Genomic DNA, 109,346 nt, shown 5'->3' with positions numbered 1-109,346 from the left:
TCCGGCCGCAATATCGCGACTACCGCTATACAGTCTCGGAGCGGGAAATCGTCATCGTCGATCCGCGCAGCCGGCGCATTGTAGAGGTGATCGATCGTGGCGGCGGTGGAGGTGGCAGCGTCGACATCTACGCGGCCTTCGAGCATCGGCGCGATGTCCGGCGCTGGCACCGGCCGGACACGGTGGTTTTTCGAGAAGGCGTCGTCCTGCCTGTTGGCGTGCCCTATTACGACCTCCCCGACGAGGTGATCGAGCGTCATCCGGACTGGCGCGGCTATCAGTACGTCATGACGGAGAGCGAGGAGGTCGCGATCGTCGAGCCGCGCACGCGCCGCATCATCGAGGTCGTCGACAAGAACGCGCCGCGCTCGGCGGCCGCAGTACCTGCCAACACGAGGGCGACAGCCAGTCCAGCTCCGTCGAACGGGACAACCGACCGGCACGAACTTGCGCGCATGATCCTGGCCGACGCCCGTCCGGGCGAAATCCAGGGTGTCGACGGCTTGAAGGGTGCAGTCCTGCCAGCGCAGGTTGCCTTGCGACCGCTTCCTGCCGAGGTCGAGCAGCAGGACCAGCAGCTGCGCGGCTTTCACTACGCGCTGATCGGCGACGACGTGCTGATCGTCGATCCGAAAAGTCGTGAGATTGTTGACGTGATCGAGTGACTTGAACGTGGCCCCGTGTTCCGGCGCGGGGCCACTTGATTTTCAGACAGTTCAAGTTTCGCGCGCATATGGGCTGAGGTGTTCATGGAGCAACACAAGTTCAGCCCGCCCGTCCGCATCGGACCGACAAGAGATGGGCGATTGCATGCGGTGAAATCGGTACAGAAGGCCGCTCAGCTACTATTCGCTTGGCCACCGCATGGGCCAGAGTGGCGAGTGGCGCTCAAAGCCTGCGCTGAGGCGATAGATGGGCAGAAGCCACCCAGTGAGGCGCGAGACGCATTCCTCGCCGCCGCGAAGGCGGCCAATAAGCGAGTCGAGACCTGAAGTTTGACTCTCCCCGCCAGTGGAGCAGTTGCCGACACACCGCTTGAGCGGAAGAGATACACGCATTGCCTCGCGGCCGAGGCTGGGGGATACCTTGCCGTCACTGGGCGCCATAAGCTCGACATTCCGTCACTCAACAAGATTTTGGCCAGTCGAGGCGAGCATGGCGTCGTTCAACCGCACGCATCAAAAGCTTGCGCTTGCTTTCGTAATGGAAAGGGCGACGAGGCTTTGCAAGAAGTCGAGCGATGCGAGCATTACGACCACTGACCTGTCTGATCTCCTCAGCCTCGCCCTGGCAGCAAGGTCGTCAACACCGAGCGCGCCGTCTTTGCCAGCACGCTGCCCGCGGCAGGGTCGCCGGCAGCAAGTGCACCCGCAAAGCCACGCGCTTGCTCGAACGTGATATGGGGCGGCAACGGCGGAATGTCGGGGTCGGTCACCATATCCAGGACGAAGGGGCGTTCGGCAGCGAGCGCCCGATCCCAAGCCGGGCCGACTTCGCTCGGCTCGGTAACGCGCTCGCCATCGAGGCCCATTAGTCGGGCGATGTCGGCATAGGGCAGGTCCGGCAGATGCTGGCTGCTAGGCCATTTCGGGTCCCCGGCCTGTATGCGCTCCTCCCAGGTCACATAGGCCAGTTCGCGATTATTGAGCACCATGACGATAAGGCGCGGGTCGCTCCAATCGCGCCAGTACTTGGCGATCGTGACGAGTTCGCCGAGACCATTCATCTGCATGGCCCCGTCGCCGACAAGCGCGACGACCGGGCGCTCCGGGTACGCGAACTTCGCAGCGATCGCGTACGGTACAGCGCATCCCATGGTTGCGAGCGTGCCCGAAACGGAGCCCATCATTCCGGCGCGAAAGCGCAGATTGCGCGCGTACCAGACCGTGGTCGTGCCGCTGTCGGCTGTGACGATGCTCGCTTCAGGCAGCCGCGCGGAGAGCTCGTGCGCAACTTGCTGCGGGTTGATCGGGTCGGCCTCGACTGCCGCCAGGTCGACAAGCTCGGCCCAGGATTTGCGGGTATTCTCCTCGATCTCGGCACGCCAGTCCGGCGCCGATTTCTGTTCGAGCAGCGGAAGCAGGGCTGTGAGCGTTGCGGTAGCATCCCCGATCAGATTGATGTCCATCGGGTAGCGCAGGCCGAGCATGCCCGCGTCGACGTCAATCTGAACGCCTCTCGCCTGACCGGGCTTGGGCAGGAACTCGGCATAGGGGAAGCCGGAGCCGACCATGAGGAACGTGTCGCAGCCCTGCATCAACTCCCAACTGGCCTTCGTGCCGAGCAGCCCAATCGAGCCCGTGCAGAAGGCGACGTCATCCGGCACGGCGGCCTTGCCGAGCAAGGCCTTCGCGATGCCCGCCTGCAGCGTCTCGGCGACAGCCAATACTTGGTCGGTAGCGCCTATCGCACCAGCACCGACCAGCATCGCAACCTTCTCGCCGGAATTGAGGATGTCGGCTGCACGCTGCAGTGCAGACCGGCCGGGCACGGGCGCCGACATCTCGACGCCAACGCCGGAAAAGGTCATGCCGTGCTCGCGAGCCGGTTGCCGCATCTCCTGCAATTGCAGATCGTTCGGCAGGATCACGCAGGTGACGCGTCGCTCGGCCTTGGCGATGCGATAGGCGCGATCGATCAGATGTGGAACTTGTTCCGGAACGCTCGCCGTTTCGACGTAGGCGCCAGCGACATCCTTGAAGAGGCTCTGCAGGTCGAGGTCCTGCTGATAGTGCGCTCCCATCGCACTGCGAGCCTGCTGCCCGACCAAGGCCAGCACAGGACGATGATCGAGGCGGGCATCGTAAAGCCCGTTCAAGATATGCACGGCTCCGGGGCCAGACGTCGCGATGCAGACTCCGACCTCGCCGGTGAAGCGGCTCTCGCCCGAGGCCATCAGCGCCGCCGTCTCTTCATGACGCGCCTGCACAAAGGCGATCCGCCCGTCCTGTCGCTGGAGCGCCGCGATAAGGCCGCCGATCCCGTCGCCCGGATAGCCGTAGACGCGGCGCACGCCCCAATCATGCAGGCGGTTCCAGATGAAGTCGGCGACGTTTTCTGCCATCGTGGCCTCCGCGGAAGAGCTGAAACTGTGGAACGAGAGAAGGCCTAGTCGCTCTCGTCCGACCAGCGCTGCCTGGCGTCATCCGCCGTGACGAGCAACTTGATCGTGTCACCTTCGATGTCGGCGATCAGGCCGATATCGAGGTAGTGGTGGGTTCCGCCCGAGGCCGGATCGTTCTTCTTGAGCTTCAGCAACTGCCCCGTGAGAGCATCGACCGTGCCGACATGGCACTGGTCGGAACCGACCACCTGCAGGCCTTCGCGAATCTGGTCCACATGCATCATTGGGCGTCCTCCATTTCGGCGCGTGCCGCGCGGACTGTTGGAACGGGGAACGGGTGGCATGGCGGGATGTTCCGGTACGCGATCGTCGGTCCGAGCGGTCTTGATTCCTTCCGAGGGCTACGACCGCGCGCGCGACATCCAAGCCCGCTGATGTGATCGCAAGCGTGATCCTTTCGTCCGAAGGCAATCGTGTCTTTTGCCGTAGACGTCGGCTTTGTCAGAGCGCTCGATGGTGGAACTGGGGGGCTAAATTGACTCAGTAGCGAGGAATAGTTGCAATGGCGGGAGTCCCAGAGCGCGTCGAAATCATAGCACGTGCCATGTGCCGGGCCGCAGGGCTTGATCCCGACGATCGTGTAGCGATCGACGCCCCTCACAAGCAGTGGAGTACCATGCAGCCTGCAAAGGAGCCGATCGAAGCCTGGCGGCGCCACCAAGCGGCGGCCGAAAACTTCTGCGCCGTGAGCCGAGACCTGCGCGAGATCGACCGCCGTCCCTCGGAAGGGCGATATTGATCATCAAAGGAGGCTTCATGCCGCCTCGGGGTTACGTGCCGTGCGGAGCAATTAGCCTCAATAGAACTCATCCAACAGGCGATAAAATGCGACGCGGTCCGGATCGAGATGCGCAACTCCGTACCGTTCAAGAAACGGCTTGACAAAGTCGTCGCCTAATTCCTCGGCGATGTCGCGCGTGGTCAAAGCCAGATCTTGATATCGGTCAGCCACACCCAGTCGGCCACAATCGATGAAGCCCGAGAATTTGCCCCCATCGACCATGATGTTTGGTAGGCAAGCGTCACCATGTGTCACTACCAAATCTTCGTGCGTGGGCTGGCGGGCTTTCAACCGAGCGAACAGGTCAATTGGAAGGAGACCTTGGTGTTCTTCATCGAGATCGTCTTCATCCACTAGCCCCGCTAACATACGCGCCTGAGCCCGTTGGATGCGATGTTCAGCTCTATGATCAAAGGGGCAAGAGGCCGTGTCGAGGCGATGCAGGAGTCGGAGCGCGTCTGCGATGACCTCCATCTTCTTTAGGGGCTCTAAGCTGGCCGAAAGCAGGTCTAAGCCAGGAACCGCGCTCAGCAAAAGCCAGTGCCGCCCGGCTTCCGACGCTTCATCAATGACTTGTGCGCCTGGGATGCCTGCGCTGGCTAGCCAGCGCAAGCGGTTTCCCTCGTCGGGAACTTCACTCATCGGAGAAGCCGGCTCGGTCTTGACGAACAGCGGCGGCTTGCCATTTCCAACCAGCCGAAAAACACCCGCGTCTGAGCAGCCAAGTGTTTGCTGCACCCAGCTGTATTCGGCTATCCGTCCTTTCCATGCCTCAGGAGCTTGCGAAATGAGCGCCTCGGCACCGGCGTGGAATTTGTTTGGACCGTCCTGATTGCTCAAAATCCCGCTTTGCTCCAACCACGTCAGTAATGTCAGCGGGCCGGTTTATAGGCGAGATTTTCGCCCGTCTAGACGTCGACAATGGAGGGCAATCGTCCCTACCGGACGGCGCGAACTGCCGAAGGGAGCAATCCTCAACTTACGAAAGTGGCCCGGATGATTGGCGTGGAAGCAACAAAACGCGAATTTGGGCCGCCGTTTCGAGGATTACTGGTGCAAAAATGAAAAAGGCTTATGTCGCTAAAATTGAGATTGAATCATTCCTCAACCGAATGTTCTCCGAGGTCGGTAATATTGTTCAACTCAAAGAGGGTGAGGAGTCGCGCGCGTTCGCGTTCAAGGCTCGTGATGGTGAGTACGTCCTGCGACTAAACGGTCATATCGAAGATTTCCGCAAAGACGCCTACGTCTATCAAAATTTTACCTCAGCCGAATTACCAGTTCCAAAAATCGTAAGTGTGGGCGCCTTCGATCAAGATCTAAGTTACTGCGTCTCTCGCCGAGCGCCTGGCATCACCCTGCAGGATTTGAACGAGGCGAGTCTGTCGGCTGTCTTGACTCCTGTTGCTGAAGTCCTATCCGCAATATCGTCAATTGAGCCCGAGCAGATTGGTTTCGGCCCCTTCGGATCCGACGGTGTTGGCCGATTTGCGAGCTGGCGCTCATTCGTGCTCGCAGTAGCCGATCCCATGCAATACGACTGGGCAGCGCTCGGCCTCGGAGAGAAGGCGAAGGTGGTGGCGCGCGCTTTAGAATTTCTCCTGAGCAGCGCCAGTCAGTATTCGGATGAGCACCGTTTGGTTCACGGCGACTTCGGCTCCAACAATGTGCTGTCCGAAGGCGGTCGGATCACTGGGGTTATAGATTGGAGCGAGGCGCTCATCGGCGACCCCCTATACGATCTTGCCAACATTTTCTTTTGGCGCCCGTGGCTCACCTGCATGGAGCACCAAGCGCGATATTTTGAACACCGCGATCCCGCTCTTGTTCGGGCGCAGCGGTTCCTAGGCTATCAGCTGCGCATCGGATTGGAGCAGCTCTATCAAAGCGCGCTGAATGGTGAGTGCGAGGATGCTGAATGGGCCCTTTTGAGGTGTGAGACAATTTCCGACCTCAGCACCTTTGGAGCGCGGGATATGTCCAGCTGAGCTAAGCGCCCTGCGCTTCGAAGAAGGCGTCGCCTCGGTGCAGCCGGAAGTCGCAGCCGAAATCGCTCCGTCGCGGCGGAACGGATGACGAGAAGCTGCGCCACGCTACTCATCGCTGAAGGGCGCATGCCCTACAGCGACCTGCTGCACGTCGGCAGCTCAGCAATTCTCGAAAGCTGATCAGAGTATCGGAAGCGCCAGCGCTGTCCCGATCGCTACGACCAGCGCAACCCTTAGCAACATCCCGCGCAAATTATTGGCGACCAACTTTTCCATAACGACCGCAACGTCCTCACCATGCACCGCCGGCGAGGGTAGCGGTTAAATTACGTTCCGTCATCCTTGGGGAGTAGCATGAACGAACAGATCCTCAGCTTTGAGCGCGACGGGACCGAAAGGTCTGCCTGCGGTTCCACACCGCGAAGCCTCATCAAAGGGAGTGCGACATGCCGAAGTATCGTGTCTCGACCGAAGACGGAGAGAAATTCGAGCCAAGCGACGGGGGCAGCGCGGTGCGCCCGACACCCCGCTAGAGCGGAAGAGATACATGTTGTATCTCGCGGCCGAGGCTGGCGGAGATCCTGACGTCACTGAGCGCCATAAGCTCGGCTTCCCATCGCTCAACTGAAGCTGTTCCCGCAGTTGGCGCGAGGCGCTGAGACCGGGCCAAATCCGGACTGGGCGGGTTATATCGGCTCCCCGGGGTGGAGAACGCCAAACTGAAGTCATGCCGGAAGCAGCCTGTCTCGATCGGGGTGTCGTCGGTGGAATACTGTCCGCTTGTGGTTCGCACGCAAATGACCGCTTTCCACCCGGTGCAGCTATTCGATAGGTCCGCTTGGAAGCATGTCGTTGCTCCTCCGGTCGCTACATATTGACGCTGTAATGCCTAAGTCGCAGTTCCGCGCTGTCGTCAGACACGGCCATGGAGATCCCCATGTTGAAATCAGTCGTAGCTGCGGTGGTGTTGGTTGCGTTCGCCTACGCGGCGAATGCGCAAGATGCCAGAGCAAAGCTGTCCCCCAGTCAGATCCGGGAGGAGCAGGTCTACACAGCAGGCGTCCAGACTGCGATTTGGGGCCGACCGTTCGTCGACCTGGTCCACACCCTCTATGCAGGCCTTGAGGTCAACGGGGTTGGCCTAAATTAGTACCGAAAATACGCGGATCTGAAGACGCCGCCGACAAGTTTCTCAACACGCCCAACAACGTCTCGATCGACGGCTACTCGGCGATGGACTTGAGTGCCGAGCCAATCGTCGTCAGCGTCCCGGCCCTCACCGAGAAGCGCTGGTTCATCGTCCAGATCGGCGACTACTATGACCAGGTCGTCTACAACATCGGCGGCAGCAAGGGGCCTGAGCCCGGTCTGTTCCTAGTCACGGGGCCCGACTACACCGGCCCCATCCCTGCCACGATGAAGCAGATCAAGGTTCGCACGACTATCGCCGTCGCCGGCAACGCATCTTCGTCAACGGCGAGGCCGACCTGCCCGCCGCCCGCGAGGTCCAAAAGGGCTTCCACCTGCTTCCGCTGTTGTGGTGGCAGCCATTCTGCAGCGGGCCGAAGCGATCAATAGTGCAGGTGGTTATCTATGCGGGCTGACACGAAGGGCCGAGGCCGGCGAATTCTCGCTCGGACCAATGCTGATGGCGCTGATCGGCAGCCGCAAACGCGAGAAGCAACGTGTCTAACCGCGGAGAGTTCGCAAACGGAACGTTTCATCGACGATGTGAATCAGTGGCGTCGGATCGATTCAACCTTTGCGTTGGACGGGGGCTTGGACCCGGCGCGAGATGTGCGCATGGACAGCGTCATCGAGACGACCTCGCCCCGCCTGCAGATGCTGGTGTTGGATCGCAGCGACCCGCAGCAGAACATGGCCCGTTTCTATGTGCTGGCTGTGGAACCAACGCTGTTTGGCGACGCGGCTCTGGTGCGCGAATGGGGACGGCGGGGCAGCCCTGGCCGGCGCCGTCTCGATCTCTACGGAGATCTTGAGGAAGCCGCTGAGGCGCTCGAGGATTGGCTACTCAGAAAGACGAAGCGTGGCTATCGGATCGTGCTGCAGGCGGGGAGGGGTTGGGAGGATCTTGATCGAACTCGACAGATCTAGGGTTACACGGCCGCAGACGCGGGAAATGCGATTTGCCGCAGCGGCAGCCGTGCTTCTTGATCGTGGTGATGAAGCAGCGATAGTAGCCTTCATGCCCCACCGCCTCCCACGCGTTGCCCGAAACGTGCTCTTGCACGGTCGCTATGCCCATGTGGGCGGTCGGAGCCTGAAACAGCGCGGTCAGAAGCTCAGCGAAATTGCCGCGGCTTATTCTCTAGGCGAGTTGCTGGAGGAGCCGGGTATTGGCCTGACCCGGGCGCGCGAGATCGAGGCTTGGCTGAACCTGCAGGGCCTGGGGCTACGCCCAGCGGTCCCAATTGCAATGACCGCATCCGCACCAGCGAACCTCGGTGGCTGAAGGGGCCTTCGTCTCACTCGGGATGCGCTCATTTCGATCATCAGAGCGGCTTGCGTGCTTCAGCAAAGCGATCTGGCGCCGATAATACGGTGATAGTCCGGCTGCGGATTGTAACGAGGCTGAGGATGCCATATATTGCGCACAGATAATATGGCAAATGATATGGCGGTGATGATGGCTCAAGCCGTGAAGGCTACCTCTCAGAGTGAGTCTTTGGTCCTGTCCTATATGGATCGGGCTGGCAGGATCGCGATCGGTCAGCTCGCGGACGGCTTTGGGATGTCCAAGTCCCAGCTCGCGGACACGGCTGGTCTTGCGCGCGAGACCCTCTACCGGGTCGAGCGCAGCAGTGCGCCAAAGGCCCAGGGGCGGCTTCGTGAAATGCTGGAGATCATCAGCCGCGTGACGGAATGGGCTGGTGGCCAGGAACAGGCCATGGCTTGGTATCGGGCCCAGCCATTGCCGGCATTCGGCGGGCGGACCGCCGAGGCCCTCGTCAAGGATGGCAAGGCTGCGGCCGTTCGGGACTATCTCGACCATATGGCTGTCGGCGGATTTGCGTGAGGTTCATCGGGACCTGCTATCGAGCGCATGATCCGCGGTGGGCCTTTAAGCCGACGTCCGGGGACGGCGCGGCGATCCGGGGCGCTCGCTTCAATCCAAAAGGGGTTCCTGCGCTCTATCTCGGCTTGAGCATCATGACGGCGATCAAGGAGGCCAATCAGGGCTTCGCGCATCGGATCGACCCATGCATCCTGTGCTCCTACGAGATCGACTGCGAGGATATAGCGGATCTGACGACCGAGCAGGGTCGGCGGGAGCACGCGGTTGATTTCGATGAAATGACCTGCGCCTGGGCTTCAGCCCTCGCCGAGGGTCGTCGGCCCCCGTCATGGTCGATCTATCGTCGATTGAGCTCGCAGGGCATCGCCGGTATCTGCGTACCCAGCTTTGCACCAGGAGCCGAAGCGGACGATCTCAATCTGGTGCTGTGGAAATCGGGACCGGAATTGCCGCACAAGGTAACCGTCATCGATCCAAGTGGTCGACTTCCGAAAGATCAGCTGTCCTTGGCACGCAGCCGGTTCACGCCATTAGTGACGGCGCGGGCCTCCGTCAGCACCGTTCGCCCTGCATCCGTTAGGCCGCAGACGGCAGGCTGTTTCGGTCCAAATCCGACCTGTATGGTATAAGTTCGTAAACCTTAGCCTTTCGAAATAATAACCGACCTGAAAAGCTCCAACTTTGCGGCCATCTCTTCTTTCGCAATGGGTTTTATGATCGCGCCCAGCGACAGATTGGCGTGTTTGGCGGCAATCTCGGTTTGGCCGGTGACGAATATTGACGGGATGCCCTTGTTCAACAGCCACTCTGCGGCCTCGGGCCTGTTGTGCCGTCGGCCAGATCGATGTCGATCAATGCGCCATCCATTGCGATCTTGCTGAACGAAGCTTTGAGTTCCGCAAAGCTGCTCAGCGAGCCCGCGAAGACGTGGCCGATGTCTTCGATCATGGCTTCGACATGAAAGACGATAAGGGGATTATCCTCCAGATAAAACAGCCGAAGAGGCGCCTTTACGCTCATAATCCCTCATGGTTTCTGTGCCAGACGCGACAGGGGCCCGCGCACTGCGAACCGAAAACCTTCGGGAGCGAACACGAACTCGGGTCGCTCTCCGAACGCGCTGGTCAACGCCGAGCGCATATAACGTGTTCCGTAGCCTACGCGTGACGGCTCGATGACGGGCGGCCCACCGCTTTCAATCCAGGAGATTGTCAGGAGTGGATCGGGACCAGCGGAGAGATCCCAGGTCAATGCAATCCGGCCGTCGGGGTTAGACAGAGCCCCGTATTTTATCGCGTTTGTGGCAAGCTCATGCAGACACAGAGCTAATGTTGTGCCCACTCCGCGCTCTACCAAAATGTCGGGGCCGCTTGTGTGAATGCTGGATGCTCCCTCGGCTCGATAAGGCGCAACCGTCGCGGCAATGATGTCCTTCAGTTGGGCTTCTTCTCCGCCGGCGTTGAAAACGACGGAGTGGACGTTCGACAGCGCCGACAGGCGGCCGGCAAAATCCTCCGCTAGGCCGTCAGCCGAACTCGCGCCACGCCGCGTCATCTGGAAAATCGAAATTACGCTGGCGAGAATGTTCTTCACGCGGTGATTGAGTTCGAGCCGAAGTTCCGTTTCCCGCTCGAGGTAGTCCCGAACCTCACGTTGCCGGAACCGGGTCAGAAGCGCGGACTGAATTCCACTGACCAGTTCAAGCGCAGCCACGGGGCGCTGGTAAAATGTCTGGCGCGATCGAAGCCAAGCGCTGGCGAGCGCTGATTGGATTCGGGATTGAGGCGCTGCACGGTCGAGCAGGACGACAATGGGAATTTCGGACCAGTTCGGCTGGTCCTGGAGGAATTGAGCAATGACTTGAATCGCGACCGGATTCAGGGCCTCGTGCGTGACGACGAGTACGCCGGGAAATTCCGCGAGGCGATCTGCCAGTTCTGTGGCGGTCACTGCCTGAGCACGGAGCCCATGCTCGAGCAGCAGCGTCTCCATATAGGAGGCGTCCCTGCGATAAGGCGCCAGGATAAGCACCCAGTCGAGCATTCCAATACTATTTGGCGCAACGAGGCTCACGTGTCGGGAAGGGGATTATAGGAAACGACTGAGATGCCGGCGCTAGCGATAACGAGTTCCCGTACATCGAGATCATGTGGGCCGTGCCGCTTTTTGACGACGGTAATGCTCCGCCTGAGCCGACCTTCATGCTCAATGATACGAAGCAGAAGCACAGTATCGCCGAGAAAGCTGACGTCGACGTCTATCCCGACATTTTGCCCCAGCAACCCGTGCTGTGCGACGATCAGCATCGTCAAAACATTCGCGCGGGCTAGATGTTTTAGAAGTGACTGGATATCTCGAACTGCCTTGTCGCGATGCGGCAACGAATTCAGGTAGCCGGTAAAGCTATCGATCACGACGACGCGCGTCTTGTTTTCCGCGACAACCCGCTGAACAATTTGACCGAACTCGCCCGGCGAAATCTCGTTCGGACTAAAATCGCAAATGACGAGTTGGCCATCCTTGTGAAACTGGCGCAGGTCCATGCCGAGACCTTCCGAACGCCGAAAGAAGGTTTCTAGACGCTCCTCAAACAAGAAGAGAGCAACGCTTTCGCCTCGCTGCAGGGCGGCCGTTGCGTAAAGCGATGACATCGTGGATTTGCCGGTGCCGGACTGACCGATGACGAGCGTGATCGTCCCTGATTCCTGCCCGCCGCCGAACATTTCATCGAGCGCCTCGACCCCCGATTTGATGAGCTGAGGCTTGACGATCTCGACCGCGGACCCCGGAACAATCCTCGGAAACACCACGACGCCCTCGCCCTCGCGAATGGCCATGTCATGGTAGCCGTCAGCGAAAGCCACGCCTCTCATTTTGCTGACTTCGATGCGCCGCCGCACGGCTCCGTACTCTTCGAGCGACTTGTCGAAACGGATTACGCCGTGCGCGATGCCCTCGATTTCCTCGCCGCTCCGCTCGCCGCCGTTAGTCTGGGTATCCAGCAGGAGGGCAACGATCCCCTTTTTGGCCAGAAACGCCTTGAAGCCGATGAGTTCACGCCGAAAACGGGGCGTGTCTCCAGTAATCAGCCGGATTTCGAGCAAAGAATCGTACACAAGCCGCTGGGGCTTATGCTCCTCGATTGCGCTCTCGATCGCCATGCGTGTTTCGTCCAGCCGAAGTTCTGCCGTCTGGAAAATGGTCTGGTCCGCAGCCCCGTTGACCGCTTCCGAAGCCGAGAGTTCCTCAACGCGAATGCCATCAAGCGTCCAGCCATGTGAAAGGGCGATTGATTGGAGTTCCGAGGCAGTCTGCGAAAGGCTGACATAAATGCAGCGTTCTCCGGCATCGACACCGGCACGCAGAAACTGCAGAGCCGCAGTTGTCTTGCCCGCTCCTGGAGCGCCCTGCATGATATAAAGATTAGAAGCGGGGAGACCGCCGCGAAGGATTTCGTCAAGACCGACAATACCGGAACTTACGACGAGCTGCTTTTTCCGTTTGGCCATGACTGCCTTTTCGCGTTTGCAGAGAGCCGACGCTGCGCGCTGCCGGATCAAGTAGTAACTCAAGGCAGATGCGCATTCCGCGATCGTGAGCAGCCTCACAGCATCAATGACGGATCTCGCCTATGTCTTTTGACACGATCCTGAGGAAGACGTCCATTTTTGCTCTTACAAGCGCAGAGGTCGTCCACGGCCCGCGTGATAGGCCCATCCCGGAAAGTCCGTCTTTGGCGGTCGTTCGCTATGATCGGCTGCGGAGGATCCGTTGCTTCGGTAGTGCGCCCATAGCCGACGTAGAACCGCTTCCCAATTCCGGACGTTTCCCACCCACTTAAAAATATTGAAGCGTTCGGCCAGAAGGGGAATCGAGAAACTGCCGCACCACTGAGAACCCAGTACTCCGGTGCGAGATATTGCATTTATTGTCGCAATTATGCATATTGAGGCATGGCTTCCTCCCTCGCTGCATCCACCCGCAATGTCCGCCTCTCAGGTGGCGACTACGTCGTCGCGGATCTTGAGAGCGCGTTCGGCGACGATTGGGCTAAGCTTCCTCACGTACTGCGCATCATTGCTGAAAACGTCATTCGCGCGCCCAAGACGCAGGACGAGCGCAGCCAGGCTCTTCGCGGTCTGCGCGACTGGCTTCCGCAGGGGACCTCCGAGGTAGAGATCGCCTTCCAGCCCGGTCGCGTGCTGATGCACGACACCACCTGCACGCCGGCGCTCGTCGACGTTGCAGCCATGCGCGACGCGATCGCTGCAGAGGGAGGCGACCCTGATCTCCTTAGTCCGGTCCTGCCAGTGGACGTGTCGGTTGATCACTCGCTCGGAGTCGACCTCTCGGCGTCGCCGGAGGCGATGCGGGTCAATATCGAGCGCGAATACAGGCGCAATGGCGAGCGCTACCGCTTCCTGAAATGGGCGACGCAGGCGCTGCTCGGTGTGCGGGTGCATCCGCCGGGCACCGGCATCATGCACACGATCAACCTGGAGCAGCTTGCGACCGTCGTAACGACGCGCATGGTCGACGGGCGGCTCTGGGCCATGCCCGACACCCTGATTGGAACCGACAGCCACACGCCGATGATCAACGGCATCGGCGTTTTGGGATGGGGCGTTGGAGGCCTCGAAGCCGAGAGCGTGATGTTCGGCGTGCCGGTGATGATGCGCATCCCGGATGTCATCGGCGTGCGCCTGACGAACCGGCTGCGCGAGGGCGTGAGCGCGACGGATCTCGCGCTGACGGTGACGCAGCGCCTGCGCGCCCGCAACGTGACCGGCGCCTTCGTCGAGTTCTTCGGCCCCGGCGTCTCCAGCCTCTCGGGGGGCGAGCGTGCCGTCGTCGCGAATATGACGCCGGAGTTCGGCGCTTCGACCGGCTATTTCCCGATCGATGAAGCAACGCTGCACTACCTGTCGCAGACCGGCCGATCGCCGGAGCAGATCGCGTTGGTCGAGGCCTACGCGAGGGAGCAGCAGCTCTGGTTCGACCCGGAGGCGCAGCCGTGCTACACCGACATCGTCGAGATTGATCTCGCCGCGGTCGCCATCAGCTTAGCCGGCCCGAGCCGGCCGCAGGACCTGCTCGCGCCCGAAGCGGTGGCACCTGCGCTGGCCGCGATGGCGCAACCGAAGTCGCCGCCCGCGTCGCTGCCGCGCTACCCCGTCGCCATCGCCGCGATCACGAGCTGCACCAATACATCCGACCCCCGGCTGGTCGTGGCCGCCGGTCTTGTGGCACGCAAGGCGCGCAGGATCGGGCTCAGGCCACCGGCCTGGGTCAAGACCTCCCTCGCGCCCGGCTCGCCGGCAGCCGAGCGCTATCTCAATCGCGCCGGACTGCTTGAGGATCTGGAAGCTCTCGGCTTCGGCATCGTCGGCTACGGCTGCACCACCTGCATCGGCAATTCCGGGCCGCTCTTGCCGATGATGGATGCCGCCATCCGCGCCGATCAGGTCCTGCCGGTCGCCGTCCTGTCCGGTAACCGTAACTTTCCCGGCCGCGTCCATGGCCAGGTCGAGGCCGGTTTTCTGGCGTCGCCCGCGCTTGTCGTCGCCTATGCACTGGCCGGCGACGCCGATCGCGACATTCTGACGGATCCGTTGGTCGCGACCGCTGCCAACGAACCCGTGCTGCTCGCCGATCTGTGGCCGACGGGAGCCGAGATCGACGCCGCGCTAGCGCTCGCCCTCGACCCGGCGGACTTCGGCCACGCCTTTGCCGAGGCGACCACCAGCCGCCACTGGGCAGACCTCGATGCGCCGTCGGTGCCACTCTTTCCATGGGACCCAGCCTCGACCGCGCTCCGGCCGCCGCCTTTCGCGCAAGCGAAACAGCCCCACAGGCTCGGCCGGTATCGGGCTCACCCGCTGCTGGTCCTCGGCGACGACATCACGACGGATCACATCTCGCCGGCCGGGCAGACCCCCGCTGGCAGCGAAGCAGGCCGGTGGCTGACCGAGCGCGGCGAGGACCCGAAGGACCTCAACGTCTACGCCTCACGCCGCGGCAACTGGGAGGTCATGCTGCGCGGTCTGTTCACCAACCGCACGGTGGTGAACGGGCTCGCATCGGGCTTGCCGCCGGGCTCGACGCTCCACGTGCCGACCGGAGAGATCCTCCCGCTCTGGCGCGCCGCGGAACGTTACCGCGCCGCGGGCGAGGCGATGGTAGTCGTCGCCGGGGAGCGCTACGGCACCGGCTCGTCGCGCGACTGGGCGGCCAAGGGCCTTGGGCTGCTCGGGGTCAAGGCCGTCCTCGCCAGCAGCTTCGAGCGCATCCACCGCTCCAACCTGATCGGCATGGGCATCCTGCCGCTTCAGCTTCCTCCCGGCACTGGCCCTGCCTCGCTGGGCCTTACTCCCGGCGACATGATCGAGATCGAGGCCTGGCCCGACGCGATCGCACCGCGCTGCGCGGTCGCTGCAAGCATCCATCGCGCCGGCGGTTCGGTCGAGACCTTGTCGCTGAACGCCGCCATCGAGACCGCGCTCGAATGCGAGACGCTGCGGGCCGGTGGCGTCATTTCTCTGATCCTCGGACGCCAGATCGCCGCGTCCGTTCCGCCTTTCACCGCAGCCGGTGAAACACGACCCGCAGCAGCGCGGGACGCCTGAACAGCGCAAGAAGCGCGAACACTGTCACCTGGGAGGATCATCATGACGACCCGCAGAGTTTTCCTGGCCGCCGGCATCGCGGCCCTGTCGCTGACATCGGGCTTCGCACTGGCCCAGTCGCCCATCCAGGAGCTGAAAATCATGGCTCCGGCTGGTCCTGGCGGCGGTTGGGACGGCGCGGCGCGCGCGATCCAGCAGGTCCTGACCGAGACCAAGGCTGTCCGCAGCGTCCAGGTCAATAACGTGACCGGCGCCGGTGGTACGATCGGGCTGGCGCAGTTCATCAATGGCGCCAAGGGCGATCCGAACCAACTCATGGTCAACGGCATCACCATGGTCGGCGCTATCCTGACCAACAAGTCGCCCGTCAGCCTCGACCAGGTGACGCCGCTGGCACGACTGACGGGCGATCCGCTGGTCATCGTTGTCCCGGAAAACTCACCGCACAAGACCGTCAAGGACTTCCTGGCGGCGATCAAGGCGGACGTCGCCCGCGTCACCTGGGCGGGCGGGTCGGCCGGCGGCGCGGACCATATTCTCGCGGCGCTGGCGACGAAGGCGGCGGGAGCCGATGCCGGCAAGGTCAACTACGTCGCCTTCTCCGGCGGCGGCGAAGCGCTGGCGGCCATGCTCGGCGGCCGTGTGACCGCCGGCGTCTCCGGCTATGGCGAGTTCGAGGGTCAGATCAAGGCCGGCAAGCTGCGCGCACTGGCGATCTCGTCCGGCAAGCGGCTCGAAGGCGTCGACGTGCCCACGCTCAAGGAGCTTGGCTATGACGTCGAGGTCGTAAACTGGCGCGCCGTGATGGCCGGACCCGGCATTTCGGCGGATCAGAAGGCGCAACTGACCAAGCTCTTCGATGGTCTGGTCGCCAGCGCCGAGTGGAAGGCCCTCCTCAAGGCGCGCGGCTGGGACGACTACTATCTCGCCGGCGAACCCTTCGTGAAATTCCTGAAGGAGGAACAGGTTAGGGTCGGTGACATCCTCAAGACCATCGGTCTGGTGAAATAGCCCGCTTGCTCCCTGGCCACGCCGTCCCTAGACCAACGATAGCGGCGGCGCGGGGGCATACAATGGCGGGCAGCGGAAGACGGGACCTGGCGACTCCGCTTGCCGCCCGGATTCTCGGCGAAATCCGGGATGGTGGCCTGCCGCCGGGCACCCATCTTCGCTCACAAGACATCGCGACGCGCCTCGGCGTGTCGCGTTTCCCGATTGGACAGGCTCTTCAGCTTCTCGCCGAAAAGGGGGTCCTCCGGCACGAGCGCAATCGGGGCTTCTTTGTCGGTCAGGATGCACCGCCCTCCAGCGAAACGCTCGGCCTTTCGAAGCCAGATGCCGTCACGCAGGCTTACTTCCGCATTGCCGATGACCATCTGCGAGGTCGGCTACCCGAACAGATCAGCGAGTCCGATCTCAGACTGGGCTATGGACTTACCCGTGCCGAGCTTGCCGCCGTGCTGAACCGTATCAGCCAGGAAGGATGGGCGGAGCGACGCGCGGGCTATGGCTGGACTTTCGCGCCGGTGTTGAACACGCCAGAAAGCCTGGAGCAGACCTACCGACTGCGCCTCGCTCTCGAACCTGCGGCACTGCTGGAGCCGGGATATCACCTCGCGCCGGAGGCCATCGCAGCATGCCGCGCCGCCGAGGAGCGCCTGCTCGCGGGCGCGATCGAGACAGACAGCGCTGATGCGCTCCACGAACGCGGCGTCCGCTTCCACGAGACCATCGTAGCGGGATCGGGCAATCCATTTTTCCTCGACACGATCCGGCGGATCAACCGCGTCCGGCGTCTGCTGTCCTATCGCTCCATGCTCGACCGCAAGCGCTACCGGCAGCAATGCGAAGACCATCTCGCCATTCTCGACTGCCTTGCCGCGGCGCGGCAGGCGGACGCGGCCGAGCGCTTGCGGGTGCATCTGTCCCACACCATCGAAAACCTCAGCGTTATCCGGCCCTTACTCAGCCCGTAAGGGACAACTGTTAATCGCTCGGTTAGACAATGCCGTTCCGGGAGCGCGGTGAGGGGGAGAACTTCTGTCCAAATGCAGCATGTGCCGACCAAGTATACTCAATTTCCTGAGAACCCTCATGCTGATGAACGCATTTTATGTTTCTGCCAGAGCGTTTCCGAGGTATCGAAATGCCGTCACAATTTCCTCGCCTGAAGGTGCCTGATTGGCATCCATAATCAACTGGGCGATCAAGCCCGTTGAAACCGCGAGCATCAAGGACCCGACAATTCTCTGGGTGTTGAGATCTGCCGCGCCGTTCGTGTAGTCGGCACCGATTTCCGTTCGGGCCTGCTGTTGGCCGGCGGCAATGATCGACCGGAGCTCCGGTACACGCGCCGCCACCGCAGCGTTTTCGAAGCCGGCAATGGCAGACAGGGAATCATGGCGGATGGCCTGTGATAAACCGTTCCAATACGCGGCGAAGCGCTCCGCGAAGGGCAGGGCCTTCGTGTCCTGAGCTGGGTCGAACTGCTCCCCAAACTCGCGGAGCATTTTGATGATTGCCTGAGTCATCAAGCCATCCTTCGAGCCGTAGTGATAGCCGATGGAAGCCAGGTTTGCGCTAGAAGCGGCAGCTATGTCGCGCGCAGTGGTATGGGCGAAACCCTTTTCGCGAATGCATTTCTGGGCGCCTTTCATCAGGTCGTCTTTTTGGCCCACGTCGCGTCCCCATGTGAAATCTCAGGCAATCTATACGTTTGTACGGAATATCTATACAAATGTACAGAACATACGTATGTTTTCCGCGACCGGAGCCTTGCCCATGAACCCTGTGCCTCTCTCGTCCTCCGCGCGTCATGCCGCCGCGTCGGGATCGCATATACTGGGAAAGGCACGCCCATGCTGAAGCATCTGGCCCCTGTCCTATGTCTATTCATAATCACGCCACTGATCGCCGAGTATCTCTTGGGAAACGTCCCTACGACGTGGATTGTCCTGCTTCCTGTTCTCTCGCTTTTGTACGGCTCCGGTGCGGTACTCATTCGGGAATTGGCGCGTAAAACCGGCCGAGGTTGGCCTACGATAGCGACCTTGGCGTTCGCCTATGCTGTTGTTGAGGAGGCCTTCGCGACGCAATCGTGGTTCAACCCGAATTTCGAGGGGCAACGGCTGTTAGACTACGGATATGTCGAGGCCCTTGGCACATCCCCATCGTGGATCGTTTTCGTGGTCATCCTCCATGTTGCATGGAGCATCTGCACGCCAATCGCTCTAACGGAGGTAATCTTCACCAAGACGCGATTGGAGCCTTGGCTCAGCGCTAAAGGCATTTGTGTTGTCGCTGGTCTATTTGCATCAAGCATTGCGATCCTGATGACGCATTTTATCATAAAAGATCAGTTCGTCGCTTCGCCGATGCAGTTTGCAGCTAGCGCCAGTGTGGCGGTCGCTTTGATAGTGGTGGCATTTGTCTTGTTTCCCCCTAAGCGAGAAAATTCTGACGCCAAGATATCGTCAGGAGGACTTGCCGACACACCGCCACCATGGAGTATGGGTGCTCTCGTCCTAGCCGTAGGCTCGGCGTTTTATATGATCCAGGAATTCGCCCCCAAAGCCGGCATCCCGGCTTGGATCACCGCCTGCCTCAGCCTGTCATTAGCGCTTGGCATGCTTTATTTCGTTACCTGGTCATCGCGTCGATCAGATTGGAGCGATCGGCATCGGTTTGCTTTGGCGAGCGGGGCGGTGCTTGTTTACTGTTGGTGGGGCTTCGTAATTGAAGTTGATTTGTACGGCACCAACGCTTTGCCAGGTCGGGTTCTTCTCGTTTGCGCTTCTTTCATGTTCCTGGTTCTCACCAGGCTTAGAATTAGAGCTCTCAATACGTAGGAGAAGCCGGTCCAACGTTAGTGGCGACAGTCTATGACGATAGAGCGTTAGACACCGCCGGTACGTTGTCGCCGCTGCAGAAAGTGAGTGACTCTGACTGACGTTGCCCCAGATTTTATCCAGCGCTGAGTTCGTTTCCGGCAATTTTGGAGCGCGTTCGGGCAGATGAAGCGACGGGCTCTGTGCTTGCGCACAGCGCCAGAGCCCGTCGTGGGGGAAGGTCGAGGTGAAGGCCGCGGGCGTCTGCCGACCGAGCAGGGCGTGAGGGCGGTCCATGGAGAGCTTCTTCTCCTCGCTGAAAACCGAGCGCATCAGGGACAAGCGCTACCGGACGCGTGACGCGGCCCGGGCTGATGTGTTCGACTACATCGAGCGCTTCTACAACACGATCCGCAGGCACTCGACCATCGGCTATCTCAGTCCGGTCGAGTTCGAAAAGAAGGTCGGATTAGCTTAACTCACCGTCCACAGAACCGGCAGCTGGCCAGAGTACGAGAGGGAGCATACGTTCTGAGCGGCTGCCGAGTAGGCGGCCTATGCCGAGCTAAACGCTACGCAGTTTCAGAGCGACGACGGCGGGTGGAGACGCGTCGAGCGCGAATGGTTCCTGAGCTTTGAGCGAGTATCCTGGCGCTCTGGCGGTGAAGAGCAGATTCCAGCTATGGGTCGAAACTACGCTCGGAACGACGACAAAAGAATGCTCGCGTAGCAGACCATCGCCGAAAGCTTGTTGACCGGCACTCGGAATTCCGGGTCGAAGCCAATTCGGATTTGGTATCTGATCAGGCGTAACGATATGGACCCCGGCGATATCTGATATGGTGGCCGCGGTCATGACATGTGGAACTGTGTCGAGGGCGCGAAAGCCCTTGTGAACGGCTACTTCGAGAATTGCCGTCGCAGGGTCGAACGCACAATAGAGCACCCTCACACCAGCGCTGTTCCAGCGCCCGCCGACTCGATAAGCTCCCTCTCCGCTATCCCACGTGGTTGCGTAGATGGCCTGGTCGAGGCGCCAAGCCACCAGCTCGGCGCCTCCAAGTACACTCGGCAATGGCGTCACGCATACACACCATAGTCGAGCCGGGTCAGGTGCTCCTCGACCAGCTCGACGCCGGCCGGCGTCGCCAGAAGGTCGATCGGGCGACGCTGGTCAAGGCCGATCGCCGGACGCTCTAGCCACTGCTCCGCTTCCGCCTGAGACCCGAACACATCCGTCGCCTTGGACAGAATTTCAGCAAACTTCCAAGCCCGTCCGCTCTGCTCTTGGCTCAGTGGTTTCGCCGGCGCATCCTTCCGTCGTTGGTAGGTTCGCAGACTCATGCCGAAAGCCTTCTCCAGCGAATCCGCCTTGCGAATGTAGGTGAGTTGCCCGACCAGATGATCCAATGCCGAAGGCGGTAAGCCTCGCAAAAGCATCTCATGCGCATCGAGGGAGCTGGTGACGCGCCACGCTAGCAGCCTAGCGCCGCCCAGGAGCTCCGTCACCCTATGTAGAGTTCCACCGGTTTCCGGTGGCATCTTTTCGGCCGCAACCGCCATGGCGCACTTCATCTAGTCAACTGTCGTGATTTTATATGACAGTTGACGCGCTGAGTTCAAGGATCCGCGTGAACCGCGATGTAACCGAGAACCTCGCGGTGGCTCGGATCGTTGTAGAGCCGGCTTCCATAAGCTCCCGCCCGCCGGCGACCAGCGTCAGTTGCATCTCTTCGCACTTGCACAGCGTGCCAAGCAGCGCGGCAGAGATGGTCAGGGTTGCTCGGCCGCGCTGCGGCGCGGGTACAAGCGGCCGTGTGGGCAGGGCGCGACGCTCCCACTGAAGGGCAGAGAACGGCCCTTTTCGGCTTTCAGCATTATCATTAGTGTTCGTTGTGCTTCCCGCTTTCGAGACCGATCGCCTAGCTCTCCGGCCCCGAACGATGGTCGATTTCGAAGCGTGTCTGGCGATGGATCGCGACCCACGGGTAGTCCAGTACATTCCTGGCCCGTGGGACGATACTGAGAAGCATGAAGCCTTCTTGAGAGAACGCATCCAAACCGATTTTGGCAAGGGGCTTGGCTACTGGTCAATTTTTAGCCGAGACACCGAAAGTCGTTTTTTAGGATGGGTACTCTTGATCCCATACGACGGCATCGGCCCGAAAGTGGAGATTGGCTGGCGTCTGAATAGATCAGCTTGGGGGCAGGGATATGGAACGGAGGCAGCACGGCCTTTTGTGTCCTACGCATTCGATCAAATCGGTCTTCCCGAGATAGTCGCCGACATCGATACTCGGAATGTCGCATCGCATCGTATTGCAGAGAAGATCGGGATGCAGCACGCGGGCGATATGATGTACGGCGCCATTCCAATGAAATCATATCGGCTCACGCGGAGGAACTATCGATCCTCTGCCCTGTAACGCCGCCAGCGACGGCCGCTTGCGACCCAACATCCCGGATTGTCTGGCTTGTTCGCTGCTCTAGCCCGCCCTGAAGTTGCTCTTACCCTGACCCTGCCGTCGAGGTGCTCGGCCGCTGCGTGACATGTTGAGCTCCTTCTGGCGCTCGGCAATGTAGGCCAGCGTCACACCTAACCGTTTGTTCTCGACGATCGTGGCCTGATCGACCTGCTGAACCTTGTCGAAAGTCCGATAGGGCAGGTCGAGGCCCTGGTGCCGGATCGCAAACCGACCATCCGGATAGTCGTAGATCGTGACACGCTGACGGGCGAGGGGGCGTGTCATCGGCGTTGGCTCGAGGATGAACAGCATCTTGTCGTATTGCAGTGTCAGGCTCTGCGAAACCGTCCGCTCCTCCTTCCAGGCGAAGGCCTCGTCAATATCGTCGTTATCAGCGACCGGGCGATGCAAATCCTTGTCGTTGAAGGGACCCTTGGCGAAGCGTCGGTTGAAGTCCTCCATGCAGCCCGGCAGGAAGGCGTTGCCAGCCTCGATTGAGGATATTCCTTCGAGCCGCAGTTCCTTCACCAGCCGGTCCTGCAGAGTGCCGTTGGCTCGCTCGACCCGGCCTTTGGCCTGCGGAACGTTCGCGCAGATGATGTCGATGTTGAGCTGATCCAGCGCCCGGCCGAGCTGGGTCATGCCGTTGCCGTTGCCGCCGGTGGCGCCGACATTGTTGACCCAAAACGTCGCGTGCTTGTCCGAGTAGAAGGCGACAGGCTTCCCATCGCTGCAGATAGCTGCGCGTCGCTGCAAAGTAGTCGAAGGTCGACTCCGCCGTGACGAACTGCAGGTGCATCAGGCGGCTGGTCGCATCATCGATGCAGACGAGCAGGGTGCATTGCGGGCCGCGGTCTTCGAACCACCAATGCTGCGAGCCATCGATCTGGACGAGCTCACCGACACAGTCGCGACGATGGCGCGGCTGGTGCACCGGCTTGAGCCGCTCCCGGCGATCGCGCCAGATCCCGTCGGCGATCATCCAGCGTCGTACGGTCTCGACGCCGAGCCTTAGCCCATGGCGCTCCGCACGCTTCTCGGCCGCCAGCGTCGGCCCAAAATCAAGGTAGTTGGCCCTGATCAACGCGATGGCCTGCGTCCGAACCAGGGAGGGGTAGTTGCTCGCCTTGCCTCGCTTCTTGGAGACCAGCGCCGCCGGGCCGCCATCGTGATAGGCCCGCGACAGCCGAAAGACCTGGCGTGAGCTCACGCCAAGGAGCTGTGCCGCTTCGCCAGTTAGAATCCGCTCCGCCAGCAGATCCTTCAGCACATGAACCCGGTCGATTTCCGTCCGGCTCATCGATAACACCGTCATCGCCCGCAACTCCCCAGCCGCAACGCCGAGAAAAAAATGACATGTCTAATGAGGAGGGGCGCGACCCTTCTAATGAGGTTCGACAGGTCCAATTCGCATAAGGTATCTTATGGAACTTATCGACAGGCGCGCAGACAGTGGGCTGCCGCAGGCCGATCTGTTCAGTTCCATTCGTCTTCATCGACCAAACCTCGATCAACACAAAGTTGGTCGGGCTGCGTAGCCGCAGCCCATGTGGAGAGAGGTTGCGCGAGTCCACTCCCTTCGGGCACTGGCGAGCCCAGAGCTTCATCGCGGGCCTGCGCTGTTACGGCCTGACCGCCCGATGGTCGTCGACAAGCGGTGGATCGGGTCGCATTCGATCTCTATGTCGAGACCCAGCTCGCCCCGACGCTAGCCGAGGGCGACATCGTCATGCGCTCCCGTCCAAGGTGAAGTTCGGCGGCGAGGATTTGGAACGCGCCTAGCAACTGCGGGGGCAGCGGCTACTGCGATCCGGTGCGCGCTAGATTGCTGCTTCGCCAAGCTGTGCCTTGCACGGTGCATTATTGGAAGTCAGGATCGCTGGTAACGGACTCGCCGCGGTGGGGGCGACATGGCAGCCTATTCCAGCGATCAGCAGAAATCGCCTGACGGCGTCCTGCACGAGTTCATTCTCAAACTCGTGGACGTCGCGAAGATCGACGAGGCTCGATCGATCCTCGCCAATCCTTCGGCCACGAAAGTGCATGTCCTCCCATCTCGAGCCAGACTCGATTTCCTCTTTTGAGCTGGCCGCAGAGGTGTGCGACGCCAATGTCACCTACGTCGAAAAGTATCTTGCCGACGTTGGGAGTGATTCTCTTCCGGGCAACGCCTGGTGCCCGTGGTCGTCACGGCTGAATGCAGAGCTGTCGGCTCGGATCGCTTCCGACACGGAAGCGCTTCAGCGTTAGGCGGGTTTTCCCGCTTCAATCGCAGCTGTTAGATCGTGCAGCGTGACCATCAGCATCATGGGCTCGCTAGGAGACGGGGCGAAGCCAAGCGCAAGGTAAAAGGCCTTCGCATCCTCGGATATCGCGTGCACGAGCATGCCCCGAATGCCGACGATCTCCGCTGCCTGCAGCAGCCTAAGACCGGCATCGCGCACGAGTGCGCGACCGATGCCTCGGCCCTGGAATGCCTGGTCGATGGCGAGGCGGCCGAGCACGGCAAATGGAATCGGATCAGGCATGTTGCGCTTGATGCGCCCAGGAGCATCTTTCTGTGCAACGGCGCCGGTAGCGAGCGCGTAGTAGCCGACGACGCGTTTGCCGTCGCACAACACGAAGGTGCGCGAAGCGCCGGTAGCCTGGTTGGAGCGCGCACGCTTCCGTAGCCAGTCATCGAGCTCGGCGATACCGGAGTCGAATTCGGTAAGATCGTGATCCACGGCCAGGGGGGCGGGTGCAAAAAGCGTCACGCGGCGTCCCACGGCGCCTTTGCGGTCATGGTGCGCTTCAGGCGCTCGTTCGGCTGTGCCGGCGCATCGAGTCGAGCTACGAACTCAGCGTATGCTTCCTGGCTTACCGGGAACACGACGCGATCCAGCAGCACGCGTTGCGCGCGCTGCTCCGACGCCTCGAGCATGAAGTCGGTGCGGTTCTGCTTCACCAGCTCTGCGGCTCGGTCAATGAGGCTGCGGATGCTAGGCTTGATGCGGATGTTCAGCGGTTCGCTACGCTCCGCATTGCTTGTGTGTGACGTGGCCATTGGGACACTCCTCTGCCTTTCAATATAGCGTAATGATGGGATCATTACAAGCGCCGTAATAACATGGTCGTTACGCTCCGGTTACCATTGCCCTCAATGCTGATGCCCTCGCCCGAGAATGTGCGCCAGGCCGGACGCAAGGACGGCATCGACCAACTGGCAGTCAGCATCCGTGCGCACGGGCTCAGGCAAGGGCTCAACGTCAAGTTCAATGCCGAAGGCCACTACAAAGTCGTCGCCGGCGAACGTAGGCGGCCGGCGCTCAAGCAACTCGCCAAAGTAAAGCACCTCCCGAAGGATTTTCGGTGCCGTGCCGGCTGCTGCAGAAAGGCGAGGACGCCACCGAAATCTGGCTGACGAAAACATCGTGCGCGCGGCGATACACTCCATCTCGCTGGAGAAAACCGGGTGCAGGCGCAAATCGTTGACTTTGTCTGTTGAGCAGAACCTCATCGCTCCCGCTGGACCTCAGTTCGATCCGACCGGTTTTGGCGCCTTGGGTCGGATCTGCCTTCCGGCGAACGTTTGCTATGTGGCGTTCGCTCTCGCAGTTCCGCGTGCTTGAATTCCCCGCCTCTCTCAAGCTGTTCCGCAATCCGCTCCTTCGCGTGAGCGACGACGGTACGCCGCAATTCCGGATCGCGAATGGCTTTGGTCAAAGCCCGCTCGATCGCCGCGAGCTGCGACCGTGCGGCTCTGACGACGTCATCGCCTGCGTTAGGCAGACGATCGCCCGACCGAAACATCTCGGCACGCCGCTGCCAGGCGATGCGTGAAGATTGATGTGAAGCTGCGGCTCTCAGCTGCACGACTTCGATCGTCGTGCCTGGCCTGTCTGCAGGCCGTTGCCCCGCAATATAGGCTCCCCGCGACGATGATCGATCTGAGCCAATCGGCCCCTGGAACGGCGCTGGATCGTTCTCGGTTTGGCGCCTTGTCTGGGTGCTGCGCTCAGGCGGAGGTACGGTGACGTCGATCGGTCTTTTGGTCGAAACGCCTGCCACGAATTTCGTCTCCGACGCTTCCGCTTCGGGCCGCCGGGATTGTGACGGCGCTCGCGTTGACCGGTCCTCTGCCTTTGTCCGAAAAGACAAGGCGGCCCGATCAACCGGGTCTGGCTCGTACCCACGCACGGACAAACCGCGCACCGAGGCTTCGAGCCAGGCGGTGCGCCGAAACTCTTCCGAACCGCGCAGCTCAAGCTCCCGCCAACTCCGGTGCTGAGCGATCGACACCATGTCTCGGATGACGCCGGCATCTTCGAGCCGCGTCGCCAAGCGCGCGACCGAGACCTTGAACGCAAGATACTCACCTTTGGGATCGGCATAGACCTTTGCTTCGTTTCCGGCGCCCGCTTCCGCGACATAGTATTTGCGTCGGAGGCGCTCTGGCATGGCTGTGTCGCCGTCGAGGTTCGCATTCGGCCCAAGATCAAACTCCGCTTGTTCGGCTTTGGCTCTTGGAGATGCGCCTGAGGAACGGTTGGCGGCCCGATCCTTTTCAGGGCCGTGCTCGATCGCGAACTCTGCCTCGATTTTGCGATCACCGTCCACGGTGCGCCTCCCTCACCAATCCAACGGTCTCCTTCGTCGGGATGATCGCTGCATCGATCACCCGCGAGCACCAGCCCTTGAGTTCGTCCTCGGACAGCCCCTCGAGAGCGACGGAAACGTCGCCGAAGTCAAAGGTCGCATCGTCGGGGATCAACGACGCATCGGCGATTTCCTCATCGGTCATGAGCCGGGTCCGGAACGTCGCCTGCAGTTCGGCGACGGCGGATTTGAGCTCGGTGATCTCGCTGGCCAGCAGCATGTTCGAGGGGCCGCGATTGGGGGCGATCACCGGTACCGGTCTCAAGCGCGCGGTAAAGGCTGCATCGTCGTAATAGATGATCTTGTCGCAGATCATCGGCGGCACGCTGGTCGCGAGGATGAAGGCTTTTGATGACGGGAGCAGCTTGAGCTCCTGCGGCAGCATCAGCGCGCGGCGCTGGTCTGAAACCGACTCGCTGCGCTTGCCAGACGACAGGCCCCAAGGCCGAGATCGGCTTTTGGATTTCACAGTGTCGTAGCCGATCCGTTCGGAGAGTTCGTTGGCAACGTCCTGCTCTTTCGGCGCGAACACGACCTCGATCGCATGATTGGTCATGATCGTCTTGGCGAGATCGGGGCCGTAGATCGCGCGCAGTTGGGCTGGACTCTGGATGATGGTGAGGAGACGAATGCCATAGCCGGCGACGAAGGCCACGGATTTGGCGAGCACGCCGACATGGCCGAGCGCCGGAAACTCGTCGAGCAACAGCATGACATGGCGGTTGAGTTTTGGGTTCTGCTCCGGCAACTCGCGACTGTTCAGATCGATGACCTGTTGGAAGAACAGGTTGAGCAGCGGGGCCATGCGGTCGAGATTGTCAGGCGTGACGCCGAGATAAATCGACATCGGCCGGGAGCGCAGGTCGCGCAGGTCGAAATCGTTCGCCGAGGTCGCCGCGTCGATGCGCGGATTGAGCCACAAGCCCAGCCGCGCGGTCGTCGTCTTGCGCACCGAGTTCATGGTGTTCTCGGAAGCGGACAGAAAGTCGTTCAAAGCTCCTACGCAGTGTGACGAGAGCGGCGCCGTGCTCCTGGCGCGCTCCTTCATCGCCGCGAGGAAGTGAGCCTTCAGATCGCTCGAGGCCGAGAGCTGCCGCAGGATCTCGCCAATGGTCAGCGGCAGACCGGGTGTCTCGGCGACATAGCCACCGATTGCCACGAATGCCGATCGAGCCGTCTCGAACCAGAAGGGGTCGGCGCGATTCTCGGCCGGGAACAGCATGACCGCGATGCGCTGGAGGTCGTCATAAAGATCGACAGGATCGCGGCGGACGTAAGCCAGCGGATTGTAGCGGGCCGTGCGGCCGTGCTCGTCCAGCGGATCGAACAAGAAAACCGCCTGCCCGCTCGCCTCACGAAAACCCGCGGTGCGGTCAAAGTTCTCCTTCTTGACGTCGAGGACGACGACGGAATCAGGCCAATTCAACAGGTTTGGAATGACGTAGCCAACGCCTTTGCCCGAACGCGTTGGCGCATAGACCATGACGTGCTCTGGACCGCCGAAGCAGAGGAACCGGCCGTCCTTTCGACCAAGCAGGATGCCTTGCTTCGCCCGCAGGCCCGCCTTTCGGATATCGCGCTCGGTGGCGAAGCGTGCCTCACCGTGCAGCGGGCGCGGCTTTGTCCGAAGGATCATGCCCATCAGCCCAAAGGCTGCGATCGTGCCCGCCAGCGTGCCAAACGTGATCCAGCGGTCGAGGCGTTCATCCGCGCCGTAGTGCGGCCAGGCCAGCGCGAGTTCGTTCCAGTGGAAACCGCCATCGTGGCTACGCAAGCCCAGCAGCAAGACGTTCGAGCCAACGAAAAGGAAGACGGCGATGGCGGCGAGCGCGAGAGCGATCCGGAGCGCCACCTTACGCGCGGGCGAGACGCTTTCGAACGGGGTCATAGTCGATCTCCGTGATGCGGAAGCGGCCGTGCTCGCGTTTCATCTGGATGACGATATCGACGGTCTGGCGCAGCAGGTTGCGAATGTCGTCGCGGTCAAGGTCCCTGCCCTCGGCGCTCTCTTTCACCAAGAGCGTCAACTGCTCGAAGGCGAGGCGCGCGGAATCGGCATGGACGGTGGTGATCGAGCCTGGATGACCGGAATTCACATTGCGCAGGTAGAAGAAGGCGGTGCCGTCGCGCAGCTCCTGCAGCAGGATGCGGTCGGGCCGCATGCGCAGGCAGGATTCCAGCAACTCGCGCGGGCCAACCTTGGCAAGGCCTTGCCCGTCCTTGGCGTAGAGCAGGCGCACATGATTTGGCTGCGGCAGGACGAGCTCGGCCGTGTCCTCGATGGTGACGAGGCGTTCGGTCGCCGGAATCTGGGCGATCAGACCTTTGGATAACGTGGTCTTGCCCGACCCGGTCGCACCCGAGATGATGATGTTCCGGCGGCTTCTGACGGCGAGCGCCAGAAACTCTCGCCACTCTCCGGCATCGCGCAAGCGGACCAGCTCCTGCTCATGCTCCGAGAGATCGTCGCTCGTGACGCGAATGCCCGAGAACAGGTCGCGCTCCTCGAAATCCTCCAGCGTCATCGTGACAGTCGAAGGTTTTCGGATGGTCAGGCTGACCGTTCCGGTCGGCACCGCAGGCGGGACTACGATCTGGCAGCGTTCCTCGCCCGGCAGCGTCGTCGAGACAATCGGATGATCGGGCCCGATATCTTGCCGGGTGTAGCCGGCAGCGGCGGTCGCCAAGTGCATAAGATGCGCGTGGCTGAGATCGGACAGCGCATGGCAGCGCCAGCCGCCCGGCCCTTCCGTGAAGACTTCGCCCGGCTGGTTGACGACGATCTCGGTCAAGTCAGGTTGCGCCAGGAACGGCGAGAGCGGCGTGAGATAGCGCTCGAGGACGACCCGGCTGGCGTGCCGTTCGACTGCCGACGGCGCGGCCATTACGGCTGGCGCGACTGCGATGATATCGTCGGCCTCGACTGGCACGGCCGCGAGGCAGGTCATGGCTTCGTGACCCGTGAGCCAGGAGCCAAACCTGCATCGATACCTTGCACAGTGCGATCGAGAATCCGCGACCGACTTTCGATGCGCTTGAGATCATAGACGTTGGAGAAATCGAGATCGCGGGCGACAAAGATGCTGACCCGTTCACCCTGTTTCTTGTTCAGCGTCGGCGGGATGTCGATCGAACGCTCGACGGCGATACCGGCAGCGGTGTTGGCCGCGCCGGACGTGTTGCGGATTTCGATCTCGGCGGCTTCGAGCTGCTGGCGACCGATCGCGGCGGCGTCGCTGACGATCGAGAGCAGCAGCGCCGCTCCGAACCTCTCCCAGAAATGCGTGTCGATCTCGCCGTCGAAGCCGGCGCGGCCGAGCGCGTCGGTTGCGGGCGAAGCCAGCGCGACGATGACGCCGGTTGGAGTTTTGGCGCGGGCCCAGAGCACGAACATGCGCCTGGAGCCCTTCCGGACCTGGCCGCGATATTCGCCGATGACCTGCGTCCCCTTCTCCATCAAGACGACGTGGCCGGAATCCGAGAGGACATCGCGCAAAACGACGCAGGAAACGAAACCCGGCACATCCGACGACATCGCCGTCTCAAGCACGCAGGGGATGGCGGTGCCCTGTGTCACCAGGAGATTGCGGTTGGGCAGGCGCGCGGCGCGCACCCCCTCGATGGTCGTGGCCTTGAGTTTTTCGCTCAGTTCGTTGCGCGGTTCGGCAGCCCCGGCGAGCAGGGGCGAGCCGGGCAAGGAAGCCCCCTGCCCTGCCCCGTCGCCTGACGATCCGCGACCCGGTCGATCGAAAGCGAGGACCGGCGCGCGCCTGGCGCTCTCCATCAGTTTGTCGGTTTGCGGCGGTGCTGCTGCGGGTGCGAGCTGAGGCGGCAGAACCGGCACCGCCGCCTGCTGGACGGGGACAGGCGCCGGTGGCTCTCGCGCGGGCTCGAAGGCCGTGGTCTGGCGAATGATCGGTTTAGTGCCGCCCTGCTCTGCAGGCTTTTCGGATTTCCAGGTGCTCCAGATCACCAGCACGGAGAAGGCGATCAGCGCGGCTGCGCCGATGCCGCGCTTGGCGAGCGCCCGCCCCTGCCCCTCGACCGGCCCGGAGACCGGCGTGATGCCGCGTTCGCCTTCGACACCAGATGACGTGTTCTGATCGGTCATGTCGTCCTCTTCAGCGGCGGCGCGCAGGCGCACCCTGCTTCTGGGTGCGCGCGATGCTGTGGCTCGTTGTGCCCGTGCCCGGGCTCACACCGACGGCGTCAAAGGCTTCGTTGAAGATGCACAGAACCTCCGTGCCGCGGCGCAGCCGGAACTCGCGCGCAGTCGCATGGACGACGACGACCTCGCCGCGAACATCCTTCGGCACGAGGCTTTCCTCGCCGTCCGACCCGACCATGTAGATCGCCGGCACCTCGCGGTTGCCCGCGAAGCGAAAGCTCGTGACCTTGCCGTCGTCGAAGACGCCGTCCGGCTCGAGGTCGGCCGGTCCTTGCGCCGAGAAGCGCCAGTTGCGGGCGCCATATTGCTGGTGCAAGTCAAAAGTCTGTTCGATGACCGCGCTTTCGCGCTGCTGGCCGCGCGCCTCGTTCTCCGCGCGGCGGCGATCAGCTTCGTCGCTCGGGTATGAGAATTTCACGACGAAATAGCTCTCCTTCAGCGAGGCTTCGGTGATCGAGAGCTCGAACTGGTAGGAGCGCTTGCGCCCATCGCGCCTTGTCGTCACGACCTGCAGATTGGTTGGCGGGTGTTTTTCGCGGGGTTTGACGAAAAGGATCGAGCCGGCCGGGGCGACCTCCCAGGCGATCGAGTCGCCGATCGCGACATGGGCGATCTCCTCATCCTCGGCAAAGATCACCTGGGTCGAAGCCCGGATCACGCCGTTGACCTTGACGACATTGGCCGGATCATAGGCGACGAAGCGCACGCGCTCGTCGCGCGCGCCGGCAGTCGGGAGTTGTAGCGCGACAGAAGGCAGGCCGAGGCCGAGCGCGAGCGCCATGAGGAGAATAGCGAGCATGGCACGGCTCACGGCGCGACCTCCGGATCGGCGCGGTATTCCGAGACAAGGAAGCCGAGCGGGTTGATCAGGCGATCGGTCGAGGAGACCGGCGCGTTGACATAGGCGAAGGTCAGCGTCGCGATCCAATGCGTGATGGTGGTCTCGTCGCCCTTGCGGCTCTGCTTCAAAAAGCGGACTGAGGCGAGATTGTCGGCAAGCAGCGATATCGCCTTGATTCGGACCTCGGCGACGCCGAACCGACCATGCAACACCTGCGGGCTTTCCGGGTTCGAGCCGCGATAGACGGCGGCGAAGCGCGCCTGTTCGGCTTGCGACGACAACAACGCTACCGTCTGGAAATTGCTCGCAGCCTCGGCCTGGCTATAGCCCTCGCGCGAGCGGACGTAGCGGCCGAGGAAATACTTGGTGACTGCCTCGTCATAGCTGCGCGGCGACGCGCCAAGCGCCGAGACCGTCTCGACGATGCCGGTCGCGTTGTCGACGCGGATGACGAAGGGCTCGACGGTCTTCAGGGGCGCAAGCGCCGCGACCGCGCCGACGGCGGCGGTCGCGAGCACGCAGGCTGCCGTCGCCACGAACCAGGCCAGCCGCTTTGATCGCTGCGCCGTCAGAAGCAGATCCTGTTCCCAACGCCGCGCATTGTCGAAATAGTCCTTCAGGTCGTCGGGCCTAACCATGGCGCGAGGCCTCCCTGCAGGGCAGGAACGATCGCGCGATGTCGAACGATGCCCCCTCGCCCCACACCTGCGCGACCTGGCTGCCAACCCCGAACGGCTCCGCTCGACCGAGCCGCTTGACCGGCGGCAGGTCCGGTGTGGGGATCGCGGCAGGCTTGGTCTCCCAATCCCAGAGCGAGCGGTTGAGAGGGCGTTTGGCGGAGCCGTCGCATGACGGCGCGCCCTTGTTCCAGCCTGCGCAGCCCGTCACCGCCATGGCCAGCACAATGCTAGTGATCACGCGACATCTCATTGAACGACCCCTTCTTCGCCACCTTGGGCGGATGCTGTTGTTCCTGGCGTGGGAGGTGAATTCAGACGCGTCTGATCTCGCCGCCCTGACGACGGGCGCGGATACGAGCGGCTGTTCGAGTGGCGGCGGCCTGGGCGCCGGCATAAGCGCCGACAGCGGCCGAGGCGGCGTTCGCGGTGATGGCGCTGGTAACAACCCTGGCCGCGAGCGAGGCGCCGCCTCCGGCCAGGCCGCCTGCGATGGCGGGGAGTTGCAGGGCAATGTACGCAGCGAGGCCAAGCACCGCGCTGATCGCGACAGCGCCGACCATCAGTCCGCCGCCCGTCGTCGTGCCCGCGCCGTACTTCTCGACGAAGCCCTGGACCGATGTAAGCATCAGCCCGACGAGCGCGACGACGAGAACATGCAGAATCAGAAAGTTTGCGACTTGCCGGGTCCAAGCTTCGGTGAATGGTCGCGTCGCATCGAATAATGCCAATGCGATGAAAATTGGCCCGAGCGCGATGACGACCGCCAAGCCGATTTTGGCGTAAAGCAGGATTGCGAACTGCAAGAAGCCGGAGACCGCCGTGAAAACTGCGAGGATCGCCGCAACAAGTGCGGGCGCTATCGTGGTCAGTCCGGCTTGTTCATAGATTTTCTGGGATACCTCGATCCCCTTTGTGAGCAGACGATCGAACGGCTGGCCGGAAGAAGTGTCGAGAGCGGTTCCGGCTAACGCGTTCCCGATCTCTTTCGGCAACGATGTGAAGAAGAGGTTGGTAACGTATTGCTGAAAGGAGCTCGCATTCGATGCAAGGAGCACGATGAGGACAAGCCTCATGGCTCGCCAGGCAAACTCCTGGATCGGTTCGGCGATTGCGCCGCGCATGACGGCGAACCCATAGAGCACCACATAGAGCAAAACAGCCACGCGCAGCGGGCCGTCGACAAAAGACGCGAGGTTTGAGACCGACGACGACACAAAGGTCGTAATCGGCTGTTCGAACTCCTTCAGGAAGTCGTCGAAGATCGTGATGGCCATGTCTGATCAAGGCTCCATGGAATTGAGCGCGCGCTCCGGCCAAGCACGAGCACTCGCTCATTCGCTTGGTCGGCGTTGACGCATGCGCTTTTGAGGCCGTGTTCGCCGGGGTTCGTCCGGCAGAGCTTCCAAGTGCTCTCAAGCGCCTCTGGGTTTTCAAGAAACCAGATGACCGTCGGTGCCGTAACGCGATTGACGAGACGCTCTGGACTGGTACGGGCGCCGTCCGATGTCTCGCCGGCTGCTCGCCACATCCTGCAAGAAGAAGTGCAGCGCCCAACGGAATCGACACTCTCTTCATTGCAAGGCGGCCTTCATCTCGTCGATGAACTGCCGCTCGCGCTCTTTCTGGCGTTGTCCATCCATGTCGCCGCGCGCCTGCTGGACCATGGCGAGGCCCTGCATGCGAAGAACCTCGTTCTGCAGCATGGCCTGCTCGGCCTGAATGCGGGCAGATAGGTCGAGCACGTCCTTGGCGTCCTTGGCCGTCGTGATCTTCTGGCGAAGCTCCTCCAGCCCGTCGATGCGTTTTGAAGCTGTGTCGTAGACGCTCTGGCCGATTGAATGCTTGGCGCCGGTCTGGCGCGCGATGCGATCGAGTTCGCTGCGATAGAATGAATTCGCGTCGCCGCCCTGGTAGGCGCGGTTCTGATCGAGATAGCGACCGACCTCGCCTGTGAGCGAACCGGTTCCGGTCCCGGAGACCAGCCTTTCAATCTCGCCGAACTCCTTCGGCAAGTATTTACGGAACTCCGAGCTGCTCAGGAGCGAGGCGATATCGTTGACGTCGGTCAGCTTGTTGAAGGACTCATAGAGCTGCTTGGCCTGGGTCAGCTGCGCCTGCATCGTCTTGATCTGCTGGGCCAGCTTGCCAATCTGCTCGACATGTTTTGCGATCGCGCCGGCGTCGAACACCGGGACCCCTTGCTGGGCGAAGCCGGCTGCGGGCCATCCGGCAAGGCCGGCAAGGATCATCGCATGGGCGAGTTTCATCAGGCTCTCCGTCGCTCGGCGTGGAAACGGGGAAGGAATGCTGCTGGGTCGTCACCGGTCTCCGCACGGATGCGGTCGAGCAGCTCGACAGTCTCTGTGCGACCCGACAGCACGGCGAGCGCATCATCCATGCCGCCGAGATCGAGCTCGGCGACGACGGACTGGCCGTTCTGCTTGATCAGGAAGCGCCTGCTCTCGGCCGACAGTTCCTCCTTGATCAGGCGGAACTCCGTCTCCGTCAGGTGGAAGCCATCGACATAGTCGGAGCGCGTGCCGCGCGGGTTCGGCATGAAGATTTGCGTCGGGCACTGCTCGACGATGGTGTGGGCGATCGGAGAGGCCAGCGCGTCGCGAGGCGACTGCGTCGCAAACACCATCACTCCGTTCTGCTTCCGGATCGTTTTGAGCTTGTCGTTAGCCAGCGCACGAAATGCGTCGTCGCCGAGCGCCTTCCAGAATTCGTCGATGTCGATGATGATTCGGCGGCCATCGATGAGCTGCTCGACGCGATGAAACAGCAGCATCATCAGCGGTGTGCGCACGACCGGGTGATCGAGCACATCGGTCATGTCGAAGCCAATGAAGTCCGCATTCAGCGTGATCGCGTCTTCGTCGGCATCGAGGACCCAGCCGAGCGGAGAGCCCTTGCACCAGCGCTCGAGCCTGGCGCCGATGCCCTCGCGATCTTGCTGCCCCAGGAAGGCGCGCAGCGCCGATAGCGACCGCTCCTGCCGAGGCAACGCCCGCATCGCCTCCAGGCCGGAATCGATCCGCTCCTCATCGACGACGGAAAGCGGCTTGCCCTCGACCGTGACGAGTTTTCGGGCGAGCTCGCCCAAAAAAGCGAGATTGGCTGGCGTCAGCTCGAGCGCCTTCAACGGCGCGCAGCCTGTGGAAACGCCATTCTTCAGCGTGAGATATGTTCCGCCCGAGGCGCGCACAAAAAGTTCGGCTCCACGATCCTTGTCGAACATCACGCGCTGGCAGCCGAACTTTTCCGCCTGAGCCAGCAGGAAGTTCTGCAGCACCGTCTTGCCGGAGCCCGATGGGCCGCAAATTAAGGTGTTACCGAGATCGCCGGTATGGAACGAAAAATGATAGGGCGAGCCCGACGCCGTCTTCAGCATGGCGACGGACGGCCCCCAGTGATTGCCATCGGGTTTGCCGGCCGGATGGCTGTGGAATGGCGACAGCGCCGCAAGATTGCGTGAGGTGATCGCGCCCGACCGCGCCCGGTGCTTGAACAGGCCCGGCATCTGCGCCCAGTAGGCCGCTTCCAACCCAAGATCCTCGCGCGCGACCACCGCCCCGGCTTCGGACAGGACGCGTCGCGCCTGCGCCATCGTTTCCATCAGCCCTTTTGGACTGTCGCCGCGCACCAGCAGCGAGAGGTGGTGGTCGCCCATGACGAAGCGGTTGGATTCGAGATCGTCTAGCGCGTCGTCGAGGTCGCCGATCTGGGACGCGGCGACGTCCCGCGTCGAGACGAGCTGGTTCTGCTTGCGAGTCAGCACGGTCTTGGCGTTGGCCTTCGACAGGAAGGCGAAGCTTTGAGACAGCACGAACGCGAACGGAGCCGAGAGCAGGCCATTCAGCATGCCGGGCTTGGTCGAGGCCGGGTATTCCTTCAGGCCGAACATGCCAGCATAAAGAGAGCCGCCTGCCGCCCGAACCTCGATTGCCTCGCGGCCAAAAATCACACGGTTGGTGTAGATCGCCGAGCCGATCCGGCCCGCCGGCAGCGCAGTCGGCAGTTCCTCGCTCGATGCCAGCAGGTGCAGCAACTGCATCGGCTCGGAGAACAAGAGGCTGTCGCGCTCGACGATGCCTACCTGCGTCGCGCCATAGCGGCCGAGCGCCGCGACGATGTCGCGCGCGGCATCGTTCAGCCGCTTGAGGGAAGCGGCATCGACCTCCCCTCCCCTGCGGCGCGCCTGGCCGAGACGGGAAACAAACCTTGCGGCGCCTTCCGTCCGATCGCGCCCGGGATGGCAGACGATCGTGAGGTAAAGCTCGTTGCGGAAAAGGTCGGCATTCCGGATGGCCCCGCGATAGCCATGGTTGAGATCGCGCGCGAAGACGGAAGAGAAAGAGCCCTCCGGATAGCCGTCATCGCGCCGCCGGATCAGATGCGTCCAGAGCGCCAGCCGGTCGTCGGCGAGATTGCGTAGCGTCAGGTTGAGCTTTGCATGGAGATCGTTGAGAGAGCCGGTATCGGCTGTCTCGAAGGCGATGCCGTCGAGCTGGATCGTGGTCATCAGCGCCCGCGTCGACAGGCTGATCACCGTGTCGGTCACGTGCCGGACGTAAGGAAGATGAACATCGGGCTCGATCTCGCGAGCCCTCAGGCGGGCGGCCTCAGCCATTTGCCACCTCATGGACCTTGAAGCGACGCAACAAGCGCAACGGCGTCGGCGACGAGCCGCCCCAGACCGCGCCGTTGCGCGCACGGCCGCGTGTTTCGAGCCAGGCGACTAACAGCCGAAACTGGTTCGGGTCGTGCCGGCAGATCGCGCGGCAGATCATATGGATCGGCAAGGCGATCAGCCCGTAGACGATCGAGCCCGCCATCAAAAACAGGATGCAGGACGCCATCACGTTGATGGCCATCGCCTCCATCGTCACGCCCGCGATCATCGCAGGCCTGGTGCAGGCGAGGAACAGCGTGTCTTCGGTCAGGCGCTCGGGCTCGATCGTCATCAGCCGAACTCAGGCGCCGCCGGTCAGGGTCGAGACGATTTCGGAGGCGCCGAAGACGATGGCGACGCCGAGCACGACATAGGCGGCCTTGCGAAGGTCGAGATAGCCGAACATCCAAGCGATGCCGACGATGATCACGGCGAGTGTCGCCAGCAGGCGCGCGACATTGCCGGTCAGCATCGTGACGATGTTTTGCAGCACGCCTTCGATGTTGGCGGTCTGAGCTAGCGCCGGTTCCACGACGAGGAGTGTGAGAACCGCAGCCATCGTTGCGGGCGCGGCGCAGGCGCGAAGCGGCATAGGCATGGAAGGTCTCCGGGCATGAGTGTTCGGTGCCGCGCGATGTCGGGCGGCCGTGGGATCGAAATCGGCGTGTTCAGCGGCTGTAGATCAGCAGGGACGCGCGGCGCCGCGTGCCATAGACGTTCCAGGACGGCGGGTCCTTGGCGGATGCGATGCCCTCCTGAGGAGGTTCCGGCTCGCTCGAACCTGTCTCGGTGCCCAGCTTGGCCGCCGCAGACGATGCGGGCTTTTCAGTCTGCGCGACCTTGAACGAAGCGATCGCCTGCTCAGCCGCCGGAGCCGCGCCGACGCCACGACCGACCATTTTCGCCTTGCGGTTCTCGAAGGCGCGCCCGACGGCGCCGATATGGGTGCAAGGGTCGAAGGCCGCGGCCATGGTGAGCCCGGCTTCCTTGAGATCCCGGCTATCGAGTTGGGCCAGACCAACGCGCACCGCCTGTCCCGCCACGACCGCTTCACTGGCGAGCGCGATCGCTTCTGGCTTGGACTCCGCCAGGATTCTGATCGGCCGCTTGCCGGCAATCGTGACGAGCAAAGGCTCGAACGCGCTCGCCTGCCTGAGGATCGCGGCGACGGGCCGTGCAAGCACGGGCGGTGTGCAGTGCTCGATCATCACGGTGATGTCGGTCGCCTCCATCAGAACCACACTCGTGTGCTGACGCCGTCCGGGCCAGTGACGTCGATGAAATTGGGTTGGGCGCGATGGCGGATCGCCTGCACATCATGCGGCTGGCAGGCCACGTCTGTGCTGTCGCACTCGCGAACCGGCTTCACCGAGACACATGCCGGCCGTACTGTGCCATCGCGCCCAAGCTCGCGCATCAGATAGCCGTCATGGCATGGCTCGTATGGATCGTAGCCCACCGGCGACGTGCTTGATCCCTCGCCTGAGCAAGTGGGAAAGGCCCCTCCCCGCTTAAGATGTGACCAGAGTTTTGTCACTGGCGGCACGCAGGCCGCGTACTGCGCTGGACCACCGGGATTGGCGAGACAGAGCAGAACGGTGCAGCCCCACTCGTCCGCGCGTGCGGCGCCGATCGAGAGGCCGGCGAGCCCGGCCGCAAACACTATGGTTTTGATCATCTGGTTGATCCGCGCCTATCACGCGGCCATTGGCAGCGGCACATCGATCGGAAGAACCGGCACGGCCAGGTCGCCGTTGCGGCGGATTGCTTCGAGGGCGCAATTCTCGACCGGCAGCAAGCCGGCGACCGCAACTGTTGATCCGATGCGGCGGGGCTTCCCCAGACGCTGCAAGCTCCATCCGGCGCGGCGCAGAATGCGCTCCATCCGCAGGTCAGTTACTGTCGCGATGGACGTCAATCCCCTCGCGTCGGCCCATTCGAGCATCGCGGCGAAGAGCATGAACGTCGCTCGCCGCAGGCCCCCCTTCGCTGTGGTGGTGAGTTCGGTATCGACACAGAAGCGCGAGCTTTCCGCGACGAGGTTGGAGCGAGGCGCAGCTGCGTCGTCCAGAAGCTCCGAGAACGTGTCGGCCAGCATGTTCGGGCCCGTGGTCGGCAACAGCCGGACGCATCCCAACACGCAACCACGATCGGCGACCACGAGATAGGTCGCATCTTGCGTGTCCAAATAATCGGTCTCGAGGTCGCCTGTGGCAGCAACCGACCAGTCAAGCCTGTCCTTGAAGACCTTTCGCCGCAAGCGGTGCATGCCTGTGAGCAGCGAGACGTTTGCGCAATGCCCGGCGCGCCTCAGTTCGACGATCTGCATGGTTGCCTCCGAATCGCGTTGATCTCCAGGCTAATCAACCAGAGGCGGCGACCGATCGGACCTGTCGGATGTGACAGGTGGGTTCCCTCTAAAGTTGTGGCCGTGTTCTCGCCGCATCTTTCAGGCAAAGCCGTTCGCATCAAACGCAAGAGGATCATCAGGCGCGCGAAACAAGGCGACCTCATTCAAGGAAGCCCGATGAAATCGGTGGAATTGGCTTATCAGGAGCTGGTCGACGGCCTGCATTCGTCGGCAGGAGAAGCGGAGTTCGAGCGCGTCGGCCGGCGAGTCGCGGAGAGAATGGGCTTCCGGTACTTCGCCTATCTCGGCCTCGGCGATCTCGATCCGGTTTTGATCTCGTCTTATCCCAAGCGATGGAGCGAGCATTATTTCGCCGAGGGCTATGAGGATGTCGATCCGGTGATCGCCTTTGCCCGAAGCGGCCGCTCGACCCTGCAATGGACCCGCGAAGCTGCACGTCGATTTCCGCTGCGCGCCCAAAAGCGGCTCTTCGACGACGCCGATGAATTCGGCATCCGCCATGGCGTTTCGGTTGCGATCACCGGCGGCTTCAATCGGTTCGCCGCCTTCACCTTCGCAGTCGACGAGGTCAGTTCAGCGCATGGAAGGATGGTCACGGAAGCGAACGACATCGTCCAACTGATCGGGCTGACATTCCACGCTCATGCAGATGCCAAATTGGTGCTGCGGTCTCCGCGCAATGAGGCTGTGCCGTTGACCCAGCGCGAGCGAGAATGTCTCACTTGGGCTGCTCGCGGCAAATCGATGGAGGCGACCGCGATGATCATTGGAGTCACACCACGGGCGGTGAAGTTCCACCTCGACAATGCGCGAGTAAGGCTCGGCGCCGAGACCCTGCCGCAGGCGGTGGCTATTGCGCTCCAAGGCGGGACGATAACGTGAAGCTCGATCGCCGCTACAACTGTGCGTTTCGATGGCTGTTGGCGATCTGAGTCGGAAATGTTTCCCTGAAAAGCTCACGATGTAAGGCGTTCAGCGTCATGGTTGCCGGCTTGATCAATGGCTTTCCACGACAGGCTATTGAGCACAAGGGCGGATCGGCATTCTCCGAGTATGCTGTTTTTGCAAAGGAACTCGAAATAGAGCTCGTGTTGGAGGTGCTACACAGGCTCGTGCATTAAGATTCCATTAACCTGATTTTTGTTGTGCGAGCGGGCGAATCGGACATACTGGCGACAAATCGGCGAAAGTTGCCGAATTGGCGCTATTTGGTCCCAGGCATCCGAAATATGAACGCCCTCGCTCCGTTCGAGTTTGACGATAAAATTCTCCAACAGGGCGCGGAGATCTCGCGCAAGCTTAATCAACTTCGCTTGGAGAAATTTCCGCCCAATGCCCAGAAGACGCTGAGGCGTTTCCCCATGGCGGAGGTAGCCCACTATCTGGGCGTCAGTCCCAACAATCTCAAGCGCCTTCATCTCGAAGGCAAAGGGCCGAAGCCTTCGACCGGCGCCGGCGGGCGCCGCTTCTATACCGCAGAGCAAATGCTCGAGCTGCGTCATTATCTCGATAAGAACGGTCGGTCAGAGGTCAAGAAATACGTCCCTCACCGCAAGCCGGGTGAGAAGCTGCAGGTCATCGCCGTCGTCAACTTCAAGGGAGGCTCGGGCAAGACCACGACGGCGGCACATCTGGCGCAGCACCTCGCATTGACTGGCCACAGGGTCCTCGCCGTCGATCTCGATCCGCAAGCTTCACTATCGGCGTTGTATGGATTTCAGCCGGAGCTCGACAAGAACCCCTCGCTTTATGACGCAATCCGTTACGATGAACAGCGCAAGTCCATTCGGGACGTTATCCTGCCGACGAACTTCCCATCACTGGACGTCATTCCTGCAAACCTTGAGCTTCAGGAATACGAATACGACACGCCTTTGGCGATGCAGAATTCGGCTGAGGGCAAGCGCTTCTTCACGCGTTTCGGTAACGCGCTGAAGGAGGTCGATTCCTCCTATGACGTCGTCGTCGTCGATTGCCCGCCCCAACTCGGCTACCTGACGCTAACGGCGCTGATCGCGGCGACATCGGTTCTCATCACAGTTCATCCGCAGATGCTGGATCTGATGTCCATGAGCCAGTTCCTGCTGATGCTCGGGAATATAGCCAAGACCATCAAGGACGCAGGAGCCGAAGTTCGCATGGACTGGCTGCGCTATCTCATCACCCGCTTCGAGCCGACGGACGTGCCGCAGGTCGAGATGCTTGGCCTCATGCAGAGCATGCTCGCAGCGGAAATGCTTAAGGCGCAGATGGTGAAGTCGACCGCGATTTCAGATGCCGGTTTGACTAAGCAGACGCTCTATGAGGTGGAGCGAGCGAACTTCACGCGCGAAACATATGATCGCGCGATCGAGTGCATGGATGCAGTCAATTTCGAAGTGCAAGGTCTCATCCATCAGGCATGGGGGCGGCTGTGATGTTGACCGCCGTAAAAACGGACAAAAACAACTTCTATTTCAAGGGCATGCGCCCCATGAGGAGGCCGCGGAGTGGCTCGTAAAAATCCCTTCGCAAACCTGATGACCGAGGATGCTCCTTCTGAGAAGCAGCCCGCGCTTGACTATGCAATCAAGGGTGCGTCGAAATCCTTCCTGAATTCGCTCAACGAGATCACTGCGCGCGCCGACAGGCTCATGGAAGGCGAGCCTATAGTCGAACTCGATCCCGATACCGTCGATCCCTCCTTCGTCAAGGATCGACTCGAAGAGAACGAGCAGGACTTCAATGAGATCCTGGAAGCGATCCGCGCGCGCGGGCAGGACAGCCCGATTCTCGTGCGCCCTCACCCGGTCTCGAGCCAGCGCTATATGGTGGTCTTCGGCCATCGCCGCCTGAAAGTCGCCAAGCTCCTCGGCCGCAAGGTCCGGGCCGTCATCAAGGAGATGAAGGACCAGGAACACGTGGTTGCCCAGGGCCAGGAGAATTCGGCCCGCGCGAATCTCTCCTTCATCGAAAAGGCGTTGTATGCGTCCAAACTGGCGAAGCTGCGTTATGACGATGACAACGCCATCGTCATGACCGCTCTTGCCCTGGACAGGTCGACCCTTTCGAAGATGCTCTCCGTCGCGAGCCTTCCCGAAAAGGTGCTGCGGGCAATCGGACCGGCGAAGGGTATCGGCCGCGATCGTTGGTATGATTTGAAGCTGCTGCTCGAACGCCCATCGCATTACGAGGCGGCAATCGCCGTGGTCGATGCCGAAGGCTTTGCAGAACTCCCCACAGAAGAGCGCTTCGCTGCTGTTGAACGCCGCCTCAAGGCAAAACAGAGCCGCAGCCGCAGCGAACCCGATAAGCAAAGGTGGACTCCAAGCGACGGTGCCGTCGCGGCGGAGATGCTGGCCGAGGGGCGAAAATTCACTTTGGCGATTAAGGCCAAGGGACCGGATGCCAAGGCGTTCGGCCAATATTTGTCCGATAATCTGGATCGTCTGTACGATGATTTCAGGCGTCGGGCGGGTGCAACCACAAACGGAGATTAGCCCGCAAAAGAAAAAGGCCCCCGAAACGATGTTCCGGAAGCCCTTCTCTGTGTCCTAAGCAAACGCAGAATCGCACTTCCACGAATCACCGTCAAGAGTCTCTTGCGAGATTCCGCGCCGTTTCGGCGAGCCGTTTTCCTTTGCCCTAAAAACGGCAGGGATCATGGACTCACGACTCTCGACGACGCCCTTCGGGCGGCGATCGCTGACGCTTGCGCATGTGGCAAGTCAGGCGAGCGCAAAGACACGGCCGCCGGAGAAAGCGGTTCACAAATGGAACATCTTCCGCGCGATCTGCACGGCCAAGAACGCGCTCGGCGTCCCAGAGCGCGCCCTGGCTGTCTTGGACGCGCTGTTGTCCTTTCACCCCGAAACCGTTCTGACCGGTGAAGGCCTCGTTGTTTTCCCATCGAACCAGCAGCTCTCCTTGCGGGCGCACGGGATGCCGATGGCAACGCTCCGGCGCCATCTGGCGGCCCTGGTCGATACCGGGCTGATCATCCGGCGCGATAGCCCCAACGGCAAGCGCTATGCCCGTAAGGGCAGGGCAGGCGAGATCGAGCTCGCTTTCGGCTTCGATCTCGCCCCTCTGGTCGTGCGGTCTGAGGAATTCGAAGCCCTGGCCGACGAGGTCGAGACCGAAGCCCGGGCGCTACGCCTGGTCCGGGAGCGGATCACGATCTGCCGGCGCGACATCGTCAAGATGATCGCGACGGGGCTCGAGGAGGGCGTCCCGACGCGGCACGGTGGCCAGGGCCCTGCCGAGTGGGCCGAGATTCACCAGCTCTATCGCGATATCATGGCGCGGATTCCGCGCAGCGCGACGCGTCTGACGCTGGAGCCGATTGCCGAGGAACTCTCGCTGCTGGCCGACGAAATCCTCAACCTACTGGAAAATCATATCAAAGTTCAAAATATGAGCGGCAATGAGTCTCATATTGAGCGTCACATACAGAATTCAAATCCAGACTCCCTTCCTGATCTTGAACCTAGCTTTCCAGAAAGCAGGGGGGGTGGTTTGGAGATCGTGCCGGAACCGAAGCGGATGCCGGAAGGGACGTTCCCGCTGGGGATGGTTTTGGACGCCTGCCCGGACCTGATCGACTATTCGAGGGGCGGGATTGCGAACTGGCGCGACTTTTTGGCGACGGTCGCTGTCGTCCGGCCGATGCTGGGGATCAGCCCGAGTGCCTGGGAAGACGCCATCGGCATAATGGACGAAGTTCAGGCCTCGATCGTAGTGGCGGCGATCCTGCAACGCGGCGAGGCGATCACCAGCGCCGGCGGCTATTTGCGCGAGTTGACGCGAAAGGCGCAAGCGGCCGAGTTTTCGCTTGGGCCGATGCTGATGGCGTTGATAGGCAGCCGGCGACGCGAAAAGAAGCGGGCCTGAGACTGCTGCCACGCGGCCACGCTCTCTTGGGATGCTTGGCCGCAGGTGATCGAGGCCTTGCGGGAGGCGTTAGGAGGGGCTGTGATGGAGGGCATGATAAAACTGTCGCGGGCAATCCTGACCGTACTGCTTTCGGAACGCCATGCGCCGCTCGGTGACGGTCGATGCGTGACAGGGCGGTCAATCTGGGGCGGATCGCGGTGGCCTATAGCCGCGTCGAGCTCGAGCAAGAAAAGGGCATCGGACCCGTGCGCGCGGTCGAGGGAGAGACTTGGCTGTCGGGGCAGGGGTTGTCGCTGCGGGTCGAAAGAGATTGTTCGTCTCCCGCAGTCGCTGTCAGCGCTGCAGGAAGCGGGGATAGCGTAGCGAGCTCGGATTCCCCATGAAAAGTGCTAGATTTTCCCCGGCGACGATGTACCTGCTGTTCGCGGCCGGTGGATCGAGCTGGAACGGCGCGGTGAATGCGCCGTGCGCACGGGAAGCGTGTCGCTGGTTCGATGGCGCGATCTGTCAAGCTGGACGCGTGGCGACCGGCAAGATCGCGATGGCGAGCGTAGGGAGGGTGGTGCGTGGCCACGCCGAGCGATCCGATGCGTCGTCGCACTTTTGACTGCCCGCGGTCGGATGAATGCTCCTGGCAACAGCAATCGCCCGAGGGCCTGTGTGCGCTGGTCGCACGCTGGCGCACGGGTTCGATCCGCGGCACTGCCGGTAGAGGTTAGTGTTGGTTCGACGACCGCTGATCCAGTCGCAGTCCGGCGCGACTCGACTTGATCGGCGATCCAATCCCGGTCGATGATGACGATGCCCAACATGCCGAGCTTGAACTAGACCTCCGACAAGAGCGCCAGCTCATCCTCCGAGAGGTCATCGGCGCCAGCGGCCGCCTCGGCGAGGCGATCGCCTGGCCGAGCTGTGCGTTGGGGCGCTGTCGCTCCTCGGCACGGCAGCGTCTCCGCGGATTGCCCGGAACATGCTGACGGCCCGAAAGGAGGCTCAGATCGCTAGCCTTGCGGCCTTGCCCAGCGCCTGGTCGGCGTCATTATAGTAGCGCGCGGCCTGCTGGACCGAGCGATGCTGGGATTGGCGCATGGCGGCGGGCAGGGTGACGCCGGTGCGCGCCGCTTCAGTGAGATAGCCAGAGCGCAGGCCATGCGCGGAAAACTCGATCGGCTCGAGCCCGGCCATGGCGCAGCGTCGCTTCAGGATCAGGTTGATCGCCTGCGGCGTCAGCGCGCGGTCGTCGATCGCCTCCCAGCGGTCGATCGCCCGGAACACGGCCCCCGTCTTGATGGCGGCGCGCTCGATCCATTCGCGCAGCGCCGCCACGGGCGGCCCGATCAGCAGAACCCGGGCATCATCGTCGGCCTGAGCGGTTTTGGTGCGGCCCAGCGCGATCGCCATGCAGGGCAGGCGCGGTGAGTTTGGGTCATCAGGATCGAGCGGGACATCGGCCTCAAGGGTGAGCTGCTCGAGGCGTAACCGCGCGACCTCGCTGCGCCGGCGCCCACCGGAGGCGAAGGCGACGAGCAGGATGGCAAGATCGCGCGTGTCGGCGAGGCGGTCGGTCTGACAGGTCGCGATCAGGCGGTCCAAAATGTCGCGCGTCACCGCGCGTTTGCTTTTGCGCCGGCGCGGTTTTGCGCTGGCCCTGACCGCAAGGCGCATGCTGGTGCGGATCGCCGGCGTGCCGAGCGGGCTTTCAAGTCCCTTCCAACGATGCAGGGTCGCCCAATGCGCCAGGCGGCGTTTGACCGTCGAGGGCGCGTGGGGGCCCTCGCTGCGCAAATGGTCGCCGGCGCGCAGGGCGGCGTCGACCTCGGCTGGCATGCCATGCGCGGGATCGCTTTCGCGTTGTGTCGGATCCCAGAGATGATGGGCGACGAATTTCAACACCAGCGCTTCGGGCGCCGGCCAGGGCAGGGCAGAGCCTGTCGAAGCGAATGACCAGGCTTCGAGATAGGCCAGATCCGAGGCCAGCGCGCGGAGCGAGTTCTCGCCCATGCCCTCCTTGGCCAGGTGCCGAAGCGTCGCGACATCATCATCGGTCAGAATGGTGGCCAGCTTGTCGCGACGCTCCAGCGGCAAAATGCCGGCGAGCGCGTCGAGCTGCAGGGCGCGCCGCGTTTCTGTCTCGGCCGAGAGCAGGGATGTCGAGGTCATGGGCGCTCTTGCTGCGGCTGACGCGGGCCGATTTCGTCGACCGGACGACCGACTGACGTCGCCGGCGGCGGTTTGGAGCGCCAGAATCGCCGATGTCCGGGCCTATGTCCATCACTATCGATAAGATGTAATTATCGATAGTGAGTGACAGGTACTGGTTGATGTCGATGTGAAACAAACAAATAGATATTTAGATTGGGTATGGTAGAATAATTGGGTGAATTCAATCCGCTACGATTTCCCTTATGCTGATCGCCAGGCGCTGGTTTCGGACTGCGCAGCAGCCTCTGAAGCCGCGTCAATCGCGCTCGTCCGCTTCGATGAGCGGCTCGCCCGCGCCGAGCCGGTCCTGGCCGAGGGCGTGCGCCAGCGCGGGCACGCCTTTGAGGCTCAGGCGCTGATCGGGCTCAGCGGCGGCCTGTGCCCGCTCGAAGACCTCGTCCTGCACGACGCCGGCATGGATGTGCGCAGCCCCACCCGCGAAATCGCCCGGGCCGCGACCATCCTGGACGAGCGCCGGCGCCTGGCCCGACGCGAGCCGGCGGAAGTCTTGGGCGCCAGTGCCCTTCGGCTGCGGCTTGGCATCGGTGCATCACCGGAAGAAGATAGGTCGGACAGGAGTGCGACGACGCCGGAAGCTACGAAAATGGTCGCAGCACCCTGGGTCCGGATCGACCGTGAAGACGACGAGGAAGGCCCCGTCGACCAGGATGAATTCGACCTAGGCGAGGAGGACGATTCTGCCGATCCGGCCTTCGCCGAGATCGATGCACTCTTGGTGCGCACGCGAAAAAAGCTCGATGCCTGGAACGATCTGTCCTCCGACGATGGCCGCAGAAACCTGACACTGCGCGATCCGGGCTATGACGCCGCCGGACGGTTCGCGCGCTGGCTCACCATCCTGGAGGAGGGGAGGGGGCTGCCGGCGGCGCTCGCCGCCGCACTCGCGCTCGATGCCTGGCTTTGGCTCGAGCCCTCCGAACGCGCCGGCGAGCTCGGCTTTGCGTTCGCCGCGACGATTTTGCGGCAGCGCGGGCTGGCGGCGGCGCATCTGCCGGCGCTCGGGCTGGGGTTGAGGCGGGGGAAATTCCGGTGGAGCCCGCATTTGGCGCGCAGCGTCCGGGTTGCGGGGCTGCTTGGCGCTTTTGGCGAGGCGGCGGCGTTCGGTCAGGCGGATTGCGACCGGCTTGCATTGGCTCGGGAGCTAATGCTGCGGAAGTGCGAGGGCCGGCGGGGGAATTCGAAATTGGCGGAGCTGGTCGAGCTGTTCGTGTCGTCGCCGCTGGTCACCGTGCAACTGGCATCAGTGCGGTTGAACGTCTCGCCGCAGGCGATCGACGCGATGATGAGGGAGCTCGGCGGCAGCCTGCCGCGCGAGCTCACCGGCCGGAAGCGCTACCGGGCCTGGGGGATTTTATAGGAGGGGCCTGTCAGCCCATTTGAGATCGGCGCTGTTTGGTTTTGGATCCGCGGAAAACCCGCCGCCAATATTGCCGGTTGACATCGAGTAGTTTTAAAACTACATCGACCCATGTTCGAACTTGAGCAGACCGAGACGTTTCGGAAATGGCGAACGCGCCTGAAGGATCAGCGGGCCCGAGCCTTGATTGCGTCGCGCTTGGATCGTCTTGCCTATGGACATGCTGGCGATGCTGAGCCGGTCGGAGAGGGGATCAGCGAGCTGCGGATCCACCACGGTCCCGGCTACCGGGTTTACTTCCAAAAACGCGGCACGACCGTGATTGTGCTGCTCTGCGGCGGCGACAAGAGCAGCCAGGCCAAAGATATCAGGATTGCCAAACGGCTGGCGAGAGAATGGGGTGAAACAGATGCCTGAAAAACTGACAACCTACGACCCGGCCGAGGATCTGACCTCTGACGAGGCTGTCGCGACCTTCATGGCTGAAGCCTTTCATACGGAAGACAGCGGCTATATCGCGCATGCGCTGGGCGTGGTCGCCCGGGCGAAGGGGATGGCGCAGATCGCCAATCAGACCGGTCTCTCGCGCGAGCAGCTCTACCGGTCGTTCAGCGCCAGCGGCAATCCAACTCTAAAGACGACGATCGCGGTGATGAAGGCCCTTGGCGTCGAGTTGACCGCGAAAGTTCACGCCTGATCCCATGAGCACTGGCCGATGCCTCGTGCCGAAGAATGCGTCGTTCAAGTCAGAATGAGGGAGGCGCACCAATGGCGACATCGTGGGCCGTGACTCTATCGAAGCTCTCCTTGGCAGAGCAGGCAGCAATAGCTGAACGCACCAGCGAATTGATTGCCGTGTATGTGCGGCTAAAAAAGCCGCGGGCGGCGCGTCGGTCGGAATGACTGGAGCTGACCCATTCCAGACGGTTGGAATGTCCGGTTCTGGGATAGCCGGTCCGCTGCCCTGGTGTCGCGTAACCCAAGTGGTATCAAGCTGAACGAGCTGCAGGTGATGACGCTCGTGGGTTACATGGATGCCCTGGGAACTGGGACTGGCAGATAGCTACAAGCAAATGCCGAACATCGCGTTCTGCCAAGTCCAGAGAGCTCGAACGACACCAGGCGGGCCGAGTACGAGTACATCGGCATCTACGACAGCAACGTCCGCGAGCTCGTCTCGGCGAGTTCCCAGCCTCACGACGTGGTCGAGAACCGCGTCGATCGAGCTGTCAGCATGGCTACGACGTTGATGCTCGCAATGACGCGGCGCGCGCTATTGACGAGAAAACGGAGTGCCGGAGCGGCCTTGAGGCTCGATGCGCCGATATTCGCTTGGCGATGCCCCGAAATCGAGGAACAGCGTCGGGGTGCAGTTGCTGGCGGCGGCGCCAGCCTATGCCCTCGTAGTGCTGCTGATCCTGCTGCCGGTGCGCTTCATCGGCAGCGACGGCCTGAGCGAGATCGCTGCCGGCCGCCTGATGATCGCGCTCTCGGCGCCGTTGCTCGTCCTGCCGCTCATGGCCGGGTTCGCCACCCTGCTCCTGATGCTCTGCGCCGTCACCGTCGTGACCGCGAACGTCGTCTTCGTCTTCCTGGGGCGTGGAGCGGAGGCATCGAGCGATCTGGCGGGTGAGGTGGAGAAGCCGCTGTGCCGTCGCAGGTCTGCGATTGCGACACCATTGCGTGGGACGGCGCGAGGCGTCTGTCCGCCAAAAAGGCATTTAGGCGAGGAGCAGACGAAGGCTGCGATCCTGGGAGCGGTATGCAGCTGAGCGAACTGCCCGATCGGGAGTTGCCGGTACATCCGGATAACGGAGATCGCGGCATGGGGAACCCCTTGCCCATTGGCTCGGAGGGACTACGCCGAAGCCTTTGCCTGTGGCGCTTTCGCCCTCACCGCTGGTTTGACCTTCTCTGATACAGCGGGCTTGGGGGCGGCCTTGCGCCCCAGGCCCATCGACTTGGCGAGCGCAGAGCGTGCTTCGGCATAGGCCGGAGCGACCATCGGATAGTCGACCGGCAGGCCCCATTTCCGGCGATATTCTTCAGGCGTCAGGCCGTAGGATGTGTTGAGGTGACGCTTCAGCGATTTGAAAGACTTGCCGTCTTCGAGGCAGATGATTGCTTCGGGCGTGACCGACTTGCGGATCGGGACGGCGGGAACCAGTGCCGCATTGGGAGCAGGTGCCGGCGCTGAGCCAAGCTTGGCAAGTGCTGAATACGTGCTGGCGATCAGGGCCACGAGATCCGATGGCTGAATATTGTTATTCGCGACATAGGCCGCAACGACCGAGGTCGTCAGTTCGAGAAGCTCGGCGTTGTTGTCGGACATTCGGCTCTCCAGGGCGAAGGAGTGAGGTCAGCGCTTGATAACCGGATTATCGACGATGAACAGGAAAGTCTATCCCACGAGGTAATGCGGTCGCTGAAGAGGTACAGTTTTCGGACGTAACTCCGGAACCCTACCTCTTATCGATCAGATTTTTGATCAACTCAGTGAGATCTTTGGCACCTTGAACTTGACAACTATCCTGGTGGCGACATCGAACACCGCTTCGGTGGAGGGATTGCGAGCCTGGCGTGCTTCGCGCTTTGCTGCCGAGAATTTGCCGACCCCGCCAAGTGCAAGGTGTTCGACCCTCGATCAAGGGCGAGACCGACCGCTTCGCCTATTGGTTCGTGTCGTCTTTGATAGGTTCCGATTCCGACTTCATATCGACCTCCCCAGTGGGTGCGAACAACCCCATTGAAGACATCGAGGACGCCCGAAGCGGAATCTGAACTTGGACTCCCTTGTTCCGATCAATCACTAGGAACGGGCGAAGAGAAGCAACGGCTCGATGTCGTGATTATCGGCCGCCCAGAGCGCCTCGACATAATGGACACGTGTCGCGCCTGCGTCGATCAGGCTTGAGCGCCCCCAGGAGAAGGCGGGTTGGCCGAGCTGGCGAGCAAGGAGGTCGCCGACGAGGCGAGAGAGCCGTCCGTTGCCATTCGGGAAAGGATGGATGGCGACGAGACGATGGCTGAACCGTACGGCGGTTTCATCGGGCGGAAAGGTCCCATGCTTGACCCAATACCGTGCATCGTCGACGAGCTGCCTGACATCCGTCGCAATGCGATAGGCGTCGACGCCGATGTTCCGCGCGGTCGTGCGATATTGCCCGGCCCAGCGCCAGACGTCGCCGAACATGCGTCTGTGCAATTCGCTCAGGAAGTCCTGATCGAGGACATCGCGCTTGCGCGACATCGCCCAGCGCAGCGCCTCGCCGATGTTGACCTGCTCGGCCTCGTTCAGCTCATGTCGCAAGGTGATGTATGCGGGGATGAGCTGCTCGCGTTCCTCAGCGGTCAGCGGCGTATTGGCGTCATCGTCCTCATCGAATAGCGGGTCGGGCATGGCGATTATTCAATCGTCCCAAAGTCTGCGCGGGGAGCCTGAGAGGATGACGTCGATTATGCGGCGCCGCTCCTCGTCGAGATCCGACTTCAGGAGTGCCTGGTTTTCCAGTCGCATGGTGTGGTCGAGGCGTATGATATCTCGACCCGCTTTCTGAGCGGCGCGGTCGCGCAGAATTTCGTCGAGGGGCTTGGTCGGAACGAAAGCGTAGACGAATGTGCAGTTCATCGCTGCGGCCGCCTCGCGCAGCGTTCTGATCGTTGTGGCGCCAGAGACTTCCGCCTTTTCAATAGCAGGGACGCGGGACGGAGCCGCCTTCATGCGAGCGGCGAGCTGCCGGGTGCTCATGCCCAGAGCTTCGCGGATGGCCTTCATCCAGCCGCGGGGTGGAGCGACGACATTTAAATCGCGTAAGGGCGCAACTCGTCGTTCCAGTTGCTTACGCGCCAGGGCAGCTTGGTTTGGGTTCATGATTATGTGTCCAACCTGGGAGATAATTAACATTCATATATGAGCGGAGAAAGCTGAATTGACCATCAATATATGTTCAACTGATATTATTTGATCATAAAAAAATGAGCAACCACTGCGGCTCCTGCAACTCGCACGAGGGCTCGCCTGCCTAGCTCCCGGTATGACAGGCTCAGGCGGGTGGTGGTGGCAGGGCGAGCAGAGGTGGGAAGGAGCGCGCCGGCGAAGCTGTGCTGGATCAGGATGCCGCCGACGCCGCCGCGCTCATGGTCGGGTGGGCCGCGATGACATGGCCGAAGCTCGTGCCCTTGCAGTCCAGCGAGAGATCGATGCCGATCGGCTGGTCGGCACAGGAGATCAGCGCGATCCGCAAGGGCGAACCGTCCGCCGCGTCGCCAGCCAGATTACGGAAGAAGGTCCCGAAGCGGGGATCCGAGATCGCCGGCGCGATGATGCCATGGCGCCGCAACGCGGCCTGCCTCATCGCGACCGCCTCGCCGGCCAGTTCGGTGGCGGCGGGACCGGGCGCGAGTTCAGCCCGTCCATCCAGCACCACTTTGATCCGGCTTCCTAGAGTCAATCAGGAGTGGACAAAACCGCGGAAGCTTAAAGTCCATGCTCGGGATGTACTGCTGAGGGCCGGTTTATTGCCGACTCTGAAAACCTCCATTTTCACCCCTACGGGCAGCATGATCCGGCCTTCCCCCGCGGCGGCCAGCAGCCAGCCTCTGGCGGAGCAGTGCGCTCGAAAGCTTGGACCACCGCGACCAGCCAATCCCGCTCTCGGGTGATGGCGTCCTGGTCCGGTTCCGGATCTTCAACGATCAGCCCGTTTGGGGTCGGCTACGCGAGCGTGCCGCCGCTTTCGGCTTCGCCTTCGCGGTGATCGCGACCGGCCCCGGCCCTTCGACGAGCCATCGAGCGGGAATTGGCCCGCTCCCGGATGGAGTCTTCACGATGTCGCACGATCTGTCGCTCGCCCAGAACCACGCCTTCCAGCTCGCACGGACGCCGATGGTCGCGGTCACGCTGTTCCAGGTCGATCGCAAGTATGGCGTCCCGCCGAGCGATGAGCTCGATGATGGCGAAGTCACTATCATCCACGAGTTTGATTCCCACACGATAGGGCCGGCTCATTGAGCCGGGTCCGCCCTAACGGATGTCGCTCGCGAGCGGGCGGCCGCAAGGAAGCTGCGCCGCGGCTGGCTGGCCGTGCAGAAGATTTCATGGAGTTGCCAGCCACGCCCTTGCTGCCTTCGCTCTTCGCGGCAGCTGGGGAGTGGCCCCGCAACGCATGGGGACGGAAACCCGCACAGGAAGGGCCGGTCGCCAAAAAGGCGGGACGGGAGAGAACATGCAGAGGAATGAGGTTGAAGAGCTGAGATATCGCGTTGCCTGCGCAGCCGTGCTGGAGAAGTCGGGCTTCGCGATCGATGTGAAAGTGAGCACGCGCCGCGCGGTCAAATACCGCCGAGGCGACGCCGTCATCATCGTGATCCACGAGGGCAGGGGATGGTTCGATCCCTTCTCGGATGCGAAGGGCGATGTGTACACCCTCGTCGCGCACCTCGATGGCGTCGGCTTCGCCGAGTGCCTCGACCGCGTTGCGGAATTGACGCGCCTGTGTCGGAAGCGGATTGAAATCGGCGACTTATTTGGCGACGACCGGCTAGGGCCGACGAGGTTCGGCCCCCACGATCAGGCTAGCCGATCGGATCGCCAGCGCCCGGCGTTGCCGGCAGCATCGACGAGTGCCACTTATTTCGCGGGCGATTGGAAGAAATAGACGGACTGCAGGCCTCCAGCTCAGTATGATGTTCAGAGGCAACCTCCAAAACTGTTGCGAGCCGCTCGGCGTCGCGGCTCGCTCACCCCTTTCGGCGACGGCAATGTCTGCGTCACCGTCCATTCCGTCATCTCCGGGGATCACAAATGCGAATGCCTGAAGACAACAACCAGCTTATCGATCTGTCCGCGATGATCGTTGCGGCCTATGTGGCACACAACAATGTCACTNGCAGCACTGGCTGGCTTGGGGGCTGAAGCTGCCGCGCCTGCTGCCCAGCCGCTTGTCCCGGCCATTTCGATCAGGAAGTCGGTTACCCCGGATGCGATCATCTGCTTCGAGGACGGCAAGGCGTTCAAATCGCTGAAGCGCCATCTCAGCAGCAAGTTCGATATGACGCCCGACCAGTACCGAGCGAAATGGGGCCTGCCTTCCGATTATCCGATGGTGGCACCCAACTATGCCGAAGCGCGCTCCGCCTTGGCCAAGTCGATCGGTCTTGGTCGGAAGGCTGCAGCCACTCTAGGCAAGGCAGTAATTGCCAAGAGCCCACGGCGTGNNAGGCCGAGGCACTGTTCAAGCCCGCCGCGCCGAAAGCACCGACGCCTGCCGACAAGCGGCCAAACGTTCCCGGAGCGAAAGAACTCGTTTCGCTCCGGATCGATCGCAGTGTGCTCGACCATTTTCAGAGTGGTGGACCAGGCTGGCAGGATCGTATCAACAACGCGCTGCGGCAGGCTGCGGGCGTCGGTGGTGATGATGCGGTCACGCCCGACGAGCTGAACTCTTCGAACGACGGCTAGCGCGGCAATGGCAAAACGGGATCCCCTTCAGGAGGCCATCGGCGACGGCCGAAGCGGCGAACTCGATCCCGAAATGCTCTCTTGGATCTCACGCCGGGCGAGGCACGCGTCCCGCGCCTGCGGACATAGGGACAGAGCACGGCCGATATCGCCAGGGCATAGCGTCACACGTGGCCATACTTCGCTAATGCGTCGGCGAGCGAAAGGCCGCGTGAGAGCTCCTGCCGGATCGAGACCTCGACAGCCGTCAGCCGCTCCGCCTCGACCAGAACCTCCTCGATCCGGTCGGCCGGGATGGCGATGGCGCCGTCCTCGTCGGCGAGGATGAAGTCGCCGGGATTGATCTCGACATAGCGGCTGGTCGCGCCGCGCATCAGCACCGGAACCTGGCTGGCATTGACCTTCCAGCGGCCGATCGACTGCACCGGCGTGCGGTAGCGCGCATAGACGGGGAAGGCCTGCTCGCCGATCCAGCGGATGTCGCGGATGCCGCCATCGACGAGGGCGCCGACGCAGCCCTTTTCCTTCATGCCGATCGCGATCAGCTCGCCGAAATAGCAGATGCCCTCGCCGTCGCCGCTCCAGACCGTGACCTCGCCGGGCGAGACGCCCTGGCAGGCCTTCATCTTCTCCGCGTCGCCGCCGAGCGGAAACGGGGTCATCTGGCCGCGGATCGTGTAGGCGAAGCCGGCGAGCCGGCCCGTCGCCGCAGGGTAGGGTGCAAACTCCGGAGCCAGGCCCTGATCGGGCAGGCCGAGCGTGTCGAGCACATCGGCGACATTCGAGGTGTCGACGGCGAGGTAGCGGCGGCGGATGTCCTCGCGCCAGGTGGCGTCGCGCTGGGGCTGTTCGGTCATGATCTCACGTCCTTTCAGATGTTTTGGAGATAGCCGCCATCGACCCGGATGACCGAGCCGGTGATGTAGGCGGCCCGGGCACTAGCGAGGAAGGCGACGGCGTCCGCGTATTCCTCGGGCGTGCCGTAGCGGCTGAGTGGGATCGAACCCGTGCTCTCGGCGACGATCTCGGCGAGCGGACGGCCTTCGCGATTGGCCTTCTGCTCGTCGAGAAAGCGGATGCGGTCGGTGGCGATCCGCCCCGGCAGGATGACGTTGCAGGTGATGCCGAGGGGCGCGACCTCGCGCGACAGCGTCTTCGACCAGCCGACCAGCGACAGCCGCAGCGCATTGGAGATGGCGAGGTTCGGGATCGGCGCGACGACGCCGGACGAGGTCGAGGTGACGATCCTGCCCCAACCGCGCTCGCGCATGCCCGGCAGCACCTTGTCGGTGAGGGCGATGACCGAGAGCACCATCGTCTGGAACTGCGCCGCCCAGGTCTCTGATGGCACACCGGCGGCAAGGCTCGGCGGCGGGCCGCCGGTGTTGTTGACGAGGATGTCGATCGGCCCGAGCACCTCAGCGATCGCGGCAAGATGACCGGCGGCCTCGTCGAGGCGGCTGATGTCCCAGCGCCGCGCCAGATGCGGAGCGCCAAGGGCGGACAGGTCTGTCGCCGTTGCGGCCAGCGCCGTCTCGTCGATGTCGGCGAGCGCGATTCTGGCTCCCTCCTGGGCGAGCGCCTTGGCGATGGCGCGGCCGAGCCCGCCGCCGGCGCCCAGTACGAGCGCCGTGCGTCCAGAAATTCCAAGATCCATGATGGGTTCCTTGCGAGGTCCTGGCTTACGAGCCGATGCGCAGCGGCGCGTCGAGCTTGCGCAGATAGGAGATGACTGAGAGCGCGGTGATCCGCCCGGTCTTGGGGTTGTCGCTCGGCACGTTCTCGATCGTCATGGAGAAGCTGGCGGAGTCGGCATCGACCTCGATCGTGTGGGTGTTGCGAGTCAGCGCCGGATCGGCCCAGATTTCGAGCGTGGTCCGATCCGGCCCAATGCCAGCGAGCGAAAGGGCGACCGCGACGTTGAGATTGGCCGGGAAGCCGATCGCCGCCTCGCGCGGCGTGCCGCTGAAGACCCGCGTCGGCTCCGTCACATCGTCGATGACGATGTTGTTCTTCACCAAATAAGGCGCGCCGACGAGGCCGCGCACCGGCTTGCGGGTGATCATCCGGACCGAGCGGATCACGCCCTCGGCCGCGGCGGTGACGGCATCGAGCCCGAGCAGGGCGCCGGTCGGCACAACGATCTGGCCGCCATGCGCGCGGGCGATCTCGATGAGGCCCTCATGCGAGAGGATGGCGCCGGAGCTGAGCACGATCACGATCTTGCCGGCGCGCAGGAAAGGCTCGGCGATGGCCGGCAGGAGCGCTGCCGGCGCGCATTCGACGACGATGTCGGCGAGCGCTTCGAGCTCCTCGATCGCGACCACGGGTACTGCGCGGGAGAGATGGGCCAGGCGCTCGCGGGCTTTGTCACGATCATTGGCGGAGACGGCGACGAGCTCGCAGCCGGGCACGCCTTGGTCTAGCACGCTCGCGATCTTGAGGCCGACGGCGCCGAGACCGGCGATGGCGACCCGCCGGCGCGGATGCGCGCCGGGTGAGGACGGGGGAGTCATGGGCGTTTCCTTGTCTTTTTGTCAGCCGGCTGAAGGAGCCGGGAACAGGCTGGCGTAATGGCGCGCGCAGGCGCCGGCCGTGGTGAACCAGATGCGGTCCTGGTGCTTGTTGAGATGGTCGAGCACCCGGCGGAACTGCCGGATGCGAAATGGCTGGCCGACGATGAAGGTGTGGATCGTCATGCCGTAGACCAGCGCCTGACGCTCCGACTGCACCAGCATCTCGTCGAGATTGTCGATTGCCATGTCGGCGAAGGCCTGTGCCGTGCCGTCATGCAGCACCATCATCGGCACGTCGTTGACCTCGTGCGGATAGGGCATCGCCAGCAAGGGGCCGCCGCTGGTCTTGAGCCAGACCGGCTGGTCGTCCATTGGCCAGTCCATGGTGTAGCCGTAGCCCGCCTCAGCCAGCAGGTCCTCGGTGTTGGCGCTGGGATGGGCGCCGGGGCTCATCCAGCCGGCGGGCGCAGCGCCTTCGTGGCTCAAGATTGCCTGCGTCGCCTCGGCGATCAGGCGCCTTTCGGCCTCGACGTCCATGCCATTCTGGTGCTCGGAGTTAGTCCGGCCATGGGCGACGATCTCATCTCCGCGGCGACGATGGGCGGCGACCAGTTCCGGGCAATGCTCGTAGATTTCAGTGTTGAGCAACACCGAGAGCGGCAGGCGGTACTCGTCGAAGAGCTCGATCAGCCGCCAGCCGCCTACGCGGTTGCCGTATTCGCGCCAGGCCCAGTTGTAGGTGTTGGGCTGCTGGAGCCCTGGCGAATAGGGCAGGCCGAGCCCCGAGCCATAGGAGAAGTGCTCTACGCATAGCGCGACATAGACGGCGAGCCGCTTGCCGCCGGGCCAGGTGAAATCCGGCCGGTCGACGATGGGCGAGTAGGGAAAGCGTCCAGAGCTAGGCAGCATGATGGTGCTTCAGTCAGGGGCGGTAATCGGCCGGGGCGACGACCGAGGAGAGATCGACGGTCGCGACATTCTCACGTGTCACCAGCAGCGCCGGCATGACGACGCGTGCCTCGACCGGTTGCTTGGCGGCAGCCTTCAGCGCCTGCGCCATCGCCGCCTTGCCTTGCGCGACGACCTGCTGGATCGAGGTGCAGGCAATGTCGCCGTCCTTCAGCATCTGCTGGGCGGTCGGGCTGAAATTCGAGGCCGAGACCTTTACCGGCTTGCTCGCCGACTTGAAGGCCGAGACGACGCCGGCGGCCATGTCGTCGGTTGCGGCATAGATGCCGGCAAGATCGGGGAAGCGCTGCGTCCAGTCTTCCGCGGTGCCGAGTGCGGCGTTGCGATTGTCGGCGAGACGCGATTCCGCGACGATCTTGACGTCGGGCGCCGCTTTCGCCAGCGCCTCGCGGAAGCCCTTGGCGCGCAGATCCGACCAGGCCTGGCCGGCCGGTCCCGCCATCATCGCTACATTGCCCTTGCCGCCGATCGCCTTGGCGAGGCACTCGGCCTGGAGCTTGCCCATGTCGGCATGGTCGGCGCTGACCAGTGAGGCGAGCTTCGGTGTGTTCGGCGGCGAGGAGATGCCGACGACTGGAATGCCAGCCTCGATCGCACGCTCGACGATCGGTTTCACCGCATCGCCATTGGTGGCGCCGATCACGATCGCCGCGACCTTGCGCTGGATCAGGTCCTGGACCTGGGCGATCTGCTGCGAGGCGTTGGCGTCGCCGCCGGCATTGAGCTTCAGCACCGTGGCGCCGCCGGCCTTCGCCTTGCTCTCCATGCCGTAGACAGCCGAAATCCAGAAGGAGGAAGCAAGGTTCGGGACGGCGATGCCGATCGTCTTCTCTTGCGCGAAGGCTGGCGGCGCCAGCGCAGCAATGGCGATCGTGGCGAGCAGGAGGCTGCGGCGGGAAAGGCGCGTCATGGGAAGATGTCCTTCGGCTGGCGGTTGCGGGCGAGAAACGAGCGGAGGGCTGTGTCCATCAGGCCGGAGCCGAGGATGACGAGGCCGACGGTGACCTGCGCCAGGAAGGGAGAGACGCCGGTCAGATTGAGGCCGGTCAGCACGACCTGGATGAAGAAGGCACCGGCCGCGACCGCGATGGCGTTGGCGACGCCACCCGACAAAGCGGTCCCGCCGATGATCGCGGCGGCGATCGCCTGCAGTTCCATGCCAGCGCCTTCGGTCGGCAGGCCGGCGCCGGCCCGGGCCGTCATCAGCGCACCGGCGAGTCCGGCGAAGAGGCCGCAGAGCTGGTAGGCGCGGATCTGGAGGGCGCCGGCATCGGCGCCGACCAGGCCGACGGCCTCGGGATTGGCGCCGAGCATCAGGATACGCCGGCCGAGTGTGGCATGGCTCAGGAGGACCTGGGCGCCGAGGACGCAGGCGAGAGCAAGCCAGGCGAGCGGCGGCAGGCCGAGCACGGAGTCGAAGGCGAGACTGGTCGCATGACCGGCTTCGACCAGAGGCACGGCCTGGCCGTCATCGCTGACCAGCAGGGCGACACCCTTGAGGGCGACCAACGTGCCGAGCGTCGCGACGATCGGCTGCAAGGCGAGGCGACCGACGAGCCAGCCGTTCAGCGTGCCACAGGCCAAGCCGACCAAGGGCGCGACGAGCAGGCCCGCCAGCCCGAAGCTGTTGGCGGTCATGGCGGCGAGCGTTCCGGCCAGCGCCGCGATGGCGCCGACAGAGATGTCGAAGCCGCGGGCGGCGAGGGCGAACATCTGGCCGGTCGCGAGCAGGACCAGGACCCAGCCCTGGCCGGCGATGCTGCCGGCATTGCCGAGCGAGAGGAAGCCCGGCGCGATCGCGGCGAAGACGAGGCCGGCGGCGAGGATGCCGGCAGGCGCGATCAGCAGGCGCGGGGCGATGACCAGGCTCATCCGCGCCTCCCGCTAGTCAGCACGCGGACGGCGTGACCGAGGAAGGCCCAGTCGCGCTGCAGCAGCACCGCGGTGACGACGAGCGTGCCCAGCAAGATGAGCTGGTAGGCCGTCGGCAGGTTCAGCAGCACCACGATGTTGTTGAGCATCGCGACGATCAGCACGCCGCAGGCGACCTGCAGGACATTGCCGCGTCCGCCGCCGAGCGGCAGCCCGCCGACGGCGCAGGCGGCGATGGTCTCGAAGGGCAGGTTCGGCGCGAGCATGGGCTGGCCCGAGGCAACGCGGCTGGTCAGGATGATGGCGCCGAGCGCGCAGAACAGGCCAGCGACGGCGTAGCCGGAGAAGACGAGACGGGGCACGGAAAGCCCGGCGAGCTTGGCGGCCGTCGCATTGGCGCCGACCAGATACCAGCCGCGTCCGAGCCGGCTCCTGGCCAGCAGGACATGAAGCGCGGTGAAGGCGGCGGCGGCGATCAGGATGGGCACGGGGATGCCGAGGACGCGGCCGCGCGCCGGCCATGAGAAGGCGTCGGAGGGCGGCGCGTCGATCGGCAGGCCACCGGCGAGCCAGGCGGCGAGGCCCGAGGCGATCATCAGCATGCCGAGCGTCGCGATCACTGGCGGTACGGCAAAGCGGGCGACGAGCAGTCCGTTGACCATGCCGATCGTGATGATCAGCAGGCCGCCTAGGAGAAAGGCGCCGATGACGCCGGCCGTGGGCAGGGCCATGACGATGACGACGCTCGCCAGCGCTGCCGAGGCCCCGAAGGAGAATTCGATGCCGGCGAGGATGACGACGATGGCCTGGCCGCAGGCGACGATGCCGAGGATCGCGGCGATGCGCAGCACGTTCTCGATATTGCCGAGCGTGCCGAAGCGCGGCACCGCCAGGGCGGCGAGTCCGAACAACAGCGCCGTCACGATCAGGATGGCGGGCGGGCGCAGGATGGCGGGCATGCTGGACGGGCCCCGATCGCCGAGAGGAAAGCTGCTCATGCCGCGGCCTTTCCAGCGAGCGCGGTCATGATCGCCTCGGTCGAGGCGCCGGCCGGCAACTCCTGCGCAATTGCCCCATCGCGGACCACGAGATAGCGGTCGCAGAGCGCCGTCAGCTCGTCGAGGTCGCTCGATGCGATCAGGACGGCGACGCCGGTGCGGGCCATCTCGATGATGGCGCGATGGATCATGGCGCGCGCGGCGACATCGACGCCGCGCGTCGGCTCGAGCAAGACGAGCGCGCGCAGGTTCGGCAAGGCGAGGCAGCGCGCGATCAGCAGCTTCTGCTGGTTGCCGCCGCTGAAGCTCGCGGCCTCGGCATCCGGCCGAGTCGGGTGCAGGTGCAGGCGGCGCAGCAGCGGTTCGATCGCACCGCGCTCGCGCGCCTTGCCGAGGATGCCGCGAGCGGAGAAGCGCGAGAGGGCGCTGGCCGAAGCATTGCCGATCGCGCTGACCGGGGGAAATAGCCCCTCGGCATGGCGATCGGCCGGGACATAGGCGACGCCGAGGCGGACGGCCTCGCGCCGGTCGCCGAGGAAAAAGCGCTGCGCTCCGACAATGATCTCGCCCCGGCCGGGCGCTGCGCCGGCCATGGTCGCGGCGATGGCGAGGGCACCGGAGCCGACCAGTCCGGCGAGGCCGACAATCTCGCCAGTGCGCACCGCAAGATCGATCGGCTGGCCTGTCGCCATGCGCACGCCCGCCGCGACGAGGGCCGGCTCGGCCTGGGCGCTGCCCGAGCGGTGCTCGTGCTCGACCTGCATGCCCAGCATCGCCTTGACCAGGGTGGCGCGATCGTGGCGAGCGATCGGGGCTGCGTCGATCACGGTGGCGCCGTCGCGCAGCACGGTCACCTCGTCGGCGAGGCGCTCGATCTCGTCGAATTTGTGCGAGATGAAGAGTACGGCCGCGCCGCCGGCACAGAGGTCGCGGACCACGGCAAAGAGCCGCTCGGCCTCGGCGCCGTTCAGTGCCGCCGTGGGCTCGTCGAGGACGAGGATGCGGCAGTTACGCCCGATACCGCGGGCGATCTCGAGCAATTGGCGCTCGCCGAGCGAGAGCGACGAGACCGGGCGGTCGAGATCGAGGTCGAGCCCGACCCGCGCAAGCCAGGCCCTGGCCTCGTCGCGCGGTACCAGCGCCTTGCGGCTGAGGCCCGCCCGCCCGGCGGCGAGCTGGAAGGCCGAGAGATTGTCGAGGACGGAGAGCTCGGGAAACAGGCTGAGATGCTGGTAGATCGGCACGATCCCGGCGGCGATGGCTTCGGCGACCGAGCGGAAAGCGACGGGCCTGCCGGCGAGGGCGACACTGCCGCTGTCGGGCTTCACGGCGCCGACGATGATCTTCACCAGGGTCGACTTGCCGGCGCCGTTCTCGCCGAGCAGCGCATGGACCCGGCCGGCGCGCAGCGTGAGATCGGCGCTGCGCAGTGCACAGGTCGCGCTATAGCGTTTGGCGATGTCGCGCATGGCTAGCGCGATCGCGGGCTGGGTCGTCATCGGCAGTTCCCCATCCACCTGGAGCCAACCTCTCGGCCGCCCGATGTTTGTCTGACGATGCGGCCGTCGAGCAGCCGTCACAAACGAATTGTTCGGCGTTCATGCATGATCTACTCTCATGCATGAGAGGAATTCTGCATGCGAAAGAGGCGTTTGCCGCCATTGAATGCGCTGCGCGGCTTTGACGCTGCGGCGCGCCATCTCTCCTTCACCAAGGCGGCCGAGGAGCTAAACCTGACGCAGGGTGCGATCAGCCGTCAGGTGAAGGAACTCGAACTTCATCTTGGGCAGGAGCTCTTTCGCCGCCTGACCCGGCGCATCGAGTTGACCGCGGAAGGCGAGCAGTTCTTCCGGTCCGTGGAGAGCATGCTCGACGAGCTGGAGCGCGCTGCCGGCCGCTTCGCCCAACGTCGTGATCGGGCGACTTTAACTGTCTCAGTGCTGCCGACGATCGCCTCCGTCTGGCTGATGCCGCGCCTTCATGTCTTCACCAGCAAGCATCCCGAGGTCGAGCTGCGCGTCGTCTCTTCGATCGAGCCGGCCGATCTGCTCGCGCATGAAGCGGATGTCGCGATCCGTGTCGGTCGCCTTCCGGGCCGGCATTATGAGCGCAACCAGCCGCGCATCGAATTGTCGATGCTGACGCGCTGGGACGGAGTCCACGCCGATGAGCTCTTCCCCGATCGGCTCGTGCCGGTCTGCGCCACCGGGCTGACCGGTGATACGGAAGTGACCCCGGGCGATCTGACGCGCTGGCCGCTGATTCACACCTCGACGCGCCGGCACGCCTGGCCGGATTGGCTCAAGGCGCATGGCGTGCGCGCCGCGGTGGACATCGAGCCGACTTTGCAGTTCGGACACTTCTTCATGTCGCTGGATGCCGCGCGACAGGGCCGCGGTATCGCGCTCGTTCCCGATATTGTGCTGGCGCATGAGGAAGGGATGCGCGGGCTCGTGATGCCCGTTGCGGGCAGCCTCGAAAGCGCGGGCGAGTATTATTTGCTGATCCACCAGACACGGCTCGACGACCGCCCCGTTCAGCAGTTCCGGTCTTGGGCTCTCGCCGAGGCCTTCCGGGCGCGCGACACGCTGCCCGGGGTCATGCATGAGACATCCTCATAAATAGGCGGCTATTTTTTCGATTGTGAACCGGCCCGACTTCGATGCTGCTTCGGGCATCGAAATAAGGGGCGCAATCATGTCAGTGTTGAGGAAGGCTCTCGCCGTCGCACTGTTGTTGACAGGAACACAAGCTGCAGTGAGTGACGATATTGAACGTTTCCGGTTGGACGATGCGTCGCCTTATAAGAATCAGTTCCTGGAATCGCTGACGGTTCCGCCCGGGACCGACCTACTGATGCTGAGCGGAGTCACACCGCCGATTATCGACGCGACAGTTCCGGATGACACCGTCGCCGCCTATGGCGACACGGAGACCCAGACACGAGGCGTACTCAAGGACATCGCCGCCACCTTAGCCAAGCGCGGGTTTGCCATGAAGGACGTAGTCAAGATGCAGGCCTTCCTCGTGGGCGATCCGGCCAAGGGCGGCAAGGCCGATTTCCCGGCCTTCTCGAAGGCGTATCTCGAATTCTTCGGCACATCCCAGAACCCAAATATTCCGGTGCGCACACGTGCCCAGGTTACTAGCCTCGTCTGGCCGGGCTGGCTTGTCGAGATCGAAGTCATCGCTGCGAAGCGGCGCTGATCGAAGGCCTGAGGGCGCTGGAGCAATCGACCAGCGAAAAGGCTGCGCGCCGCGCGCTTTAAGTTCGGAACCGTGCACCAAATCGCGAGTTTTTTGCCGTATCCATTGCCCATCAGAGGCCAACCTTCGCCCCCTCGGCTCTCGCCGGCGGGGATTTTATCTCTTGATATTGCGGCCTCATGCGGAAGACCTAAATTTTTAGCCGATTTGGTGGTTTTGCATGGGGAAGGACATGCCACTCTCGTCGCTCGCCGATCCGGTTGAACTTGCTCAGGCCAGCGCGGCACTCGAAGCTGCCTGGAATGAAATTCGGTTGACCCCCAGCGATCCATGCGATGAGCGCGAACGAACACGTCTCGCCTACATGATCGCCAGCTTAGTAGCTGTTGCAAAAAATCCAGACGATTTGCGATCGAGCAATTCCGAAAAGGAGACGCATACCAGCCGCTCCGGTCTCGCTAGGAAGCGGGAACAGGAGAAATGAATGTGCGTTGATGGAGCGGCGCTGGTTGGTCCCTCGCGCCACGCCCCTCGCCGACGGGCAGCTCCCCCGTTCCTCGTCGGCGAGAGGCGCCCTTTATGGCTGTAGATCCGGGTTCGGACGGCGGACGAAGGCTGGCCTTTTCCCACGAGGCATCGCCCTAACTTGAGCTTGGCGCTTGGATTGCCAGCGCCGTGCCCCTCGCGTGGTCGGAAGCCCCAGCCGGGCCCCAAGCGCCCCATTGGCGAAAAGCAGTGTTTTTCAAACCGTAGCCAGAGCCCCGCCGGCGCTAGCCGGCGGGGCCTTTCTTTTTGGTCTACTGCGCCGGGAGCACGTCCGCGTGCCACTGATCCATTTTCGCCAGCGCAGATTGCAGTTTGGCCAGGGTCAGTGGGTCGAACAGGAGATCGACGTCGATTGAGCCCTCGATTGCGAGCTTGATCACCGCGCCCTCGGCCGGATTCTCACTGATGACGACGTTGATTAGATCGAGCACCGTCGCCGGTGTGCTGGGTTTTCCTGACATGTCCGGTCTCGCCTCGTCGAAGTGCGGCACCGGTCGCCGCGAAAGATAATTTGGGGCTCCGCGCGGGCAGCGGCAAGTCGTTTCATGGGCCGATGAAGCGGCGGGAATAGGGAATATGTCCCAAACGAGTTGCTGGGAACCGAAAGGCCCTGCCTCCGGTTCTGGCTGAGAGGAGCCTCAGCCCGAGGGAGTGCGACATGCCGAAGTATCGTGTCTCGACCGAAGACGGAGAGAAATTCGAGCCAGGTGACGACATGGAGTTCGCGAACGACAAAGCCGCCTCGGACAGCGCTCAGAGGGCGCTGGCTGACATGGCGCACGACCAGTTACCGAATGGATCGCACCTAAAAATGAAGGTGGCGGTGCAGAACGAGGCGGAGGACATCGTGTACCAGGCATCGCTGGAGTTCCGGGGTGAGACGGCCGAGGACATGAGGGCTGAAGCTGCCGAGGCCGCCAAGAAATCGAAGAACTAACACTGTCTCACCATAGAACAGTTCGATCGCCAATTGGTTTTTCCAGCGAGGCGTTCTTGGGTGCGACCTCTCGCTGGCTTCCCTTCCACCGCAACCGGAGGCAAGTCCCGAGGACGTATACAGTCGGTTCCCGACAGGTCTTTCCTTTCCAGAAGGCTGCTAGCCTGACCGTGGCGCTCCCCAACCAGCGCCATGCCTCTCGCTGATGCAGTCGCCCCCAGCGCACATCGGCGAGAGGCTTTTATTGCGGCCGCACTCGCGATCGCAGTATCTCTTCCATCCGTTCCAGGTCGGCTTTGAGAGACGCCACACCGGCGGGGCCGCGGATCGTATCCAGCGGCCGGCTGTCGCGACCGTCTTCCGGGTTCCCAGAGCCATTTAGGAATCGCAGCCGTCGGGGCAGAGGCATGGCAAGGAGCGTGTCGACCTCGCACTGCCGTGCCCATGCGGTCGACCAGGTCGATACCTCGCGACCGGCGAGGTGAGAAAAGACCATGGGGTGGTTGTCGAGGTCTCTGGCCGTCACAGTTCGCACCGGGTCAGCGTTCGACCTGTCGACTCCATCTCGAACAGGCAGTCATCGACAAAGCGCACGGGCGTGCCGTCTTCGAGCTCGTACCGCGTGACGTTCAAATCAGGGACGGGTCGATAGACGATGACGGTGTAGCGGTTCCCATCCTCGTCCTGGCAAAGCTCGCGATACAGTTCACGGCGGATTGAAGCTGGGCGGGCGGCGGCTCTGTCGCTGAGCCCGGACTGTTTCGGCTGGGTGCGCATGACAACCTCCAACGCAACTGATGGAGGCTCAACTATCGGGCTGTAGGAGCGTTCCGAGCGGGGTTGATGAGGCCGGATGACGTCTGCTTCCGACATACTTTGGGCGGGATCGGCTGGCGCAAAGGTAGAAATTTTATCCCTCTACGGCTGACCAGGCTTCGTCTGGAGTGCATTTTTTTGTGGCGCGCAGCAGGTTTTTCTCCGCCGAGCGGGGCTGACGCCCAACGTTGGAGCCGGTCGGACTTTTTCAAAACAATCGACCCATAGCTGACATTGCGCAGCGATCGACCAGTCCGGGTTGGTTACGGGTTGGGCTTTGACCTGGTCCCGATGCCCTTCCCGGTCCGCTGCCGCTCGACCATATCATAGTGCTCGTCGATCCTGCCGCGAGACATCAGGTTCTTGCTGCCGCATTTCGAGCAGCGGTAGGCGCAGGCAGATATCCGGGATAGGCAGATCCTCAGGCAGCCCTTCCATGCTGATCTCGGCATGATGGAGGCAGTCGTTGCACCAGGTTTCCGCTCTCTGAAGTCCGCGCGCTCGATCGGAGTCGACCGTCGCCGGCTGCACCATCGAGACGTCCTTGTTGTAGGCGCGGCGTGGGTTTCGGGCTGGCATCAGGGTTGACTCTTCGCCTTGTCCGTTCTCATTATGTTCTCATACCTGGGGACGCGGAACATGTCAGCCCAGTCATCGCCGGAGCGCGACGAATTGGAATGGGAGCTCGTGGAATTGATCGACGCGCACGGCAGCGAGCGCGCGGCCCTGCGGGTGACTTACGAGACGTTGAAGACCGTGCTCGCCGACGCCGATCGATCTGTTTCGAGAGGCTTCATTCGAGGCGTGTTTTCGGAGGGCGCTCGGCCGCCGCGCGAGGTCGCCACTGATGCATGACGCCCATGGACCCGCCGAACGAAGACACCTCGATGATCGATTTCCCGTGGTTGGTCGTGCGCTTCCGCTGCCATTTCTGCACACGCGGCAAGGATGCACGGTTGGCCGGGCTCGCTTGGCTGTACGGCGAGAACGCCACGCAGAAGTGGCTGCTGGCCGAGTTCCGGAAGCCCTGCGCGTGGGACCCTGTCAATCCGGAGCGCAAGCCCAAAAGTACGGCCGGAAATGCGGCGCCTATCTCATGGATATCGGCCGCAACTCGCCGCCGGACCTGCCGCCGAGCCTGTCCGGTCTCACCCTGATCGAAGGAGGCAAGGATGATCAGCTGGCAGCAGGATCACCGCCCGGCCCTAAGCGCCGCAGAGTCGGCGGCGGCTAGGCAACTCGCTATCTCACAGCTAACCGTCGCATCGCGAACGGCCCGCAAGACCGGCGAAACGCAAACGGTCGACGATCTCGGATTCCACATGCCGTCCGACGATGACGAATGGCTCTGGACGACGCTGGCCGACCAATACAAATGCGACTTCTCCGGCCCGTATAGCGGTTACGAGGAGCGGGAGGATGGCGAGCTCGTCAACTCGCGCGGCTACTTTCTAGTGAAGCCGCGGAAGGAGGGCCCGCAGCCACTCTGGAAGAATGTCCTCATCTACGACACGAAAGTGGAGGGCGTGGAATTCGTGCGAGCGACTATCGAGGCCTGGCTAGACGTCAGATGGTGTCCGAAGAGGATCGTCGAGCGGCCAAACCTCAATCTCATTGAAGTCCGCTTGCAGACGCACGAAACCGCGCACGAACTGGTGGCCGCACATGGGGGGTTGCTCGTGCGCGCCGGGGGGTTGGGTGAGCCGAGCTCGCGCCAGGATTTCTTTGTCAGCGCCCTGTTCGACCCGAAGCTGCTGCGGCTTCAGTACGAGCCTGAGGTCGCTTTGCAGGGGGAACTTGCCTTCTTGTGAGATCCGGGTGGCGCCTCTAGCATCCGGCTCATGTGCAGTCTCTTGTCTGATTGCGGTTGCTGGCGCAAGCCGTTCTGCCACGCGCATTGGACTGCCCTATAGCGGACGCTCGTAAGGTCTCAGAAGGGTCGAATGCTGAACTTCGCGACCGCCGCCGCAAACGGCCTGGCGCGCCAGGAGCCAACGATGGCTTGCTTCCAAGAACCGGACATTCCTGGCCTTAGCCAGCGGTCCATTATCTTTTCGAGACGAGGCTTGCTTCTAAGCAAAGCCGAGGACGACCAGCAAGACAAATAGCAGGAGCGGCGAGGCAGTCTCCCGCGCAAACCGAGCGGCAGCCGAAGCCATACCCTTTGTTCTGCCCAACAAAACTACGCTGTGCAGCGTGATCGGTAGCCAGAGCAGTCCGATGACGGTCAGCCCTCGAAGCTGCCCCCCGTCGGCTGGTAATGCCTTGAGGTCGCGCAGGACGTAATAGATCCCCGCCGCGATATAGGCGGCAGGGATCACCAGCCAAGGCATCGGCGCAGGCTCAGTGGCCCGACGACATGACGGCGCCGGGCTTGTCGTGGGTGGCCAGCTTCTCGATCATCGTCGCGGTCGCCTCATTGATGCCCATGACCTCGACCGGGATGTCGTGGTGCCGGAACTTCAGCACGACCCGGTCCAGCGCATTGATGCTGGTGATGTCCCAGAAGTGCGACGCCGAGAGATCGATCACGACTCCCTTCAGGTCCTCCTCCCGGAAGTCGAAGGCCGAGTGAAAAGCCTCGGCGGTGGCGAAGAAGATCTGGCCGGTGACGCGGTAGGTCCGAACGGCGGTCGTCTCGTCGCGGGTCGAGGCCACTCCGAAGAACTTGGTTACCTTGTGGGCGAAGAACAGCCCGCTGAGGATCACGCCGAACAGGACGCCCTGGGCGAGGTCGTGCGTCCAGACGACGACGATGACCGTGCCCAGCATGACGAAGCTGGAGCTTCGTGGATGGGTGACCAGCGTTTTGATCGACTTCCACTGGAAGGTGTTGATCGAGACCATGATCATCACGGCGACCAACGCAGCCATCGGGATCTGGGCCACATAGGTGCCGAGCACGACGATCAGGAACAGCAGGAACGCCCCTGCCCATAGGGTCGAAAGACGGCCCCGGCCGCCCGAGGAGACGTTGATCACGGACTGGCCGATCATGGCGCAGCCCGCCATGCCGCCGAACAGGCCTGCGGTGATGTTGGACAGCCCCTGGCCGGCGCACTCTCGGTTCTTGTCGGAGGTCGTGTCGGTCATCTCGTCGACGATCGCCGCCGTCATCAAGCTTTCCAGCAGGCCGACCATGGTCAGCGTCAATGCATAGGGCAGGATGATCTTGAGCGTCTCAAGCGTCAGCGGCACCTGCGGAAGCGCGAAGAAGGGTAGCTCGCTGGGCAAGGCGCCCATGTCGCCGACCGTGCGGATACCGAAGCCGAAGTACATTGAGGCGGCCGTCAGCAGCACAATGGTCACCAGCGGCGACGGGATCGCCTTCGTCAGGTACGGCAGGCCGTAGATGATGCCCAGCCCGATCGCCACCATGAGATAGACGGTCGGTCCTTTGCCTAGCAGTTCCGGCATCTGGGCGAGGAAGATGAGGATCGCGAGCGCGTTCACGAATCCCGTCACGACCGAACGGGAGACGAACCGCATCAGGTCGCCGAGCTTCAGGACGCTGGCGAGGATTTGGAAGATGCCCGTCAGGATCGTGGCCGCGAAAAGGTAGCCGATGCCGTGCTCCTTCACCAACGTAATCATGACCAACGCCATGGCGCCCGTCGCGGCCGAAATCATGGCCGGCCGGCCGCCTGCGAATGCCGAGACGACGGCTATGCAGAAAGAAGCGTAGAGGCCAACCTTCGGGTCGACGCCGGCGATGATTGAGAAGGCGATGGCTTCGGGGATAAGCGCCAGCGCGACGACGGTGCCGGCCAGCAGTTCACGCGTGATGTTCGGAGCCCATTCGCTCCGCAAATGTACAAGGTTCATAAATCGAGGGCTTTCAATCGTCTCGCAGGCGCAAAGCATCTTTGATGCAGGCGAGGCTCGCAAAACGGCGGGCGGTCACTTGGAGCCGCGTGTGGGGCCGTGCGTTGCGTTATCCGGCGGATCGGCGGCCGGAAGAGCCACCCGGGATTTCACCGGGTCCAGTTTGATGCGAGACCCATAGCTGCGTTCATGGTGCGCCGCAATAGTCTTGATACGAGGCTTCCCGCAACGGAGGAGCCCCGTTCCGGCAGGAGGGGTCTCCCATTCACCTATACGATAGTGGAGATGGGCATTTCGCCAACAAAGACGTCGATCTTCTGCGAGGCCAAGGCTGATTACGACGCCGACGCTCGCCCCCGCACCGGGCACCGTCGTGCCGCCGACCGGGACTACGCAGCACCCGCGTTGACCTGTCTGGAAGCTGACGTTCCCAGTGCCGGCAAGACCACGCCATAACCGTGACCGCCGCACTACACCGCCAATGTCTCAGATGGGTCGCAAACAGCTTTCGCCTGGTTCCAAGAACCGGACGTTAAAAACCAACCTGACCGCGAGGCTCGCTCTTGTCTACGAGGTCGGTGCGCTGACCGCCTCAGGAGTGTAGTTCGATGATCGGGGGCTGCTATCTACAGAACGCGGGCTATGAGCACATAGGTCGCAACGCAGTCACCTCGACCTCGTCCTCGCGGACATCGGTCCGCCGGTTCGGCGGATCTCGCAAATTCGGTCGGTTAAGCCTTGACCTCCTCTCGGGTCCAGCGGAACTCGCTTCCATCGGACCAGATGCGATGCATGACGATGGCAAGCTTGCGCGCAACAGCAACGACTGCCCGCCGTAGGCCCCTGCGCTTGGCTACTGACATGCCCCAGGCCTTCAGCGAAGACCAACGCTGAGTTCGTGTCAGGAGCGCCAGAGACGCTTGATAGAGTGTTGCGCGGCATAACTTGTCGCCGAACTTGGATATGCCCCCATTCCGGTCGACCTCGCCTGATGCGTATTTGCGTGGCGACAATCCGAGGTGCGGTCCAACATCTCGCGACCTCTCGAAGCGCGCCGGATCGTCGATTGTGGTGATGAAGGTTACCGCGGTCAGAGCTCCTACGCCGGGAATCGTCATCAGCCGCCGACAGACATCGTCCTTCTTGATTGCCTGCAGCACCATCTTGTGGAGCACCGCGCACTGATCGCGAAGAGCGGCCCGAGCGATCAGCATCGGACGTACGAGCGCCGCCAGTCTCGGTAGGTCTGAGAGAAGGTCCAATGTCTGCTGCTCAAACGCGGCATGCTGAATCCGGCCGGAGAGCTTCAGGCCAAATACCCGAAGTGTCCCGCGGATCTCATTCTCGAGGTCGACCTGCTTGCTCAGGAGCGCTTTGCGGTTAGCAAGGAGCATACGCATCTCCTGAGATTGCGTGCCCTTCACATGAACGATGTTGAACCAGCCAACCCGCATGACTTGCGCAATAGCACGCGCATCATTGCGGTCCGTCTTCACCGGCATCGTCTTCGTAACACCTCGCAGGCGTCGCGGATCTATGCAGAACACCGGCCAAGCTGACTTCAGCTCTAGGTAGAGCCATCGAGAAAGGCCGCCGATCTCAAGTCCGATGCGGTTTATCGAAAGGCCCGCCTCGTTCAACCAGGCTGATATCGATTCCGGGTCGGATGAGGCCTTGCCCTCCGATATGATAATCCCCTCCTCGTCCACGATGCAGATCGCCGTCTCGGCCAGTGATACGTCCAGCCCCACAAAGTGCTTCATGATGTGGTTCCCCGCAGGCCGCTGGGATAGCAGCCTCCAACTGCAAGCTGCGCCGATTGGCGGCAACCGCAATCACCCCATCTACAGCCACCTCCGCAACGTGGAGGCGATGCGCAAGCTGTTCGCACGTTCAACGACGGCGGCGCGAACTTTGCCAACCTACCGCCGCGGCCCGGCATTTTTCCGGACTATGAGGCGTCGATTATCCGCAACAGGATGGTAAGGCGCGCTTGGCGATGACACGCTGGGGCATGCCGTCGTCGAAGAAGGCACTGCTCGACGCCGCCACGAAAAGTGCCGACAAGCTCCGCGCCAAGAACAAGCCGGTCGACTTCGACATGCCGCTGCGGATTGAGCCGGACAGCGGCACGCCGAACGTGCGCAACACTTCAAGTTCGCATTGGAAGCGCTGGCTCGATATCCCGAACCGCTGCCTCGTGCCCTTCACCAGCTTCAGCGAATTCAATCGCGACGCCGGCGGCGATGTCTGGTTCGCTTTTGGCGAAGATCGACCCACGGCATTTTTCGCCGGGATCTGGTGTCCGCAGTGGACGAGCGTGCGCAAGGTCAAGAAGGGTGAAGCGACGGCCGAGCGCTTTGCCTTTCTCACGACCGACCCAAACGCAAAGGTGGCGCTGATCGATCCCAAGGCCATGCCGGTGACCTGACGACGCCGGAGGAATGTGAGGTTTGGATGTCGGCCCCGTGGCGTGAAGAAGGATGATCAGGCAGATCCTGNGCGGCGAGCACTCTGCGGAACCGCGCCGATCATTGCGGCGGTTTGGATCGTGTCACTGGCGATAGGGCTTCGGATCTTCGGCGTGCTCTGAGACGCCATCATCATCCATCGAGAGAACGATGAGTGCTCATCCCTCATTTGCCTCTATGAGGGCGAGAATGGCCGCCGCCTTCCAATTATGCGCCTGACGCGCGCCAGCTTCCCAAGCCCTCCCTTCTGGAGAGTCTGCCTTCGGGCGGCGTATCCAGACCGCGATCAATTCCTCGACGTCACTGGCCTCAAGTGCTTCGCGCAACCCTTCGCGTCGACCGGAAATTCGTGCTTCGCCTACCAGTCTCTCGCAGGTTGTTGAGCTGACGGTATCTGGATCGTCCATCGCTCGTCTCCCGTTCACACGCGTCTCGCTCGGGCAGATATCTACTTACGCTGCATAGGGGCAACCTGCAGGTCAGTCGGGCTCTTCGGGGCATCGCGCTTGTCGACCTGACCCGTCTGCCGCTCGCGCAGTGTGTCGGCATGCCAGAAATTGAAGCCCACAAAGATGGCCACGACCATTGTCGCGACTATTGCGACGGCCAACAGAGCGGCCATACCAGCCTTCTTCGGTGGGGGAGGCTCGCGGGTCATGGGGCTCACTCCGATCAAACGGCGACCCATATGAACTCCAGCCTGTCGAAGCCGTTCCAAGCGTCGCTAAAGCGCAGAGGCCAGCCGATCTGGAACGCTGAAGGCGGACTGGCGTTCAGATCGTGCGATAATCAGTGCTCATGACCACGGATGCCGTTTGCTATCGGTGTCCCCGCGATGGCTGCGCTAGTTGCGTATTCAAAGCAAAAGCCCGACCTCAAGGGGCCGGGCTTTAATCACGCTGCGCGTTGGACACTTCGTTCTCTGGGCACCAGCCCGTCACTTGGCCTTGAGGTTCTCCGCCGATGACTTTCCAGATCGCTTGTCGGCGACGATCTCGTAGGAGATTGCCTGGCCCTCTTGGAGATCCCGCAGACCAGCTCGCTCGACCGCGGAGATGTGCACGAACACATCCTGGCCGCCATCGTCAGGTTGGATAAAGCCGAAACCCTTCGTCGAGTTGAACCACTTCACTGTTCCGGTCGCCATGCTGCTCTCCCTCGTTGCGCCAGCGAGAATGACGGGCGTCCGTTTTGGAGGCAAGTAAAACCGCGCCTGTTACAAATCTCAGTTTTTTTGGCGCAATCGCGCGTCTCAGCGCTTTCACGAAGCTTCGCCTGGACGCGGCGAGGACAAGTCTTGTGTCCACGAAACCAGTCACTTCAGTTGGCTGTCCTTGCTACCGCTGCGATTGACGCCGCCGAATTCCGGGCGACTGTCGATGCCGGATTGGCAATCAACGCAGGTACGAGCACCAGGCATCGCCTTGCGCCTGGCCTCCGGAATCTCCTCGCCGCAAACCTGGCAGTGAGTTTCGCCAGGACCGCTAGGAAGCTTGGCCCGCGCCACTCGCACCGCGTCAGTGATCGAGTCGTCGATCTGATCCTGAACTGCCCCATCGGGGGCCCACCCGCTCGCCATGGCAATGCCCTTGTGCTCTATCTGAATTAATCGAGGACGATGGCATTGGTTCCCCGCTGTCGTTAGACGGCGCCTGAATTTCACGTCGCTGCATCCGCGCCATCGTCGCGGGCGTATATGGCGAATGCCTATGCCTAAAAGCCGCACGCGGGTGGCTTCTGATAAACCGCGGTCCGAAGAGACACCTATCGATCTCGAAACCCACCGCAGGCTACGACGCGATCTCAAGCTCACCACCGAGGATATTGCTCAAATCGATATCCAACTGGCGATCGACGCGGGGCTGCTAAAAAAGGCGAAACACCGCTGAGACGAGAGAAACCCGGCCCGCCAAGGCCGAGCTCGTGAGGCCGTTTTGCAGGTTGATGATGCGATCAGGCGGCCTGGCGCTTGTGCAGGCCTTCCCGGACCTCCTCGATGATCTTTGCGACGAAGGCCGGCAGATCATCCGGCTGGCGCGAGGTGACGACACCCTTGTCTGTAACGACCTCGGCATCCTGCCAATCGGCTCCGGCGTTGATGAGATCCTGCTTAATCGTCTTGTAGGACGTCAGCTTGCGGCCCTTGGCTATGCCGGTGTCGATGAGCAGCCAGGGAGCGTGACAGACTGCCGCGACAACTTTGCCCTGACTGAAGAACTCCTTGATCAGTGCGAGCGCCTTACCGTTGCCGCGCAGGGTATCGGGGTTCATCTGGCCACCCGGGAGGACGATGGCGTCATAAGAGGACGCATCCACCGCATCGAGCGCCTTGTCTACTTTGACCGCGCGCCCCCAGTCCTTCTTGTCCCAGCCCTTGATTTCTCCGCTCTCAGGTGAAGCGACATGCACGGTGGCCCCGGCCTCCTTTAGCTTTGCCTGTGGCACCTCGAGCTCGGACTGCTCGAAGCCGTTTGTTGCGAGAATGAGAATGCTTTTGCCGGCGAGAACGCTCATGGGAGCTCTCCTGTTAGAAGGGGGGTGTTCCTTTCCAACAGAAGACGGCGCGAAGCGTTCCCCGCGGCCCCGAGGAAACACGGTTGCGCGGAAGGTTGCCCGACGTCCTAAAGCCGAGTCTGTGTCAGAGGTCGTGAATGTCGGCGATCCGGACGATTACGGCGAGATCCGGCCACCGCTGGTCAAACCAGGCGGGAGGAGCCGTCAAAGCCTCCAGAAAATCAACGCGATTGCGTCACGGAGGTTGAGCGAGACACCGAAGCGTTCGGCGACCTGCTGCTTATTGCTGGCTTTGGCGCCCATGATGCAGTCGTCCTCTCAATGAACCCGAAAGCGGTTCTAGGCAGGCGGCTGCCAACTAGCCGAATAAGCCCTTATCCATCGGCGGAGCGAGCTCTGGACCTTGGGCGCGCACGACAGCGGACGTTGGATAGCTCCGGTGACCAGAAATATCGGGTTGGCCCCGACGGTGTTTCAGGTTTCAAACCCGATCCAGAATTCACAGCTTGGCAATATCAAACTGGATGGTGCTGACTCCGTGACTAGCGCCGCGATGAACTCCAGGCAAACGCACTGTAAATCCAAAAATTGGGCTCCCCGGCACCGACCGATTGGACCAATTCAGGCAGCGCGCCTCCAACAGGCGCGGCCCATCTTCTTGGCTTCGTAAAGCGCTGTATCAGCCTTGTGCACCAGCGCATCGAGCGAATCCGCGTCGTGCGGATAAATCGCCAGACCGATTGAAAAGGCAACGTCGAGTTGCTTGTTGTTTATCGGGACCGGTTCGACCATCGCCTCCAGCAGCCGCAAGGCCAGGGCAGTCGGGTCGGCGCCGTTTTGCTCGGGCCGGCACAAAACCACGAATTCGTCGCCACCCACCCGGGCCAATACGTGCCGCTCTCCCAAGACCGAACGGACACGCGCAGCGACCGATCGGAGAAGAACATCACCCGCGGCGTGCCCGTAAGTGTCGTTCACGCTCTTGAAATGGTCCAGGTCGAGCCACAAGAGGCCGAACTCGTCGCCGGACGCAGCGGCGATGTCGATGGCCCGTCGAAGCTCGCTGCGGAACAACCGAAGATTCGGCAATCCCGTCAACGCGTCATGGTTTGCAAGATAGGTCATGTGCGCGCGCGCAGCCTTCTCCACCCGGATGTCGCGGATCTCGACCAAGAGTCGCGGGGCGCCGCTGGACAGAATTGGCGTGGCGCTCAGCGCAACATCGACGAGCGCGCCGGTGACCGTCATCAACTGCGCTTCAACTCCCCTGAGGCAGTTATTACCGCGGTCGCTTGTGACTACAGGCTTGGCTATAAAACGCGCCAGGGAGGTGCCTTCGATCTCAGCCTGACCGAGGCCGACCAGTTGCTCGAAGGTCCGGTTTGTGGCGATCACTTTCTGGTTCTCGCACACCACGATTCCGGTCTGTGCTGCCTCGATGATGCTTCGCATCTGGACCGCATCGGCGGATGCCCTGTGAGCGCGCTTGTCGAAGACGATCGCGACCAGACTGAGAGCCACGATCACGGACGCCACGAAGGCGACCGAAAGCCCAAGGAGAAACTCTGACAGGCCACCATCCGAAACAGCGAGGGTGGGGTCCGTCTTGACGACGGCGGCCGCCATCGCCGTGAAATGGAGGCAGCAAACGGCCGCGCCAAATAGCGTTGCGGCAACTAGTCTGTGCCTTCGCCTGTTGGCGAGACGTTCGACGACGATGGCGGCGCCGACCAGCAGGACAGCGGAGCTAACGGAGAGCGCAACTAGAGCTGGCTCCCAAGCGAACGTGCCGGCGAATACCAGCGCTCGCATGCCGGTGAAGTGCATGACAGCAATTGCCGCGCTTAGTACGACGGCGCCGGCGAGAGCGCATGTAAGAGCCGTCGACATCAATAGGGGCACGGCGATGCCGGCGATCACGATGCTTAGCAGCGCGGAGGCGAGCGTCAACGCGATGTCGTAGCTGACGGCAGTCGCGGGGGCGAAGCCGAGCATTGCAACGAAATGAGTGGACCATATGCCGCCGCCTGCCACGCAGGCCGCAATGAGCGACCAGACGTGCCGCGCCCCACCATGCTGCGCACGTGCATGGTTGAGAATGGCAAAAACGGTGAATCCTGAGACGAGCGAGACCAGAACCGCCAGAAGAACGAGCTTGGGATCATGGTCTGTCCGTATGCAATCCAAAATCCGGATGAACATGCGCAGCCTTGCCGTTACAAGCAGTTGACCCCAAGGATCGTCGCCCGGCCATACGACTCGACTTGAAGCTTGACGATAGGGTATCGCAGCGCAGCTGAAGCTTGTCGATCAATGGAATATTGCAGAAATGCACGCAATTTTACATATTTACTTGTAACTGCGTGCTGATGCTGCGATTTACCAAAAATCCTGGATCCGTTTTTCCTTGTGGATCGAATGGCTCTCTGGGCCGATCCTGACGGCGGCAGCATCCGCAGGTTTGTCTGACCGGCCCGGCTTTGCGCCGACTCCCGGCGTGGCACCTGGCAAAATGCATAGGATGCAGGGCACCAAGCGGCCCGCCTCTGCCACCAATTCCGGTTGCACCCATCGCAAACCGTTAACTTCTGCATGCGACCAATTTTCCGGGGGCTGGTAGGGGATGATTTCAATGACGGCGCGCAACAGCGCCAGCGATAAGGGGCGGCTGGGCGCCCTATTGCAGCGTTACCATTTATGGGTTGGTCAAAAACTCGGCCTGCCAGACCTCAACCAAACTGAGGCGGGATTGCTGCGGCGCCTGCAGTCCGAAGTTTTTTCGGCAATCCTACCCCCGGTTCTCATCTCCAACATTGCGGCTGCCGTAGTCACGGCGGCGGTAGCGATTTGGCACGGTTGGGTATTTGCTGCGATAGGGTGGCTCAGTTGCGTCGTCGTAATCGGCGTCGCCGGCTTACGCCGAACTCAGGCACTTGAGACACGCAAGCGTGTCGAACCGCCCTCAGAGCGTTTCACGCGGCGCACGATTATTGATTCCGCCATACTGGCTCTGCCCTGGCTCATCGCCGGGCTCTGGCTCAATCCGGGCCTCGTGCCAGAAATGGAGACGCTGGTCGCAACGATCCTGGCGGGATTGATCTTCGCGGGCATATTTACCATGGCGAGCATGCCCGCTGCCGCATTGACCTTCTCAGGGATGGTAATGATCGGTCGCTTGGCTCAGGTTATCTACACGCCGCTCGATCAGGCACTAAGCAATCTCGCACTTCTCCTTATCTATAGTATCATACTCTTGGTGTCGCTGCGTGCTTTTGCGCGGCTTTATATCGACCGTATTCGCTCCGCGCTCATTGCTTCCACACTCCGGGAAGAGGCGCTCTTACGCGCTGATCGCGAGGAGGACCGCAGGAATTCGGCTGAGGCACATGCGCGCGGCTTCCGCGATGAGGTGGGCGACATCATGAACGCCTTCATGAACTCGGCCGAGCGCATGACCGAGGCAGCGATAATGCTGCGCACCATTGCGGGGGCGACTCATAATTCTCTGACCAGTGCCGTCTCGCGCGTCGCATACGCCAGCGAGGATATTTCGTCCGTCGAGATTTGCTCTCGCCGCCTCGCCGTCAGTGTCGGTCAGATTCGTCGCGAAACCGATACAACGAGCAACCTTGTCGGCGCCGCGGCAGCGGACATCGAGGCGGCCATTGCTATCCGCGCCGAGCTTACCGATGCGGTTCGCGACATCGGTGAGGTCTCGGAGGTGATCCGCGGCATTGCCACGCAAACAAATCTACTCGCCCTCAACGCCACGATAGAGGCGGCCCGGGCCGGCGCTGCAGGGCGGGGCTTTGCAGTCGTCGCGGGGGAGGTGAAGAATCTTGCCGCGCGCACTGCGACTGCAACGCAGGAAATCGGGGTAAGGATAGAAGAGGTCCGAACCGCCACAGAACGGTCCCTGGCCGCCATGCAAAACATCGGTCAGTCGACGGCGGCGATAATCAATGCGACGAGCGGGATTGTACGCGCTGTCGACGAACAGGCCAGTACCATAGACACGATCGCATCTCTCTTGGCACGAGCGATTGCTCAGGCCGAGGGTGCAACAGGGGCGATGAAGCAAGTAGCGTTCGATGCGGAGCGCACGCTGAGCAGCGGTGAAGAGATCGCGAACGCCGCCGCGATGGTTGATGGGGAGGTCACGCGCTTAGGCCAAACTGTAACGCGTTTTTCAGGACAGGTGGCAAGCTAGGCTAGCTCGGCTGAGCGCGTCCAGCATTGGCTTGTAGACGCGCTGGATCGCCAGCGAGGCCGAATAGATCGAAAAGCAGAGCTGGCCGTCGAGCGGCAGGGTCGGGGCGTCGGCAGTGAGCTGGTCGGGCTTGGGCGCATTGATCAGCGGGAAGGCCTGACGATCAGTGCGATCGGCGAGCGCCTCGCACTCGAGCCCAGCACGATCATCCCGGCGGTCAAGCGCCTCAAGGCGGCTGGCTTCCTCAGCCGCCGGCGCAGCACGGTGGATGAGCGCCTGGTCGAGGTCCATCTGACCGCCAAGGGCCACGAGCTGCATCCGAAGACCGGCTGCCTCACCGACGTCCTCCTGCGCCATTCCGGATGCGAAATCCCCCAGATGATTGAGCTCAACAGAAGCATCCAGGCTCTCAGGCAAGGCATGCGAAAGGCGACAGAAGGACAACAGGCGGCGATGGAAGAAGGCCACAGGGAATAGCGGATCTGGCGCGCCTGCGGTCCTACGGCCGCTGGCCTCGATTGCGCAGGGAGTGTCGAAAAGCCTTGCTCATGCTGCATCCGGCCGGTCGCCATGGCAGATCACAGACCGCGTCGACAGCAGTCTCTCGATCTCTTTCTCCGGCAGATGGAGCTCTCGCAGCAGTTCGCGGCTATGCTCCCCGAGTTCCGGCGCGGGCCGCGTCGGCTGAGGCTGGCTGACGCTCCAGCGGGAGGGAACCCGCATGGTGCGGACCGGCCCCTCGGTCGGATGCTCCGACATCTGGAAAAAGCCGGCTTCGGCGAGATGCGGGTCCTTCAGCAAGGAGGAGAGCGTATGCATGCGGGCGTGTGGAATGTCTGCTGCGGCGAGGGCGTCCTCCCATGCCGCCGTCGTCCTGCCGGCGAAGATCTCCGCAACGCTCTTCATGATCTCGCCTGCGTGTCGCGTGCGGCTGGCGTGGCTGGCTAAGCGGATGTCGTCGCGCCAGTCCGCGCGTCCCGTGATCTCGATGAAGCGCTGCCAGTGGCGGTCGGTATAAATGACCACGCAGAGGAAGCCGTCCGCTGTCCGGAACGGGCGGCGCTCGGGTGCGAGCAGGCGCGGATAGCCGCCTTCATCCAGCTGCGGCTCGTAGCTCAGGCCGCCAAGATGGTCGCCGAGCACGAAACTTGCCATGGTCTCCAACATCGGCACGTCGATGCGCTGTCCCTGGCCCGTCCTGTCGCGATGGCGGAGCGCTGCAAGGATCGCAGAAAGAGCATGCAGGCCGACCACGCGATCGGCGATGTTGATCGGCACATAGCGCGGCGTGCCGTCGCCGGCCTCGGCGATAAGGGAGGGCACGGCGCAGAGGCCCTGGACGAGATCGTCATAGGCCGGCTTCGCCGCGTAAGGGCCGTCCTGGCCGAAGCCGAAGGTGCCGACATAGATGATGTCGGGCCGCACCTTCGCCACATCCTCATAGCCGAGCCCGAGCCGCTCCATCGCTTGCGGCCGGATGTTGTAGACCAGCACGTCGGCCGTCTGCGCCAGTTTGAGCGCGACATCGCGGCCGCCGGGCCTCTTCAGGTCGACAGCGATGCTGCGCTTGGAACGGTTGGCATGCATGAACATGCCGCCCATCGCGCCGCTGCGGCTCGGTCCGACCTGCCGGATGAGATCGCCATCCGGCGATTCCAGCTTGATCACGTCGGCGCCCATGTCGCCCATGATCGAGGTGGCGTAAGGGCCCATGAGCACGGAGGTCATGTCGAGGACCCGGACGCCGGCGAGCGGTCCCGTCATCGTGGAAGCTCCGAGCCGCGCGGCGGGTCATAGGCGCATATCGGCGGGGCCTCGTCGTCGAAGCGCTCGCACTGCACCGTCGTGACCTGCCCGCAGCTCCCCTGCGCCAGCCGCGAGGTACCGAGGTCGCGGGTCAGGACGTTCGGATTGCCGTGGACGCAGAGCGGATGGGCCGCGCCGTCATCGAGTGGGTCGTACCAGGCGCCGGTGGAAAGATTGACCACGCTAGGCATCACGCCGTCGCTGAGATGGGCGGCGGCGAGGCAGGCGCCGCGCCCGTTGAACAGGCGCACCAGATCGCCCTCGGCAATGCTGCGCGCGGCGGCATCTTGCGGGTTGAGACGCACGACCTCGCGGCCGCGATGCTTGGCCGCCTGGCTGTAGGCGCCGAAATCGAGCTGGCTGTGCAGCCGCGTCGCCGGCTGGTTGGCGATCAGGGTCAGCGGCGCGGCTTCGTCCGGCTGTTCGGTCGCGGGCAGCCAGCTCGGATGCCCGGGGCAGTCATCATAGCCGAAGCCGGCGATCGTCGCGGACACGAGCTCGATCCGCCCGCTCGGCGTCGGCAGGGCGTTGCGCTCCGGGTCGTCGCGGAAGGCGCGCAGCAGGCCGCCATCGTCCGGAGCGGAGGGGAGGGCGATCTCGCCGCGTTCCCAGAACTCGGCGAAGGACGCGGCGGGCCAACCCTTTTCGGCCAGTGCCGCGCGCGTCGGTTCGTAGAGATGTTCTAGCCAATCGCGCGCCGAGCGCCCCTCGGTGAAGGCCGCTTCGCAACTCATCCGGGCTGCAAGCTCTCGGAAGATCGCGAAATCGTCGCGAGCCTCACCCACAGGCTCGGCCAGGCGCTTCATCGCGATCAGGCGCGGATCGGTCGCGGCAGCGCCGATGTCGTCGCGCTCCAGCGACATCGTCGCCGGCAGCACGATGTCGGCGAAGCGCGCCATCGGCGTCCAGGCGCTCTCATGGCAGATGATGGTGTCGACCCGCGAGAAGGCCTGCCGCAGCCGATTCAGGTCCTGGTGGTGGTGGAACGGGTTGCCACCGGCCCAATAGACCAGCCGGATATCCGGATAGCTGAGCGTCTGGCCGTTATATTCGAACGGGGTGCCCGGCCCGAGCAGCATGTCGGCGATGCGGGCGACCGGGATGAAATCCGTCACGCCGTTCGTGCCCTGCGCCATGGTTGGGATCGGCACGGCGTTTACCCGCCGGCCGGTATGGCCCATCGCGCCGAGCGCATAGTTGTAGCCGCCGCCGGGCAGGCCGATCTGGCCGACCATCGCCGCCAGCACCGCCGCCATCCAAACCGGTTGCTCGCCATATTGCGCGCGCTGCAGGGCATGGGCGACGGTGATCAGGCTGCGCCCGGCGACGAGCCTGTGAGCAATTTCGTGGATCGCCGCGGCATCGATGCCGCTGATCGCCGCTGCCCACTCCGCATCCTTGACGACGTCGTCCGAGGCGCCCGCCAGATAGTCCGCGAACAAGTCGAAGCCGACGCAATAGCGGTCGAGGAAGGCACGGTCGTGCTGGTTCTCGACGAGGAGCGTATGGGCAACGCCGAGCATCAGCGCCACGTCCGTGCCGGGACGGATCGGTAGCCAGAGCGGGCGCGCTTCTTCCGGCATGTCGTCGCGCAAGGGGCTGGCGGACCAGAAGGCGCAGCCGCGGGCGGCGGCGCGCGCCATGGCGTCAGGCTCGACATGGCGGGTAATGCCGCCGCTGGCGATCATCGAGTTCTTCAGCGGCATCCCGCCAAAGGCGAGCACGAAATCGGTGTGCTCGGCGATCTGCTCCCAGGTGACATTGCGCCGCGACAGGTTCTCGAACGGCCCGAGCACATGCGGCAGGATTACCGAGGAGGCGCCGGCGCTGTAGCTGTTGACCGAGCGGACATAGCCGCCGCAGGCGACATTGAAGAAGCGATGGATCTGGCTCTGGGCATGATGGAAACGCCCGGCGCTCGCCCAGCCATAGGAGCCGCCATAGATCGCCTGCGCACCGAAGCTCTGGTGGACACGGGTGATCTCGGCCGCGAGCCGATCGAGCACCTCATCCCAGCCGACGCTGACGAGATCGTTTCGGAAGTCGCGTTCGCGCGGGCCGGGACCGTTCTCCAGCCAGCCACGCCGGACCATCGGCCGCTGGATGCGCGCCTTGTGCCGCAGCACATCGGTGAAGTTGCCGAGGATCGGCGAGGGCGCCGGATCCTCCGGATGCGGCGTCACCACCAGCCTGTCGCCGTCGCGGCGCGCGAAGAAGCTGCCCCAATGGGCGGCGTGGGGAATGCCGCGCGACAGCAGAACCGGGTCGTCCATGCGCAACTCGCCAGGGAGGATGGTGGCGCCTGTGGACGCCAGCCTATTGATGTCGGCGGATATTGCTGGGGCCGTTCACATCAGTCCAATATGCATAGTTGTTGATTTCAAGAATTGCCACTTCTCAGGAGAGCGTCATGGCGCCCGGCCGCCGCCCCAGCAGCGCGACACTCGAACTGCGCCATCTGCGCTACTTCCTCGCCACCGCGGACGAGCTGAATTATGGCCGCGCGGCGGAGCGGCTGCAGATCGCGCAGCCGGGCCTCAGCCAGCAGATCATGAATCTCGAGGAGATCGTCGGCACGCCGCTGTTCGACCGGACGCGGCGCTCGGTGAAGCTGACACTCGCCGGCGAGCTCTTCGCGGAAGAGGCGCGCAAGGCCGTGCAGCAGACCGAGGCGGCGCTGCTGGTGGCGCGCCGAGCCGGGCGCGGCGAAATCGGGCGCATCGCCATCGGCTATGTCAGCTCGGCCGCCTATAGCGGGGCGCTCACCACGATGGTCGGGCAGTTCCGCCAAGCCTATCCGGAGGTCGAGCTCGACATTTCCGAGATGGAGATGATGCAGCAGCTCGGCCAGCTCGACCAGGGCAAGCTCGATATCGGCTTCATCCGCCCGCCCGTGCCGCTGCCGCTCGGCATCGTCTCGACGCCGATCCTGTTCGAGGAGATCATATTGGCCCTGCCGGAGAGTCATCCGTTTGCAGGGCAAGAGCGTGTGCCGCTCTCGGCGCTCAACGGCGACGTCTTCATCATGCCGCGTCATCCGGCCGGCGTCAGCTTCCACGAGCATACGACGTCCGCGTGCCGCGCCGCCGGCTTCTTTCCGCGGCTCGGCCCGCAGGGGCGCGACTTCGTCACCATCGCCAGCATGGTCGCGGTAGGCCTCGGCGTTGCGCTGGTGCCGCAGTCGCTCCGGAGCATCCAGGTTCCCGGCCTGCGCTATCGCGCCATCGCGGGCGAGCCGGTGCTGGCGGAGCTCGCCGTCGCCTACCGCCGCAACGAACCCTCGCCGGTCGCCCGCGCCTTCGCCGCCCATGCTCGCAAGAGTACGCCGGTCAGCAAACCGGTCTGATAACCCCGAATTATTGAAAATGCGCAGACCGCGTATTGGACTGATCTGAATTTTCGGGCCGATAATCGTCGATCATCAGGATCGAGCTGACGGCGATGGACTGGCGCGACCGGGCAGGAAGCCCCTTCATTTGCGAGAAGACGACGGTCAGTGCCCATCGCGGCATGGCAGCGACCAATCATCCCTTGGCGTCCGCTGCCGCCGTCGAGATGCTGGCGGCAGGTGGCAACGCCATCGATGCCGCGGTCTCGGCGCTGTTCACGCTGACCGTGGTTGAGCCGATGATGGTCGGCATCCTCGGCGGCGGCGCGGCGCTGATCCGGCTTGCCGATGGCCGTGAGGTCGTGCTCGACGGCCTGTCGACGGCGCCGGCTGCAGCCCGTCCGGACAGCTTCGAGCCGATCTCCGAGGAATGGCCCGACTATATGGAGACGAAGGGCCGCGCCAACCGGGTCGGGCCCAAGGCCGTCGCAGTTCCGGGCACGCTGAAGGCCTGGTGCGAAGCGGCAGAGCGCTTCGGCCGTCTGCCGCTGCGCGATCTGATCGAGCCGGCGATCCGCCATGCAGAGCGCGGCTTTCGGCTCTCGCCCTATCTCGCGACCTGCATCGCGGAGACCGCGCCCGACCTTGCGCTGGACCTTGCCATCGCTGCGGTCTTCCTGCCCGGCGGGCAGCCGCTCGCCACAGGCGACCTGCTGGTCCAAGCCGATTATGCCGCGACGCTGCGATCGATCGCGGCGCAGGGGCCCGGCGTCGTCTATGGCGGCGAACTCGGCCGCAAGGTCGCGACCTATCTGGAGAGCGTCGGATCGTTCCTGCGCCTTGGCGACCTTGAGTCCTACAAGACCATCGACCGCGAGCCGGTGCGCGGGACCTATCGCGGCGTCGAGATCGTCGGGCCGCCGCCGCCCTGTTCCGGCGGTGTCCAGACCCTGCAGATCCTGAACCTGCTCGAGGCCTGGGATATCGGCCAGCTCGGCTTCGGCACACCCGAGACGCTGCACCTCGTGCTGGAGGCGCTGAAGATCGCGGCGGCCGACCGGCGCGCCGTCACCGCTGATCCTGATTTCGTCGATGTGCCGTCCGCCAGGCTGATCTCCAAGGACTACGCGGCGCTGCGCCGGCCCGAGATCGATCCTGGCCGCGCCGGCAGCTTCGAGGCCCGCATCCTCTCGAACGAGTCGGCCAACACCACCCATGTCACGATCGCTGATGGTGACGGCAACATCGTCACCTCAACGCAGACGATCAACAGCCTGTTCGGTGCGCGGATCATGATCCCCGGCACCGGGATCATCCCCAACAACTACATTTATCTGTTCGATCCGCACCCCGGAAAGGCGCTCTCGCTCCAGCCCGGCAAGCGCATCACCAGCGGCATCACCGCGCTGATCGGCAAGCGCGACGGCCGCCCTATCTTCGCGCTCGGCCTGCCCGGCGCCCATCGCATCCCGGCCTCGGCGATGCAGGCCGTCCTCAATCTCATCGACCACGGCATGACCCCGCAGGAGGCGGCGGAAGCGCCGCGCGTCTTCAGCTGGGGTCAGGAGGCCGAGATCGAGCGCGGCGTGCCGGATGCGGTGCGGGCAACGCTCGCGGCGCTCGGCCATCGCGTCTCGGCTGTCGATCACGTCGCCGGCGGCATGGGGATCATCGGCTTCGAAGCGGATGGCGCCATGACCGGCGCGGCGTGCTGGCGGGCGGATGGCGTGCCGATGGGCGTCGGCGGCGGCGCGGCGCGCGCGGGCACCTCGTTCTGGCCCGACCCCCGCCGGGGCCGAAGCTACTGAACACGCAGAAGCAGTCGAACGGGCGGAAAAGCCCGAGAACAAGGGGAACAGGACATGCTGATCAACCGACGCGATGCGCTGGCCCTCTCCGCCGGCGCACTCTTGGCCACGATGACCCCAGCCCGCGCGCAGGCGAAGAAGACCCTGCGCATGGCCCCGCATGCGGCGCTGCGCGTGCTCGATCCGGTGGTGACCAACGCCTACATCACCCGCAACCACGCCTTCATGGTCTACGACACGCTGTTCTCGGTCGATGCGCAGTACCGGCCGCAGCCCCAGATGGTGAAGGAGTGGTCGGTCAGCACCGACAAGCTCACCTGGACCTTCGTGCTGCGCGATGGGCTCGCATTCCATGATGGGCAGCCGGTCACGGCGCAGGACTGCATCGCCTCGATCGCGCGCTGGGCCAAGAAGGACGTGGTCGGCCTGCGCCTTGCCGCGGTTACCGCCGGCATGGAAGCCGTCGACGGCAAGGCCTTCCGGATTTCGCTGAAGGAGCCGTTCGGCCCGATGCTGGAGGGTTTCGCTCGACCGAGCTCGATCCCGCTCTTCATCATGCCCAGGCGCATCGCCGAACTGGCGCCCGACAAGGTGCTGGAGGAGGTCGTCGGCTCCGGTCCGTTCAAGTTCATCCAGTCGGAGTTCCGCCCCGGCGTGAGCTGGGCCTATGAGCGCAACGAGAAATATGTGCCGCGGGCCGAGCCGCCCGATGGTCTCGCCGGCGGCAAGCTGGTCAAGGTCGACCGGGTCGAGGTGATCTGGTTCCCGAGCAAGCAGACCGCCATCAACGCGCTCGCCAAGGGCGAGATCGACCTGCTCGAGAACATGAACGCTGACCAGCGCTCGCTGCTGCAGGGCAACAAAGACGTGGTCATCCGCCGCCGGCCCGGGCCGAACGCCTCGACGATCCGCTTCAACTGGGCGCAGCCACCCTTCGACAGCGTCAAGATGCGCCAGGCCGTCCAGGCGGTGGCAACCCAGCAAGACTATATGGACGCCTCGATCGGCGATCCCGAATCCTACCAGATCTGCCCCGCCTTCTTCGGCTGCGGCACGCCGCTGGAAAGCGCCGTCGGCTTCCCCGACACCGGCAAGCCCAATATCGCCAAGGCTAAGGCGCTGCTGCAGGAAGCCGGCTATAAGGGCGAGAAGATCGTCATCATTACGCCCGGCGACATCGCCTCCTTCGCGCCGCTGGCGCCGATGACGCAGCAGCTCCTGCGCCAGATCGGCATTCCCTCCGAGATCCAGACCATGGAATGGAGCGCCTTCCTGGCGCGCCGCGCCAAGCCTGATCCCGTCGCCGAGGGCGGCTGGAATCTGGCGCATGCGGTCTTCGACCGGATCGACCTGATCTCGCCGCTCGGCAACCTCAACTTCGATGCGCGCGGCAAGGTCGCCTATACTGGCTTCGTCGACGATCCGCAGACCGAGGCGCTGAAGGGCCGCTACCAGCGCGAGACCGAGCCGGCGAAGCAGAAGGCGATCGCCGAGGAGATGCAGCAGCGGGCCTATGATCTCGTCTTCTACGTCCCGCTCGGCACCTATTTCGACTACGAGACCTTCCGCTCGACCGTCTCCGGCTATGTTCCGTCGCCGGTCATGGTCGTCTGGGGCGTGGGCAAGGCCTGATGCTCAGGCTTGTCGCCCTGAGGATCGCGATGGCGGTGCCGGTGATGCTCGTCGTCGCCACCATCGTCTTCCTGCTGCTGCGGCTGAGCCCCGGCGATCCCGCGCTGATCATCGCCGGCGAGACTGCCGGGCCCGAGGCGCTCGCCCGCATTCGTGCCGAGATGGGGCTCGATCGCCCCCTCGTCATGCAATACCTCGCCTGGCTCGGCGAGATCGTGCGCGGCAATCTCGGCACCTCGGTGCTCTCCAAGATCCCCGTCCTGACCCTGATCTTCGACCGGCTGGAGCCCACCCTGGTGCTGGCTCTCAGCGCCATCCTGATCACGGTCGTGGTGGCGGTGCCGCTCGGCGCCATCGCCGCCTGGCGGCACAACAGCTGGATCGACCGGGCGGTGATGATGCTCTCGGTCGTCGGCTTCTCGGTGCCGGCCTTCGTGATCGGCTACATCCTGATCCTGCTGCTCTCGGTGAAGGCGGACATCTTCCCGGTGCAGGGCTATGTCAGCCCCTTCGCCGATCCGCTCGCCGCACTGCGCCATCTTGCCTTGCCGTCGATCACGCTGGCGCTGGTCTTCATGGCGCTGATCTCGCGCGTCACCCGCTCCAGCCTGCTGGAAGTGCTCGGCGAGGACTTCGTGCGGACCGCCCGCGCCAAAGGCAATGTCGAGCGCCGCGTGCTCTGGCGCCATGCCCTGCCCAACGCCGCGGTGCCGATCATCACCGTGATCGGGCTCGGCATCGCCTTGCTGATCAGCGGCGTCGTCGTGACCGAAAGCGTCTTCAACCTGCCCGGCGTCGGGCGATTGACGATCGATGCCATTCTCGCCCGCGACTATCCCGTCGTGCAGGGCCTGATGCTGTTCTTCGCGCTGATCTATGTCGGCGTGAACCTCCTGATCGACATCGCCTATGTGATCGTCGATCCCCGCATCCGGTATTGAGGCCTGTCATGTCGGCAAACGGACAGGCTCCTTCTCTGGCGCGGCGCGGCATCCTGATCGACGCGCTGCTGACCAACCGTGTCGCCTTGTTCAGCGGCGCACTTCTGCTGGCCATTGCGTTGTCGGCGGTCTTTGCCGGGCTGATCACCGGCGGCGACCCCTTCCTGATCCGCCCGCGCCTGCGGCTGCGCCCGCCAGGCAGCGAGTTCTGGTTCGGCACCGACGCGCTCGGGCGGGACGTCTTTGCGCTCGTGCTGCATGGCGGCCGGATTTCGCTGCTGGTCGGTCTGTTCGCGGCGCTCGCCGGCGCCGCCATCGGTACCGTGATCGGGCTGCTGACCGGCTATCTGCGCTGGCTCGATCCGGTCGTGATGCGGGTCATGGACGGCATCATGGCGATCCCCGGCATTCTCTTCGCCGTGGCGCTGGTCTCGCTGGTCGGCCCGAGCCTCTTCACTATCGTCGCGGCGATCACCTTCGCCGAGATCCCGCGCGTGACGCGGCTGGTGCGTGCCGTCGTGCTCAGCGTGCGCGAGGAGTCTTACGTCCGTGCCGCCGAAGGGCTCGGCATTCCGGCCCGCCTCGTCCTGCTGCGCCATATCCTGCCGAGCTGCATCGCACCGCTGATCGTCCAGACGACCTATATGTTCGCCGCTGCGATCCTGTCCGAAGCCGTGCTCGGCTTCCTTGGCGTCGGCTTCCCGCCGGACATTCCCAGCTGGGGCAATGTACTAGCCGAGGGGCGTGCCGTCTTCCAGCGCGCGCCCTGGACGATCATCGCACCGGGTCTCTTCCTTGCCGTCACCGTCATGGCCGTGAACCTGCTCGGCGACGGCCTGCGCGACCGGCTCGATCCTCGGCTCTCCCGTGCCGCGAAGGTGTCGTCATGACCGTGTCAGAACCGATCCTGCGCATCGAAAACCTCAGCGTCGCGCTGCCCGAGGGGCTCGACCGGAAGCATGCGGTCCATGACGTCTCGCTCGAGGTCCATCGCAAGCAGATCGTCTGCGTCGTAGGCGAGTCCGGCTCGGGGAAATCGGTGACCGCCGCCGCCGTGATGCGCCTGCTGCCCGAGAAGGTGCTGCGCATCACTGGCGGAGCGATCCATCTGGAGGGTGAGGACATTGCGGCGGCGTCTCCGGCGCGTCTGTGCGAATTGCGCGGCAACCGGATCGCGATGATCTTCCAGGAGCCGTTGACCGCGCTCAACCCGGTGATGCGGGTCGGCGAGCAGATCGCCGAGGTGCTGCGCATCCACCGGCCGCAGATGGACCACAGGCAGATCGAGGCGCGGGTCGTCGAGCTGATGGCGGATGTGCAGTTGCCGGACCCGGACAGGCTGGCGAGGGCCTATCCACATCAGCTCTCCGGCGGCCAGCGCCAGCGGGTGATGATCGCGATGGCGCTCGCTCTGGAGCCGGCGCTGATCATCGCCGACGAGCCGACGACGGCGCTCGACGTCACCACCCAGGCCCAGATCCTGCGGCTCCTGCGCGAGCTTCTGACCAAGCACGACAGCGGCGTGCTGATGATCACGCATGATTTCGGCGTGGTCGCCGACATCGCCGACCATGTCGTGGTGATGCAGCAGGGCGAGGTCGTCGAGCGTGGCACGCCGGACAAGGTTCTGGCGGCACCGGAGCATCCCTATACGCGCGCGCTGATCGAAGCCGTGCCGCGTTTCCGATACCGCCCGGAGCCGGAGCGACGCGAGGCCGCCGTCCTCGCCGTTGAAGGGCTGTCACTGACCTATCGCAGCACCAGTTTCCTCGGCGCCAAACGCGAGACCCGCGCGCTCGACACGGTCTCCTTCAGCCTGGCGCCCGGCGAGACGCTGGGCGTCGTCGGCGAGTCGGGTTCCGGCAAGACCAGCCTCGCAAAGACGCTGCTGCGCTTCGAGACGCCGGATTCCGGCCGCATCCTGTTCCAGGGGCAGGACATCGCCGGCCTCGCCGGCTCAGCGCTGCTCCAAATGCGCCGCCATATCCAGATGGTCTTCCAGGACCCCTATAAATCGCTCAATCCGCGCCGGCGGATCGGCCAGTCGCTGATCGAGGGACCGGTCCAGCACGGGCTTTCGGTCGGCGAGGCGGTAAAGCGCGCCGAGGACCTGATGGAGCTCGTCGGCCTGAGGCGCGATGCGCTCGATCGCTTTCCGCACGAGTTCTCCGGCGGGCAGCGCCAGCGCATCTGCATCGCCCGGGCGCTGGCGATGGAGCCTTCGGTCATCGTCGCCGACGAGGCCGTCTCCGCCCTCGACGTCTCGGTGCAGGCCCAGGTGCTGCGGCTGTTCGAGGAGCTGCAGCGCCGGATCGGCTTCGCCATGATCTTCGTAACGCACGACCTGCGCGTCGCCTCGAACATCTGCGACCGGATCGCGGTGATGCAGCGCGGGCGGATCGTCGAGATCGGCCCGGCCCAGCGCGTCTTCGAGGCGCCGGAGGAGGCCTATACCCGCGAATTGCTGGCGGCGGTGCCGGGTTTTGCCCGAAAGGTCGCCGCGGTCGCTTGACGTCCCGAGGAGGGCAGGGGGACAAGAAACGCGGGTTCCGTTACTGATCGATCATGCCGTTTGCCTCGTCACCCGCACGGAAAGCTCCGCATGGTGCCGCACCGGCGCGGGCCGAAGGGATGCGCCCGTGAACGGCAGGCCTTCGGACGGGCCCTCCTTCGAGCTGCGCCATCTGCGCTATTTCGTGGCCGTGGCCGAGGAGCGGCGCCTTGATCGGCTATGTCGCGTCGGCCGCCTATTCCGGCGTCCTCACCGCCGTCATCAGCGGCTTTCGCAGCGCTTTCGCCGAAGTCGAGCTCGTCCTTATCGAGATGGAGGGCGCCAGAGTGGCGACGCTATCCTGGAGCTTCGAGTCGACAATTGAACGCTCGGAACCCCTCGGGCCAATCTGACGCAGCAGCCGCCCGGCAAACGGGTGGAAGCAGGCCGAGATTGCTTACAGCTGATTAAATTCCATTTGGAACAAAAGCTGGCCAGCACAGTTTCAGACGTCGGCGCATTTTATGCCGGTGCGAGAGTGATGCGATGGGTAATACCGAACACGCCGCAATACGCGTCTCCAGCCCACGCCTCACAGAACAGGATTACGAGGACTTTTTCGAGAACGGTGCGCTCGCTCTTCACCTGGTCGGAAGGGATGGGACGATCGTCGGTGCGAACCGTGCCGAGTTGGAGCTCCTGGGATACACACACGACGAATATGTCGGCAGGCCGATTTCTGAATTTCACGCCGACCAGGCAACGATCTCGGAAATCCTCGACCGGCTCGCAGCGGGCGAAAAAATCGTCCGGTTTCCTGCTCGGCTATTGGCGAAAGACGGGTCGGTAAAACACGTCGAAATCACCTCCAGCGGCCGCTTTGAAGGCAACGAATTCGCACACACGCGCTGCTTCACAACCGACGTGACTGAGGTCGTTGAAGCGCGCCGCCAGCTTGCGCGAAAGCAAGACGAAATGCGCCAGATTTTAGAGGCTTTACCTGCGGCCGTGTATACAACAGATGCTGCTGGAAAGATCACATATTTCAATCGCGCGGCCGCGGACCTGGCTGGACGCGAGCCCGTGATCGGAGAAGATGAATGGTGCGTCACCTTTCGTCTCTATACGGCTGATGGGCGGCCACTTCCGCACGCCGAATGTCCGATGGCCATAGCGTTGAAGGAAAATCGCCCCGTGCGTGGCGTGGAGGCGATGGCAGCTCGCCCGGACGGATCGATGTTTCCGTTTTTGCCCTATCCAACACCGATGCGGGATGGAGCCGGTAATCTGGTGGGAGCGATCAACATGCTGATTGACATCACCGATCGTAAATCCGCCGAAGCCCGTCAACGCGTCCTGCTTGATGAGCTCAATCACCGGGTCAAAAACAACATGGCGATGCTCTACGGGTTGCTACGTGGCGCCCAGCGCGAAACGAAGAGCTCGGAAGCCAAAGCCGTACTTACTGATGCCGGACAGCGCATTGGCGCAATGGCCGCTGCTCAGCGATCAATGTACCAGAAGCAAGACGATGTTGGCGCTGACGCGCCCGGCTTAATCGGGGCGATATGCGCCAGTGCCAACGAGGTCTTGTCCAAAGACGTTCACCTTCACATCGATGTCCCAAACGATCAGGTGCGCAACGAGATAGCGATGCCGGTTGCCCTTATCCTCAACGAGCTGCTGACCAATGCGGCAAGACACGGCCGCGACGCACTAAACCGATGCAAGGTGTGGGTTTCGTTCAAGCGCTCGGGCGGGAACTTCGAACTGACTGTCCGAGATGGCGGCCCCGGATATGACTATAAGGAAACGGGACGGCGCTCTTCCGGCACAGGCTTGGTGGCGGGCCTCGTTCGCCAGCTTCGAGGAAGCTTCTCTGTCGCCCCGGGACCGGGCGCCGTCTCCACAGTTGTGTTTGCCGCCCAGGCCGGAGACTAATTTGTGCGTCTTACGCGATGGATGAGGGCCAAAGATGCCGGGGCTGAAGCCGGAAGATGCCGAGTTCGACAGCAGCGTGCAGGCACGAATTCTCATCGTCGAAGACGAATTTCTAATCGCCATGGAGCTCGAATATCGATTGATGGAGGCAGGCATCGAGGTCGTCGGAACGGCGATCACCGCCGAAGAAGCGATCGCAATCGCTAAGTCGGAAAAGCCCGATCTCGCGATCATGGACATTCGTCTAGCCGGGCGCCGAGACGGTGTGGACGCCGCCATCGAGTTGTATTCAACCCTTGGCATTCGTTCGATTTTTGCGTCTGCGCATGCGGACACCGACACGCGAAGTCGAGCCGCACCGGCTTCACCAATCGGTTGGCTGCAGAAACCGTACCAGGCCGAAGAACTCCTCAGGCTTCTCAAGACCTACTATCAAAACCGCGATGGTGCTGGCGATGCACAGGCGCATTCCGAATAGGCTCGGGCAACATCGCCGCGCGTATCACCGCAAAAACGGCTGTTACTATAGTGCATCCGGTGCACGCCCGTTATGGAGGGAAAAGTGACCACGCTAGGTGATGAAAGCACCAAAGGGTTGAAACGCGAATCGTTCGGTCTTGCCCGGCGAGCGAGCGAGCCAAGTGTCGCGCCGGACCGTGAGCCTGTCATTGTGAAGATCGAAGGCGACCCGGATCCCCGCGACTGGCTGGTGGCGATCATCAACGGATCGACAGACGCAATTATCAGCAAAGATCTCAACGCGAACATCCGCACTTGGAATGCAGGGGCGACGCGCCTGTTCGGCTATTCGGCCGACGAGGTGATCGGCAAGTCGATTACCATTCTTATTCCCGATGACCGGCTTGATGAAGAGCCGGCGATCCTGGCGGAAATCCGGCAGGGGCAGCGCGTCGAGCATTTCGAGACAGTTCGGCGCCGCAAGGATGGAAGCATTGTCGATATCTCATTGACGATCTCTCCGGTGCGAAATGCGCAAGGAGTGATTGTCGGAGCGTCCAAGATTGCGCGCGATATAACCGAGCGACGTCTCGCCCAGGAGAAGCAAAAGCTTCTCTATGGCGAAATGCAGCACAGGGTGAAGAATCTCTTTGCCCTCACGGCAGGTATCGTCTCGCTTAGCGCGCGGTCGGGTGGGGACGTTCTCACCGTCACAAGAAGCATTCACGAGCGCATCGCGGCGCTTTCGAGAGCGCACGAACTCACCATGCCGGACTGGCAGGGCGATGGCCTTGAGGGTCAAACCACGACCCTTCTTACCTTGGTCAAAACGATCCTGGAGCCCTATGAGGGTCATCAGGAAATCGTCATCTCGGGAGATGACCCATCGGTGGGCGTACGGGCGCTGACACATGTGGCGCTTCTTTTTCATGAGCTTGCCACGAACGCTGCCAAGTACGGCTGTTTATCGGAACCCGATGGTCGCCTCGCCATTGATGTTGTTGCAAAGGAGCGCGAGGTCAGTGTCACCTGGATGGAACACTGCGAAATCGTAGCCGAGCCGCCGTCAAGCCAAGGCTTTGGCAGTCGTCTCGAAAAAAGCATCGAGATATCTCTTGGGGCCAACATAGAAAGGCGCTGGCCCGATAGCGGACTCGTCGTGCAGATAAGAGTCCCGACGGACCAACTGGCAAGCTAGGCAATATCCGCCGGGAATTATCTGCGAAACATGCTCGTGGCGTCAGTGCTTTGCTTCGACGCCCTGCGCCTCGTCACGAGACAAGAATTTCGCCGTGACAGCCGGAAGGTTGTCTGCGAGCCAGCTTGCCATCGCCTCTTCTTCCCCCAGGATACGCGCGCAAACGGCGCTCGTCTCCGGATCTCCCACGGCGTCCGAGGCCGCGATCAAGGTTCGATAAGCTGCGATCTCCATATGCTCGAAGGTGTAACCGGCCATGGAGCCTTTAATGATTTCGTCGCTGGCAAAAGCGCCGCTCATTCCCTGGCCCATAGCAACGAACTTGCCCATGAGATCCTTGACCGTGGACGTATCGCCGCCGCGTCTGACGATACAGCTCTCAATCTGCGAAGCCTGCCGCTTCGTCTCGGACAGGTGCTCTTCGATCTTCATCTTGAGCTCGGGATAATTCTGGATGCGGCCTGCTAAGGCGGACAGCATGGTGACCGCTTGCTGTTCCATCGCATGCGCATCACGCAGCCAGTCCATCAGGTGATCTTCACGGCTCGTCATGATCTGATCTCGCTGTTCGAGTGATGCTGTCTTCGTCCCGCCGTCCCGGAGAACGAGGCGCTGCGAAACCACTCCTGATTGGGACTACTTGCGAACCCTCCTGCTGTTCCGGGAAGCTGAAAAATGTTCATGGGTGCGCGGATGACGCGCTGAACGCCTCGGCAGTGTTTCGCGTTGGAACGTTTGCCCAGCGAGACTCGTTCGCTTCCCGTGCCTCACACTTTTTTAGCTGCGCCCGAAGGGAGGGAGATCTCATGCAACATGCCTCTCTGCGTCTCACCTCCCGCGCCGCGCACATTTGTATCGACATGCAGCGTTTGTTTTCCGCAGACGGGCCATGGTCTACGCCCTGGCTCCCAACAGTGTTGCCGCAATGTGTGGCACTCACGCGGCATCGCCCGGAGGCCACGATATTCACGCGCTTTATTACGCCGACGACACCGGATGAAGCCGAGGGAGCATGGAGAACCTTCTATCGCCGCTGGCCGGAGACAACGCGCGCACAAATCGATCCCTCGTTGCTGGAACTCGTACCGGAACTGGCTTCATTCGCACCGCCCGCGCCGGTCTTTGACAAGCCGGTTTACTCGGCCTTTGCAGGTCGCAAGTTGGTCTCCTACCTGCAAGACCGTGGGATCGATACCGTCATATTGTCGGGCGCGGAAACCGATGTCTGCGTACTCTCCTCAGCCCTCGGTGCGGTCGATCACGGTTTCCATGTCGTGGTTGCGGCGGATGCGGTTTGCAGCTTCTCGGACGAGGGACATGACGCGCTCCTGAAGCTCTTCTCCGAGCGGTTCAGCCAGCAGATCGCAACCGCAGAGACCGCGGAGATTCTCAGGGAGTGGCCGGCATGAGTGCGTCCCCCGGACCGACGATGGATTGCCTCATCATAGGGGGCGGACCGGCAGGCCTCACCGCAGCGATCTACCTCGCGCGCTTTCACTTGCGGGTTGCCGTAATCGATGAAGGAAAAAGCCGCGCGCTGCTGATCGCGGAGAGCCATAATCTGCCGGGCTTCCCGGGCGGAATATCCGGCGCCGACTTTTTGTCGCTTCAGCGCGAGCACGCGCTCCTGTACGGGGCTGCCATTGGACACGGACGCGTAGAAGATCTCGCCCTGACGCCAGCAGGGTTCATCGCCCGAACCAGCGAGGCCTCATGGACGGCACGCTCCGTTCTGCTGGCGACAGGTGTCACAAACAGGCGGCCTCCTCTTGATGACGATATTCATGCTGAAGCCCTGTATCGCGGGCATCTGCGATATTGCCCTGTTTGCGACGGCTATGAAGTGACCGGCAAAAATGTCGCCGTCATTGGCGATGATGAAAAAGCGGTCGCCGAGTGCGAGTTCCTTCGCTCCTTTACCGATCGCCTCACGATGATATCGACGGGCGCCCGCCTTCCCGACCCGTTGCGCCGAAGGCTCGAGGCGTCCGGTGTGTCTCTCAGAGCCGGACCGATCACCCATACCCGTCTGCGCTCGTCGGGCCTCGAGATCAAAACCGCCGACGGTTCTTTTATTTACGACGCCGTCTATCCCTCCCTCGGCTCATCCATCCATTCCAGCCTGGCGCGCAAGCTCGGCGCGGCTGCCACCGAGGATGGATGCATTGAGGTTGATCGGCATCAGCGCACGACCGTGAAGAATCTCTATGCGGCCGGGGACGTTGTCTTCGGGCTGGACCAGATCAGCGTCTGTAACGGACAGGCCGCGATTGCCGCCGTGGCAATCAGAAACGATCTGAACGAACAGCAGCCGCAACTTTGGCCTTTAGAGAAGCATTCGCTGCAAACGGGGCTTGGTGACTGAGCCGGAGCCCGCCATGAAAATAATCTAGCGATGGCCTCGCCATCTCGTTGCTGTAGGCGGTGATGTTTCATTACAAGCGGCAGACACGCCTCATCTGCCGGGCAACCTCTTCGGCGCCTCGCAGATTGAACTCACCCAGTTTCCGTCCTGACGCATCGGAGATTGTTAGAAGGTCGCCGGTTCCGAACCGGCCCAAGAAAGCCGACGGTAGCGGACCCTCGGTAGGCCACGTGTCAACCGGCGCCTTATATCTGAGCCGGGCCCTAAACGCCTCGGTGCCAAATCCTCCGGTGACAGCGAATGTCAGTGTCATGCGTCTGCCATCAACCCGCGGCAGGCCCGGCACATCCCGCCAATCGGGCCGTCGCTGATCGGCTTTGGCGCGACAATCCCGAGCAAATGGAAACGTCCGCAAGATCGCGGAGGTGACGCAGCGTCTGAACACGCGCAATGCGGGGAAGGGCTCGCAATACCTCCGGGACGCCGCAGAGTGTGTTGCCGTCGGCGGAGGCCATTGGCTCGCGCATGTTCGCCTCCAAGCGGGGCCAGGTAGGAGGCGCCTACCCTTTGACCAGCATGGCAGCCGTGATCGGCCGCCGCGCCGTTCGTAACGCCTAGCGCCAGTATCGAACGCGTCCTGGATGATCCGTTGCTACCCGGACGTCGCGGCCCTGTTGCTAAAGGAGAACAATCCCGCCAACCGGGCAGCGCTGCGCCGACGCGGGAAGGCCTGGTTCGGCAACGAAATCAGCTCGATCGTCAATGCCATGTAGGGCGAAGAACGCTCCGACGAACCTGCAATTAACGTCGTCGGCGCGCGATATGCTGAGGCACTGTTCAAGACCGCTGCTGCGGTGACGCCAGCCCCAGTCTCGAAGCGCGCTGTCGTGTCTGGCGTCAGGGAGCTGGTCACACTTCGGATCGACAGCGAGGTGCTCGCCCACTTTCCAAGACGATGGACCTCGCTGGCAGGATCGGATCAACGACGTCCTGCGTCAGGTAGTGTCCCCGTCCGATGACGAAGGTCTCCAGCCTGGCGAACTCAACGCGTCGAACGACGGCTAGTCGCAGCGATCGGGGCGTATCGCGCCAGAGCCTGCTCCGCCCCCGGCTCGCCAAGCATTTCCCAGTATGCCAGCATGCCCTAGGAATAGGGATTGGTGATGCAGGCGATACTCGGCTTATTGTTGTTATGCGTGGGAATGGGTTGGGTGCCTGCCTCGGCACAGACGTCGGCACTATCGGATAACGCCGAGTCGATCGCGATGGTGATCGGCAACAAGAGCTACAAGCAGACCAGCACGGTCGACTTCGCCCATAACGATGCCGAGGCGATCAAGGCCTACCTTATCGGCACACTCGGCTTCCGCGAGCAGAACGTCTTCCTCTTGAAGGATGCGACCCTCGGCGAGCTCAACCAGGCCTTCGGCAGCGAGGCCAATCCGCAGGGCGGGCGGCTCTGGCGCAGCGCAGTCGAGGGCCGGTCAAACGTCTTCGTCTACTATTCAGGCCACGGCGTGCCCGATCTCGCGACCCGTCAACCCTTTCTGCTACCGCAGGACGGCAACCCGAATGCGAGCGAGAGCGGCTATGCCGTGCAGACGCTCTATCGCAATCTCGAACTGGTCAGGCAGAAGATCGGGCCGCAACGCCAGTTGATCGTGATGATCGACGCCTGCTTCACTGGCGAGACCGGGCGCAAGGGCGAGAGCCTGCTCGCCGTCTCGGCGCCGGGCTTCACTCCGGCCAAGCCCCGCACCGGTGGCGGAATCGTCAAGCTGGTCGCGACCTCCGGCACGACCCCGGCGAACTGGGACGGGAGCCAGAAGCTCGGCCTGTTCACCAGCCGCTTCCTGATGGGTGCTGCCGGGCTGGCGCGGCCCGCCGGTGCATCCGAAACCGGCCCGCTCGCCTGGTCCGATCTGCAGCGCTACCTCAAGGAGACGGTCGAAGTCGCCGCGCGGCGCGACAGCGGGCGCGAACAGGTGCCGGAGATCGATCTCGCCTCGATCGCGCTGCCGGTGGCGCAGCCGGTCCCGGCGGTGGCGCGCGCCGTCGCGCAGGCGCGGGACGAGGCCAACTGGCAGCGGGCCAAGGCGGCGGGCGAGCCCAGCGCGCTCGAGGCCTATGTCGCGCGCTGCGGCGAGACCTGTGGGTATCGCGAGGCGGCGATGGCGCTGCTGCTTGACAAGCGCCGCAGCACGGAAGCCGTCAGCGACGAGCAGAACTGGGTGAGGCTCGGCGGCTCCGGCAAGTACGAGGATTATCTCAAGGGCTGCGGCACGGTCTGCGCCTATCGCTCGCTGGCCGAGGGCTATCTTGGACGCAGGGACGCCTCGCGCGACCCGCGCGTCCAGGAATGCGACGAACTCGCCGGCGATCCAAACGATCCCGACAGGCGCGAGGGCGTCAAGGGCGTGAAGTTCGGTCGGCTCGATACGCGCGCGGCGATCGCCGCCTGCCGGCAGGCAGCGGAGGCGCAACCGGAGGTCAGGCGGCTCTCCTACCAGCTCGGCCGCGCCTATGACAAAGCCGAGCGCTACAAGGACGCGCTCGCGGCCTACGATAAAGCGGCCGCGGCCGGCAGCGCCGCGGCGATGAACAATCTCGGCACGCTCCATGAAAACGGCCAGGGCGGCAAGGTCGACTTGCAGAAGGCCTTCGCCTCCTATGAGCGTGCGGCCGGCACCGGCAACGCTATTGCGATGAGCAATGTCGGACGCATGCTGCAATATGGCCGCGGCCGAGCGCGGGATGAAAGCGGGGCACTGCGCTGGTACCAGAAGGCGGCGGAGGCGGGCGATGCCTTCTCGATCGCCAAGCTTGTGCCGGCCTATCTCGAAGGGCGACCAGGCTTTCCCAAGAATCCGCAGAAGGGTTTTGACCTGTTCCGTCAAGCGGCCGACAAGGGCGACCCAATCGCGATGGTCTCGATGGCGACGCTGATCGACAACGGCTTCGGCACCTATTTCCCAGGCGCGAATGCGCTGCAGATGCTGATGAAGGCGCTGGAGAAGGGCGAGGCGGGCGCGGCGGCGGTGTCCTCCAGCGACGTCTCCGACCAGAAGCTGAAACCTGATACGGTGCGGGCCTTGCAACGGGCGGCGCAGAAGGCGGATCATTATAGCGGCGCAATCGACGGGCGCTTCAATCCCGTCTTCGTCCGCGCGCTCGATTCCTATGCGCGGTCGTTGGAACAGGAGCGGTAGATCGCAACGTGAGTGGCTTGTCGCGCGGCCTCCTCGTCGCCGGATTGCTTCTCGCAGCGGGTGGCGCTGCGCGTGCAGATGCGCTGTCGGGCTGGCTCGATGGCGTCGCCGCCTGTGCCGGCAAGCGCGACCTGTCGCTCGCGGTCGTCGGCTTCGACCCCGGCCAGCAGGTGCTGTCGCGCATCCAGGCCGATGAGGTCAGGCTCGCGATCGAGAGTCGGTTGCAGAGCGAGGGGCGGGTCAGGTTGGCAGCAAGCGGCGATGTCGTCCGCATCAAGACGTTACGGGACAGCCTCAACCTGCAGAAGCCAGGCGAGGCCGAGGCGCAGATCCGGCGGGCTTTCGACGGCGACGCCAGCGTGTTCTTCACCGAGCCGGCACGGCAGGAGGACAGAGCGAACTTCCGCCTGCAGGCGATCACCAAGACTGGCGACTGCAAGGCGACGAGCGAGCCGGTCGAGGTCGCGATCCGGACTACGCCGGGCGTGGTCGACATCGACCAGGTGATGAGCAAGGCGGTCGAGAACCTCGTGCGCGCTGCGCCCGAGCTACGGCGGGTCGATATCTGCCCCTTCGTCGTGGCGAACGGCTACAGCGCCTGCAGCGCCGCGCTCGGTGAGCGATTGCTGCTGGCGCTCGATGCCGAGTCGCGCTCGGACGACCGCGTTTTGCATGCGCGGCCGCTGGAGATCCGGAAAGCAGCGCCCGGTCAGTGCGCCGCTGCTGGCGCCGAGGTGACGACACGCGGCCGCTTCGCCAGGGATCGCGAAGGCCAGAGCTGGATGGAACTCGAATTCCGCCGCGGCAATACCGTGCTGGCGCCGACCGGGCGCAATCCCATCCCTGTCGAGAGGCTGGGCTGCGACCCGGCTGTCCGGCCCTTCCTCGATCATGTCGCTGCCACCGCCGGATCGGATCGGGCGCGGCTCGCCTTGCTGCCAGCGGCCTCGCCCTTCGCGAGGGGAAGGCGGCTCGACATCCGCATCGAGGGCAAGGCTGGGACCAGGCTTGCCTGCTGGGTGCTGGCGCCGGACGGCACTGCCTCGGTCGTGCTGCCGGTTCGGGGCGAGGAAAACCGGGGCGTGCTGCGCGCCGGCGGCCTAGCCTACCCTTACGATTTCGGACTGAACGACATCGTGCTCGACGCGGCCTTCGAGAACCTGTTCGCCTGCTTCGGAACGGATGCCGAGCTGCCGGCGGCGTTGCGTGAGCGCTGGCTCAAGGCGGCGCCGAGTGCAGCCGAGGATGCGGCGACGCTGCAGCCCTCCGAGGTGCTAGACCTGCTGGAGCTGCTACGGGCAGTTCCCGGCCTGGTCGAGGCGACCACGCCGATCGTGGTACGCTAGCGAGGGCGCTTGCCTTCTTCCTTGGCGAAGCTCACGCTCCCGTCGTTGAACAGCGCGAACAGAAGCTCGCGCTCGCTTTTGCGAGCTGACGCGGAATGCTCGCACTGGCCCCCCTGGAGCGAGCGAAGGACACGGCGATGGCGAGCGGCTGGGCTCCGGACGGGGCAGTGCAGGATCAGATTGACGATTCCATTACTGACGCGGTTCGATTGGCTCGCGCCAAGTTGGCAACTGGTCCCGGCGAAACTCACTGCCAGGTTTACGCGAGGAGATTCCGGAAGCCAGGCGCAAGGCGATGCCTGGTGCTCGTACCTGCGTTGATTGCCAATCCGGCATCGACAGTCGCCCGGAATTCGGCGGCATCAATCGCCGCGGTAGCAAGGACAGCCAACTGAAGTGACCTAAGATGACGTCCAGCGTTAATGGGTGCCCGGTTCGGGTCGCGGATTGTCGCTCGTGGCGGATCGGTGATGGCAAATAACCTGCAGGCGATGTGGCTAAGAGCCGCGATAGTGGTTTTGATCGGAGTGGCACTGGCGCTGCCGCTGCTGTAATCGCTCGCGCAGCGAGTTAGCTCTAGTCAGGATAGTCGCGCGCGAGTTGATCGTACAAGCATTCATCGGCGGCATCTACAATCTTGGACGCCCGGATCTCATCTGCGGATACGGGCCGCCCACCATGGCACCGCTGGAAGGCGTAGCTGGCCCTTTCGTCAGCGAACCTCACCCGAACCTTCCCTGAGTGGCCGAGCACCGAGCCTACCTCCGCATCGACCTGCCATTCAGCGAGCCAAGCCTCGAGCTCGCGCAAGCGCGTGTGAAACCTGTCGCGATCGACGTCGATGAGGACATGAAAGGGACGAGCTTCCATCATTCCACCATCCCACGGGGATAGGTCAGCAATCGATCACCACTGCCTCAGGGTACCTCATAATCCTCCCAAGCAACAGGAGGACACGATGCCGATCTCGATCAGCTGTCGTATGGCCAACCGCTTTGCTTTCTCGCTCAACCTTCGCGAACCATCGCACTCATCTTCTGGTGGCTCTAGGCCAGCAGTCTCAAAGCCCCAGTTCAGCTCTCAGAGCAATCTGAAAGCCCATAGTCCTAACGCTACGAGCCCCACCCAGCCAGCCGCGGCGCGTGCCGCTTTGCCACGGCGATGCAGCTCACGCCGCCAGCCCGGCCAGGTCGCCAACAATGGCACGGACATTGAACAGCAGCTTGGTCGGGTCATTGGGTTGCGTCAGTGTGACACAAAGTAGTTCCCCATCGAGATACACTCCCGAAGAACGAGCTAGAGAACTCATCGACGGGTTCACGACGACGCTGCATTCGTCGTCGATTCCGGTTGTTCTTACCAATCGGGACAAGGCCCTCGCTCAGGCCACGTTGGCCATCTCAGCCGCAGAACACGACGCTATCGCGGCGGTGGCAAAAATGTTCGATCGGCTTGCAAGCTCCGGTGTCAGGACGATCTCCACGGAGAAGGCGGCCGAGCTGATCCATGAAATGCTCCACGAACCCGATATCCCTGACTGATCGCGCAAAGTACCGCTTGCATCCGGCTTCGCCACCGTTGAGCAGACGCCGCTGGCGGGACTAGATCGATCCTCCTCCTCGCCAATGAGCGTGACCATTGGTCGGCCGACGTCAAATTGCGCGTGGGGTGGGCGGCAAGATCACGCTCGTGCCAGTGCGCGAATGGCGCGGTACCATCGAGTTGCGGCTCGATTAGCAGAATGACGACGGCGCCTCAGAGGAGGCCGAACGCCCAAAGGCCTATCGTCAGTGACGCGACCCAGACCGCAGCAATGATTGCTGAGTTCCCATATCGATAAAGATTCTGCCGCCAGTGGGGCCATTTCGCCCAGCGCACGCGCTCCTTGCGATTCTCGACGCCAATCTGTTCCCAATGGCCCATCAGAATAGGCTGCCCAGCGGCGGCAGCTCAGGTGGCAGCGGCGGCGCCTCCGGTTCGGCCGGGACAGCGGTCGCCGGATCGTCGTCGCCGACGCGCACGTTGTTCATGGGCCGGTTGACGATCCACTCCTGGAGTCCTGGCGGCGCCTTCATCAGGATCTCCTTGCCGGCCGAGCCGTCGAGCCAGGCGTCAAAATCGTTCGGATGCAGCATCGCCGGCATGCGGTTGTGAATGCTCTTCATGAAGCGATCGGCGTCGGGGGTGATGATGCGCGCGCTGATCACCTCTTCCCCATTCTCGTCGCGCCAGCGTTCCCATATCCGGCGAAGTGGAGGATCGTGCCGTCGTTTGCGCTGATGTAGTGCGGGGTCTTGTCGCCATTCCGCCTTTCGACTTCATCCCAGATGTATCATCGGTATATGCCTTGCGACGTCCCCATCATGTCTTTTGACAGGCTCTTGGTCCGAGTATTGCGCTTTCATGAGTCGCTACGCCTATGCCGGCCCAATTTGAAACAATGTGTACCGCGTGGGGCCTAATGTCGTTGAAACGCAATAGAGCTAGTTCCATTTCAAGCTATGACGAGTGCACGGTCCACCTGCTGAGCGCGTTTTTCTGCGTGACTGGACGGGCCAAGGAAGACAAGCAATTGCGTAGCGCGATTGAGGCTGTACTCATCAAGTTGACTACTGCGCAGGCCGCGACTGCCCCCTCCAATGTGATCCAGTTCTGTCGTGATCTGCGCCGCCGAGGGTACGGCCCGCCTTGATCTCTTCAAATCACCCGAAACAATGTCGCCTCGTCGCCTTCTCCCTCAGCCCATTGAAGGACGCGTGACGCAGCTTCTCGTCATGCGTCCAGCCGCGATAGGCGATTTCGGCGGCGAGCTTCGGCTCCACCCAGAGCACGCCCTTTGCGCTGATGCCGCGCGCCGGTGGCGATGCCGCCTTGAGTCGGTCGAGTTGCTTTCGCAGCGCTGTAGCGCTGGCCTGCGTGAAGCCGGTGCCGCCGCTGCCAACATAGGCCTGGCCATCGTTTCCGTTCCCGGCCAGGAGCAGACGGCCGATGCCGCCGAGCGCAGCGTTTGACGGCTCATAGCCGATGATCAGGAAGGTGTCGGACTGGATGCATTTGATCTTGAGCCAGTCACCGCCCCGGCCGGGCCTGTAAGGCGCATCGCGGCGCTTTGCGATGATGCCCTCCAGGCCAAACTTGCAGGCGCTCGCCAAGAATTCGGCGCCATCGGCCTCGACCTCTTCGCTTAGCCGGATCACGCCGCTTTCATGATCGATCAAATCCTCGAGCTTGTCGCGCCGCTCGCTCAACGCCATACGCGTCAGATCGTGTCCATCGAGGTAAAGCAGGTCGAAGGCGAAGAGCATGGCACGCTCGGCCTTGGCCTTGCCGCCGCGATCGAGGGAAAGCGGTGGGTCCAGTCACGACCACCGCGGGTGATGACGCGCACGCTGGCGGCGTCGCGATGGACCGCCAGGCGGTAGCCATCCCACTTGACCTCGAAGGCCCAGTTCCGCCCCGTCGGCGCCTTCGATTGCAGGAGAGCGAGACACGGCTCGATCCTTGCCGGCATCGGGTCAGTGAAGAGATCGGGCTTGGCAGCGCCGCGACGCGCTTTGACCGGCGCACTTTGCAGCGCATCGGCAGCAGGCATAGCCTTCAGGACACGACGCGGCTGCCTCGCCATACTCAACACCACTGAACGCAACGAACTGGCGACTTTACGCCGATTGCGGTTGGACGTTCCGGCTTCACTAGAATGCCGGCAGGAGCCAACCTATTGCGCACCCTTCATAGTCTCATTAGCGTGGAGATAGTAAAGACTCGAGGCGCTAATGTTCGATTGCCACGGTTCCTTTTGGGCAGCATCGGCGTGCTTGCCGATGTGGCATTTGACGTTGGCGAATGTTGGATCGGCTGCGTTAGCCATAGCGGGTCTGCTAGTCCTCGATTTCAACTCCCTCTGACGCAGCTACGCTCATGAGCCACGTTCACATCGTCGATCCCGACAACGTGCCGGAGACCTTCGTGCTAGGTCCGTTCAGCTGCACTGTTACGGGGCACTTTGCGACCTTGACGTTCACGCACGAAAGGCCCGTCGCCGAAAAACTGTTGACGGGTCAAAGGGCGGAACTAAGCCTCGAAGCCGTAGTTCGGGCGCGCCTAATTATGCCGGTAGAAGGACTAAAAAGTCTGCGCGAATCGATTGATCAGCTGTTGCGCGGTCTCGGGGCGGCGGACCAAGAATCTGACAGCGCGCGCGGTCACTGATTAGCGGCCCGACCAGGACGGAACGCTTGCAAAGCCCTAAAATGTGGACATCTGGTGAGCGATATGCGGTCGCCAGTTCGCCCCTATTTACTTAACCACAGGGCTTATCCGAAGTTGCCTCCCGCGAGTTCATCAGCGCCTGTAGTTTTGCGTCGTACTCGACCGCCATAGTGAGCGGCGTCGGGATCAAGTTAACATCCCCGGTGGCGCTGGCTAAGCGGCGGCATCTTGCTGCCGCGGCGCGCAGGAAGAAGATCTGCTCTGCCAAGGTCGCGCTGGTCGGAAAATCAGGTTCGTTCATGGCGGCATGCTCATCACCGCCTCAACGTTGTCTGACTACCGGCGTTCCCAAACCGAGGGGAGAATCTAAGCCGCAGTCGGAACAGCCCGTCCTCGCCGTAGTTTCCAAGCGATGACACATAGGCAATGGCGGGGATTGAGGAAGTCAGGAGCGCCTTCTGAGGCTTTGCACAGAGGAGCGAAAAATGGGGCACCGTTACGCGGTCGGAGACCAGGTTCGCCTCGCGTTTGGTTTCCATGACCACGATGCAGTCGGCCTGTATGAGGTCACGCGCCTGCTGCCTTATCAAACTGACAGCGAGCCACAGTATCGCGTGCGCGGTAGCGATGACCGGGAACGGGTGATCGGCGAAACGCAAATCAGTGGTGTAGCGCCGGCCGGGAATCGACCTGCTGGGCCGCGAGGTCCCCGCAATCCGATCACCGAGGCGCTCAACCGTCTAATTGGAAAAAAGGAGTAAGAGGCGGTACAGGAGGGATCAGCGCGTCCGGCTAAAGAAACCACTTTGGCTAATAGACTAGGGTCGTTCATCTTCCGCCTGCAGCTGCTTCCTCCTAATTTTTTTGTAATCCTCAGTCTTGGCGATATCGATTGACAATCGCGATTGCGGCTCTTATGGTGATGCTCGTCGATATTTGTTGGTTGGTCGTTGTTATTTTCGCGCTTTGGCGCGGTCCTGATAATCTCCCCCTTTCGAAATCGTTCTGAATTCGCCGAACATCCTGTTTGGCGAACGACAGGTCTTGCCAAAAGGAGGGTTTTTCATGACCACCGGCACCGTGAAATGGTTCAATTCCACCAAGGGCTTTGGCTTTATCCAGCCTGACGACGGCAGCCAGGATGTGTTCGTGCACATCTCCGCGGTCGAGCGCGCTGGAATGCGCGATCTGCAGGAAGGTCAGAAGCTCGGCTTCGAGGTCGCCCGCGATAACAAGTCAGGTAAGATGGCCGCCGAGCAGCTTCAGGCGGCGTAATCGAACTGTTTCGTCGATGATGACCACGGATGTACTGGCATCGCCGACAGCAGTTACCCGGAAGGCCAAGCTCAATGCTTGGCCTTTTTTTATAGCCGGCGTATGCCGCACCAGATCGGAAATCGTAATGGCTGAGCATTCAACGCAGCGAACCACTGCCGAGAGCACTTTTCTGAAAATCCAGACCCAGGCACTTGCCCGCAACCGGATCTTGTCGGAATCCGAATCTGCTGCTCAGACGCGGAATGCGAACATGGCGAAGCAGAGACAACAGCGTCTGGAAAAAGAGGCGGCGGATAGGCAAATTGCTATGGTCACAGCGGTTTCTAAAAAGCGGAAGAGGCCGGCTTAACTAGTCAATGCCGCGCTATTTCTTCGATATTTTTAACGGCGAAGCAGGCCCCGTTGATCTCCGGGGTCATGAATTAGACGATGAGGCTGCTGCTCGCGCTGTGGCTCTGCAGACGTTAGCGGACGTCGCGCGCAAAGACATTCCGCGCGGGGGCGAAGCTCGCATCACTGTGAGAGTTCGGCGCAACGGCGTGCCGATTTATAGCGCCGTCATGACCCTCAACGAGCAATGGATCCGTCTCGATTCGTAAAGTCGCCTGCGCTGAACAGATCGTATCCGCTTCTTGAGTTCGCCAGATGCTTGGAAGCGCCCCGAACCAACTAGGCGATAAGACAGCCTCTCGCCGACGAAGCAGGGAGACAACAGCATCGGCGAGAGGCATGGCGCTGATGGGAACGCGCCGCCGCCAGGCTAGCATGGTGTGCTGAAACAAAAAGCTCTAGTAGCGGGCTGAGAGCCTCCCGCTGGCTGGGACGAGAGTCTGACAGCCGGCAATTGGTGGTGGCGCAAGGGATCAGGCGGCGCCGCCATGAACCCGGCTATTCATCGGTCGGTTCCTCGGGAACTGCGGACTGTGTCCGGCCGCGGCCTTTGAAGTCGAGCCAAGCCTTGTAAATCCCCTCACCGGCCTGATCCTGGACCCGCACCTTGAAGTTCGCGCGATTGCCATGGGGAAGATTATCCCTGGCCATATCCGCCAATGAGCACTGTGCATCATCGGTCGCGGCTTGTTCGCTGGGATAGTCTACATTGAGCATCATACCGCAGCAGGTTGGCGACCTGGTAGGCGAGCCAAGTCCTATCGCGTTCAGGATTTCCGGAACAAAGCCCGCGCTTTTCGATTTCGGCCCAAGCGGCCTCAAGAGCGCGTTGGGCTAGCGCGACGGGATCGTGGAACGATGAGAACGGCATGGCGCGTACTATAAGCGTAATTTTCCCAGCGAGCATATCATGAGCAGACTGCCGAGTCCCGGTTGGCTTTACCTGATCGCGCTCGCCGTTGTTGCGATAGCGTGCTGCGTCATCATGGAAGCGCCGACACTGGGGCGATAGCATACGAAGCCCGCCTGCGGGTGCCAGCGGGGCTGATGATGAAAACTGGCGGCGGTGGAAGTGCATCCGCGATTAGCAGCCGGCGCGGTGTAGCGAGTCTCCTCAGTCAGCCGCCCGCTCCATTCACTAGTTTCGGCGGTATTGAAGCAGGGCCTGCTCGACGGCAGCCGGAGCGGTGATGAGTGGTTGCCGCGATCCCCGCAGCCAACAAAAGTGTCCGAATCATAACGTCTCTCCAGGGTCTGCAGCCGCCAAAAAGGAGCCCACCCGGTGACGGATGGGCTCCAATTCATCACTCAATGATCTGAACGATCTTGCGGGTCTTCGGCTCGACCAACACCGTCTGGTCATTGACCACCGTGTAGCGGTACTCCGTCTTGCCGTACTTTGCCGGAACCTCGCGATACGTGACCGTCTCCGGCAACGTCGCGCCGACGACCACCTTCTCGCGGTACGCGACGGAAGGCACCTTCTGCTCCTTCACATAGGTGCGGAACTCAGTGCGATGATCAGCGGAGATACCGCCCACAATCGCACCAGCCGCAGCACCACCGACTGCACCCACTGCGGCGCCAGCCGGACCGCCGACGATCGCGCCGCCAACAGCACCGGTAGCCGCGCCGCCCGCAGCGCCACCGGCCGCGCCGGAGTTCGTCTGCGCAAAAGCGGTTGCCGGAGCGACAGCGAGCGCGGCGATCAGAACAAGATGTTTGATCATGGTACTTCTCCCATTCGTGGACAAATGCCCCTCAGTCGCATTCTAAACTGCGGCAGATACCGCTAGTTCCATGAATAAGCGTTCATAATCAGACAGTTATATCGTTCGCGCACGATTCAGCAGGTCCTCAGCCGCGCTTGCGATACCATTGGCGGTCGTCGTCCGCGCCTGTTCGGCGGCGAGATCGCTGAGGGGCTA

At 62.8% G+C, this 109,346-nt stretch carries 114 protein-coding genes, 11 pseudogenes and 1 other annotated feature (1 of these 126 only partly in view); of the genes and pseudogenes, 62 read left to right on the top strand and 63 right to left on the bottom strand.

Going from position 1 to position 109,346, the window contains the following annotated elements; translation table 11 throughout:
* A protein-coding gene (locus ASE66_RS30615) for a DUF1236 domain-containing protein (protein ID WP_082613881.1) crosses the window boundary here: on the top strand, positions 1-665 show its final stretch. The gene continues 778 nt to the left of window position 1, outside the view; 665 of the gene's 1,443 nt are visible here — the last part of the coding sequence; its start codon lies beyond the left edge, outside the window; it ends in the stop codon at positions 663-665.
* Between the two features lie 84 nt (positions 666-749).
* Positions 750-992 (top strand): DUF982 domain-containing protein, encoded by a 243-nt coding sequence (locus tag ASE66_RS34110; RefSeq protein WP_082613880.1) that lies wholly within the window; start codon positions 750-752, stop codon positions 990-992.
* A gap of 284 nt (positions 993-1,276) precedes the next feature.
* Here ASE66_RS34110 and ASE66_RS30610 read toward each other — a convergent pair whose 3' ends face one another.
* The 3 genes from ASE66_RS30610 to ASE66_RS30600 form a co-directional block, all read right to left on the bottom strand.
* Positions 1,277-3,064 (bottom strand): thiamine pyrophosphate-requiring protein, encoded by a 1,788-nt coding sequence (locus ASE66_RS30610; protein ID WP_057193739.1) that lies wholly within the window; start codon positions 3,062-3,064, stop codon positions 1,277-1,279.
* Positions 3,065-3,108: 44 nt separating this feature from the next.
* On the bottom strand, positions 3,109-3,348 hold the full coding sequence (locus tag ASE66_RS30605; RefSeq protein WP_057193738.1) for a DUF2171 domain-containing protein: 240 nt from the start codon (positions 3,346-3,348) through the stop codon (positions 3,109-3,111).
* Positions 3,349-3,920: 572 nt separating this feature from the next.
* Positions 3,921-4,745, bottom strand: a complete 825-nt coding sequence (locus ASE66_RS30600) for an APH(3')-II family aminoglycoside O-phosphotransferase (protein WP_413814305.1) — start codon at positions 4,743-4,745, stop codon at positions 3,921-3,923.
* A 221-nt stretch (positions 4,746-4,966) separates the two neighbouring features.
* Between ASE66_RS30600 and ASE66_RS30595 the strand changes: the two genes are divergently transcribed.
* From ASE66_RS30595 to ASE66_RS31800, 8 genes and pseudogenes are all read left to right on the top strand, one after another.
* Positions 4,967-5,893: a phosphotransferase family protein gene (locus ASE66_RS30595; RefSeq protein ID WP_057193737.1), complete on the top strand. Its 927-nt coding sequence runs from the start codon at positions 4,967-4,969 to the stop codon at positions 5,891-5,893.
* A gap of 937 nt (positions 5,894-6,830) precedes the next feature.
* Entirely contained in the window at positions 6,831-7,043 is a 213-nt protein-coding gene (locus ASE66_RS33585; protein ID WP_057193736.1) for a hypothetical protein, read from the top strand.
* 83 nt (positions 7,044-7,126) lie between these two features.
* Entirely contained in the window at positions 7,127-7,471 is a 345-nt protein-coding gene (locus tag ASE66_RS33580) for a DUF1254 domain-containing protein (RefSeq protein ID WP_057193735.1), read from the top strand.
* Positions 7,413-7,586, top strand: a pseudogene (repC, locus tag ASE66_RS31805) (replication initiation protein RepC); the annotation flags it as partial. The gene ASE66_RS33580 and the pseudogene repC (ASE66_RS31805), both read left to right, overlap by 59 nt.
* Before the next feature lie 110 nt (positions 7,587-7,696).
* On the top strand, positions 7,697-8,008 hold the full coding sequence (locus ASE66_RS30580) for a WGR domain-containing protein (RefSeq protein WP_164470449.1): 312 nt from the start codon (positions 7,697-7,699) through the stop codon (positions 8,006-8,008).
* On the top strand, positions 7,986-8,366 hold the full coding sequence (locus ASE66_RS30575; RefSeq protein ID WP_156412420.1) for a hypothetical protein: 381 nt from the start codon (positions 7,986-7,988) through the stop codon (positions 8,364-8,366). The genes ASE66_RS30580 and ASE66_RS30575 overlap by 23 nt, the downstream gene beginning before the upstream one ends.
* A gap of 174 nt (positions 8,367-8,540) precedes the next feature.
* Positions 8,541-8,930 (top strand): MbcA/ParS/Xre antitoxin family protein, encoded by a 390-nt coding sequence (locus tag ASE66_RS30570; protein WP_057193877.1) that lies wholly within the window; start codon positions 8,541-8,543, stop codon positions 8,928-8,930.
* Positions 8,927-9,436 (top strand): annotated as a pseudogene (locus tag ASE66_RS31800) (RES family NAD+ phosphorylase); the annotation flags it as partial. The gene ASE66_RS30570 and the pseudogene ASE66_RS31800, both read left to right, overlap by 4 nt.
* A 134-nt stretch (positions 9,437-9,570) precedes the next feature.
* On the opposite strand, the gene ASE66_RS33575 reads toward ASE66_RS31800, so the two are convergent.
* From ASE66_RS33575 to ASE66_RS30555, 4 genes are read right to left on the bottom strand one after another with little or no spacing between them, the layout of a single operon-like run.
* Positions 9,571-9,729 carry a response regulator gene (locus tag ASE66_RS33575; RefSeq protein WP_244495129.1) on the bottom strand — a complete coding sequence of 53 codons (159 nt, stop codon included), beginning with the start codon at positions 9,727-9,729 and terminating at the stop codon, positions 9,571-9,573.
* A complete protein-coding gene (locus tag ASE66_RS33570; protein ID WP_244495128.1) occupies positions 9,726-9,950 on the bottom strand; it encodes a hypothetical protein in 225 nt (74 codons plus the stop codon). The genes ASE66_RS33575 and ASE66_RS33570 overlap by 4 nt, the downstream gene beginning before the upstream one ends.
* A 6-nt stretch (positions 9,951-9,956) precedes the next feature.
* Complete coding sequence (locus tag ASE66_RS30560) at positions 9,957-10,973, bottom strand: sensor histidine kinase (RefSeq protein ID WP_057193733.1); 1,017 nt, start codon at positions 10,971-10,973, stop codon at positions 9,957-9,959.
* A 26-nt stretch (positions 10,974-10,999) separates the two neighbouring features.
* Positions 11,000-12,439, bottom strand: coding sequence for an ATPase domain-containing protein (locus ASE66_RS30555; protein WP_057193732.1), 1,440 nt, complete (start codon positions 12,437-12,439; stop codon positions 11,000-11,002).
* A gap of 444 nt (positions 12,440-12,883) precedes the next feature.
* Between ASE66_RS30555 and acnA the strand changes: the two genes are divergently transcribed.
* The 3 genes from acnA to ASE66_RS30540 all read left to right on the top strand — a co-directional run bounded on the left by acnA (position 12,884) and on the right by ASE66_RS30540 (position 17,532).
* Entirely contained in the window at positions 12,884-15,556 is a 2,673-nt protein-coding gene (acnA, locus tag ASE66_RS30550) for an aconitate hydratase AcnA (RefSeq protein ID WP_057193731.1), read from the top strand.
* A 42-nt stretch (positions 15,557-15,598) separates the two neighbouring features.
* Positions 15,599-16,567 (top strand): Bug family tripartite tricarboxylate transporter substrate binding protein, encoded by a 969-nt coding sequence (locus ASE66_RS30545; RefSeq protein ID WP_057193730.1) that lies wholly within the window; start codon positions 15,599-15,601, stop codon positions 16,565-16,567.
* Between the two features lie 62 nt (positions 16,568-16,629).
* Positions 16,630-17,532, top strand: coding sequence for a GntR family transcriptional regulator (locus ASE66_RS30540; RefSeq protein WP_057193729.1), 903 nt, complete (start codon positions 16,630-16,632; stop codon positions 17,530-17,532).
* A gap of 135 nt (positions 17,533-17,667) precedes the next feature.
* On the opposite strand, the gene ASE66_RS30535 is transcribed toward ASE66_RS30540, so the two are convergent.
* Positions 17,668-18,234: a TetR/AcrR family transcriptional regulator gene (locus ASE66_RS30535; protein ID WP_057193728.1), complete on the bottom strand. Its 567-nt coding sequence runs from the start codon at positions 18,232-18,234 to the stop codon at positions 17,668-17,670.
* A 180-nt stretch (positions 18,235-18,414) separates the two neighbouring features.
* Between ASE66_RS30535 and ASE66_RS30530 the strand changes: the two genes are divergently transcribed.
* Positions 18,415-19,404 carry a hypothetical protein gene (locus ASE66_RS30530; protein WP_057193727.1) on the top strand — a complete coding sequence of 330 codons (990 nt, stop codon included), beginning with the start codon at positions 18,415-18,417 and terminating at the stop codon, positions 19,402-19,404.
* Positions 19,405-19,675: 271 nt separating this feature from the next.
* Positions 19,676-19,861: pseudogene (locus ASE66_RS30525) on the top strand (IS3 family transposase); the annotation flags it as partial.
* A gap of 104 nt (positions 19,862-19,965) precedes the next feature.
* Here ASE66_RS30525 and ASE66_RS31795 read toward each other — a convergent pair.
* Positions 19,966-20,467 (bottom strand): annotated as a pseudogene (locus tag ASE66_RS31795) (RES family NAD+ phosphorylase).
* Positions 20,464-20,946, bottom strand: coding sequence for an antitoxin Xre/MbcA/ParS toxin-binding domain-containing protein (locus ASE66_RS30520; protein ID WP_057193726.1), 483 nt, complete (start codon positions 20,944-20,946; stop codon positions 20,464-20,466). Before ASE66_RS30520 ends, ASE66_RS31795 begins: the two are co-directional and overlap by 4 nt.
* Positions 20,947-21,326: 380 nt before the next feature.
* Here ASE66_RS30520 and ASE66_RS30515 point away from each other — a divergent pair, with 380 nt between their 5' ends.
* Positions 21,327-21,809 carry a GNAT family N-acetyltransferase gene (locus ASE66_RS30515; RefSeq protein ID WP_244495126.1) on the top strand — a complete coding sequence of 161 codons (483 nt, stop codon included), beginning with the start codon at positions 21,327-21,329 and terminating at the stop codon, positions 21,807-21,809.
* A gap of 60 nt (positions 21,810-21,869) precedes the next feature.
* Here ASE66_RS30515 and ASE66_RS30510 read toward each other — a convergent pair.
* Positions 21,870-23,163 (bottom strand): annotated as a pseudogene (locus ASE66_RS30510) (ISNCY family transposase).
* 595 nt (positions 23,164-23,758) lie between these two features.
* Here ASE66_RS30510 and ASE66_RS32815 point away from each other — a divergent pair.
* Positions 23,759-23,932: a hypothetical protein gene (locus tag ASE66_RS32815; protein WP_200964661.1), complete on the top strand. Its 174-nt coding sequence runs from the start codon at positions 23,759-23,761 to the stop codon at positions 23,930-23,932.
* Between the two features lie 162 nt (positions 23,933-24,094).
* On the opposite strand, the gene ASE66_RS30505 is transcribed toward ASE66_RS32815, so the two are convergent.
* Positions 24,095-24,604, bottom strand: a complete 510-nt coding sequence (locus tag ASE66_RS30505; protein WP_057193875.1) for a GNAT family N-acetyltransferase — start codon at positions 24,602-24,604, stop codon at positions 24,095-24,097.
* On the bottom strand, positions 24,601-24,894 hold the full coding sequence (locus ASE66_RS30500; RefSeq protein WP_057193725.1) for a DUF1778 domain-containing protein: 294 nt from the start codon (positions 24,892-24,894) through the stop codon (positions 24,601-24,603). Before ASE66_RS30500 ends, ASE66_RS30505 begins: the two co-directional genes overlap by 4 nt.
* A 96-nt stretch (positions 24,895-24,990) precedes the next feature.
* Here ASE66_RS30500 and ASE66_RS31790 point away from each other — a divergent pair, with 96 nt between their 5' ends.
* Positions 24,991-25,251: a ParB N-terminal domain-containing protein gene (locus ASE66_RS31790; protein ID WP_162262561.1), complete on the top strand. Its 261-nt coding sequence runs from the start codon at positions 24,991-24,993 to the stop codon at positions 25,249-25,251.
* Between the two features lie 92 nt (positions 25,252-25,343).
* Here ASE66_RS31790 and ASE66_RS32390 read toward each other — a convergent pair whose 3' ends face one another.
* From ASE66_RS32390 to ASE66_RS30420, 15 genes are all read right to left on the bottom strand, one after another.
* Positions 25,344-26,447: an LPD7 domain-containing protein gene (locus tag ASE66_RS32390; protein WP_156412417.1), complete on the bottom strand. Its 1,104-nt coding sequence runs from the start codon at positions 26,445-26,447 to the stop codon at positions 25,344-25,346.
* Positions 26,437-28,374 (bottom strand): type IV secretory system conjugative DNA transfer family protein, encoded by a 1,938-nt coding sequence (locus ASE66_RS30480; protein WP_057193721.1) that lies wholly within the window; start codon positions 28,372-28,374, stop codon positions 26,437-26,439. The genes ASE66_RS32390 and ASE66_RS30480 overlap by 11 nt, the downstream gene beginning before the upstream one ends.
* Positions 28,340-29,371 (bottom strand): P-type DNA transfer ATPase VirB11, encoded by a 1,032-nt coding sequence (virB11, locus tag ASE66_RS30475; protein WP_057193874.1) that lies wholly within the window; start codon positions 29,369-29,371, stop codon positions 28,340-28,342. The genes ASE66_RS30480 and virB11 overlap by 35 nt, the downstream gene beginning before the upstream one ends.
* Before the next feature lie 59 nt (positions 29,372-29,430).
* The gene (gene virB10, locus ASE66_RS30470; RefSeq protein ID WP_057193873.1) at positions 29,431-30,597 is read right to left on the bottom strand and encodes a type IV secretion system protein VirB10; all 1,167 of its coding nucleotides are present in this window, start codon (positions 30,595-30,597) and stop codon (positions 29,431-29,433) included.
* Positions 30,598-30,607: 10 nt separating this feature from the next.
* Positions 30,608-31,453 carry a P-type conjugative transfer protein VirB9 gene (gene virB9, locus ASE66_RS30465; RefSeq protein ID WP_057193720.1) on the bottom strand — a complete coding sequence of 282 codons (846 nt, stop codon included), beginning with the start codon at positions 31,451-31,453 and terminating at the stop codon, positions 30,608-30,610.
* A gap of 8 nt (positions 31,454-31,461) precedes the next feature.
* Positions 31,462-32,133 carry a virB8 family protein gene (locus ASE66_RS30460; protein WP_057193719.1) on the bottom strand — a complete coding sequence of 224 codons (672 nt, stop codon included), beginning with the start codon at positions 32,131-32,133 and terminating at the stop codon, positions 31,462-31,464.
* On the bottom strand, positions 32,126-32,413 hold the full coding sequence (locus ASE66_RS30455) for a hypothetical protein (RefSeq protein WP_057193718.1): 288 nt from the start codon (positions 32,411-32,413) through the stop codon (positions 32,126-32,128). The genes ASE66_RS30460 and ASE66_RS30455 overlap by 8 nt, the downstream gene beginning before the upstream one ends.
* A gap of 73 nt (positions 32,414-32,486) precedes the next feature.
* A complete protein-coding gene (locus ASE66_RS30450; protein ID WP_057193717.1) occupies positions 32,487-33,449 on the bottom strand; it encodes a type IV secretion system protein in 963 nt (320 codons plus the stop codon).
* A gap of 297 nt (positions 33,450-33,746) precedes the next feature.
* Positions 33,747-34,442 (bottom strand): P-type DNA transfer protein VirB5, encoded by a 696-nt coding sequence (gene virB5 / locus ASE66_RS30445; RefSeq protein ID WP_057193716.1) that lies wholly within the window; start codon positions 34,440-34,442, stop codon positions 33,747-33,749.
* The gene (locus tag ASE66_RS30440) at positions 34,442-36,808 is read right to left on the bottom strand and encodes a VirB4 family type IV secretion/conjugal transfer ATPase (protein ID WP_057193715.1); all 2,367 of its coding nucleotides are present in this window, start codon (positions 36,806-36,808) and stop codon (positions 34,442-34,444) included. The genes virB5 and ASE66_RS30440 overlap by 1 nt, the downstream gene beginning before the upstream one ends.
* Positions 36,801-37,142: a type IV secretion system protein VirB3 gene (locus ASE66_RS30435; RefSeq protein WP_057193714.1), complete on the bottom strand. Its 342-nt coding sequence runs from the start codon at positions 37,140-37,142 to the stop codon at positions 36,801-36,803. Before ASE66_RS30435 ends, ASE66_RS30440 begins: the two co-directional genes overlap by 8 nt.
* A 9-nt stretch (positions 37,143-37,151) precedes the next feature.
* Positions 37,152-37,442 (bottom strand): TrbC/VirB2 family protein, encoded by a 291-nt coding sequence (locus ASE66_RS30430; protein ID WP_413814311.1) that lies wholly within the window; start codon positions 37,440-37,442, stop codon positions 37,152-37,154.
* A 76-nt stretch (positions 37,443-37,518) separates the two neighbouring features.
* On the bottom strand, positions 37,519-38,082 hold the full coding sequence (locus ASE66_RS30425) for a hypothetical protein (RefSeq protein WP_057193712.1): 564 nt from the start codon (positions 38,080-38,082) through the stop codon (positions 37,519-37,521).
* Positions 38,082-38,528: a hypothetical protein gene (locus ASE66_RS31785; protein ID WP_082613875.1), complete on the bottom strand. Its 447-nt coding sequence runs from the start codon at positions 38,526-38,528 to the stop codon at positions 38,082-38,084. The genes ASE66_RS30425 and ASE66_RS31785 overlap by 1 nt, the downstream gene beginning before the upstream one ends.
* A gap of 18 nt (positions 38,529-38,546) precedes the next feature.
* Positions 38,547-39,179: an acyl-homoserine-lactone synthase gene (locus ASE66_RS30420; protein WP_057193711.1), complete on the bottom strand. Its 633-nt coding sequence runs from the start codon at positions 39,177-39,179 to the stop codon at positions 38,547-38,549.
* A 102-nt stretch (positions 39,180-39,281) separates the two neighbouring features.
* On the opposite strand from ASE66_RS30420, the gene ASE66_RS32385 reads away from it, so the two are divergent.
* From ASE66_RS32385 to ASE66_RS33005, 5 genes are all read left to right on the top strand, one after another.
* Positions 39,282-40,103, top strand: a complete 822-nt coding sequence (locus ASE66_RS32385) for a LuxR family transcriptional regulator (protein ID WP_162262560.1) — start codon at positions 39,282-39,284, stop codon at positions 40,101-40,103.
* Between the two features lie 347 nt (positions 40,104-40,450).
* Positions 40,451-41,638, top strand: coding sequence for a plasmid partitioning protein RepA (gene repA, locus ASE66_RS30410; protein ID WP_057193709.1), 1,188 nt, complete (start codon positions 40,451-40,453; stop codon positions 41,636-41,638).
* Positions 41,639-41,710: 72 nt separating this feature from the next.
* The gene (repB, locus tag ASE66_RS30405; RefSeq protein WP_057193708.1) at positions 41,711-42,700 is read left to right on the top strand and encodes a plasmid partitioning protein RepB; all 990 of its coding nucleotides are present in this window, start codon (positions 41,711-41,713) and stop codon (positions 42,698-42,700) included.
* A 163-nt stretch (positions 42,701-42,863) separates the two neighbouring features.
* Positions 42,864-44,093: a plasmid replication protein RepC gene (gene repC, locus ASE66_RS30400; protein ID WP_057193707.1), complete on the top strand. Its 1,230-nt coding sequence runs from the start codon at positions 42,864-42,866 to the stop codon at positions 44,091-44,093.
* Between the two features lie 412 nt (positions 44,094-44,505).
* Positions 44,506-44,703, top strand: a complete 198-nt coding sequence (locus ASE66_RS33005) for a hypothetical protein (protein WP_156412415.1) — start codon at positions 44,506-44,508, stop codon at positions 44,701-44,703.
* A gap of 386 nt (positions 44,704-45,089) precedes the next feature.
* Here the strand turns inward: ASE66_RS33005 and ASE66_RS30395 are convergent, their stop codons facing one another.
* Positions 45,090-46,256, bottom strand: coding sequence for a tyrosine-type recombinase/integrase (locus ASE66_RS30395; protein WP_057193706.1), 1,167 nt, complete (start codon positions 46,254-46,256; stop codon positions 45,090-45,092).
* Between the two features lie 217 nt (positions 46,257-46,473).
* Between ASE66_RS30395 and ASE66_RS30390 the strand changes: the two genes are divergently transcribed.
* The 4 genes and pseudogenes from ASE66_RS30390 to ASE66_RS32375 form a co-directional block, all read left to right on the top strand.
* Positions 46,474-47,676, top strand: a complete 1,203-nt coding sequence (locus tag ASE66_RS30390) for an RHE_PE00001 family protein (protein WP_057193705.1) — start codon at positions 46,474-46,476, stop codon at positions 47,674-47,676.
* A gap of 111 nt (positions 47,677-47,787) precedes the next feature.
* On the top strand, positions 47,788-48,093 hold the full coding sequence (locus ASE66_RS30385) for a type II toxin-antitoxin system RelE/ParE family toxin (RefSeq protein ID WP_057193704.1): 306 nt from the start codon (positions 47,788-47,790) through the stop codon (positions 48,091-48,093).
* Complete coding sequence (locus ASE66_RS30380) at positions 48,086-48,373, top strand: addiction module antidote protein (protein ID WP_057193703.1); 288 nt, start codon at positions 48,086-48,088, stop codon at positions 48,371-48,373. The genes ASE66_RS30385 and ASE66_RS30380 overlap by 8 nt, the downstream gene beginning before the upstream one ends.
* A 664-nt stretch (positions 48,374-49,037) precedes the next feature.
* Positions 49,038-49,211 (top strand): annotated as a pseudogene (locus ASE66_RS32375) (MFS transporter); the annotation flags it as partial.
* A gap of 323 nt (positions 49,212-49,534) precedes the next feature.
* Here the strand turns inward: ASE66_RS32375 and ASE66_RS30370 are convergent.
* The 5 genes and pseudogenes from ASE66_RS30370 to ASE66_RS30355 all read right to left on the bottom strand — a co-directional run bounded on the left by ASE66_RS30370 (position 49,535) and on the right by ASE66_RS30355 (position 52,100).
* Positions 49,535-50,008: a MucR family transcriptional regulator gene (locus tag ASE66_RS30370; protein WP_057193701.1), complete on the bottom strand. Its 474-nt coding sequence runs from the start codon at positions 50,006-50,008 to the stop codon at positions 49,535-49,537.
* A 156-nt stretch (positions 50,009-50,164) separates the two neighbouring features.
* Positions 50,165-50,299 (bottom strand): annotated as a pseudogene (locus tag ASE66_RS34105) (HU family DNA-binding protein); the annotation flags it as partial.
* A gap of 186 nt (positions 50,300-50,485) precedes the next feature.
* Positions 50,486-51,076: a mobile mystery protein B gene (locus ASE66_RS30365; RefSeq protein WP_057193700.1), complete on the bottom strand. Its 591-nt coding sequence runs from the start codon at positions 51,074-51,076 to the stop codon at positions 50,486-50,488.
* A gap of 9 nt (positions 51,077-51,085) precedes the next feature.
* Positions 51,086-51,547, bottom strand: a complete 462-nt coding sequence (locus ASE66_RS30360) for a mobile mystery protein A (protein WP_156412414.1) — start codon at positions 51,545-51,547, stop codon at positions 51,086-51,088.
* A gap of 238 nt (positions 51,548-51,785) precedes the next feature.
* Complete coding sequence (locus ASE66_RS30355) at positions 51,786-52,100, bottom strand: GNAT family N-acetyltransferase (RefSeq protein WP_156412413.1); 315 nt, start codon at positions 52,098-52,100, stop codon at positions 51,786-51,788.
* A 404-nt stretch (positions 52,101-52,504) separates the two neighbouring features.
* Between ASE66_RS30355 and ASE66_RS30350 the strand changes: the two genes are divergently transcribed.
* The 4 genes and pseudogenes from ASE66_RS30350 to ASE66_RS32995 all read left to right on the top strand — a co-directional run.
* A complete protein-coding gene (locus tag ASE66_RS30350) occupies positions 52,505-52,687 on the top strand; it encodes a hypothetical protein (protein WP_057193872.1) in 183 nt (60 codons plus the stop codon).
* A 214-nt stretch (positions 52,688-52,901) separates the two neighbouring features.
* A complete protein-coding gene (locus ASE66_RS34100; protein WP_413814304.1) occupies positions 52,902-53,333 on the top strand; it encodes a hypothetical protein in 432 nt (143 codons plus the stop codon).
* A 231-nt stretch (positions 53,334-53,564) separates the two neighbouring features.
* Positions 53,565-53,892: pseudogene (locus ASE66_RS33000) on the top strand (MucR family transcriptional regulator); the annotation flags it as partial.
* A 2-nt stretch (positions 53,893-53,894) separates the two neighbouring features.
* A partial coding sequence (locus ASE66_RS32995; RefSeq protein ID WP_156412439.1) for a BrnA antitoxin family protein occupies positions 53,895-54,136 on the top strand: 242 nt, incomplete at its 5' end.
* Positions 54,137-54,300: 164 nt separating this feature from the next.
* On the opposite strand, the gene ASE66_RS30335 is transcribed toward ASE66_RS32995, so the two are convergent.
* From ASE66_RS30335 to ASE66_RS30300, 8 genes are read right to left on the bottom strand one after another with little or no spacing between them, the layout of a single operon-like run.
* Positions 54,301-54,993: an RraA family protein gene (locus tag ASE66_RS30335; protein WP_082613873.1), complete on the bottom strand. Its 693-nt coding sequence runs from the start codon at positions 54,991-54,993 to the stop codon at positions 54,301-54,303.
* A gap of 14 nt (positions 54,994-55,007) precedes the next feature.
* Positions 55,008-55,793 carry an SDR family oxidoreductase gene (locus tag ASE66_RS30330; protein ID WP_057193697.1) on the bottom strand — a complete coding sequence of 262 codons (786 nt, stop codon included), beginning with the start codon at positions 55,791-55,793 and terminating at the stop codon, positions 55,008-55,010.
* Between the two features lie 25 nt (positions 55,794-55,818).
* Positions 55,819-56,652, bottom strand: coding sequence for an aspartate dehydrogenase (locus tag ASE66_RS30325; protein WP_057193696.1), 834 nt, complete (start codon positions 56,650-56,652; stop codon positions 55,819-55,821).
* A 21-nt stretch (positions 56,653-56,673) separates the two neighbouring features.
* Positions 56,674-57,561 carry a polysaccharide deacetylase family protein gene (locus ASE66_RS30320; protein WP_057193695.1) on the bottom strand — a complete coding sequence of 296 codons (888 nt, stop codon included), beginning with the start codon at positions 57,559-57,561 and terminating at the stop codon, positions 56,674-56,676.
* 13 nt (positions 57,562-57,574) lie between these two features.
* On the bottom strand, positions 57,575-58,531 hold the full coding sequence (locus ASE66_RS30315) for a substrate-binding domain-containing protein (protein ID WP_057193694.1): 957 nt from the start codon (positions 58,529-58,531) through the stop codon (positions 57,575-57,577).
* Positions 58,528-59,493, bottom strand: coding sequence for an ABC transporter permease (locus ASE66_RS30310; protein ID WP_057193693.1), 966 nt, complete (start codon positions 59,491-59,493; stop codon positions 58,528-58,530). The genes ASE66_RS30315 and ASE66_RS30310 overlap by 4 nt, the downstream gene beginning before the upstream one ends.
* The gene (locus ASE66_RS30305) at positions 59,490-60,491 is read right to left on the bottom strand and encodes an ABC transporter permease (RefSeq protein WP_057193692.1); all 1,002 of its coding nucleotides are present in this window, start codon (positions 60,489-60,491) and stop codon (positions 59,490-59,492) included. The genes ASE66_RS30310 and ASE66_RS30305 overlap by 4 nt, the downstream gene beginning before the upstream one ends.
* A complete protein-coding gene (locus tag ASE66_RS30300; protein WP_057193691.1) occupies positions 60,488-61,990 on the bottom strand; it encodes a sugar ABC transporter ATP-binding protein in 1,503 nt (500 codons plus the stop codon). The genes ASE66_RS30305 and ASE66_RS30300 overlap by 4 nt, the downstream gene beginning before the upstream one ends.
* Before the next feature lie 138 nt (positions 61,991-62,128).
* Between ASE66_RS30300 and ASE66_RS30295 the strand changes: the two genes are divergently transcribed.
* From ASE66_RS30295 to ASE66_RS32365, 3 genes are all read left to right on the top strand, one after another.
* Positions 62,129-63,112: a LysR substrate-binding domain-containing protein gene (locus ASE66_RS30295; protein WP_082613872.1), complete on the top strand. Its 984-nt coding sequence runs from the start codon at positions 62,129-62,131 to the stop codon at positions 63,110-63,112.
* Positions 63,113-63,248: 136 nt separating this feature from the next.
* Positions 63,249-63,698, top strand: coding sequence for a RidA family protein (locus tag ASE66_RS30290; protein ID WP_210178659.1), 450 nt, complete (start codon positions 63,249-63,251; stop codon positions 63,696-63,698).
* A 232-nt stretch (positions 63,699-63,930) separates the two neighbouring features.
* On the top strand, positions 63,931-64,182 hold the full coding sequence (locus ASE66_RS32365) for a hypothetical protein (RefSeq protein ID WP_156412412.1): 252 nt from the start codon (positions 63,931-63,933) through the stop codon (positions 64,180-64,182).
* Positions 64,183-64,495: 313 nt separating this feature from the next.
* Here ASE66_RS32365 and ASE66_RS30285 read toward each other — a convergent pair whose 3' ends face one another.
* Positions 64,496-64,705 (bottom strand): hypothetical protein, encoded by a 210-nt coding sequence (locus tag ASE66_RS30285; protein WP_156412411.1) that lies wholly within the window; start codon positions 64,703-64,705, stop codon positions 64,496-64,498.
* Positions 64,706-64,902: 197 nt separating this feature from the next.
* On the opposite strand from ASE66_RS30285, the gene ASE66_RS30280 reads away from it, so the two are divergent.
* Positions 64,903-65,181 (top strand): DUF6894 family protein, encoded by a 279-nt coding sequence (locus ASE66_RS30280; RefSeq protein WP_057193687.1) that lies wholly within the window; start codon positions 64,903-64,905, stop codon positions 65,179-65,181.
* 522 nt (positions 65,182-65,703) lie between these two features.
* Here the strand turns inward: ASE66_RS30280 and ASE66_RS30275 are convergent.
* Complete coding sequence (locus ASE66_RS30275; RefSeq protein ID WP_057193686.1) at positions 65,704-65,958, bottom strand: hypothetical protein; 255 nt, start codon at positions 65,956-65,958, stop codon at positions 65,704-65,706.
* Between the two features lie 363 nt (positions 65,959-66,321).
* Positions 66,322-66,531, bottom strand: coding sequence for a hypothetical protein (locus ASE66_RS32360; RefSeq protein ID WP_156412410.1), 210 nt, complete (start codon positions 66,529-66,531; stop codon positions 66,322-66,324).
* Between the two features lie 153 nt (positions 66,532-66,684).
* Between ASE66_RS32360 and ASE66_RS30270 the strand changes: the two genes are divergently transcribed.
* From ASE66_RS30270 to ASE66_RS30265, 3 genes are read left to right on the top strand one after another with little or no spacing between them, the layout of a single operon-like run.
* Positions 66,685-66,852 carry a hypothetical protein gene (locus ASE66_RS30270; protein ID WP_162262559.1) on the top strand — a complete coding sequence of 56 codons (168 nt, stop codon included), beginning with the start codon at positions 66,685-66,687 and terminating at the stop codon, positions 66,850-66,852.
* Between the two features lie 5 nt (positions 66,853-66,857).
* Entirely contained in the window at positions 66,858-67,154 is a 297-nt protein-coding gene (locus ASE66_RS32355) for a hypothetical protein (RefSeq protein WP_156412408.1), read from the top strand.
* 15 nt (positions 67,155-67,169) lie between these two features.
* Positions 67,170-67,808, top strand: a complete 639-nt coding sequence (locus tag ASE66_RS30265; RefSeq protein WP_057193684.1) for a hypothetical protein — start codon at positions 67,170-67,172, stop codon at positions 67,806-67,808.
* A gap of 261 nt (positions 67,809-68,069) precedes the next feature.
* On the opposite strand, the gene ASE66_RS30260 is transcribed toward ASE66_RS30265, so the two are convergent.
* From ASE66_RS30260 to ASE66_RS30250, 3 genes are all read right to left on the bottom strand, one after another.
* Positions 68,070-68,330, bottom strand: a complete 261-nt coding sequence (locus tag ASE66_RS30260) for a hypothetical protein (protein WP_057193683.1) — start codon at positions 68,328-68,330, stop codon at positions 68,070-68,072.
* A gap of 10 nt (positions 68,331-68,340) precedes the next feature.
* Positions 68,341-69,822 carry a SulP family inorganic anion transporter gene (locus tag ASE66_RS30255; RefSeq protein WP_057193682.1) on the bottom strand — a complete coding sequence of 494 codons (1,482 nt, stop codon included), beginning with the start codon at positions 69,820-69,822 and terminating at the stop codon, positions 68,341-68,343.
* A 107-nt stretch (positions 69,823-69,929) separates the two neighbouring features.
* Positions 69,930-69,985: a sequence feature (sul1 is cis-regulatory element that is thought to sense ions involved in sulfur or methionine metabolism; They are found in Alphaproteobacteria), on the bottom strand.
* A gap of 568 nt (positions 69,986-70,553) precedes the next feature.
* Complete coding sequence (locus ASE66_RS30250) at positions 70,554-71,585, bottom strand: IS110 family transposase (protein WP_057193681.1); 1,032 nt, start codon at positions 71,583-71,585, stop codon at positions 70,554-70,556.
* Positions 71,586-71,821: 236 nt separating this feature from the next.
* Between ASE66_RS30250 and ASE66_RS32805 the strand changes: the two genes are divergently transcribed.
* Positions 71,822-72,253 carry an SOS response-associated peptidase family protein gene (locus ASE66_RS32805; protein WP_413814310.1) on the top strand — a complete coding sequence of 144 codons (432 nt, stop codon included), beginning with the start codon at positions 71,822-71,824 and terminating at the stop codon, positions 72,251-72,253.
* Between the two features lie 198 nt (positions 72,254-72,451).
* On the opposite strand, the gene ASE66_RS32340 is transcribed toward ASE66_RS32805, so the two are convergent.
* The 4 genes from ASE66_RS32340 to ASE66_RS30235 form a co-directional block, all read right to left on the bottom strand.
* Entirely contained in the window at positions 72,452-72,700 is a 249-nt protein-coding gene (locus tag ASE66_RS32340) for a hypothetical protein (RefSeq protein WP_156412406.1), read from the bottom strand.
* 41 nt (positions 72,701-72,741) lie between these two features.
* Positions 72,742-72,951, bottom strand: a complete 210-nt coding sequence (locus ASE66_RS32335; protein WP_156412405.1) for a hypothetical protein — start codon at positions 72,949-72,951, stop codon at positions 72,742-72,744.
* 279 nt (positions 72,952-73,230) lie between these two features.
* The gene (locus tag ASE66_RS30240; protein ID WP_057193679.1) at positions 73,231-73,440 is read right to left on the bottom strand and encodes a cold-shock protein; all 210 of its coding nucleotides are present in this window, start codon (positions 73,438-73,440) and stop codon (positions 73,231-73,233) included.
* A gap of 168 nt (positions 73,441-73,608) precedes the next feature.
* Entirely contained in the window at positions 73,609-73,872 is a 264-nt protein-coding gene (locus tag ASE66_RS30235; protein WP_057193678.1) for a DksA/TraR family C4-type zinc finger protein, read from the bottom strand.
* A 130-nt stretch (positions 73,873-74,002) separates the two neighbouring features.
* Between ASE66_RS30235 and ASE66_RS32330 the strand changes: the two genes are divergently transcribed.
* The gene (locus tag ASE66_RS32330; RefSeq protein WP_156412404.1) at positions 74,003-74,182 is read left to right on the top strand and encodes a hypothetical protein; all 180 of its coding nucleotides are present in this window, start codon (positions 74,003-74,005) and stop codon (positions 74,180-74,182) included.
* Positions 74,183-74,246: 64 nt separating this feature from the next.
* Here the strand turns inward: ASE66_RS32330 and ASE66_RS30230 are convergent, their stop codons facing one another.
* Complete coding sequence (locus ASE66_RS30230) at positions 74,247-74,807, bottom strand: type 1 glutamine amidotransferase domain-containing protein (RefSeq protein ID WP_057193677.1); 561 nt, start codon at positions 74,805-74,807, stop codon at positions 74,247-74,249.
* Positions 74,808-75,428: 621 nt separating this feature from the next.
* Positions 75,429-77,009, bottom strand: coding sequence for a diguanylate cyclase domain-containing protein (locus ASE66_RS30225; RefSeq protein ID WP_057193676.1), 1,581 nt, complete (start codon positions 77,007-77,009; stop codon positions 75,429-75,431).
* Positions 77,010-77,439: 430 nt separating this feature from the next.
* Here ASE66_RS30225 and ASE66_RS30220 point away from each other — a divergent pair, with 430 nt between their 5' ends.
* Together ASE66_RS30220 and ASE66_RS31755 are read left to right on the top strand one after the other, a co-directional pair.
* Positions 77,440-79,017, top strand: a complete 1,578-nt coding sequence (locus tag ASE66_RS30220; RefSeq protein ID WP_057193675.1) for a methyl-accepting chemotaxis protein — start codon at positions 77,440-77,442, stop codon at positions 79,015-79,017.
* A 42-nt stretch (positions 79,018-79,059) separates the two neighbouring features.
* The gene (locus ASE66_RS31755) at positions 79,060-79,494 is read left to right on the top strand and encodes a MarR family transcriptional regulator (protein WP_082613870.1); all 435 of its coding nucleotides are present in this window, start codon (positions 79,060-79,062) and stop codon (positions 79,492-79,494) included.
* A gap of 69 nt (positions 79,495-79,563) precedes the next feature.
* Here the strand turns inward: ASE66_RS31755 and ASE66_RS30210 are convergent, their stop codons facing one another.
* Together ASE66_RS30210 and ASE66_RS30205 are read right to left on the bottom strand one after the other, a co-directional pair.
* Complete coding sequence (locus tag ASE66_RS30210) at positions 79,564-80,781, bottom strand: CaiB/BaiF CoA transferase family protein (RefSeq protein ID WP_057193673.1); 1,218 nt, start codon at positions 80,779-80,781, stop codon at positions 79,564-79,566.
* Entirely contained in the window at positions 80,778-83,096 is a 2,319-nt protein-coding gene (locus ASE66_RS30205; RefSeq protein WP_057193672.1) for a molybdopterin guanine dinucleotide-containing S/N-oxide reductase, read from the bottom strand. Before ASE66_RS30205 ends, ASE66_RS30210 begins: the two co-directional genes overlap by 4 nt.
* A 137-nt stretch (positions 83,097-83,233) precedes the next feature.
* Here ASE66_RS30205 and ASE66_RS30200 point away from each other — a divergent pair, with 137 nt between their 5' ends.
* From ASE66_RS30200 to ASE66_RS30155, 10 genes are all read left to right on the top strand, one after another.
* Positions 83,234-84,169 carry a LysR family transcriptional regulator gene (locus ASE66_RS30200; RefSeq protein ID WP_057193671.1) on the top strand — a complete coding sequence of 312 codons (936 nt, stop codon included), beginning with the start codon at positions 83,234-83,236 and terminating at the stop codon, positions 84,167-84,169.
* Between the two features lie 95 nt (positions 84,170-84,264).
* Complete coding sequence (gene ggt / locus ASE66_RS30195) at positions 84,265-85,959, top strand: gamma-glutamyltransferase (RefSeq protein WP_057193670.1); 1,695 nt, start codon at positions 84,265-84,267, stop codon at positions 85,957-85,959.
* Positions 85,960-86,013: 54 nt separating this feature from the next.
* Positions 86,014-87,591, top strand: a complete 1,578-nt coding sequence (locus tag ASE66_RS30190; protein WP_057193669.1) for an ABC transporter substrate-binding protein — start codon at positions 86,014-86,016, stop codon at positions 87,589-87,591.
* Positions 87,591-88,532, top strand: coding sequence for an ABC transporter permease (locus ASE66_RS30185; protein WP_057193668.1), 942 nt, complete (start codon positions 87,591-87,593; stop codon positions 88,530-88,532). The genes ASE66_RS30190 and ASE66_RS30185 overlap by 1 nt, the downstream gene beginning before the upstream one ends.
* Before the next feature lie 8 nt (positions 88,533-88,540).
* Complete coding sequence (locus ASE66_RS30180; protein ID WP_057193667.1) at positions 88,541-89,422, top strand: ABC transporter permease; 882 nt, start codon at positions 88,541-88,543, stop codon at positions 89,420-89,422.
* Positions 89,419-91,044 carry an ABC transporter ATP-binding protein gene (locus tag ASE66_RS30175; RefSeq protein ID WP_082613869.1) on the top strand — a complete coding sequence of 542 codons (1,626 nt, stop codon included), beginning with the start codon at positions 89,419-89,421 and terminating at the stop codon, positions 91,042-91,044. Before ASE66_RS30180 ends, ASE66_RS30175 begins: the two co-directional genes overlap by 4 nt.
* A 209-nt stretch (positions 91,045-91,253) precedes the next feature.
* The gene (locus tag ASE66_RS30170) at positions 91,254-91,436 is read left to right on the top strand and encodes a hypothetical protein (protein WP_057193666.1); all 183 of its coding nucleotides are present in this window, start codon (positions 91,254-91,256) and stop codon (positions 91,434-91,436) included.
* Positions 91,437-91,569: 133 nt separating this feature from the next.
* The gene (locus ASE66_RS30165; RefSeq protein WP_057193665.1) at positions 91,570-92,964 is read left to right on the top strand and encodes a PAS domain S-box protein; all 1,395 of its coding nucleotides are present in this window, start codon (positions 91,570-91,572) and stop codon (positions 92,962-92,964) included.
* Between the two features lie 34 nt (positions 92,965-92,998).
* Complete coding sequence (locus ASE66_RS30160; RefSeq protein ID WP_057193664.1) at positions 92,999-93,442, top strand: response regulator; 444 nt, start codon at positions 92,999-93,001, stop codon at positions 93,440-93,442.
* A gap of 84 nt (positions 93,443-93,526) precedes the next feature.
* A complete protein-coding gene (locus ASE66_RS30155) occupies positions 93,527-94,621 on the top strand; it encodes a PAS domain S-box protein (protein ID WP_057193663.1) in 1,095 nt (364 codons plus the stop codon).
* Between the two features lie 42 nt (positions 94,622-94,663).
* Here ASE66_RS30155 and ASE66_RS30150 read toward each other — a convergent pair whose 3' ends face one another.
* Positions 94,664-95,173 carry a ferritin-like domain-containing protein gene (locus ASE66_RS30150; RefSeq protein WP_057193868.1) on the bottom strand — a complete coding sequence of 170 codons (510 nt, stop codon included), beginning with the start codon at positions 95,171-95,173 and terminating at the stop codon, positions 94,664-94,666.
* 254 nt (positions 95,174-95,427) lie between these two features.
* Here ASE66_RS30150 and ASE66_RS30145 point away from each other — a divergent pair, with 254 nt between their 5' ends.
* The 6 genes and pseudogenes from ASE66_RS30145 (at position 95,428) to ASE66_RS34095 (ending at position 101,941) form a co-directional block, all read left to right on the top strand.
* A complete protein-coding gene (locus tag ASE66_RS30145; protein ID WP_082613867.1) occupies positions 95,428-96,030 on the top strand; it encodes a cysteine hydrolase family protein in 603 nt (200 codons plus the stop codon).
* Positions 96,027-96,986, top strand: coding sequence for an NAD(P)/FAD-dependent oxidoreductase (locus tag ASE66_RS30140; protein ID WP_057193866.1), 960 nt, complete (start codon positions 96,027-96,029; stop codon positions 96,984-96,986). Before ASE66_RS30145 ends, ASE66_RS30140 begins: the two co-directional genes overlap by 4 nt.
* Positions 96,987-97,786: 800 nt before the next feature.
* Positions 97,787-98,051: pseudogene (locus tag ASE66_RS33565) on the top strand (BrnA antitoxin family protein).
* Between the two features lie 146 nt (positions 98,052-98,197).
* Positions 98,198-100,195, top strand: coding sequence for a caspase family protein (locus ASE66_RS30135; protein WP_244495124.1), 1,998 nt, complete (start codon positions 98,198-98,200; stop codon positions 100,193-100,195).
* Positions 100,196-100,203: 8 nt separating this feature from the next.
* A complete protein-coding gene (locus ASE66_RS30130) occupies positions 100,204-101,541 on the top strand; it encodes a hypothetical protein (protein WP_244495123.1) in 1,338 nt (445 codons plus the stop codon).
* A 137-nt stretch (positions 101,542-101,678) separates the two neighbouring features.
* A pseudogene (locus ASE66_RS34095) lies at positions 101,679-101,941 on the top strand (DksA/TraR family C4-type zinc finger protein).
* A 176-nt stretch (positions 101,942-102,117) separates the two neighbouring features.
* Here ASE66_RS34095 and ASE66_RS30125 read toward each other — a convergent pair.
* From ASE66_RS30125 to ASE66_RS30115, 3 genes and pseudogenes are all read right to left on the bottom strand, one after another.
* The gene (locus ASE66_RS30125) at positions 102,118-102,414 is read right to left on the bottom strand and encodes a hypothetical protein (protein ID WP_057193661.1); all 297 of its coding nucleotides are present in this window, start codon (positions 102,412-102,414) and stop codon (positions 102,118-102,120) included.
* A gap of 1,049 nt (positions 102,415-103,463) precedes the next feature.
* Positions 103,464-103,784 carry an SOS response-associated peptidase family protein gene (locus ASE66_RS30120; RefSeq protein WP_082613866.1) on the bottom strand — a complete coding sequence of 107 codons (321 nt, stop codon included), beginning with the start codon at positions 103,782-103,784 and terminating at the stop codon, positions 103,464-103,466.
* A gap of 459 nt (positions 103,785-104,243) precedes the next feature.
* Positions 104,244-105,166: pseudogene (locus ASE66_RS30115) on the bottom strand (ATP-dependent DNA ligase).
* Between the two features lie 293 nt (positions 105,167-105,459).
* Between ASE66_RS30115 and ASE66_RS30110 the strand changes: the two are divergent.
* Entirely contained in the window at positions 105,460-105,750 is a 291-nt protein-coding gene (locus ASE66_RS30110) for a hypothetical protein (RefSeq protein WP_057193659.1), read from the top strand.
* 91 nt (positions 105,751-105,841) lie between these two features.
* Here the strand turns inward: ASE66_RS30110 and ASE66_RS30105 are convergent, their stop codons facing one another.
* Positions 105,842-106,051, bottom strand: coding sequence for a hypothetical protein (locus ASE66_RS30105; RefSeq protein WP_057193658.1), 210 nt, complete (start codon positions 106,049-106,051; stop codon positions 105,842-105,844).
* A 184-nt stretch (positions 106,052-106,235) separates the two neighbouring features.
* On the opposite strand from ASE66_RS30105, the gene ASE66_RS32325 reads away from it, so the two are divergent.
* The 3 genes from ASE66_RS32325 (at position 106,236) to ASE66_RS30085 (ending at position 107,627) form a co-directional block, all read left to right on the top strand.
* The gene (locus tag ASE66_RS32325) at positions 106,236-106,511 is read left to right on the top strand and encodes a hypothetical protein (RefSeq protein ID WP_156412402.1); all 276 of its coding nucleotides are present in this window, start codon (positions 106,236-106,238) and stop codon (positions 106,509-106,511) included.
* Positions 106,512-106,815: 304 nt separating this feature from the next.
* The gene (locus ASE66_RS30095) at positions 106,816-107,025 is read left to right on the top strand and encodes a cold-shock protein (RefSeq protein WP_057193656.1); all 210 of its coding nucleotides are present in this window, start codon (positions 106,816-106,818) and stop codon (positions 107,023-107,025) included.
* Positions 107,026-107,384: 359 nt separating this feature from the next.
* Positions 107,385-107,627 carry a DUF6894 family protein gene (locus tag ASE66_RS30085; RefSeq protein ID WP_057193654.1) on the top strand — a complete coding sequence of 81 codons (243 nt, stop codon included), beginning with the start codon at positions 107,385-107,387 and terminating at the stop codon, positions 107,625-107,627.
* A 289-nt stretch (positions 107,628-107,916) separates the two neighbouring features.
* On the opposite strand, the gene ASE66_RS32990 is transcribed toward ASE66_RS30085, so the two are convergent.
* A complete protein-coding gene (locus ASE66_RS32990) occupies positions 107,917-108,135 on the bottom strand; it encodes a DUF6894 family protein (RefSeq protein ID WP_156412401.1) in 219 nt (72 codons plus the stop codon).
* Between the two features lie 587 nt (positions 108,136-108,722).
* Complete coding sequence (locus tag ASE66_RS30075) at positions 108,723-109,148, bottom strand: DUF1236 domain-containing protein (protein ID WP_057193652.1); 426 nt, start codon at positions 109,146-109,148, stop codon at positions 108,723-108,725.
* Between the last annotated feature and the right edge of the window lie 198 nt (positions 109,149-109,346).

The organism is Allobosea sp. Root483D1, from assembly GCF_001429505.1.
Taxonomy (GTDB): Bacteria; Pseudomonadota; Alphaproteobacteria; order Rhizobiales; family Beijerinckiaceae; genus Allobosea.
The sequence above is the reverse complement of the archived record's forward strand: the minus strand, read 5'-3'. Positions and strand labels throughout refer to the sequence as shown.

What these genes read in the sequence shown, in the direction of transcription:
- ASE66_RS30530 (WP_057193727.1), top strand. Translation starts at nt 18,415, where the DNA reads ATGCTGAAGCATCTGGCCCCTGTCCTATGTCTATTCATAATCACGCCA.
- ASE66_RS30310 (WP_057193693.1), bottom strand. Translation starts at nt 59,493, where the DNA reads ATGAGCCTGGTCATCGCCCCGCGCCTGCTGATCGCGCCTGCCGGCATC.
- ASE66_RS30320 (WP_057193695.1), bottom strand. Translation starts at nt 57,561, where the DNA reads ATGCTGCCTAGCTCTGGACGCTTTCCCTACTCGCCCATCGTCGACCGG.
- ASE66_RS30370 (WP_057193701.1), bottom strand. Translation starts at nt 50,008, where the DNA reads ATGTCCGACAACAACGCCGAGCTTCTCGAACTGACGACCTCGGTCGTT.
- ASE66_RS30365 (WP_057193700.1), bottom strand. Translation starts at nt 51,076, where the DNA reads ATGCCCGACCCGCTATTCGATGAGGACGATGACGCCAATACGCCGCTG.
- ASE66_RS30125 (WP_057193661.1), bottom strand. Translation starts at nt 102,414, where the DNA reads ATGATGGAAGCTCGTCCCTTTCATGTCCTCATCGACGTCGATCGCGAC.
- repC (WP_057193707.1), top strand. Translation starts at nt 42,864, where the DNA reads ATGGACTCACGACTCTCGACGACGCCCTTCGGGCGGCGATCGCTGACG.
- ASE66_RS30185 (WP_057193668.1), top strand. Translation starts at nt 87,591, where the DNA reads ATGCTCAGGCTTGTCGCCCTGAGGATCGCGATGGCGGTGCCGGTGATG.
- ASE66_RS32335 (WP_156412405.1), bottom strand. Translation starts at nt 72,951, where the DNA reads ATGACCCGCGAGCCTCCCCCACCGAAGAAGGCTGGTATGGCCGCTCTG.
- ASE66_RS30330 (WP_057193697.1), bottom strand. Translation starts at nt 55,793, where the DNA reads ATGGATCTTGGAATTTCTGGACGCACGGCGCTCGTACTGGGCGCCGGC.
- ASE66_RS33570 (WP_244495128.1), bottom strand. Translation starts at nt 9,950, where the DNA reads ATGAGCGTAAAGGCGCCTCTTCGGCTGTTTTATCTGGAGGATAATCCC.
- ASE66_RS30235 (WP_057193678.1), bottom strand. Translation starts at nt 73,872, where the DNA reads ATGGCGAGCGGGTGGGCCCCCGATGGGGCAGTTCAGGATCAGATCGAC.
- ASE66_RS32360 (WP_156412410.1), bottom strand. Translation starts at nt 66,531, where the DNA reads ATGGTGCAGCCGGCGACGGTCGACTCCGATCGAGCGCGCGGACTTCAG.
- ASE66_RS30610 (WP_057193739.1), bottom strand. Translation starts at nt 3,064, where the DNA reads ATGGCAGAAAACGTCGCCGACTTCATCTGGAACCGCCTGCATGATTGG.
- ASE66_RS30150 (WP_057193868.1), bottom strand. Translation starts at nt 95,173, where the DNA reads ATGACGAGCCGTGAAGATCACCTGATGGACTGGCTGCGTGATGCGCAT.
- ASE66_RS30460 (WP_057193719.1), bottom strand. Translation starts at nt 32,133, where the DNA reads ATGGTTAGGCCCGACGACCTGAAGGACTATTTCGACAATGCGCGGCGT.
- ASE66_RS30380 (WP_057193703.1), top strand. Translation starts at nt 48,086, where the DNA reads ATGCCTGAAAAACTGACAACCTACGACCCGGCCGAGGATCTGACCTCT.
- ASE66_RS32815 (WP_200964661.1), top strand. Translation starts at nt 23,759, where the DNA reads ATGGCAGCCTATTCCAGCGATCAGCAGAAATCGCCTGACGGCGTCCTG.
- ASE66_RS30220 (WP_057193675.1), top strand. Translation starts at nt 77,440, where the DNA reads ATGACGGCGCGCAACAGCGCCAGCGATAAGGGGCGGCTGGGCGCCCTA.
- ASE66_RS30440 (WP_057193715.1), bottom strand. Translation starts at nt 36,808, where the DNA reads ATGGCTGAGGCCGCCCGCCTGAGGGCTCGCGAGATCGAGCCCGATGTT.
- ASE66_RS30160 (WP_057193664.1), top strand. Translation starts at nt 92,999, where the DNA reads ATGCCGGGGCTGAAGCCGGAAGATGCCGAGTTCGACAGCAGCGTGCAG.
- ASE66_RS30275 (WP_057193686.1), bottom strand. Translation starts at nt 65,958, where the DNA reads ATGCGCACCCAGCCGAAACAGTCCGGGCTCAGCGACAGAGCCGCCGCC.
- ASE66_RS32330 (WP_156412404.1), top strand. Translation starts at nt 74,003, where the DNA reads ATGCCTAAAAGCCGCACGCGGGTGGCTTCTGATAAACCGCGGTCCGAA.
- ASE66_RS30560 (WP_057193733.1), bottom strand. Translation starts at nt 10,973, where the DNA reads ATGCTCGACTGGGTGCTTATCCTGGCGCCTTATCGCAGGGACGCCTCC.
- ASE66_RS30085 (WP_057193654.1), top strand. Translation starts at nt 107,385, where the DNA reads ATGCCGCGCTATTTCTTCGATATTTTTAACGGCGAAGCAGGCCCCGTT.
- virB10 (WP_057193873.1), bottom strand. Translation starts at nt 30,597, where the DNA reads ATGACCGATCAGAACACGTCATCTGGTGTCGAAGGCGAACGCGGCATC.
- ASE66_RS30145 (WP_082613867.1), top strand. Translation starts at nt 95,428, where the DNA reads ATGCAACATGCCTCTCTGCGTCTCACCTCCCGCGCCGCGCACATTTGT.
- ASE66_RS30425 (WP_057193712.1), bottom strand. Translation starts at nt 38,082, where the DNA reads ATGGAGGCGACCGACATCACCGTGATGATCGAGCACTGCACACCGCCC.
- ASE66_RS30105 (WP_057193658.1), bottom strand. Translation starts at nt 106,051, where the DNA reads ATGAACGAACCTGATTTTCCGACCAGCGCGACCTTGGCAGAGCAGATC.
- ASE66_RS31790 (WP_162262561.1), top strand. Translation starts at nt 24,991, where the DNA reads ATGCTGATGCCCTCGCCCGAGAATGTGCGCCAGGCCGGACGCAAGGAC.
- ASE66_RS32325 (WP_156412402.1), top strand. Translation starts at nt 106,236, where the DNA reads ATGGGGCACCGTTACGCGGTCGGAGACCAGGTTCGCCTCGCGTTTGGT.
- ASE66_RS30515 (WP_244495126.1), top strand. Translation starts at nt 21,327, where the DNA reads ATGGTCGATTTCGAAGCGTGTCTGGCGATGGATCGCGACCCACGGGTA.
- ASE66_RS30295 (WP_082613872.1), top strand. Translation starts at nt 62,129, where the DNA reads ATGCGAAAGAGGCGTTTGCCGCCATTGAATGCGCTGCGCGGCTTTGAC.
- ASE66_RS30075 (WP_057193652.1), bottom strand. Translation starts at nt 109,148, where the DNA reads ATGATCAAACATCTTGTTCTGATCGCCGCGCTCGCTGTCGCTCCGGCA.
- ASE66_RS30555 (WP_057193732.1), bottom strand. Translation starts at nt 12,439, where the DNA reads ATGGCCAAACGGAAAAAGCAGCTCGTCGTAAGTTCCGGTATTGTCGGT.
- ASE66_RS30165 (WP_057193665.1), top strand. Translation starts at nt 91,570, where the DNA reads ATGGGTAATACCGAACACGCCGCAATACGCGTCTCCAGCCCACGCCTC.
- ASE66_RS30360 (WP_156412414.1), bottom strand. Translation starts at nt 51,547, where the DNA reads ATGAACCCAAACCAAGCTGCCCTGGCGCGTAAGCAACTGGAACGACGA.
- ASE66_RS30280 (WP_057193687.1), top strand. Translation starts at nt 64,903, where the DNA reads ATGCCGAAGTATCGTGTCTCGACCGAAGACGGAGAGAAATTCGAGCCA.
- virB9 (WP_057193720.1), bottom strand. Translation starts at nt 31,453, where the DNA reads ATGCTCGCTATTCTCCTCATGGCGCTCGCGCTCGGCCTCGGCCTGCCT.
- acnA (WP_057193731.1), top strand. Translation starts at nt 12,884, where the DNA reads ATGGCTTCCTCCCTCGCTGCATCCACCCGCAATGTCCGCCTCTCAGGT.
- ASE66_RS30210 (WP_057193673.1), bottom strand. Translation starts at nt 80,781, where the DNA reads ATGACGGGACCGCTCGCCGGCGTCCGGGTCCTCGACATGACCTCCGTG.
- ASE66_RS30180 (WP_057193667.1), top strand. Translation starts at nt 88,541, where the DNA reads ATGTCGGCAAACGGACAGGCTCCTTCTCTGGCGCGGCGCGGCATCCTG.
- ASE66_RS30545 (WP_057193730.1), top strand. Translation starts at nt 15,599, where the DNA reads ATGACGACCCGCAGAGTTTTCCTGGCCGCCGGCATCGCGGCCCTGTCG.
- ASE66_RS30140 (WP_057193866.1), top strand. Translation starts at nt 96,027, where the DNA reads ATGAGTGCGTCCCCCGGACCGACGATGGATTGCCTCATCATAGGGGGC.
- ASE66_RS33580 (WP_057193735.1), top strand. Translation starts at nt 7,127, where the DNA reads ATGGACTTGAGTGCCGAGCCAATCGTCGTCAGCGTCCCGGCCCTCACC.
- ASE66_RS30190 (WP_057193669.1), top strand. Translation starts at nt 86,014, where the DNA reads ATGCTGATCAACCGACGCGATGCGCTGGCCCTCTCCGCCGGCGCACTC.
- ASE66_RS30255 (WP_057193682.1), bottom strand. Translation starts at nt 69,822, where the DNA reads ATGAACCTTGTACATTTGCGGAGCGAATGGGCTCCGAACATCACGCGT.
- ASE66_RS30450 (WP_057193717.1), bottom strand. Translation starts at nt 33,449, where the DNA reads ATGGCCATCACGATCTTCGACGACTTCCTGAAGGAGTTCGAACAGCCG.
- ASE66_RS30350 (WP_057193872.1), top strand. Translation starts at nt 52,505, where the DNA reads ATGTCGCACGATCTGTCGCTCGCCCAGAACCACGCCTTCCAGCTCGCA.
- ASE66_RS30500 (WP_057193725.1), bottom strand. Translation starts at nt 24,894, where the DNA reads ATGGCCACGTCACACACAAGCAATGCGGAGCGTAGCGAACCGCTGAAC.
- ASE66_RS30540 (WP_057193729.1), top strand. Translation starts at nt 16,630, where the DNA reads ATGGCGGGCAGCGGAAGACGGGACCTGGCGACTCCGCTTGCCGCCCGG.
- ASE66_RS30335 (WP_082613873.1), bottom strand. Translation starts at nt 54,993, where the DNA reads ATGACCGAACAGCCCCAGCGCGACGCCACCTGGCGCGAGGACATCCGC.
- ASE66_RS30110 (WP_057193659.1), top strand. Translation starts at nt 105,460, where the DNA reads ATGAGCCACGTTCACATCGTCGATCCCGACAACGTGCCGGAGACCTTC.
- ASE66_RS30580 (WP_164470449.1), top strand. Translation starts at nt 7,697, where the DNA reads ATGGACAGCGTCATCGAGACGACCTCGCCCCGCCTGCAGATGCTGGTG.
- ASE66_RS30315 (WP_057193694.1), bottom strand. Translation starts at nt 58,531, where the DNA reads ATGACGCGCCTTTCCCGCCGCAGCCTCCTGCTCGCCACGATCGCCATT.
- ASE66_RS30240 (WP_057193679.1), bottom strand. Translation starts at nt 73,440, where the DNA reads ATGGCGACCGGAACAGTGAAGTGGTTCAACTCGACGAAGGGTTTCGGC.
- ASE66_RS31785 (WP_082613875.1), bottom strand. Translation starts at nt 38,528, where the DNA reads ATGATCAAAACCATAGTGTTTGCGGCCGGGCTCGCCGGCCTCTCGATC.
- ASE66_RS30430 (WP_413814311.1), bottom strand. Translation starts at nt 37,442, where the DNA reads ATGCCGCTTCGCGCCTGCGCCGCGCCCGCAACGATGGCTGCGGTTCTC.
- repA (WP_057193709.1), top strand. Translation starts at nt 40,451, where the DNA reads ATGAACGCCCTCGCTCCGTTCGAGTTTGACGATAAAATTCTCCAACAG.
- ASE66_RS30420 (WP_057193711.1), bottom strand. Translation starts at nt 39,179, where the DNA reads ATGCAGATCGTCGAACTGAGGCGCGCCGGGCATTGCGCAAACGTCTCG.
- ASE66_RS30230 (WP_057193677.1), bottom strand. Translation starts at nt 74,807, where the DNA reads ATGAGCGTTCTCGCCGGCAAAAGCATTCTCATTCTCGCAACAAACGGC.
- ASE66_RS30520 (WP_057193726.1), bottom strand. Translation starts at nt 20,946, where the DNA reads ATGGCGGTTGCGGCCGAAAAGATGCCACCGGAAACCGGTGGAACTCTA.
- ASE66_RS30305 (WP_057193692.1), bottom strand. Translation starts at nt 60,491, where the DNA reads ATGAGCAGCTTTCCTCTCGGCGATCGGGGCCCGTCCAGCATGCCCGCC.
- ASE66_RS30435 (WP_057193714.1), bottom strand. Translation starts at nt 37,142, where the DNA reads ATGACGATCGAGCCCGAGCGCCTGACCGAAGACACGCTGTTCCTCGCC.
- ASE66_RS32990 (WP_156412401.1), bottom strand. Translation starts at nt 108,135, where the DNA reads ATGCTCAATGTAGACTATCCCAGCGAACAAGCCGCGACCGATGATGCA.
- ASE66_RS34110 (WP_082613880.1), top strand. Translation starts at nt 750, where the DNA reads ATGGAGCAACACAAGTTCAGCCCGCCCGTCCGCATCGGACCGACAAGA.
- ASE66_RS30095 (WP_057193656.1), top strand. Translation starts at nt 106,816, where the DNA reads ATGACCACCGGCACCGTGAAATGGTTCAATTCCACCAAGGGCTTTGGC.
- ASE66_RS32365 (WP_156412412.1), top strand. Translation starts at nt 63,931, where the DNA reads ATGCCACTCTCGTCGCTCGCCGATCCGGTTGAACTTGCTCAGGCCAGC.
- virB5 (WP_057193716.1), bottom strand. Translation starts at nt 34,442, where the DNA reads ATGAAACTCGCCCATGCGATGATCCTTGCCGGCCTTGCCGGATGGCCC.
- virB11 (WP_057193874.1), bottom strand. Translation starts at nt 29,371, where the DNA reads ATGGCCGCGCCGTCGGCAGTCGAACGGCACGCCAGCCGGGTCGTCCTC.
- ggt (WP_057193670.1), top strand. Translation starts at nt 84,265, where the DNA reads ATGGACTGGCGCGACCGGGCAGGAAGCCCCTTCATTTGCGAGAAGACG.
- ASE66_RS30385 (WP_057193704.1), top strand. Translation starts at nt 47,788, where the DNA reads ATGTTCGAACTTGAGCAGACCGAGACGTTTCGGAAATGGCGAACGCGC.
- ASE66_RS30480 (WP_057193721.1), bottom strand. Translation starts at nt 28,374, where the DNA reads ATGACCCCGTTCGAAAGCGTCTCGCCCGCGCGTAAGGTGGCGCTCCGG.
- ASE66_RS32805 (WP_413814310.1), top strand. Translation starts at nt 71,822, where the DNA reads ATGACACGCTGGGGCATGCCGTCGTCGAAGAAGGCACTGCTCGACGCC.
- ASE66_RS33005 (WP_156412415.1), top strand. Translation starts at nt 44,506, where the DNA reads ATGTACCTGCTGTTCGCGGCCGGTGGATCGAGCTGGAACGGCGCGGTG.
- ASE66_RS33585 (WP_057193736.1), top strand. Translation starts at nt 6,831, where the DNA reads ATGTTGAAATCAGTCGTAGCTGCGGTGGTGTTGGTTGCGTTCGCCTAC.
- ASE66_RS30595 (WP_057193737.1), top strand. Translation starts at nt 4,967, where the DNA reads ATGAAAAAGGCTTATGTCGCTAAAATTGAGATTGAATCATTCCTCAAC.
- ASE66_RS30260 (WP_057193683.1), bottom strand. Translation starts at nt 68,330, where the DNA reads ATGCCTTGGCTGGTGATCCCTGCCGCCTATATCGCGGCGGGGATCTAT.
- ASE66_RS30325 (WP_057193696.1), bottom strand. Translation starts at nt 56,652, where the DNA reads ATGACTCCCCCGTCCTCACCCGGCGCGCATCCGCGCCGGCGGGTCGCC.
- ASE66_RS32340 (WP_156412406.1), bottom strand. Translation starts at nt 72,700, where the DNA reads ATGGACGATCCAGATACCGTCAGCTCAACAACCTGCGAGAGACTGGTA.
- ASE66_RS30285 (WP_156412411.1), bottom strand. Translation starts at nt 64,705, where the DNA reads ATGTCAGGAAAACCCAGCACACCGGCGACGGTGCTCGATCTAATCAAC.
- ASE66_RS30300 (WP_057193691.1), bottom strand. Translation starts at nt 61,990, where the DNA reads ATGACGACCCAGCCCGCGATCGCGCTAGCCATGCGCGACATCGCCAAA.
- ASE66_RS30225 (WP_057193676.1), bottom strand. Translation starts at nt 77,009, where the DNA reads ATGTTCATCCGGATTTTGGATTGCATACGGACAGACCATGATCCCAAG.
- ASE66_RS30605 (WP_057193738.1), bottom strand. Translation starts at nt 3,348, where the DNA reads ATGATGCATGTGGACCAGATTCGCGAAGGCCTGCAGGTGGTCGGTTCC.
- ASE66_RS30570 (WP_057193877.1), top strand. Translation starts at nt 8,541, where the DNA reads ATGGCTCAAGCCGTGAAGGCTACCTCTCAGAGTGAGTCTTTGGTCCTG.
- ASE66_RS30205 (WP_057193672.1), bottom strand. Translation starts at nt 83,096, where the DNA reads ATGGACGACCCGGTTCTGCTGTCGCGCGGCATTCCCCACGCCGCCCAT.
- ASE66_RS32355 (WP_156412408.1), top strand. Translation starts at nt 66,858, where the DNA reads ATGGACCCGCCGAACGAAGACACCTCGATGATCGATTTCCCGTGGTTG.
- ASE66_RS30250 (WP_057193681.1), bottom strand. Translation starts at nt 71,585, where the DNA reads ATGAAGCACTTTGTGGGGCTGGACGTATCACTGGCCGAGACGGCGATC.
- ASE66_RS30200 (WP_057193671.1), top strand. Translation starts at nt 83,234, where the DNA reads ATGGCGCCCGGCCGCCGCCCCAGCAGCGCGACACTCGAACTGCGCCAT.
- ASE66_RS30395 (WP_057193706.1), bottom strand. Translation starts at nt 46,256, where the DNA reads ATGACCTCGACATCCCTGCTCTCGGCCGAGACAGAAACGCGGCGCGCC.
- ASE66_RS34100 (WP_413814304.1), top strand. Translation starts at nt 52,902, where the DNA reads ATGCAGAGGAATGAGGTTGAAGAGCTGAGATATCGCGTTGCCTGCGCA.
- ASE66_RS30265 (WP_057193684.1), top strand. Translation starts at nt 67,170, where the DNA reads ATGATCAGCTGGCAGCAGGATCACCGCCCGGCCCTAAGCGCCGCAGAG.
- ASE66_RS30175 (WP_082613869.1), top strand. Translation starts at nt 89,419, where the DNA reads ATGACCGTGTCAGAACCGATCCTGCGCATCGAAAACCTCAGCGTCGCG.